Source organism: Francisella sp. SYW-2 (genome assembly GCF_008711475.1).
Lineage (GTDB): Bacteria > Pseudomonadota > Gammaproteobacteria > Francisellales > Francisellaceae > Francisella > Francisella salimarina.
Map to the genome: position 1 here is coordinate 1 of NZ_VXKO01000003.1, position 115,343 is coordinate 115,343.

Here is a 115,343-nt window from a genome sequence, read left to right on the forward strand (position 1 = left end):
TGGTAAAAAGAAGATGGTCGCTATTATAGCTGTTATGAGAAAAATTATAGTCATTGCTAATGCTAAAATTAGAGATTTAAGACTGAAAATGCAAATTTCGTAAATAATTTACAACATAGTTGATGACGAATAGTATTGATTTTATTTTCTAATAATTTGTTTTATGGACTACTAACTGCTAATGTACTGTGATTATATATGTTAATTAATTCAAAACTCGATATTATGATAAGTATTTATTTTATTGAGATTGAAACTAGTTCAGAATGATAGAATAGATAGAGGAAACTACAAATTTAGTTTTTTATGGTATTAAGTAAATCTCTATCCATCAAATGACTTGGTAATACATTTGAAAGAGAGTTTAGAATATTACTTGGTACCTTTGGATTTTCATGTGCTAAATCTTGGATTAGCTTTTTAACTTTTTTTCTTTTAAGATTCTCTTGAGATCCACATAGATTGCATGGAATTATTGGGAAATTTTCTTCTTTAGCAAACTCTATGAGATCACATTCTTGTACTAGTACCATTGGGCGGATTACAGTATTTTCACCATCTTGAGTTATATACTTAGGTGGCATAGACTTGATTTGTCCTTGATAAAGTATCGACATTAGCAATGATTCGATCAGATCATCGCGATGATGTCCTAGAATGATTTTATCCATTTTATGCTCTTTTGCATATCTGTAGATGTTACCACGGCGAAGTCTCGAGCATAACGAACAATAAGTCTTACCCTCTGGAACCTTATCTATAACAACACCATAAGTGTTTTTTGTTTCAATCTCATAAGATATACCTAGATCGTCAAGATATTTTCTAAGTTGACTATCATCCCAACCAGGTTGAGACTGATCTAATGTATACACATGAAGAACAATATCATAAGTTCCATCTTTGACAAGACCATGCAAAACTTTTAATAATCCAAAAGAATCCTTACCTCCTGATAGACATAGCATAACCTTATCACCTTTTTCGATAAGCTTATAATCAGCTATAGCCTTAGTAATATAGTGACGGAGTTTTTTTTCAGTTTTGCTTATTTTTATTTCAGTCATTTTATCTATGCGCCTTCTTAAAGATTCTATCTTTTTCGCGAGCCCAATCTTTATCTTTTTGAGCCTGACGCTTGTCGTGAACTTTTTTACCCTGAGCAAGAGCTATCTCAACTTTCACACGAGGACCTTTCCAATACATAGCCAAAGGCACACATGTAAATCCCTTTTGCTCAATTCGTCCCATGATTTTATCTATTTCACGGCGATTAAGTAGTAGTTTACGATTTGCTGAAGCATCAGCTACAACATGGGTAGATGCTGATAATAGAGGAGTTATTAGACAATTAAAAAGCCAAGCTTCACCACGCTTGATATGCACATGACTATCTGTCATCTGTACTTTACCAGCTCTGATACTTTTTACTTCCCATCCTTGTAGTACTATTCCAGCTTCAATTTTTTCGAGAATAGTATAATCATGGAAGGCTTTTTTATTCCTAGCAATAGTTGCTAGAGAAACCTTATGTTTACTCATAACTTTATTATTTTTTGCAAAAGATATACAATGTAACGCTATATATTATCAGCAAAACACAAAAGATTAAATAAATGAATAAAGTTAATAAATCTGCAATTGTTAATTATACTGCTTCACAAATGTATGATCTTGTAAATGATATTAAAAGCTATCCTGAATTTTTGCCGATGTGCTACGATATTGAGATTTTTGAACACACGGAAACAGAAGCAAAAGCATCTCTAAAAATCAAATCAGGATTTGTGAAATTGGATTTTGCTACACATAATACAATGGTAAAAGATGAGCATATTCATTTAAATCTTATGAATGGACCATTCAAAAGTTTAACAGGTGATTGGAAATTTGAACCTCAAGATGAAAATTCATGTAAAGTATCATTGGACATGGAGTTTACCTTTGAAAATAAATTTGTGGAAATGGCTCTTGGTCCAGTATTTCGTGGGCTTGCAGATAAGATGTTGGGAGCATTTTGTAAACGTGCAGAAGAGGTTTATAAATAGTGAAAGTAGAAGTCATTTATGCTTTACCTAATGAGCAGAAGTCTTTTTATGTTGAGTTTGATGATTCTCTGACTGTTAGAGAAGCTATTATTGAATCAAAAATCTTAGACGCTTATTCTGAATTAGACAGTATCGAAAATCTTAAAGTTGGTATCTATGGACAAATGATTGATCTAGATCATGTCCTTGAAGATAGAGATAGAATTGAGATATACAGAAATTTAACTATTGATCCAAAACAAGCCCGTATGCTAAGAGCAGAACAAAAGCGTAAAAGAGAAGGCATTAGAGGTTTTGGTGCTTAAAGAGCATAATCAAAGAAAATATAATCGTCTAGAAAGTTTTGATTATTCACAAAACAGTTATTATTTTGTAACCATTTGCACAAAAGATAGAGTCAATTATTTTGGTGAAATATCTAATCATGGCAAGATGGTTTTGAATGATTGTGGTGTCATAGCTTTTGATAGATTAAAGAATATTCCTCAATTTTATAATGATGTGTTTTTAGATGAATTTATAGTTATGCCTAATCATATTCACGCAATAATTATAATCCAAAACTATAATATAAATGTAGGGACAGAACAGTGTTCTGTCCAATCTGATAATCTTGCTAAAGGAACAATGACAGCACAATGTGCTGTCACTACAAATGAAAAATCTAATTTATCACAAGTTATAAAATCTTATAAAGAGATTTGTACTAAGCAAATTCGTAACGCCCTTGGCTTAATTGAATTTCAATGGCAACGATCTTTTTATGACCATATAATAAGAAATCAAGAATCGTTAGCAAAAATCAGAGAATATATCCAAAATAATCCAGCTAAATGGCATTTGGATAAATATAATTACGAGAATTTATATGAATAAGAAAATAGCAGTAATAGGAGCTGGACTAGCAGGATGTTCATTAGCTTATGAATTAAGTACACTATCTAACTTTAATATAACTATATTTGATAAAAACTCTGATATTGCAACAGAAGCTTCTGGAAACTTTGCGGGAATTTTAGAACCATATCTGACTTCAGATAACAATTTTTCAGATCAGTTTCATACACTAGGATATAGTATATTATTAGAGTTTATAAATCAGTATCGTAATGATATCGAAATTTGTAATCAGGGTGTCTTGCAAATATTAAGTGATGAAAAAGAACTAAATAGATATCATAAGATTTTTACAAAAAGAGAGATAGCTGATGATTTAGCTAGCCTAATATCTCATCAAGAGCTTTCGCAATTACTTGGCAAAGATACTCATAACATGGCTGTATATTACCCTAATGCTTTATCTGTGGTACCTAAAAGTATTTGTCAGCTATGGCTTAAATTATCAACTGCTAAATTAAAATTAGATAATGAGCTCTTGGGTATTAAGAAATTAGAGAATAATACTTGGCAATTAGGATTTAATAATTTTACTGAAGATTTTGATATTGTGATATTTGCTGGAGGGTATCCATTATTTAAAAATATTTCTCTGCTGCAAAATATTCCAGTATACCCATCTCAAGGTCAGTTAACAGTTATTAAAAGATGTTTTGATATCTCAAATAATATTATGGATAAAGGATATATAATCCCAAATTATAAAGATAATCTACAAGTTATTGGAGCAACATTTCGAGATAATAATGATACTAGCGGAGATATAAGACAGGAAGATAATGTTTTTAATATTAATCAAATTAAGCAAATATTTGATAATAAAAATTATAATGTTGAAATTATTAATTCAAGAGTAGCTACGAGATGTGTAACTTCTGATCATTTACCACTTATTGGTAGGCTGGCTGATTATAATAGTTTTGAACAAGTTTTTTATAAGCCTCTGTCTAAAGGCTATCCAAAATCAAAAATGCCAAATATTGAGTATCAACAAGATCTATATGTATCTTCAGGATTTGGCTCAAAAGGTTTATGTTCATCATTATTAGCGGCTAAGATTATTACATCATATATAACAAATCAAAGTCAGCAATGTTCAGATAAGTTACTTAAAGCACTTGCTGTAGAGCGTTTTTGGGTTAGAAGCTTCAAGAAAAGTCAAAAATTTTCATAAAATACTACTTCAGTATGTATATATAGCAATTATTAGCTATAATTGTGAGATTTTTAGGAATCAATTTAATAAGTTCATGAAATTAAAAATAAAAAAGAGTATTTTGTTACTCCCTACTATCATAGTACTATCAGGTTGTTCAGTTAAATGGGAGACACCTCTTAATGATAGAGATCCTTATGAAAACTATAATCGTGAGATGTTTCATTGGAATAATGAGTTATATGAGGATCTGACACCTGTAGCAAAAGCTTATAATTATGTTATGCCTGATGCTGTACAGACGGGTATATTCAATATTTTCCAAAATCTTTTTGAACCTAGTCGAGTAGCGAATGATCTTTTTCAAGGTGAATGGGGATATGCTGGTGATGATAGTATGAGATTTTTAGAAAATACAACTCTTGGGGTAGTAGGTATTTTTGATGTAGCTGGTAGTAGGTTTGGATTGCCAATGCGTTATCATCAGGATTTTGCAGTTACTCTTCATAAATGGGGAGTGTATAAGAAAGGATATGCTTCACCATATATTGTTTGGCCAGTTTTTGGACCTGGTACTATAGAGGGAGTTAGTGATGGCGTAGATGCTATGTTTAATCCTCTGTCGTATTTGTTTTTGGCTCCAGGAGTAGGTACATTTACAGCCTATGCTGTAAACTATAGTGTATATGGATTATATTATACCAATGAAGGAGTCTCTTATTTACCGGCATATTCAAACTTAGAAGAAGTATCGGTAGATCCATATGCAGCTATGAGAAATGCCTACCTCCAGAACTATGACTATGGTATGGCAAAAGTCCTTAAACAAAAAGATCCATCACTTGATAGTCCTCAAAGTGATCAAGCAATATTAAGTGTTTTAGGTATTAAAAACAAAAATACTAAATCAGAAGTTGCCTATAGTGATGAAAGCTTTGTCCAGGCATATCAAAATACTCCACCAGTTCTAAAAAGTAGTCTTACTAGTGTAAATAAGGTTACTGAAGTTTAGTCTAAGTTATAAACAAGTCTTAAAAAATATCTTTTGTTTAGCTTAAAAAGTTTTTTTAAGGTATCGTTTTTTGATATCTTATATACTATGTTTGAAAAATAGTTACTGAGGTTTATTAGTGAAAAAACTATTTGTAAGTTTGATGTGTATGGTAATTTTTTTACCAAATTTAGCTTTGATTGCTGCACCAGTACCAACAGGTTATGATTTTATTCCTATTCAAGAAGAGATGCAAATTGCTCAACCAGTAGTTGCAACACATGGTATGGTTTCTTCTCAAGAGTCTTTAGCAAGTCAGGTTGGTTTAGATATATTAAAACAAGGTGGCAATGCTGTAGATGCAGCTGTTGCGGTTGGCTTTGCTTTGGCTGTTACATTACCTAGAGCTGGTAATCTTGGTGGTGGTGGCTTTATGATTATCCACTTACAAGATGGCAATAAGAATATAGCTGTAAACTACCGTGAAAAAGCTCCTGCAAAAGCATCTAAAGATATGTTTTTAAATGACAAGGGAGATGTTGATTATGCTAAGGTTTCTGGCTCATACAGTGCTTCTGGTGTTCCAGGTACTGTAGCTGGTTTAGTAGATGCGCAACAAAAATATGGTAAATTGAAATTATCGCAGGTTATTGCTCCAGCTATCAAGCTTGCTGAAGATGGTATCCCAGTAAGCTATGACCTAAATCAGTCGCTTATAACTGCAAAACCATGGCTTGAAAAATCACCAGAAGCTATGAAGATTTTTTATCATAAAGATGGTTCTGCTTATAAGGTTGGAGAAATTTTAAAGCAACCTGAACTTGCAAATAGTCTGAAACTAATAGCAAAACAAGGTAAAAAAGCTTTCTATGAAGGAGATATTGCTCATAAGATAGCAGATAGTATGGCTAAAAATGGTGGTTTAATCACATTACAAGATTTGAAAAACTACAATGTCGAAGAAATGAAGCCACTTAAAGGTACATATAGAGGTTATACAGTATATTCTATGCCGCCACCAAGCTCCGGTGGTGTAATTCTGATAGAGTTATTAAATATTCTAGAGAACTTCCCATTAGCTGACTATGGTAACAATAGCGCTAAAACCATTAATCTTATGAGTAATGCAATGAGCTATGCTTATAATGATAGAAACTCTGATTTAGGAGATCCTGATTTTGTTAAGATGGATTTGGCTAAATTCTTGTCTAAAAAATATGCAAAACAGATTGCTCAAAAAATCACTACAGATAAGCATATTCCGAGTAAAGATATAAGCACAGTTGATCCAGAAGATCGTGAAAAGCTTCAGACTACTCAATTTAGTGTAGTTGATAAAGATGGCAATATGGTATCTAATACTTATACGCTTAATTATTCTTATGGGAATGGTATTGTAGTACCGGGAACTGGTATCTTGTTAAATAATGAAATGGATGATTTTGCAGCAAAAGTAGGTGTTGCAAATGTGTTTGGTTTAGTTCAAGGTGAGGCTAATACAGTTGCTCCAAATAAGCGACCATTAAGCTCAATGACTCCGACAATTGTTCTTGATAAAGATGGCAAGCCGTTTTTAGCTACAGGTTCACCAGGTGGAAGTCGTATTATTACAACAACATTACAAGTGATTTTAAACATCATAGACTATAATATGAATCTACAATCAGCAGTTAACAATCCTCGTATACATAGTCAACTATGGCCAGAAGAAATTGGTGTAGAGCAGGGTGTATCTGTGGATACTATCAATCTACTTAAAAAAATGGGTAACACTGTTACTCCTTATGCTGCTATGGGTGCTGCAGAGTCTGTAATGTCTGATGGACAATATGTCTATGGTGCAGCAGATCCACGTAGAGGTAATGCTTTAGCAATAGGCTATTGATTTAATCAAGTTATTTAATTTCTTATTCCTTTCTATTTCTAGGTGCAGCAGAGCTTCCTGCAAGTATTCCACCATCTACATTTAGTTCTATACCTGTGACATATTTTGATTCATCAGATGCTAGATATAAAGCAGTATAAGCTACATCTTTTGCATTACCCATTCTCTTTAAAGGTATGTCTTGAGTAATAGTTTTAATAGCTGCTTGTTTTTGATTTTCATCTTTTGGCAGCATCTCATCCCACATTGGCGTCAATATAGCTCCTGGATGAATTGAGTTACACCTAATCCCATAATTCATATCAGCACAGTATAAAGCAACAGATTTAGTATGATTTCTTACAGATGCTTTACTCGAAGCATATGCAACAGCCTGAGGTATACCTACAAGTCCAGAGCGGGAAGAAATATTGACTATACTGCCGCCATTTTCTTTCATAAGTTTAATAGCATATTTGCATCCTAAGGCTACACCATTAGAATTTATAGAATGAACCTTTTGCCAAGAATCCATATCTAAATCCTCAGGGTTATGAGGGCCAGAACTCTCTATAAAACCTGTAATGCCAGCATTATTAACTAAAATATCAAGTTTACCAAATTTAGATCTAATATATTTACTAATAATTATCCAATCATCTTCAAGACTAACGTCTAAGTGTTTATACTCACAATTTGATGAGTTAATATCTTTAAGTTTGATTACCTAAACTGTCGTTTATATCTGAAATAATCACAGTTGCTCCCTCATTTGAAAAGAGTTCAGCAGTTGCCTTACCTATTCCTCTAGCAGCACCTGTTATTAATACTATTTTATTATCTAATCGTTTCATAAGAAAGTCCTATAAATTATTTAAATTTTATAAAAGTGATTTAGGAGTTAACTTTAGAATGTATTATATGATTTATATAGAAATATATAATTATTTTATAAAATTAAAGAGTTCCACGAGCTGCTTTTTTACGATCAGATTCTGTTAGATGTTTCTTTCTTAGTCTGATTGATTCAGGTGTAATTTCAACAAGCTCATCATCTTCGATAAACTCAAGAGCATACTCAAGAGTTAGTTTAATTGGAGTAACTAGTGTAAGAGCATCATCTTTACCAGAGGCACGAACGTTAGTTAACTGTTTACCTTTACAAGGGTTAACCGCTAAGTCGTTATCTCTACTATGAATACCAATAATCATACCCTCATAAACATCTGTACCGTGAGAGATAAACATTTTACCTCTCTCCTGAAGGTTCCAAAGAGCAAACGCTACTGCTTTACCTGATAGCATAGAAACTAGAGTACCGTTTTGACGAGTTTCAAGAGTTTGCTTTTTCATAGGTCCGTAATGATCAAATACTTTGTTTAAAATACCTGAGCCAGATGTGATAGTTAAAAATTCTGTATAAAAACCAATTAAACCACGAGATGGTATTATAAATTCAAGTTTTACACGGCCTTTACCATCTGGTTCCATATTTTTAAGCTCACCTTGACGTAAGCCCATTCTTTCCATTACAGTACCTTGATGCTCTTCTTCGATATCTATAATTGCTTGCTCATAAGGTTCGTGTTTTTCGCCATCAACATCTTTAAAGATTACATGTGGGCGAGATACTGCAATCTCATAACCTTCACGGCGCATATTTTCAAGTAAGATCGAAAGGTGAAGCTCGCCACGACCAGATACTTTAAATTTATCAGGATCATCAAGTTGCTCAACTCTTAGAGCTACGTTTGTAAGTAGTTCCTTGTCAAGACGGTCTTTAATTTGACGAGAAGTTACATATTTACCTTCTTTACCAGCAAATGGAGAGTTGTTAACTTGGAAAGTCATACTAATAGTTGGCTCATCTACAGAAAGCTCAGGTAATGCTTCTACTTTATCAGGGCTACATAATGTATCTGATATATTCAAACCTTCCATACCTGTTACACATACAATATCACCAGCTTGAGCTTCAGGCACTTCAACTCTGTCTAGACCCATATAGCCTAATATTTGTAATACTCTACCATTACGAGTTTTACCATCTTTACCAACAATAGTTACAGGAGTATTTGTTTTGACTTTACCTCTTTGGATACGACCAATACCAATAGTACCTGTGAAGTTAGAATAGTCTAAGGAAGATATTTGCATTTGGAATGGACCATTTTCATCAACAGCTGGATGCTCAACATTTTCAACAATAGCCTTGAAAAGATCTGTCATATCTTCTTTTTGTTCGCCAAGCTCATTAGTTGCCCAACCATTGATAGCTGAAGCATAGATAATAGGAAAATCTAATTGTTCATCAGTAGCACCCAGTCTATCAAATAGATCAAATACTTGATCGACTACCCAGTCAGGGCGAGCGCCATCTCTATCGATTTTGTTGATAACTACAATTGGTTTTAAACCTTGAGCAAAAGCTTTTTCTGTTACAAATCTTGTTTGAGGCATAGGACCATCAACAGCATCAACTAGTAGTAATACTGAGTCAACCATAGATAATACACGTTCAACCTCACCACCAAAGTCAGCATGGCCTGGAGTATCTACGATATTAATTCGGTAGTTATTCCATTTTAGAGCAGTGTTTTTTGCAAGGATTGTAATCCCTCTTTCTTTCTCAATGTCATTTGAGTCCATGACTCTTTCAACTTCTGGGCCACGAGTGTTTAGTGTACCAGATTGTTGTAATAGTTTATCAACCAGTGTAGTTTTACCATGGTCAACGTGTGCGATAATCGCAATATTTCTTAAATTCTCAATCATTAAATTTTACCTATTTTTATAAAATCACCAACAATTATAGACTAATAAGGTTTAAAAGTACCTAAAAATTAAATACTTTGATTTGATAATTGGTTTTCTAATTTCAATATCAAAATAATCTTTTATGAATTTGGGGTTGCTGAATAGTTTTGTTAAAATATGAACTAAACTTATTAGCAAATTATAGTTGGAGTATTTTGTTACAGCTCAATAGAATAAAAGCAATCTTTAAAAGTAGAAACTCGTATAATAATACCTATGTTAGTGAACTAATATCATCGATTCATCGTGCTGATGTCAAAACGGCGATACTATCTATACTTTGGGCAGCTGGACCAGTCACGATTATAGCTATAACTTTGGGGTATTATTTAAGTCATGGTCAAGGGGTTCCGCTAGTTACAGTTGCATATTTTTCTTTTTATGTGTTTTTTGTCGGTTTAGTAGGTTTTATTAGTAAAATAATTTTTGATTCTATTAAGCACCGTGAAAAAGAGTTGATGCAAGATAAGTTTCTATCTGTAATTGAGGAATCATATCAAAGTTTATATATGTCTAAAAAACTTACTCTTAGTAATCTAACCGATCAGGTAAGAGATAATAAAATTGCTTATGAGATTCTTGCTAAGTCTCATCCAACAAGTAAAGAAATATTTTATGCATTTAAATTACATTTTAATGAGGAAATGGCAGAGTTTGCTGAGATCATATACTTATATAGAGATAATGGTTTTCCTATAGACACTCCGAGTAATAAGCGTAAATTAAGAAGCTTCTATAAGCAAATAAATACTAACCAGAATATTCCTGATGATTTAAGGATCAAGTTTCAAAATGCTTTAGTTGGTAAATATTCAGATTTGAAGAAAGGCCTTGATAGGAAAATAGGCTTTTTGTCTAAGATTTATAGTAGTGCAGGGATGTATAACTTGTATGATTTAGAAGATGCAAGTAATGTTATAACTCTTTTTATAGAATTATTATCTGGTAGAAAAATTTATTATTTGAAAGCAGTTTCTAAGTTTGAAGATACTAAAAAAGATTATTTATTTAATTCTATAGAGAAGTTAAGAACAGGAGTTCTTGAAAAATATAATCATATTCTAGGTATTTATAAACAATGTTATTTAGCTGTATCTGAAGTTGCGCCTAATTTAGATTTGATAGAAGTTGTTGATACAGCTCCAGATATAATAAACAATCTAAATCAATTAGAGCAATCAATAAAACAGCTATCTACAAAAAATCAGCCTAAAGAAATCAAAAAGCTAATACAGCAAAATAAAAATAGGTTTCATCAAAGAATGCGCATCATAAAAACTCAGCTTAAAAGGATGAATATTCTATTGAACCAATGGAAGTCTTTAGAGTTTGGTAGTGATGAGAAGTTGAGTAAAAATATAGAACATCAATTAGCTTATATCTTTCTCGAAGAGCAAATGAGAATGTCTATAGCTTATAAAATGTTTGAATATATCAACTATGAGCATGACTTTTCTTCGAAAACTGAGCAAATCAAAGCCTATGCTCGACAGATTGTAAAAATATTACAGGAGCCTCTAGATTTACAAGAATCTACAGTCTTAACAGCTATTGAAAGTTCTCCAAGGGCGAATCTTAGTAGTATAAGGTTTAGTAATTCAACAACAGAGAAGCTTAATACTACATATAATCTATGTAGATCTGTGAAGACAAATATTGTTGAATTAAGAAAGCAATTAAACAAAATATTAGTAGCACAGTATATTTAACAAGTTATTTTGTTAGTCTTGTATACCTAGCCATCATAGTTTCGTTACCACTAGTTCCACCACAGTGAATATAGATAATAGGCTTTGTAAGTTTGTGATGTTCATTTAATAATGCACGCCAAGCTATAGGGTCATATAGTAGCTCAAACTCAATTTCTGTCTGCTCTAAAAGCTTTTGGTATATTGCGTAATTTTGGATATCTAATTGCCCAAAATGAGTTTTAAAGTTTGAATTGAGAATTTTAGGATGTTTGAGAGCATTATCAATATCATTAAATTGTTTTTTTAAGTATTGATTATCACCAACACAGGCAATAGTGTAGACTTTGTTTGGTAAGTACTTTTCAAGATATAGTGCAGTTGTGCCAGTACCAGATGCCACAACAACACTGTAATTATCGATATCATTTTCTAGACAGTACTTTTTAATTTCATTAGCACAGTCAGCTATGCCTTCTTCAGCGAGAGTATTTCTACCACCTTGATCAAAGAAATAAAGGCTATTGTCTATATTGTAATTCGTCTTTATATTTTTTAGCTTTAGAGAGCTTGTAGTCTCAAATAACTGCATGCCATTTTCTAGAGCTAGTTTTAGGTTGCCATTTTTAGCGTTTTTAAGAAATTTTGGTAGTGGTTTTATCCAATAATGGAAATCCCAGCCTTTGATCTTAGCTAGCTGTGATAATGCCAGCATAAAATTAGATTGATTACCGCCAAAAGATACAATAGTCTTGACGTGGGAGTATTTATCTGGATTTTTTAGAAGATAAGCTAATTTTCTAGCCTTATTACCAGAGAAGATAGGGTGATTTAGGTCATCTCTCATTACAATGAAATCTTTATTTTCAAAAGATATTTCTTGAAACAAGGAGAGCATTTAAGAAATTATTCTTCTAATAGTTCAAACTCATCCTTACCAACACCACAGTCAGGACATTCCCAATCTTCAGGGACATCTTCCCATTTAGTACCAGGTTCTATACCATCTTCTGGCCAACCTTCAGCTTCATCATAAATTAAACCACAAACGATACAAATGTATTTTCTATATTCCATAATTAACTCTAAAAAAATGATTAGTGAATAAAAAGTTGCAATATTTTAGCATTATAAAAATCGTATATCCAGTACCTTATTAAAACATTACAAAAGGTTATACTTAGATTCATCAATACCAATCTTACGTGATTTATTTGAAAAGAATACAATATTATTTTCAACGAAAAGATCTGTAATTTGTCTAGGTATATCTTTGTCTAAATGTCTTCTAATGAGTCTATAGAAGGCATCTTGATTTGTTTCATTAAAGTGTTTTTTGAATGTTTTATTAACAACGCTTTCATGGCAAGACAGGAATTTTTTGATACGTATTTTAGGATCGGTATTACTATTACCAGTGTCGCATTGGTTAGGAGCAGCAGTAGCTATATTGAATCCCTTACGTGTATAGTATGATGCAATACCTCTAAAAATTCGATCATTACTAAAAATTGTGATGCTAAGGTAAGTACGGAAATCACGATATCTTTCGACATACTCACCAACTTTAGCACAGATATAACCATCCATATTATCTTTGTTGCCTTCACCATAAATTATTGGTACAAGTTCAAAGTTATGATAGATTTGGGTTTTATTGAAGTTTGCTTCTAATTCTTGTGGATTTGTAAAGACAATTACTCTGTCAAAATTACCCTCAGAAATATGAGAGAAGTTGTTATAGTTTTCAGAATCAACTATTGCTAGTTTGAGATATTCCATAACTATTTGACTCCTTATCCTAGCGCTTATGGTATCTATTTTACCTCAAAAGCTATGATATTATCTATACTCTGCTAAAATTATACTAAAATAGTAAAGTATAGATTTTATGATTGATTTACAATATAGTTATACAGACTTATCTAATGAGTTTTATTCACAACAAAAAGTATACAGATATCCTGATGCAAAGTTACTGATTGTAAATGACTGTTTAGCCAAGGATTTAGGTTTGGATTTAGAAGGTAAATCAGCACAAGAGTTATTAAAAAATTTGTTAGGGTATAGTAGTAAAAGGCCAATTTCACAAGCTTATGCTGGTCATCAGTTTGGTAATTTCACAATGTTAGGAGATGGCCGAGCTATCTTAATTGGTGAATATGAAAAACCAAATCGGGAGCTGGTTGATTTTCATCTAAAAGGAGCTGGCTTAACTAAGTTCTCTCGGGGTGGTGATGGTAAAGCAGCTTTAGCGCCAATGCTTAGAGAATATATAGTTAGTGAAGCTATGCATAATCTAGGCATACCTACTAGCCGGATTTTAGCTGTGATATCAACAGGTGAGAATATTCAAAGAAATAAATTACAACAAGGAGCAATAGCTCTTAGAGTTGCAAGTAGTCACATTAGAGTAGGTACTTTTCAGTATGCAGCTATGCTTGGTGAGAATTATAGCCAAGAGTTATTAGACTATACGATTGTTAGACATAATATTCCATACGCTGATAATAAAGCTTTGAGCTTACTTGACTATGTCACTGATAAACAGACAACTTTAATAACACAATGGGAAAGAGTAGGTTTTATTCATGGGGTTATGAATACTGATAATATGACTATTTCAGGCGAAACTATTGACTATGGACCTTGTGCATTTATGGATACTTATGATCCTGATACTGTTTTTAGTTCAATAGATCGAGATGGAAGATATGCGTTTGCTAATCAAGCATCAATTGCTGGCTGGAATATTGCAAGACTAGCAGAAAGTTTATTGAAACTTATTTCAACAGATGAGGATGAAGCTATTGAATTAGCTCAAGATAAACTGCAAAGTTATTCGGAAATTTATAAGCAAAAATGGAGACAAATGTTTCTTAGTAAAATAGGTTTTAGTATCAATAGTGAATATGATGATGAACTTATTTCCGGTTTGCTCACTGATATGTTTAAACATAAGTTAGATTATACAAATACGTTCTATAATCTAAGCTATAATAATTTTGATTACTTGCGGAATAAAGGCTTAAAAGATTGGTTAGATAAATATGTCAATTACGATATCAATTTTGAAAGTATGATGAAATCTAATCCAGTAATAATTCCGCGTAATCATCAAGTTGAAAAAGCACTTGAGTTTGCAGAAAATGGTAATTTTAGTATTCTTCAAAGTCTTGTGACAGCACTTGAAGCACCATATAAACTCAACGCGTTCACTAAGAAATATATGTCAGAGCCTTTAGAGCAAGAGAAAGTTAGATTTACTTTTTGTGGTACTTAAATAGTTTATTAAATATTAGCGTGTTAAGAAGCTTTGGTAGTTTTATCTACTATTACTGCTGTAGTCATGCTTCCATGTATATTTAGAGGTGTTCTAAAACTATCAATAAGAGCGTCTACACCTAGTATTAAACCAATAATTTCCCATGGTAAATTAAAATATGTAAATACGACGCCAGCGGCTACATACGCAGTGCCAGGAATACCAGAAACACCTAGTGAAGCAAACATGCAGATTAGAGATATAGTAAGTATTGTTGCAAAATTTATATCCATACCTGTTGCAGACATAGCCATAATTGCTAATATTGCAGGAAATACTCCTGCACAACCATTCATACCCATAGTGGTGCCCATAGTAGGTGCAAATGTAGAAATAGTCTCTGATAATCCATATCTGTTAAGACCATTTATAGATAGTGGTAGGGTACCCATACTTGATCTAGACGTAGCAGCTACAAGTAAAGCTCTCCATATACTTTTATAGAATTTTACTAAATTTGTACCGAATATCAGAAGCAATGCTATATGCATAAGTAAAACTATAAACATAGCTATATAACAAGCTAAAACAAAAGAAATAACTGCAGATATACTTCCTTTATCTAACTCAATACTCATTTGTATCATTAGTCCTAGCACTCCATAAGGTGTAGTTGCAATAACTAACTTTGCTAGTTTTTTGATTACAAAAAAAGCAGAATCAATAAAATTTATAAATGGATCAGCTAGCTTACTATCTTCACGATGAGCTATAAGCATTGAGAAACCAATTAATATAGCAAATATAACAACAGCAATAACATTATTTTTATCCATTTGTTGAAAAATATTATCCGGTAAGAAGCTTAGTATATTCTCAGATAGAGTGGCTGATTTCGCTTCTTTGGTTACTGCAGTCATTGAGCTAAGATCTATACCTTGACCAAGCTTCATTAAAATAGCGACTGTTGAGCCAATCGCAGCACTTATGCCAGTAAGAACAAGTAAAATTATGATTGTTTTTGTAGCAAGCTTTATTATATATGAGCTTTTATGGTTTCTTAGGTTTATTATTGAGTGAATAATTGATGTCAATACAATAGGGATAATTAACATTTTAAGTAAAGAGATATAACCATCACCTAAAATATTACTAATTTGTATGAAACTATTACTATAACTATTTGTCCAATTGTAAACAATACCAATAATAATTCCTGTAACTAGTGCTAATATCGTTCTAAGGTTGAAGCTAACTTGCTTAACATGTAGATATATTAGAAGAGAGATTGATATTATAAGTAAAACCACCATATTTTTAACCTTATTATATAAAATTGTAGAGATGGATTTTAACATAGTTTACTAGATTGGTATACTACATACCTAGCATGAATTTTTCTTATCAAAAATTAATAACAATTGTCTATATTTGATAGATGTTTTTATTGTAAAAATAAAAAAAAGAAGCCTATAATTGATTACCTATAATTTTTACTTTATCAATTAATATGACAAAAACGCTTATGCATCAAGAAGCTAGTAGTAGTTTCGAAAAAGTTGCCAATCAACTTAAACTTAACAAAGATATCATTAAGTCTATAGTCAAAACTCTTAAAGAAAAGAATATTAAAAGAGTTATTACTGTAGCAAGAGGAAGTTCTGATTGTGTGGCAAATTATGCAAAATATTTATTTGAGACTCAGTTAGGGTTTAGTGTTTCTTCGCTACCACCTTCTGTAACGACTATTTATAATAAAAATATAGGCGATGAGCATACATTAGCTATAGGTATATCACAATCCGGTGGTAGCCCTGACTTGCGTCTAGCTCTTGAAGGTTGCAAGAAAGCAGGATGTACTACACTAGCTATAGTCAACGTGGAAAAGTCACCTTTAGCAGACAGCGCAGATTTGGTCTTACCTGTGAGAGCTGATGCAGAAAATGCTGTTGCAGCAACCAAGAGTGTAATAACTTCATTAGTTGCACTAGTAAGTATTGTAGCTGAATATAATCAAGATCAAGCTCTTTTGGAAAGTTTGAATAGTCTCCCTGAAACACTGGAAACAAGTCTAAATTCTGATTGGACTCCAGCTATAGAAGAGCTTAAGAAAAGCAAAAACATGTTTGTCATCGGAAGAGGTTTTGGATTCCCGATAGTCCAAGAGATGGCTTTGAAATTCAAAGAAACATGTGGGATACATGCAGAAGCATTTAGTTCAGCCGAAGTATTACATGGTCCATTTGCTTTGATGAATCAGACTTTTACAACATTTACCATACTGCAACATGATGAGAGCGCTCAAGGTACACGTGATATAGTCAAGAGAATGACTGATTTAGGAGTTAGAACTGTTTTCGCTACAACAGATAATCAATCTGATGCAAAAGTTCATCTACATATTAATGTAGCAATACATCCAATTCTTGAAACTGTAGTTATATTGCAAAAATTCTATTTGATGGTTAATGATCTAGCATTGTCGTTAGGTTATAATCCGGATAGTCCTAGTAATCTAAAAAAAGTTACCGAAACAGTTTAATTTAAGTACTTACTATAGTTTTATCTTTGAAGGAGAAAACAATGAAAGAAGCTAATAAGCTAAAGGTGTTTATGATTATATTTTTCTCAGCGATGGGTGGAATGTTATATGGTTATGATATCGGTATAATCGGAGGAGCTTTGCCTTTTATTAAATCTGAGTTAGGTATGACTGCTGCTCAAGAATCATTTTTAGGTGGTTCTGTGTTATTTGGAGGAGCTTTTGCAATTCTTATAGGTGGAGTATTAGCAGATATTTTTGGTAGAAAAAATATTATCACGGCATCTGGATTAATATTCGTAGTATCAGTATTTATGATTTACTTTGCTGAAAGTTATAATTTCTTACTTTTTTCGAGGTTAGTACAGGGTGTGGCTGTTGGTTTTATATCTATAACAGTTCCATTGTATTTAACAGAATCTGTGCCTAGCATGATTCGAGGATTAGCAGTTACATGTTTTCAGCTATTTCTCACAGCAGGTATATTAATATCTGTTGCTGTAAGTCTACTATTTATATCAACTGATCCTACAACTGGTTTAGAAACTGGTGATTGGAGAAATATGTTTCTTACAGCTTTAATTCCTGGCTTAATCGTATTCATAGGCGGTTTTCTTTTAATCAAGTCTCCTAGGTGGTTGATTATGAAAAATAGAGAACAAGAAGCAGAGAAGATTTTGACAGAAACAATAGGTGTAGATGCAGCAAAACAGCAAATGCAAGAAGTTAAGGCTTTGATTGAAAAAACTAAGAATGAAGGTAGTTTATTATCAAGCCTTACTAAAAGACATTATTTGATGCCAATGCTTATAGTATTCTCTGTTGCAATTTTAGCTCAAATGACAGGAATTAATAGTATTTTGCAATATGCTCCAACAATGCTAAAAGAGACTGGCTTAGGTTCTGTATATGCTGCTGTAGTTGGTGGTGTTGCGATCACAGGTCTTAATTTTGTTACAACAATTATAGCAGTAGCTATAGCAGATAAAATTGAAAGAAAATTTGTAATTACTTTTGGTACCTTAATGGTTTCTATTGTTTTACTGACTCTGGCTGTGCTTATGTATACGATGCCTGATACTTCAGCAAAAGGTATAGTTTTGCTTATAGGATTTATTTTATATATATTCTTTTTTGCAATTGGTCCAGGAGCGTATATATGGGTTATTATGTCTGAACTTTTACCAACTAATATCAGAAGTAAAGGTTTAGCAGTAGCTCTATTCTTAAATAGTATGGCTTCTGCAATATTAGCTTCTTCAGTGATGCCTGTAACACAACATTTTAATGGAAATTATGGTGTGATTTTGGGTATATGCGGAGTATGTACTTTGGTGTATAGCTTTATAGCATTTAAATTTGTACCAAAAACAAATGGACGTACCCTAGAAGAAATCGAACAAGATTTCATTAAATAAATTTTATTAATTCTATATTCTTTTTCATCTTTTATTTTCAATAATCAAATTGTTTAGATAATATCTTTAATAATTATTATCATTTTAAATTAATTCAATTTGATATAAGGCATATATGAAAAAGAATTTAATAGCTGTATTACTTAGCTCTCAGTGTTTAATTGGTAGTGGATTTGCAACTGATTTTGATGTACAAAAAATTCAAATAAAAAATATCGGTCAAAATAATCGTAATTTTGATATGAATATTGATATCAAAGTTAATCAAAATCAAACAGGAAATTGGCTTTTTGGTTTTTACATGCCAAGAACTTATAACTCATCTAAGGAGGTAAATCCTGATCTTACTCTTAAGGTAACTGATTTAAGCACTAAAAAATCGGCAAATTTAATTTATGTTAAAAAAGCAGACAATCTGGCTACTATGCCGATCTATGCTGATGGGTATAGTAATTTGTTTAGAGTTATCACTGATTTTGAATTAAAAGCAGGGCATACATATAGATTTAATTTTGAGAATAATAACCAATGGACTCCTAGTAATATATCATCTCTTCCTCAAAGCTTCTTTTTGATTGACTCTAACGGTAATGTAATAATTTCCAATGCTAATCTAGATGCTTATATATCTAAAAATACTAAGGAAATCTCAAGCATTCAAGGCTATGATTCAGCTAAGATTGATATAGAAATCCAACAAAATTTACAATCATATATTGATAACTCAATTGCCAGTGATTCTTCAGAGTTTGCTAATCAATATCATCTGATACCAACTCCCCTAAGTATTAGTGATATTGGCTCAAAGCAAAATATAAATTTAGATAATGGAGTATATACGGATTATTCTGATACTAATCAGAATATCGAATTGTTAAATCAATATTTTAAAATAGATAAGATTATAACTAGTGATTTAAAAGCAGCTACTGATAAAAGTCATGCGAGTATTATTCTTAAAAAAGACTTATCCATTAAAAATAAAGAAGGCTACATCTTAAAAATAGCTGATAATAAGATCTATATTAGATATCAGACAAATGCTGGTTTATTTTATGCTATCCAAACACTAAGAAACTTTTATCAAAAAGATAATTTTGGTAGTAAGAATACTAGTAATATATTGATACTTCCTCAAGTAACAATTAATGATCAACCAAGATTTCAGTATAGAGGTGTATTGCTAGATGTTGCTAGACATTACTTTAGTGTTCAGACAGTAAAAACACTAATTGATGCTATGGCAAGCCAAAAGTTAAATACTTTACATATTCATTTTTCTGATGATGAAGGTTTTAGACTAGCTTTAGATAGCGTAGATGTTAAAAGAGCCAGTACAAGAGGATATAATGATAGCTCAACTATTCCGGCACAAATGTATCAACAAGCAAATTTAGATAAATCAAATTACTTTAATCAGAAAATAAAAGATAGCGATATTATATCGCCTAATTACCCAACAGCTGCAACGATTTATGAGGGATATTTTTCAAAAAAAGATATTCAAGAGATTATTAGTTATGCAAATGCTAGACAAATAACAGTTATTCCTGAAATAGATTTGCCAGGTCATGCTAAATCATTGATTGACTCAGCACCTGATATATTTATTAATAAATCTGATAAAAGTGACTATATAAGTGTACAAGGGTATTATGATGATGTTTTACCAGTGTGTTTATATAACCAGTCAAATACTCAAGGAGAAAAGTTTACAGCTAAGATTGATCAGATTGTAACTGAGATATATAAACTTTTTGATAACCAAAATACAGTATATTTTGAGCCACAAATTAGTGTAGGTGGTGATGAAGTTTCTGCTGATGCCTGGACTAATGACTCAACATGTGAAAATCAAAAATATTTAAATGCATTAGAAAAGTCGCATAAGTTTTTCAAAGAGTTGCAACAAAATACTAATCTTAGAATATCTGGATGGCAACAAACTGTCCAAAATGATCCTAATGGAAATTTAGCAGGAGGTATTGATAAAAACTCAATACCTTCCGATAAAACCGGATACATTTGGGTTTGGAGTGCATTTAATAGCTCTGGATACAATGAAGCACAGCAACTTGCAAAGGCTGGTTACTCTACAGTATTAGCTTATGCTGATGATATATATTTTGATTTAACATATAATCCAGATTTTTGGGAGCCTGGTTTTTATTGGGCTACTGAATATGCAGATACTCATGCTGCTTTAAATAGTGCTTTAGATTCAAAAACTACGATTACAAGTTTATCAACAAAAGACGCTAAAAATATAAAGGGTCTAGAAGGAGCTCTATGGTCAGAGAATATTAATAATGCTAATCATTTATGGTATATGGCATTTCCGAAAATGACTGGTTTGGCTGAGGCATCATGGGCAGATCAAAATATTACTGTCAAAGATAAAAAAATAAACTGGAATAGTTTAGCGTATAGGCTAGGAATTGATAACACTAAATTTTTGGGATACATAGATAGAATTATTAACCCAAATAATGATAAAAAGATCATCTCTTATAGGGGATATCCTAATGGTATTTCTCAAGAATTACCTCGGAGATGATGAGTGTGATTAGGCAGGATTATCTATATCTATAAATTTTGTATCTAAAGTAAACTCTTGTTTAAGTAATTCAGCAATAGCCTTAACACCTTCTTTTTCTGTAGCATGATGTCCTGCTGCGATATAGTTTATACCTAGTTCTCGAGCAGTATGTGTTGTTCTTTCAGAGATTTCTCCGGATATAAAAGTGTCAGCTCCGGCTTGATATGCATATTCAATATAGTCTTGTGCTCCACCAGTACAAATAGCTACTTTTTTATTTTGCTGTTTTGTAGAAATTACAGTTGGTTTTCTGTCAAGTTTATTTTCTATTAAATTGCTAAAAGTATCTAAATCTAAATCACAGTTACCTATCACTGAAATATCAGGCTTGGAACCTGTTTCAAAAAATTCTATATTTGTAAGATTTAGTTTTTTTGCTAATAAGATATTATTACCTATTTTAGAATGTCCATCTAGAGGTAAGTGATAACTAAATAGGTGTATACCATTTTTTATAAGTTTTGAGATACGCTCATACTTCATACCAACGATAGGGTAACTTTCACCTTTCCAAAAATAACCATGATGTACAATAATGGCATCAGCATTCTCTTTTACAGCTTGGTCTATAAGTGCCTGACATGCTGTGACACCAGTGACAATTTTTTTGATATCTCTATCTCCTTGAATCTGTAGACCATTTGGGCAATAGTCTTTAAATTGAGCAATATTAAAGTAGTTATCTAAGTAATTTTCTAATTCTTTAAAGTTCATAGCTTATGAAAATTAATCTTTATGATGATATAATCTTACATTGTATACTTTTCGTGAAATTATTTAAAAATATAAATATAATTTTTTGGGTTCTTATATGAGTAAAACAAATGTTGTAAGAGTTGGAGATGTCTTAATTGGCGGAAATAATCCGGTTGTTGTCCAATCAATGACAGATACATATACTGCAGATATTGAAAAGACAGTTAAGCAAATTTTAGCTCTTCATAAAGCAGGTAGTGAGATAGTTAGAATTACCGTTAATGATGAGCTAGCTGCTGCCGCTGTGCCAGAGATTGTTAAAGAGTTGGCAAAGCATGATTGCCATGTACCTTTGGTTGGTGATTTTCACTATAATGGTCATACTCTACTTAGTAAATATCCAGAGTGTGCAAAGGCACTAGCAAAATATCGCATAAATCCAGGTAATGTGGGTTTCGGTAAAAAGAAAGATACTCAGTTTGCAGAGATTATCAAAATTGCAATTGCAAATGATAAGCCTGTTCGTATTGGAGTTAACTGGGGAAGTTTAGATCAGGCATTATTAGCTAGATTAATTGATGAGAATAATGCTCAAGAAAGTCCATTAACATTACAGCAAATAATGCACAAAGCGCTTATTACTTCAGCATTAGAGAGCGCAAAATATGCGCAAGAGCTTGGTCTAGCAAAAGATAAAATCATTATTTCATGTAAAGTTAGTGAAGTTCAAGACTTAGTAGCGGTGTATCAAAAGCTTGCTAAAGAGTGTGACTATGCTCTACACTTAGGGCTGACTGAAGCAGGTATGGGTACAAAAGGTATTGTTGCTAGTGCTGTTAGCTTGGGGATATTATTACAACAGGGTATAGGTAACACTATACGTGTATCATTGACTCCAGCACCAAATGCTCCACGTACAGAAGAGGTTAGAGTTTGTCGAGAGATTTTACAAAACCTCGGTATGCGAACATTCACGCCAAGTGTGACATCTTGTCCAGGCTGTGGAAGAACTACTAGCTCATTTTTTAGAGAGTTAACTAGTACAGTTAAAGATCATTTAGATGAAAAAATGCATACATGGAAAGACCAATATCATGGTGTTGAAGCTATGAAAGTAGCGGTAATGGGGTGTGTAGTAAATGGTCCAGGTGAGTCAAAAAATGCTGATATTGGTATTAGTTTACCAGGCAGTGGAGAGTCTCCTGTAGCACCAGTATTTATAGATGGCAAAAAAGCTCATACTCTCAGAGGTGATAATATCTCAAAAGAGTTTATAGAGATTGTCGAGAATTATGTTAAAAATCGTTACGCTAAAAAATAGGTAAGTTTAAGAGGATGTCAGTAGTTTTTGTAAATACGCCTTTTGCTAGACTTAAACTAGGTTATACAAATAATACTCAAGGCTTTAGTAAAGATAAATATGCTAAATTTAATCTAGCAAATAATGTTGGTGATAAGCATTTAGCTGTAGAAAAAAATCGTAATTCATTTAGATCGTACATCAACGCTGATATTAAATGGTTAAGGCAAAATCACACAAATATTGTCACATATTTTGAAGAATATAGTGGTGAATTTTGTGATGCTATAGTTACAGATAAGCCTAAGCAGGCTTGTGTAGTTTTGACAGCAGATTGCCTGCCTATAATACTTTTTGATAAAAAGATGACAAAAGTAGCTGCTATTCACGCTGGTTGGAGAGGTTTGTTGCAAGGAATATTAGAGCAGACTCTCAAAGAGTTTGTTGGCTTAGATCTAGTAGCTTGGTTTGGTCCTTGTATCTCTGGAAACTTCTATGAAGTAGGCTGTGATGTTCATGATAAATTTGTAGAGCAGCATGAAGCTTATGGACAAGCATTTCGCTCAAAAAGTGAAGATAAATATCTTTTTGATATGAAAATGGTAGCTCGACAAATATTAAATGATAATCACTGTTTTGATATAGTCGACTCTGGCTTATGTACTTACAGTAACAAAAGATTTTATTCTTATCGTAAAGAAGGTACTACAGGTAGACAAGCTACATTTGTATGGTTTGAATGAATTTAAATATATCTAATGGGGATAAAATGTCTGAAAAAATACAAGTTTTAAAAAGGTTGATGAAAGAGAAAGGCTATGATTTTTATCTAGTTCCATCTATAGATGATCATAATAATGAATATGTTCCAGAATGCTGGCAGTACCGTAGTTGGATTAGTGGGTTTGATGGCTCAGCAGGAGATGTGCTTGTAGGCTTAGATAGGTCTTATCTTTCTACAGATGGTAGGTACTTCACTCAAGCAGATTTTCAACTTGATAAAAATGAATTTGAGCTATTGAAACAAACAACTTTTTCTTCAAAAATAGAAGAGTGGCTTGAAGAAAATTTAGCTGGTAAAACACTTGCGATAGATCCAAAAAAAATAGGTATTACTAGAGCGGAAAATTTATTATCAATAGCAAAAAAAGTTGATGGTAAAATTGTTTTTGATAATACTAATCTGGTAGCTCAGGCTCAAAAAGAGCTTAATCAAGAAATAGCATTGCCTAAAGAGAAAATATTTGCTCATGAGATTCAATATTCTGGTCAATCTGTTGATTCAAAGTTGAGAAATCTTAGAACATATTTAAAATCTATCAAAGCTGAGTGTTTGATAGAAACAAGCTTAGACTCAATTATGTGGACTTTAAACATAAGAGGTAGAGATATCAAAAATACGCCATTAGCAATTTGTTATATGGTGGTTACAGTTGAAAGTACTTTCTTGTATATTGATAAAGATAAAGTCACGGGAGATGTTCTGAGTGATTTTGAGCAAAACAATATTATTGTTCTGGATTATAAAGAGTTTTTTACAGATTTGAAAAAGTTTGCTGCAAAGTTTGTTATTGATAGTAATATTGCAAGCTATGCTGTTAAATTAGCAATCAAAGAAAATGAGCATAGTAAACTTATCGAAGATACCAGCCCAATAATTTTAAGCAAAGCTCTTAAAAATTCTGTGGAAATAAATGGATCAAAAGATGCTCATAAAAAGGATGCTGCAGCATTTATTTCGTGGTGGCATTGGATGGAGAACAACTATCAAGGGATAGATGAGCTTGATGCAATGGCAAAACTCAGAGAGTTTCGCGCTAAGCAAAAGGGTTATGTTGAAGATAGTTTCTCATATATTGTTGGTCATGCTGCTAATGGTGCGATTATTCATTATTCAGCTAAGAGAGATGCAAATCTAAACAAAATTGATGATCAAGCACCTCTACTATGTGACTCTGGAGGTCAGTACAAAGAAGGAACAACTGATATTACTCGTGTACTTCACTTTGGTAGACCATCTAATGAACATAGAAGATACTATACATTAGTTTTAAAAGGTCATCTTGGTTTAGGCAGGGCAGTCTTTCCAAAAGGAACTACAGGATCTCACTTAGATATATTAGCACGTGAGCATTTATGGCATTTCTGTTCAGATTATGCTCATGGTACAGGTCATGGAGTTGGTAGTTTCTTAGGTGTGCATGAAGGTCCTCAACGCATAAACTCAGCATCAAAAGTTGAGCTAATGCCTGGTATGATTCTAAGCAATGAGCCGGGAGCATATTTTCCAGGTCAGTTTGGTATTAGAATTGAAAATTTGTGTTATGTAAAACAACGCAATCAAGATTCTCCTACAGGGCATGGACCTTTTTATTGTTTTGAAGATTTGACATTAGTACCTTATGAATATAAATTGATTGAAACATGGATGCTAACTTATACCGAGAAAAAAACTATAAACAATTACTATAGTAGAATTAGAAAAGAAGTATTACCATTAATCGAAGATCAAGAAGTCAAAGATTTCTTATTATTCAAGACAAGACATATTAAATAGCTGAATAATTTTTTATTTCTAATATTTTTCAATTAATATAGATGAAAATTTCTAGTGATATTTTTGTGATAAAAAATAGGTAAACATGGCAGCAAAAAAGAAAAACTCTAACAAAGACAATAAGAAGTCAATTAGCTATGTAAAGATAGTATTATTTTTGATACTAACTATTAGTGGAGGTTTTTCAGGACTTCTATTTGATAAGTTTGATATTAAAAATAAGTTTATAGATTTACGTTATAAAATATATAACTATTTTACTAGCGAGCCACTAAAGCATTATACTGCCAAAGATAATCAAAATATAATTGCAAAATTCTTTTCTGAAAGTGATAGTGCAAAAGATCAACAACAGCAGATAAATCAATTCGAGAACCTAAAGCAGTATCCGCCCGTTAGAACACTGCCTGCAGTGACTGATTATTGTCATGGTTTTTTGGCTTATGGTAATCCTAGTTATGATGTGACAGAAGGGTTAGGACAATCAAATCTCTATTTATGCCGTGATGGTTATGTGGTTGGATATAATTATCAGACTAAAGAGGCAAGCTGGGTAGCATTTAAGCTTACAAAGTCAAAAGTCGCTAATAAACTAAAAAGAGATGATAAATTTAAAGAGGATGGAGATATACCTTTTGTTTATCGAGCTACATTAGATGATTATTATCGTTCTGGTTATGATAGAGGACATTTGGCATCCTATGCTTCTATGGACTTTAGTAAAAAATCTGCTGATGAATCGTTTTTATTATCAAATATGTCGCCTCAAAAAGCCGGATTAAACAGGCAAGGTTGGGAGAGATTGGAAACAGATGAGCGAATTTGGGCAAATATGTATGATTCAATCTATGTATATACAGGTCCTATATATAAGAAACAGAAGATACATAAAACAATAGGTGATAATAAGATAGCGGTGCCGGATTACTTCTTTAAGATAATATATGTACCTTCTAAAAATCAAGCCATAGCTTTTGTAATGCCTAATGCAAGAGTTGAGAAGACAAAGATTGCAAATTATAGAGTATCAATTAAGGATATTGAACAACGAACTGGATTATATTTCTTGACTAATATTCAAGATAGGGGTTCCGTTGTAAATAATGTCTCTTCTATGTGGCGTACATCTTATTTATAGCTATTATTTAATAGACTATCTGCAATGAGCTTAGATGCTTGCTGAATAATTTTTTCATTACTTAGAGCTTTTACATCACTAGGATTTGTATATAAAACACTTAGAGCAAAAGGTTGTTTATCCTGTGGCCAAATTATCGCTACATCATTGGTAGCTGCATACTCTCCACAAGTTCCTGTCTTATCACCAATTATCCAATTTTTAGGCATACTGTAAGCTATTCTATTTGCACCAGTATTATTTTTTTGTAAATATCCTATGAAGATTTCACGATGTTTTTTGTCTAAAATATTACCAAATGCTAGATTATAGATATCTTGAGTTATAGCTTTAGGTGTTGTTTTGTTGATATTGCTATCTGGTTTTGTGCGGTTAATTTCAGGCTCATCATTCTTGATAATAGTATCTTTATCTCCAAGCTTTGTTACCAATTTATTAAGCTTTTCCAAGCCCCCAATCTCTTTAACAAGGATATTAGCAGCAGGATTATCACTTAGGATAGCTGCATAATTGAGCTGTGATATTGTCAAGGTTTTACCAATATTTTTGCCTGTTACTGGAGCATAACCTAGAGTACCAATATCGTCTTGAGTTATTAGAATTTTTTTATCTAAAAAACCTTTGTGTTGCATATCATATTCTAGAACTGCACCGACTAATAGAAATTTAAAAACACTACAAATTGGGAAGTGATAATTTTCATTGTAGCTGATATTAGTTTTATCATCTGTATTGACGGTGTATATACCGAGTTTGCCATGATGTTTATCTTCCAAATTCTTAAAAGAGTCATCTAGAGTAGTATTTGCTAGTAAAAATGTTGGAACTAAGGATAAAGATGTAAATAGTAGGCGTTTCATTTGAGTTTAACATATTATCATGAACCAATAAGTTAGAGTTTATAGAAGAGTTGTATTAAACAAAAATTTTATATAGCAGGTATTTATCTTTTTTTAAAGTCGGACAAGGAATATCTAAATATTTATAACATATCCTTTACAGGAGAAAAGTATAATTATTTTTTTTGTGATTTCTCTTTGATAATTATGCCAACTATTACACTGAATATTATTAGTAACCATATTAATGACATACCAACTTTCATCCAAATAGAATGATAATCATTGAGGTAAACCGTTTGCTCAAGAGAGGTGCGAGTATCTTTGGGTAGTTCTTTGACAATTATTCCATCTGAATTAATAACAGCTGTAATACCATTGCTTGTAGTTGTAAGAACATATTTGTTATTCTCTATAGCTCTTACTTGAGATATTTGTAGCTGTTGCTCACGTGCTATCGAGTCACCAAACCACGAATCATCGCTTATTATAGAAATAAGCTTAGCACCTTGCAGTTGATCTCGAACCTGTTCAGGATATGCAACTTCATAGCAAATAAAATTAGCAATAGGGGAGCCAAAGGCTGTCATAATAGGTTGTATATTATCACCAGCATTAAAACTACTAAGACCAACACTATCTACATATCCAAAAAACTTAATTGGAAAATATTCACCAAATGGGACTAAGTGGTGCTTATTATAAACGCCTTCACCTTTGCCAATAATGATTGAGCTATTATAAATTTTAGTTCCAGCAGTTGATTGATCAGCACTTAAAGATCCTATGAGCATAGCATTATTATTTTTATTTGCTAATTTTGTAAGATTTTTAAAATATTCACTCATGAATTGTCGATAATTAGGGATAGCATTTTCGGATAGTATTATTAAGGAATCTTTGTATTTAGATGCAGCTTGTTGATAGTACTTTTGCATTTTTGCAAAGTTATCACGATCCCATTTAAACCCTTGGACAAAATCGCCCTGGATCAAAACTACTTTTTGAGGTTGATTCGTTTGGATTTCAGGTTGATTGTGTTTAATAAGATAACCACCTAAACATAACGCTACTATAATAGCTACAACACTAATTGTCTTCTTAGTAGAAGTATTGTCACAGATGAAAAAGACTATTAGACAAGCAATCAAAGCAACTATATAGCTTACTAAATAGACACCACCAATATTTGCATACCAAATTAAAGGCGATTCTGTCTGTGAGTAACCAAGAGAAACCCAAGGAAATCCTCCCCATAGAAGGTTTGCTTTGACAATCTCAAAAAGTGTCCATAATGCAGGATAAATTAATAGCTTAGAAAAGTTATTAGCTTTACGTGTGAGAATATGGCTAAAAACACCAAAAGGTATTATATGTAAGAAACTAAGTAAAATTACTAATGCAATAGCAGCAGATAGTCCAGCAGCTACTGATTCGGTAAATAGATGAATACTTATATATACCCAAGATATACTAGTACCAAAAAAACCTATTCCAAATAACGTAGATGTGAAAAAAGCGTCACGAATTCTAACTGATCGATTTAATAAATAAAAAAAAGCTACTAAAGCTACAACAGCTAATACATCGATGCGAAATGGAGCAAAAGCCAACGTTAGTAAGGCGCCACTTACTATTGGAGGAGCGATTTTTAGAATAATCTTTTTCATTACTTCTTAAATTTTTCTACTAAAATTTTGATGATTTTTCTATTATCTGCTTCTTGTACTATAAATTTCAAGCCATCAATAACAATACTATCGCCTTTTTCAGGTAATCTTTCTAAAGTCTGAATTATCATCCCAGCGATAGTATCATAATCACCATCATCATCTATCGATGCTGCAAAATATTCGTTGAAATCTTCAATTGATGTTGTAGCATCAATTATAAATTTATCATCAGCTATTTTGACAATATTTTGACTAGAAATATCAAACTCATCTTCTATATCACCAACAATTTCTTCTAAGACATCTTCGATAGTTATTAGTCCAGAAATTGCACCATACTCGTCAACAACAATAGCAATATGATTTTGACTATTTTTAAAGTCTTTTAACATTGCATTAAGTTTTTTTGTTTCCGGTATAAAAATAGCAGGGCGAAGTATAGTTTTTATATCTTCTGCTTTTAGTTCTTCATCATCAGAAGATTCAATTTCTTTTTCAAAAATTAGTTTTAATAGATCTTTTGAATGCAGAATACCTAGTACCTCTGACTTATCTCTACAATAAACTGGCAAGCGCGTATGGCTTGAGTTTATAGTCTTTTTTAGGATTTCACTGATTGACATTGACATATCTATAGCAACTATTTTTGTATGAGAAATCATAATGTCACCGACATCTAAAGATGATATTTTCATAGCACCAATTAGCATATTTTGTGATGTTTTATCAATAACTTCATTATCTGCTGCTCTATTAATAGCATCAATAAGGGCATCTTCATTTTTAATATTAAAAATACTCGACGTAAGTTTTTTTATGAAATGATTATTTTCTGACATTTAAGTTCTCTTGTTCAATATACGGATTTGCTATATCTAGCTTAGCTAATAGTTCAATTTCTAAGCCTTCCATTTCTTCGGCTTCATGATCAGTAATATGATCATAGCCTAGTAAATGTAATAACCCATGGATAAAAATATGTTGCCAATGGTCATCTAAATTTTTATTTTGCTCTTTGGCTTCTTTCTTGAGTACTTCTGGAGCTATAACAATATCTCCCCAAAAATTGGCAGCTATATCTTCTGGTAACCCTTCAGGTTTTTCAAATTCAAAAGAGATAATATTTGTCGGTTTGTCTTTGTGACGGAATTGCTTGTTAATTTGCTGTATTTCTTGATTTGATACAATACTCACATTAACTTCAGCTTGTGAAATATTATGCTTATCAGCTACGAGAGCAAAACATTTTTCTAGTAAATCTTGATTAGGTATGGGGTGTTCGTCATCGTTGATGACATTTAAATTTAGACTATCCATTTTTAGTGTTCTCTTCATGCTTATCATAAGCATTTACAATTTTTTGAACTATTTGGTGGCGTACAATGTCAACTGATTTTAAATAACTAATAGCTACACCATCAATATTATCAAGAATTGATAGGGCGTGTCTTAGGCCAGAAGTTACATTCTTAGGTAAGTCAACCTGAGTTATATCTCCTGTTATGACAGCAGTAGTATTAAAACCAATTCTTGTTAAAAACATCTTCATTTGTTCCTTAGTAGTGTTTTGACTTTCATCAAGAACTATAAAAGAGTCATTAATGGTTCTACCACGCATATATGCCAAAGGCGCTATCTCGATGGCTTGTTTTTCTATTAGTTTTGTAACTTTTTCGACACCCATAAAGTCAAACAAAGCATCATACATTGGACGTAAGTAAGGATCAATTTTTTGAGCTAAATCGCCAGGTAAGAAACCCAATTTTTCTCCAGCTTCAACAGCAGGGCGAACAAGTACTATTCTTCTAACTTCACCTCTTTCATAAGCAGATACAGCACAAGCAATTGCCATATATGTCTTACCCGTACCTGCAGGACCAACGCCAAATGTAACAAAATTATTTTTGATATTATCAAGGTAAATAGCTTGGTTCTGTGTACGTGCTTTGAGTTTTTTACTTCGTAATTGAACTTCAGCTTCTTCAACTTTTTTTTGAGCTTTATTACTTGATGCTACTTTTTCTTTTGCGGTAGCATTTAGGATCGTTGTGATTTGCTCTAGGTCAAGCTCAGTATTTCCAGCTAAAATTTCAGCATAACATGACTTAATAAATCTTTTTGCTTGAGTATTATTAGCGCTTGATTCACTTGTTATTTCAAATTCATCCGCACGGTGTTTAATTTCAACATCAAAATAATTTTCAATCGCGCGAATATTTTCATCAAGGTTACCACAAAGTAGCATCATGGCATCGTAATTATAGGGCTCTAGAACAAATTGAGTTTTATTCATAAGTTAAATAAGTTCTCCTCTAAGAGAGTTTGGTAAGTTTTCCGTTATTTTAACCATAGCAAACTGACCAATCAAAGACTTATCGCCCATGAAATTAACAATTCTATTATTTTCTGTCCTACCAGCTAGAACATTATCATCTTTTTTAGAAGTACCTTCAACTAAGATTCTTTGCTCTGTTCCAACCATTTGTCTAGAAATAATTTGGGCATTACTATTTAATAAATCTTGTAGTCTTTTTAATCTATCTTTTTTTACTTCCATTGGTGTATCATCAGGTAAGTCAGCAGCAGGAGTACCAGGACGTTTACTATATATGAAGCTAAATGACTGATCAAAATTCACATCTTTCACTAAATCCATAAGTTTTTGGAAATCTTCTTCAGTTTCACCTGGGAAGCCAACGATGAAGTCAGATGAAATAGTAATATCTGGTCTGATTGCTCTTAATTTTCTAATTTTTTGTTTGAATTCTAAAATTGTATGATTTCTTTTCATATTAATTAGAACTCTGTCTGAACCATGTTGCACAGGTAGATGTAAATGGTTAGCTAGTTCAGGTACACTGCCATAAGCATCAATCAGATTTTGTGAAAACTCTACAGGGTGAGAAGTTGTAAATCTAATTCTTTCAATACCATCTATTTCAGCTATGAAGTGAATTAGTAATGCTAAATCTGCAGTTTCGCCATTTTCCATTGGACCTAAGTAGTGATTTACATTCTGTCCTAATAGAGTAATTTCTCTTACACCTTGCTCTGCTAGAGCTGCGCATTCTCCAAGTACATCTTCAAATGGTCTGTTAACTTCAGGTCCACGAGTATATGGTACTACACAGTATGAGCAATATTTATCACATCCTTCCATAATTGATACGTATGCTTTAGCACCTTCAGCTTTTGGCTCAGGTAAAAAGTCAAATTTCTCAACTTCTGGGAAAGATATATCAACCTGAGATTTTTGAGTTTCTCTTTTTTGCTTGATCATTTCAGGCAGTCTATGAATTGTTTGAGGACCAAACACTAAATCTACAAAAGGAGCTCTTTTAATTATATTTTCACCTTCTTGAGATGCAACACATCCACCAACACCAATAACTAGGTCTTCATTTTTCTTTTTAAGATTTTTCCATCTTCCTAACTCATGAAATACTTTTTCTTGGGCTTTTTCTCTAATTGAACATGTATTGATTAGAATTATATCTGCATTTTTATAGTCATCAGTTTTGACAGTATGAAAATGCTCATCTAATACTTCATGCATTTTTTGCGAGTCATATTCATTCATTTGGCAACCCAAAGTTTTTATAAAAACTTTTTTTTGTTCTTTCATTGATTTGAAACCTTTATATATTTATATCTGTTTAGTAATTTTTCTCTAAGTATAAGAGAGTTGTTTATAATAAAATGCTCGCAAATTCTATCATAAAATTTAATTAAAAGCACGGCAAGTGTCTAGACTAATGATTATCATTAATGCAAAATACTCGGAGTCAATTATTTTATATTCTCATTTGTAATGAAACAAAATCAGTTTACTGAAGATAGTATTTGGCAATACTCTATTGAGCATACGAGTGATTTATCAACTAATCTTAATCGTTTAAATGATATTACTAAAGAGTCTATTCATGGTGCTCAGATGCTATCAGAAAAGATGGTGACTAAATTACTACAATTTTTTGTATTTACGACTCAAGCAAGAATTTGTGTGGATGTTGGCACATTTACTGGAATGTCGGCTATCGCAATGGCAGAAGTATCTGTTAATACAAAAGTCTATACAATTGATAGAACTAATCAGTCAGGCGAAGTAGTTGCAAAAGATTTTATAGCTCAATATCCTAACATAGAGTACTGTCAGGGTAATGCCATTGATATATTACCAACCCTACCAGATCAGATAGATATAGCATTTATTGATGCTGATAAAAAACAAACGCAACAGTATTTTGATATTTTGATTGATAAGCTATCTGATAAAGGAGTTATCATCGTAGATGATATACTTTGGCGTGGTGAGGTAATAAACCCCCAAGATAAACGAGCAAAAGCACTGGATAGTTTTAATAAATATGTAAGTCAAAGAGATGATTTGGAGACATTGGTTTTACCAATTCGTCATGGTGTGAATATTATAAGAAAAAAGTAAAGAGGGTAAAATGAAGAAAGCTATATTATTTGTTTTTGTTGCCTTACAATTTTGTTGTGCTAGTGGGTATGCGACCACATGTGACAGTCCAAATATTGATGGAGTTAAGTGGTATCATGATTCTGATGAAAGAAGAGCACTATATCTTGAAATCTATAATCTAGCAGGGCATAGAATAGAGTATCAAGTTGAAAAACAACATCTTAAAAAAGGTACTTGGGGTATTATCTTAGATGTTGATGAGACTGTATTAGATAACTCTTGGCAGGAGTATGATAATTATAAAGATTATAGTTATAGTGAACAAAAGTTTAGAGAAGGTATAGTTGAGCAAAGGGCAAAAGGTTTACCAGGTGCAGCGATGCTTACAAATAAAGTACATGAGTTAGGTGGATATGTTAGTTTTGTAACAAATCGTTACGGTTCAGATGATAAAATAATTAAAGCTACAGAAGAGAATTTAACAAAAGAAGGTATATATTATGATCAAATTTTGTTCTCTAATGATAGTGTTAAAAAACCTCATGATAAAAATGCCAGGTTTGAAGCTGTAATAACAGGTAAATATTCGGATAATATTATCTTTACTAAAAAATTACCAGCACATAGTGTGATAGCTTATTTTGGTGATAATATTCAAGATTTTCCTAAGATGACACAAGAGAATATGAGAAAAGTTGATAATGATAAGTATTCCGTATTTGGCAAAAAGTATTATATTTTTCCTAATCCTATGTATGGAAGTTGGCAGTAATTAAGGATTAAAAAAAGTGGCAAAATTATATTTTAGATATTCAGCAATGGATGCTGGTAAAACATTAGATCTTTTAAAAGTAGCTTATAATTATGAGGATAGAGGCAGAAAACCTATGGTTTTAACTTCTGCGATAGATAAGCGAGCAGGATTAAATAAGGTCAAGTCACGCATAGGTATAGATCAAGATGCTTACTCTTTGACAGATCATGATAATATATTTGAGTTTATTAGAGAATATAATAAAAAACACAAAATAGACTGTGTATTGATAGATGAAATACATTTTTTTACTCAAGAGCAAGTTTGGCAACTTTCTGATGTTGTTGATTTAATGGATATACCTGTTATATGTTATGGGCTTCGTACAAACTATTTGGGCCAACCCTTTGAAACCTCGGCTTTATTACTTGCAATTGCTGATACTTTAGAGGAGGTTAAAACTATATGTTTCTGTGGTAAAAAAGCTAGTTTTAATATGATGGTGCAAAATGGTAAAGCTGTAAAAGAAGGGAATCCAATAGTTGTCGATGATGATTCTCTAAAAGATATTGATACAAAATATGTTTCAGTTTGTCGTAAACACTGGAAAAAGGGTGAATACCAGTAAGCAGAAGAGGTTTTTATTCAATAAGCATTAAAATATGTTGAGCGTTTCTTACACCTAGCTGAGCTGCCTTTTTGTAGTAGTACATGGCTTTTTGTTTATCATAAGGCACACCGTTTTGCTCTTCATTATAGTACAAGGATGCTAATTTATAGTAGGCTGGACCATACCCTTTATCTGCGGATTTATTAAAGTAGTCAAGGGCTGTTTTGTATTCTTTTGCGTTGTAGTAATATTCTCCAGCATAGTACATAGCATAAGCATCACCACCTTTTGCTGCCTGTTCTAGCTTATATAACTGTCTAAAGTCACCTTTTTGAGCAAAGATTTGCATTCTTTGGACTTTCTCTTCATGAGTTAATTGAATTTTTTCTTCAGGAGCTTTTTTAAGCTTGCTATTCTGCTTTCTATTTTCTTTTGTATTTTGAGCTTGATTATTTATAACCTTTATTTTTTCAAAATCTTTTAATTTTGGTGATAGTGATGAGTCTTTTACTTGTATGTTTTTTAAAGCCTTAATAGCATACTGCTTAATAAATTTATTTTCATTATTATAGAAAAAATAAACAATTCCTTCATACTTGTTACTGTTAGCTTTTTCTCCAAAGTCAAATCTTAAAGACGATCTAATATCAATGTATTTTGATAGTATTAAGAAGTCATCAATATAGCTATAATCTAAATTATCATTAATATCTAACATCTTCATATCAATAGAGGACTTTAGTATATCTGAGTAAAATTGCTGTAACTGACCTTTATTAACTCTTGATAGGTTTAAATAGATTAAACCATTTAGATTTGGTATCTCTTGTTTTGGTGTTGATAGAGCAAGTTCGATTTTTTGTTTTACTTGTTCTGCTCTTCTTGCTTTCTCAATTCGTTTTTTTCGCAAGTTTTGTTGTAGTTCAATACGCTTTAGTCTTTCTTTTTCTAGTGTTTCTAACCTTTCTTGCTTAACTAGTTCTTCGACTTTTACGATTTCTTTTTTTGCTAGTTCTGCCACTTTTGGGTCAGAGCTGTACAGTAGTGTCTGCCATAACATTAGAGCTCTATAGTTATCACCTTTTTTTGTAAAGTCTCGGGCTTGAACAATAATAGCTGGTTCATAACCATTAGCTGCAGCAGTTGTAATGTATTTATCTATGTTTTTTTCATTCTCATTGGTTAATTTACCATTTTGATAAGCTAGATAAATGTCATATAAAATTTCTGAATCAATAGTTGCAATTAGGTTGTTATCTGAATTAATCATGTTTGCGATAGATGATATTGACTTTTTGTAACCTAAATCGTAGGACTTTTTAAAATATTTTATGGCTTTTTTATTATCTTTATTGACTCCTAGTCCATCTCTGTAGAGAGTACCTATCTGGTAGAATGCTTGTGGATAGTTTAGGGCTGCTGACTTTTTATAATATTTATATGCATCAAAATAATTTTTTTCTGTACCAAGTCCATACTGGTAAGAGTATGCTAAATAGAAAAAATCTTGAGCTGATGCTTCATCACCATCTACAAGCTCTTTAATAATGTTGAACGCATTCTTATAACCACTTTTATTGTGACTTTTAATATCTGTGATAGCAGTATTATATTCTTTGAGAAACTTGCTATGTCTATAATCTAGATAACTACTTACACCATAGACACCTCCACTGAGAATAGTTACAATTAGTATAGCGCCAAGTATATTCTTCTTATTTGCCTTTATGTGACCAATTCTTTTTGGCTTTTTTGAAGTGTTTTTTGATTCAGACATTAACTATAGTTTCAAATAAATGTATCTAACTATTCTATATAATAACTTTATATTTATTTTAAGACAATTAGATATTGTTGTCTTGGTTTTTTAGATTTAGAAGAAGTTGTTCTTTTTCTTGCTGTATCGTTAGAGGGTCTTCTAAGGAAATTTTACCAAAATGTCCTGCTCTGAAATCATGGACTATATTTTTAGAAGCCTGTTTTATATTGTAGTTGGTTTTTACAGCAGATATATCTTTAATTATTTCTTGAGGGTGTTTTTCTAAAAAATCTTGCTCAGATATGAAATTGTATCGCGATAAGAAGTTTTTTGTATCTCTCTCTTTGAGAAAGTTTATAAGATAGTGAGCGGTACCTTCGTAGTCCATCGCCGTATCACGAATAGAGCCAATACTTGCAATTCTATAACCACTAGCTTCACTCTTGGGGCTAGGGAACATGATTCCTGGAGTATCAAAAATCATGAAATTTTTACTAATATCGATGCGTTGTTGTAGCTTAGTTACGGCTGGTTCATTTCCTGTTTTAGCAACTTTACGACCAGCAAGCTTATTTATCATTGTTGATTTTCCAACATTCGGTAGTCCAAATACTATAGCTCTAGTGGGCTTTAAAACCGTGCCTCTTTTAGGACATTTTTTTTGAGCTAACTCAACTATTCTTTTTGCTATATTTTTGTCTTGTAATGTATTAACTGCGATGGCGCTACCACTATAGAAATCCAACCATTGTTTAGTTACTTGAGGGTTGGCTAAATCACTTTTTGATAAAATTCTTATTATTGGCTTATCTCCAACAATATCTTCTAAAACATGGTTGCTACTAGAGTCGGGAATACGTGCGTCCACAATCTCAATAGCAATATCAGTAGATGGCATTTTTTTGCGAAACTCTTTAGTAGCTTTATGCATATGCCCAGGGAACCAATGTAACATTATATATAAATAGGCTAGGATCGGTTAATATAGAACATGATTTTACATATTGTATGTGATTTATGCAAAGTTATCTTTTTTTAATGAATGATGATTTTTAATTTATTATAGTAAGGTTTATAATTCTTCAGGAATATTTTTATTAAACAGGAGTTGTTTGGATAATGAATTTTTTGATAATTGACACATCGAGTAAGTATTGTTCCGTGGTATTATCTGCCAATGGAAGAGTATATGGTGATACTAGGGAGATTCCTAGGCAACACAATAAATACTTACTAGAGATGGTTAAAAGTATTTTTGATAACTCTTGTATAGATATGGAATCATTAGATTTTATAGCTTATGGTGTTGGTCCTGGTAGCTTTGTTGGAGTGAGGCTTGCAGCAGCAGTAAGTCAGGGCTTTGCTGTAGGCCTGGATATTCCTGTTGTAGGGTTTTCGAGTATGTTTGCATTAGCTAAAAGTACACCAACAACATCAGACAAGGTAGCCGTGATTCTTGATGCCAAGATGGGAGATTTCTATTTAGGACTTTACGATTTGCAAACAAATCAAATAATTTCTGAGAATGTTTATAAACTTGAGGAATATTCAGAAAAGTTATACTCAGGTTACGAATTAATAGGAGAATCTATAGCTGAGATACAAATAGTTAATAATGATTTTAAAATTGACGTAGATAAGATTGTAGACTATGTATTTGATATGTATCAGCAGCAGAAACTAAATCAAAGTTTAACTCAAGAGACCTTCCCAGTTTATTTGAGAGGGACTAGTCATTGGAAAACAAAAGGAGAATAATCTTATGTGTAGATGGCTAATGTATCATGGCGATAAAATTAAAATGAGTGATTTATTGGTAGATCCAGAGAACTCACTCATACATCAAAGTATACATTCATCTCAAGGCGCTGTTTCTGTTAATGGAGATGGTTTTGGTATTGGTTGGTATACAAGTTTGCACAAAGAACCAGGAGTTTTTAAGGACTCATTACCAGCTTGGAATAATCAAAACTTGATATCTATAGCTAAGCACATAAAAAGTAGAAATTTTATGGCACACATAAGAGCTAGTACTATTGCGCCAACATCTAGAGTTAATTCTCATCCATTTGTATTTGATAAGCATCTATTTATGCATAATGGTTCTATCGGTGATTTTGATGAGATTCGTCAAGAGATTGAGCAACATATCAAACCTCAGTATTTCAAAGCAAGGTTAGGATCTACAGATTCAGAAGCTATATTTTTATTAGCTTTATCAAATGATATAGATAAGAATCCAACGACAGCTATAGCCAAATCTATTGAGCAAATAACAAAAATCCAATCTAGAAATGGTTTGAAAGAAAAAGTTAAAGCAAGTATTGCCTACTCGAATGGACATACATCATATTCGCTAAAAATGTCTACCATTGGTAATGAACCATCGTTATACTATATAAGTTATAAAGATATTATAGAAACTCTAAAACTATCAAAAAAGCATAAGTTAAAAAAATGGTTATTTAGTACTATCAGAGCCCTTGGTTGATTCTGACTTGTACACATATATAGACAATTATTCTTGTATTGAGATTAAACATAATGAGTTTAAAGTAGAAAAGTTATAAGGAATTAAAATGGCATCACTAAACACAAAGATTCAGAATGTTTCAACTTCACCAACTAATGCGATGGCAGCATTAGCAAAACAAATTAAAGATCAGGGGCATGATGTTATTTCGCTTGCTATTGGAGAGCCTGGCTTCAGCACACCAGAAGTTATAAAGCAAGCTGGTATAGATGCTATTAACAATAATATCACAAAATACACTAATGTTGACGGTATTAAGGAACTGCGAGAAGCGGTTTCAGCAAGATACAAAAGAGAATATAATGTTGATTTTGCTGCAGATCAAATTTGTATAACATCGGGCGCTAAGCATAGTCTACACAATATATTTAACTGTATTTTAGAAGAAGGAGATGAAGTTATTTTCTTTGCTCCTTATTGGGTGTCATATCCAGATATGATTGCTCTTACTGGAGCTAAGCCAGTAGCAATTGAAACTAAGTTTGAAAATGACTTTGAAATAGATGTTACAGATTTAGAAAAGCGTATTACAGAAAAAACAAAGGCTATTATTATTAATTCACCTAATAATCCAACAGGGTTAATTTACTCAAGAAAGTGTATTGAGGATTTAGCTAATTTGCTTAGAAAATATCCTAATATTTGGATAATAGGTGACGATATATATGATCAGCTTTATTTTAACAATAGAATCACTCTAGTAACAGAAGTAGCTCCTGATCTGGCTGATAGATATGTAATTGCTAGTGGAGTTTCAAAAAACTTTGCTATGACAGGTTGGAGAGTTGGTTTTACTATTGCTCCGAAGTTGCTTAATGATGCAATGAAAAAATTTCAATCACAATCAGCTACTTGTGCTTGTTCCATATCCCAGTATGCAGCTATTACTGCTATGGAAATGCCTGCTAAGGATTTGCAATATTTTGTTGACTCATATAAACAAAAAGAGCAGTTTGTTACAAAGTCTCTGAAAGATATGCCATATATTGATGTCAAGAATGCCGATGGTACTTTCTATCTTTTCCCAGATATTCGTGATTTAATCAAACACACAAAATTTAGTAGTGATATAGAGTTATGCAATGCGTTGCTTGAAGAAGAGTATGTTGCTATGATGCCAGGCACAGCATTTGGTTTGTCTGGATTTGCTAGAATAAGCTGTGCAAATGAAATGCCAGAACTTGAAGAAGCAATGAATAGACTTTCAAGCTTTGTAAAACGTCATACGTCTTGATTACTATTTATTAGATCTATTTCTTAATAAATCTCTTTAGAAAATATTTACTCCTAAGATTATGAAATAAAAACTTGTATTACTGAAGTAATTTTAATTAAGGCATTTTTAATTGTGATTAAACCTATCGCTTACAAACTCAGCGCATAATTTAGATTGAGTTTAGTAGCTCTTTAGCATCGACTTTACCAACAAAACTTTTCTCTTTATGTCCCTTTTGGTCAAAAATAATCACGCTAGGTGGTCCAAAAAGATTAAATTCTTTCAATAACTTGCTACTATCCTGTCCAACATCGGTAACATTAGCTTGAATTAATTTGTAATTTTTAAGCTTATTAATCACTTTTGGATTTGCAAAAGTTGTATGCTTCATATACTGACAGTCCAAACACCAGTTTGCATAATAGTCAACAATAACAGGCTTACCTTGTTTTTTAACTTTTTCTAAAGCTCTATGCAATTGTTTTGAATTAGTAACTTGCTCAAACTCTAGTTGTGGTTGGTTTATTTGAGCTGTTGTAGCTCCTAAAGGTTCAATAATACTTGTATTACCCATTAGAAATCCAATTAATAATGTGCTTCCGTAAATCAAAAATATATAAGCAAAAAGTTGTCTTACTTTTGCGGATGCTGTTTTGATATAAAAACTAAATGCACCTGAGTAAACTGCTAAGCTTAAAATCAAAAACCCGGTTAGCAATAGAGTAAATCGTGCAGGGATAATTTTTGATAACATATAAATTGCTAATCCAAGTAGCATAAATCCGGATATATGCTTGACCGTATGCATCCAATTACCAGTTTTTGGTAAGATTGAGCCACTAGTTGTTCCCACAATTAAGATTGGCACACCCATACCAAGCCCCATCGCAAATAAGATAAGTCCTCCATAAAAGGCGTTACCCGAATAGCTAATATAAGCTAGTACTGCTACCAAAGGAGCTGTTACACAAGTTGAAACAATCAACGTTGACAATATACCCATTATAAATACGCCAATATAGGTGCCGCTTTTTTGTTTACTACTTAGATTATTTACAGAACTAAGTATGAATGATGGTATTTTTAATTCAAAAACTCCAAACATTGCCACAGCCATAACCACAAACAATAATGCCATAGCCCCAATTGCCCATGGTGTTTGAAGTATATTTTGGATACCACCTCCAAAAATTCCTGCTAATACCCCAACTACTGCATAACTAATTGCCATCCCTAAAACATAAGATAATGAAATGCTAAATGCTTTTATTGTCGTTAATTGCTTTTGTCCAGTAACAATACTTGAGATGATTGGTAATAGCGGTAAAACACAAGGTGTAAATGTTAATAACAAACCTAAGCCAAAAAATATCAAAAATGCCCAAACAATATTTGTATGATTTAAAAAACTTGTATAATCGCTATCTCCAATATTTGAATGTGTAACATCTAATTTTTTCTGAAGCTCTTTAGGTAACTGGCCAAAATATTCTTCACCCTCGTAAATTTTGTTAGTTGATGATAAATCAAGGTTAAATTTTTGCTGAATAGGAGCAAAACAAATACCACTTTCAGAACAACCTTGATAAGCAATAACTAGTGGTAATTTATTAATAGTTTTATTGCTTCTACTAATTTTTAGCTTAATAGCTACACTATCTTTATAAATCTTTACTCGCCCATAAAAAGGATCATCTTTAATATGGTATGTTTTAGGAAAAATAGCCTTTTGAATATTGACTTGTTGTGGGGTTAGACTATAAAAACTAAAATTCTTTAAATACAGATAATTGCCTGGCTTAATATTCCATGTTGCTATTAAAGTATTTTCATTAAGAATTTTGACTTGTAATTGAAAATTCCTATCAACACTGTATTGTTTTATCATACTTTTATCAGCTAGACTCATTGAGCCTGGAGCAATGCTATCGATTGCATTAGCTACTAGGTTTTGTTGCGTGGCTGAAGTATTAGCAAAGCTAGACAATAAAAAACCTATTCCAACTAATATTAAAACATAAAATAACTTTGTTTTCTGTAACATATAAATACCTTTTTTGCTATTTTTGGTATAAAACTAATAACCATTTTTACTGAGTGTTAAATGGCTAGAGATATTATTAAATCATTAACAAAAAACAAATTTTGGTGGACGATAAATACGCTCTATCAATAAAAAACTTAGTCCTGAAACCATCTTGATAAATAGAATACCAATAGGCCGATAGATATTTGAAATTTGCTTGAATCTTGCTAAAAATGCTGCAAGACTAATGCTGTTGCAACCTATAGTTGTTGAAGTGGACGTGTTACTAGCACTACTGCAAGGATTACTGATAGTTATGTGATTAGATATAGGTGTTACATTACTAGCAGGAAAAATGCTAAAAACAGTACTAATGGCAAATACCAATAACATCATTCTTTTTAAAATTAACTTACGACCTATTTGTTTCATATTTACTTAAGTTTTATATTTATTGCTTTATGTACCAAGCTCCAAAATTTTAACAAGGGGTTGCTATAATCACAAGAGACATCGTACTTTAAACATAGTTATGAGTAAATATTGCTTAAATATATTTCTATACCTGTTAAAATCAATATATTATTTTTATTGTGAAATTTTTATGAAAAAGTGTGGCTATATTTCAATTATTGGTAGACCTAATGTGGGTAAATCTACTTTACTCAACAATATACTAAAATATAAAGTTAGTATTACTTCGCGTAAACCTCAGACAACAAGACATCAAATAACGGGTATCAAAACACTTGGAGATACACAGTTTATTTATGTTGATACTCCTGGCATTCATATAAAAGAACCTAAAGCAATCAATAAGTTTATGAATAAAGCAGCGACAACTATGGTAAAAGATGTTGATGTAATTTTATTTGTTGTTGAGTTGGGCAAGTGGACTGAGTTAGAGGATAATATTGTAGAGAAATTAAAGCATTCGCAAGTCCCAATATTTTTAGTTGTTAATAAGGTTGATAAAAAGAAATCATTAGAAGCATCAATGTTTATTGAGTCCGTTAAAGAAAAATTAAGCTTCTATGATGTGATATATGTTTCTGCTAAGCAAGGTCATAATGTAAATGAACTTGAATCAAGAGTCGAGAAACTTTTGCCTGAAACAGAGTATTTTTTCTATGAGGATGATCAAATCACTGATAGAAGTATTAAATTTATGGTTGCTGAAATAATTCGTGAAAAAATCATGCGAACTATTGGTAGTGAGGTACCTTATCAAATAGCTGTAGAAATAGATAGTTATAAGATTGATCAAGAAAAAGATATCGCTGATATTTATGCTAGTATACTTGTCGAAAGAGATAGCCAAAAAGGTATAGTTATTGGTGCAAAAGGAGTTAAGCTTAAAAAAATTGGTACTGATTCCCGCATAGACATCGAAAGATTGGTTGGTATGAAAGTTAACCTCAAAACACACGTCAAAGTAAAAAGTGGTTGGTCTGATGATGATCGAGCATTGAAGTCACTTGGCTATGATTTGATCTAAAACATTGCGATTATGCAGCGATTAGAAGTCAAAAAGTCTCGAAAATATAGGAAACTCATATACTGTTGCATGGTCTTTCTGACAAGTTTTGTTATTGGCGTCTATTATAACCAAAGTGTTATTCTTCTTTTTGGTATATTTTTGATTTTATTATCAATATTGTTCGAGACTGTATCAAATAAGCAAGTAGTTGAAACTATTATTTTACCCAATAGCTTAGATAATAATTCTTTAACATTTGTTATAAATGCTAAAGAATCTGATTTTTGGACTGTTAGAAAGTATATTGTTATTAATAGCTGGATTTATCTTTATGCCGTCCAGCAAGGTTCGAATAAAAAAATCAAAATATGGTTGCATAAATCAAATTTTAAAAGTAAAAATGATATTCGTGACTTGGCTAAATATATGCTATTCACTGAAAAATAATTAATCTTCAGTATAATCTTAGGTATACTTCTATCAAGTATATATCTAGAGGTTTTTTCCAATGTTAAATGAATTTAGATCACAGCTAAGCAAATTTTTAAAAGATAAACAAATTATTGAAAATGAATTATTGCGTTATGCATATTCTACAGATGCTAGCCTATATAGGATGGTGCCGAAACTAGTAATATTTGTTAAAACAGAAGTAGAAGTCGTAGAGATAATTAAATTAGCAAATCAATATAATGTTAAGCTAACATTTAGGGCAGCTGGAACTAGCCTTTCTGGTCAAGCCGTTACTGATGAAGTACTTGTGGTCTTATCTTCTGATGCTTGGCTTAATTATCAGGTTGTTGATAATGGTAATAAGATTAAGCTTGAGCCGAGCATAATAGGGGAGAATGCTAACAAATATCTCAAGATATACAATCGTAAAATTGGACCTGATCCTGGCTCAATTAATAGTGCTAAGGTCGGTGGTATTATTGCAAATAATGCTAGTGGAATGTGTTGTGGTACAGCAAAAAATTCTTATGCCACTTTAGATTCAATGCGAGTTGTGTTTGCTGATGGTCAAGTGCTAGATACATCTGATTCTGCTAGTATTACGAGCTTTAAAGAGAGTAATGAGAATTTCATAAACTCAATATTAGCTATTCATAGTCAGATAAAGAGTGATGAAGATTTGGTTGCTTTTCTTAAAAAGAAATTTTCAATCAAGAATACTAGTGGATATAGTCTGAATGCTTTTTTAGATTTTGATGATCCAATAAAAATTATAGAAAGATTAATCATTGGTTCTGAAGGTACTCTTGGTTTTGTTAGTAATGTGACATTAAATACTGTTGCTGACCATAAATTTAAGGCCTTGAATTTAATATATGGAAGCCTTGATGAGCTAGTGCGACTGACTACAGAGCTTGAGCCATATACCCCTTCATCTGTTGAATTACTTGACTACCTATCATTGAAATCAGTAGCAGATGTAGTGGAATTACAGCCCTTTTTGATAAACCTTGAAAGTTCTGATATTGCTGCGATTATGGTTGAAGTATCTGAGGATAGTCAAGATAGCTTGGATAATAAACTTGATATAATAAATCAAAGTATTGAGCATGCAAATATTCTTCATCAAGTCGGCTTTAGGCAAGATGAGCGAGAGATTCAAACCATTTGGAAAGCTCGGAAAGGTGTCTTGCCTACAATTGCTGGGCAAAGGCCAAACGGCAGTACTGTGCTTATTGAGGATATAGCAGTAAATATTGCTGATTTACCAGGCTTGATAACAGATGTTAAACAGCTATTTATCAAATACAATTATTCCAATGCTGCAATATTTGGTCACGTTTTGGCTGGGAATATTCATTTCGTTCTTACTCCTGATTTTAATGATGAGAAACAGTTAATTGAATATGATGAATTTATGCAAGAAATTACTTCTTTAGTTGCAGAGAAGTATAATGGTTCGCTTAAGGCAGAGCATGGAAGTGGACGAAATATCTCACCATTCGCAATAGTGGAATGGGGTGATAAATGTTTGAATATTATGTGGCGCATTAAAAAGCTTTTTGATCCTAAAAACACTCTTAACCCTGATGTTAAACTTACTAAAGATAAGAGTTTGCATATTAAGAATCTCAAAGAATTAAATAGTGTTGATGAGAAAATAGATCAATGTATGGAATGCGGCTTTTGTGAGCCTGTTTGTCCATCAAGAAACTTAAGTTTAACTCCAAGACAAAGAAACTCTGTTGCTCGTAAGATTCAGACTCTAAACGGTAATCAAAAACAACAATGGCTTAAAGACTATGATTACTATGGTATACAAACATGTGCTACTACAAGTTTATGCAAAACTCGTTGTCCAGTTGATATTGATACTGGTGATTTTATTCTTAGCCAGAAAAAGCTACAAAACAAGCTAGTTAATCATGACAAAGAAATAACTAAAGCGAAACAAAAAGTTAAATTGGGGAACTTAGCTGCTAATTTTATAGGAAAGAAGAATCTTCAGGGTATGACTAAGCTACTACATAATAACTTCAAATCTATACCTGTATATTTGGAAACTATGCCAAAAGTACAATCCTCAAGCTTTATAGACTCTAATAGAGAAAATACAAAGCCAAAAGTATTATTATTACCAGCTTGTCCAAATAGAATTTTCGCCAGTAGTAAAAAATATACAAAGTATCCAAGTCAACTAATATTAGAAAAGCTGGGTTTTGAAGTTAATTATCCACAGAATTTGAATAATCAATGTTGTGGGCAGATGTATCACTCACAGGCGAATCATACTCAGCAACATGCATCTCAAGGTTTATTGGAGCAGAGTATAGATTATACTCAGTATGACTATGTGGTTACTGATAATAGTTCCTGTGCTAATTTTGCTAAAGATCAAAATTTGGATATTATAAATATTAACAGTCTAATTATAGATAAATTAGATAACATCAAATTAACAAAAAAGTATAATAAAATAGCTTTGCATATTGATTGTTCTACTCGTAAACAAAATATAGATAATAGTTATGTAAATGCACTAAAAAAATGTGGTACATCAGTAGTTGTTCCTGAGCAAATATACTGTTGCGGGTTTGCAGGAGATAAGGGTTTTACAACTCCTGAGTTAAATGCTACAAGTTTAGAATCTCTTAAGCCGCAAATTAAAGACTGTGAGGTTGGAGTTAGTTTTAATCGCAGCTGTCAGATAGGACTTTCATATCATGGAGAATTGGAATACATATCATTTACAGAATTGTTGCTAGAGTGTTTAGATTAAATAGCTATTTAAGTTGGTTAAAAATATCCTGTGATACTTTATCAACAGCTTGATCGCCATCTATTTTTATGTATTTTGGCGTTTTTGTATTTGCAGATGAGAAGTTTCTATAAAAATTAATTAGCTTAGACGTTTGAGCATGGTACACAGAGAGTCTTTCTTTAACTGTATCTTCATTATCATCAGTACGGGTTATCAGATCTTCTCCTGTAACGTCATCTTTGCCTTCAACTTTAGGGGGATTAAATTTAGTGTGATATGTTCTACCTGATGCAGGATGAACTCTTCTACCTGTTATTCTTTCTATTAATAGACTATCAGCAACATCAACTTCAACTATATAGTCTATATTTACACCCAATCTGTCTAGTTCTTCTGCTTGAGTTATTGTTCTAGGTACTCCATCTAGTAAAAAACCATTTTTACAGTCGTCTTTAGAAATTCTGTCTTTAACAATCTGGATGATAAATTCATCTGAAACTAACTGTCCGGCATCGAGCACTTTTTTTAGTTCTTGACCAATATTACTTCCTGACTTAATTGTCTCTCTAATCATATCTCCTGTAGATATATGAGCGATACTATATTTGTCTTCGATTATTTTTGCTTGAGTCCCTTTGCCAGCTCCAGGGGCACCTAAAAGTATTATACGCATAGTTAATTTAGCCTTAACGTTTTAAAACTATAGTTTACTTAATGTGGATTTAATTATAAAATAAACAAACTTATATATCTAGAAATAGAGTATCTAATTTTTGGCTACAGTTTTTTATAAGAAATTTTATGATATCGTTATTACTTGAGAAAAGACGCAAAAAAGCTCAAAGAACAGTTTTGGGTGTTGAATATGATAGGTGTTCACTTGCTAGTGTGAAGCTTGACAGAAAAGGCGATAGCTACGCGCTAGTTAGCTGTGATAGTGATATTTTTACGTCTGAAGCATATTTTGAAGGTGAGTTAACAACGGAATACGTTGGTAGCATTATTGCGGAAATAATAAAAAGGAATAAACTTGGCCGTTTTACTAAACTAGGTTTTGCTAGTTATAATGAAATTGATGTTACAAAAGAAGAAATTTCTTGTGATAAAAGAGCACTAGAGATAATCAAAAAAGAAGGTGTACTTTTTTATATATCTGAATACTTTTTGAAGAAGCGTTTTCCAGAGAGTTATGCTGATATTGCATATGACTATTACGATCAATTGGAAAGTAATGGTACGTTAATAGTCTATTATATATCTGATAATGAAAAGATGAAAAAGTTATATAACATTGCTAATAAAGCAAAGAGAGCCTTGTCTGCATGTGTTTTAGATAAGCTTGCGATTAGTGATTTTGTTTTAAATCTTTATCTTAGTGAAATATCTAAGCATGCAAATGATAGTATATTTTTAGGCTTATATTCAGATAAATTATCTATTTATAGCTTTTCTCCTCAAGGCGAATTAAAAAGTTATGAATCTGTTAAAATTTTTGATGAAAATATTAGTGATATAGCTTATGTTGATGAAGTTATCCAGCTGCTATTAAGGTTTATGGATTTTATGTCTTTGGATCTTAGTGAAAGTAATTTTGACAGTTTTGATGAAGTTCAAGATAATAATGTATACGTATATGGAATTAAGCAAAATTTTGAAAGTATCTTTGAGTCAATAAAAGATTTGTCTCAAAAAAATTGTAAAATACTTGATCCATTTGTAAATATTGATTCCCAGAGTTTTGGGAGCATAGAGCAGCCATATAGATATGTTTTGTCAGTGGCGATTGCTATGAAGGAGGCTTTGTAGTAATGAAAAATCTTAATTTTGTACGTGGTCGTTGGCGCCAAAAAAAGCTTACTTACATAGGTGTTGATCTAGCATTTATGGTATTGGTAGCTTTTATATCAATGTTTATTCTTTCGATAATATTTTCGTGGTCTAGTGATGAAGATATAAAGGTAGAGAGATATATCCAGACTCAAATTAGTAAGCTTAATAAAAATGTAGCAGAATACTCAGACGTAAAAAATCAAAGAGATAAACTGTTAGATGTATCATCTGACTTGGCAAATATTAAAGCTAGCCAGTATTATATATTACTTGGTATAGAGAAAATTTCTAGAGCTATTACTGACCAGTTATATATTACCAATATTAATTATGTATCAAATACTGATATCATTGTTATTACAGGCGATGTTAGAGATTTGAAATTACTTTCAATTTTTATGAAAAACTTAGAAATAGAGTTTAGAGTTAAAAAAGTGGAACTTAAAAATCTAGGATCAGAAAAAAATGGTCAAAGAAGCTTCTCTCTAGAGTTTAAGTTTGGTGAAGGTAATGCGTTTAAGGGGGAGAGTGTGAAATGGTAGATAAAATTAGAAAATTTCTTTTATCTAACAAGTACTCTGTAATTGTTATTGATACTCCTCTGAAAATTAAACTACCTGTGCTGATAGTAACTTTTGTTCTATTTGTTTTTATATTTTATGGTATATTGGTAAGCCCAGTTATATCAAAGGCAAATCAAAGAGAAAGCCATATAAAATCTATGGAATCTCAAATACCTAGATTAATTAAGAAAGAGAAAGACTTAAACGCACTTAAAGAGCAAGTTAAGGTGTTAGAAAAACATAATATTGAAGAAAGATTTAGTATTCCCGAGCGTCATTCTGTACCTATTTTTTTATCTGCATTAAATGAAGCTATTCGTAGTTCTGGTATTACAATTATTGATCTTTCACCTGCAGGAGTCGAAAAAAATAAATATTTAGATTTATACGCTCTTGATTTTAAAGCTAAATTAGTTGGTGATTTTCCCCAGTTAATTAAGCTTTTTGTTGCTCTAATTGATATGAAAGATATAGCGGTTATTACAAATATAAACATTAAAAAAGAGTCTGATACTAAAATAGTTACCGAACTAAATTTACAGACCTATTCACGTCAAGGAGTAGGAGCGTAAATTAAATGATTAGACATCAAAGATTAAAATTTCTAAGTTTTGTATTATTACTGAGTAGCTACGGCAGTTGCTATGCTAATTATGAAACTAGAATAAACCAAGTTAATGAGCTTATTCAAAATAGGACTAAAACTATGAAGAGTACCGAAAAGCTTGACATCCCTGAATATAAAGGGGATACATTAACCTTTGAAAGATTATCAAAGATACGTAATGTTTTTAATGTTGATCATGCACTCCCTTTTGAGAAGAAAGTTCCAATTAAAGGTATTGAACAAAAACAACAGGTTGTTAAGTTAAAACCTATAGTTGTTCCAGAAGAGCTTAAAGAGGTTATGAATACTAAACCTACAGGTTTACAACAATATCCTTTAAACTCTTTTAAATTTAAAGGAGTTGTTCTTCAAAATAAGCAAAAATGGGGTGTAATAGAGAGTTCAATGGAAACTAAGCCAATATATGTTAAGCAAGGTGAATTAATTGGACAAAACTATGGAAAAGTCAAAGATATTACCAAAGAGGGTATTGTAGTTGACGAATGGAAAAAGAATAATGAAAAAAGAGTTTGGCAAAAAACTCCAGTTGTTATACATTAGGATGAATTAATGTTTTTTAGAAAAAATAAATTATTAGCTATTTTGACCGTGATTGGAGGGTTCTTGGGTTGTGAAGTATCATTTGCTGACCCAAAAGAGGCTAACCAAACAGCTGTAAACCAGCTTCAAGAAACTAAGCAACCAGAAACAAAAATAGTTGGAAGAGATGAAAATAAAACTACTAACTATAATAAACATATAAAAGATTTAGAATTTCATCGAAGCTTGAATGGTAGTGCTGTTTTTGATGTGGCTTTTGAAGAAAATATTAGTAATTTTGCTGGATATAAAACTAAATTATCACAAGATGGATATACTCTTACGATAACTTTTGATGATACAACTATTTCTGATAAATGGGTCAGTAATATTGATACCAAAGTATTTAACACGATAGTAGACTCTATTAAGATTCTTAAAGATAATGGTAATGTTATTTTTATAATACACTCATTAGATAGAATAGCGTTAAGCGATTTTAAAGAGGGTAATACTTTTAAATTTAAGATAGATAGGCGTAACAGTCGGGTTGAAGGCTTTAATGTTAATGAGCCTATATCTATATCCTTCAAAGATACTCCTGTGCAGACTGTTTTACAGGTTTTATCAGAGTTTGCTGGGTTAAACTTGGTTGTAAGTAGTAGTGTGCGTGGAAACATGTCTATAGACCTTAAAAATGTTCCGTGGAACGAGGTTATGAATATTGTTCTTGTTAGCAAAGGTCTTGCTACTAAGAAGATGAGTAGTATCCTGTATGTTGCGACTGCTGCTGAAATTGCTGCTCAGGAGCAGTTAGAGTTACAAACAAAAAGGTCACTAGAAAATAATGCCACATTAGTGACAGAGTTTATTCCTCTGAATTATACCACAGCACAAGCAGCTCAAACTGTTATTACCTCTATGGCAAAACAGAATGGTGGCATTATGTCACCACGAGGTAGTATAACTTCAGATGCTCGTACAAATACTCTTATAGTAACAGATACAGAGGAAAAAATTCCGCGTATTAAAGAGGTTGTGAATGAAATTGATATACCTAATGATCAGGTGCTAATAGAGGCAAGAATTGTCGAAGTTACTAGAACAAGTGGATTAGAGCTTGGCTTTAATTATAATGTCAATTATGATCCGTATGTTAACTTAGGACTTAACACATACGGTACGCAGACAGATGCTGATGATAAGAGTATAGTTGCCAGTACTGCGAAGCTAGCATATACATTGGCAGGTGGTCTTAATTTAGAAATGGAGATTAGAGCTTTGGAGAATGAATCTTTGGCTAATGAGGTATCATCTCCACATTTGGTTGTTGCAAATAATGAAACTGCATTTATTAAAGATGGTACAGATGTACCGTATCAGCAGGCTACTGCATCAGGGGCAGCATCAGTAGCATTCCAAGAGGCAGTGTTAGAGCTACAAGTTACACCTCAGATTGCACCAGACGGTAATATTGTAATGGAAGTGCTTGTAACGAAAAACAGTGTTGGAGCATCTTCAGGTAAAACTTCGACTGGTGAAGATTTGCCACCGCTTATTAAAAAACGAGAAGTAACTACAAAAGTTATGGTTAAAGATAGTGATACAGTTGTGATTGGCGGTATCTATACCAAAACTCAAGCAGAGACTCGCAATAAGATACCATTTTTAGGTGATATCCCATATCTAGGTTATTTATTTAGTTTTACTAAGATAGATGATAAAGATGCTGAACTTTTAATTTTCATCACACCTAAGATTATTGAGTCACGAGTCCAAAAATGATAGTAGATAATAGTTGCAATAGTATTAATATTTAGGTATCTTATAGCCTATAATTTTTTATGTACAAGGGGTGATTAGTAACAAACTATCACAGTGTGTAATCAACTTATAATTTTGAGTCAAAAATGATAAGAACAAAAAATATTTTCTTAATTGGTCCAGTTGGTGCTGGAAAATCTACTATTGGTAAGCAATTAGCAAAACAGTTAAAATTAGAGTTTATAGATTCTGATGATACAATAGAAAAAAAATGTGGCGTTGATATTAATTGGATCTTTGACCTGGAGGGTGAAGAAGGATTTAGGCAGCGAGAGAGAGATGTTATCGCTGAAATTTTAGCGGAAAAACAAAATATAGTATTGGCTACCGGTGGTGGCGCTATCCTTGACTCTGATACTAGATCATTACTATCATCACGTGGCAAAGTTGTCTATCTTGAGGCGACTATTGAGCAACAACTTGAGAGAACTGCTAAAGATACAAAGAGACCTCTTCTGAGAGTAGATGATAAAAGACCTGTGTTAGAACAGTTAATGGCTGAGAGAGAGCCTTTGTATAGAAGTATTGCTGATGTTGTAGTTGAGACAAATGGTGCAACGGTTAAAAATATAGTTAATAAAATATCTACATTCCTAGTTGAAGAAACAATTCTGTGATTAGTAAATTATTAGTTAGTCCCACATCTAGTGCAGCTTATGATATTTTAGTAGACTCCTCACTAGATTTTTCTCATATTTTCCCGTGGATAGAAAACAAACAGATTTTGGTCGTTACAAACACTACTGTAGCTGATTTGTATCTCAGTATGTTTTTAGACTCAGTACCTAATGAGTTAAACATCAAAACATGTATACTTGAAGATGGGGAACAATATAAGTCACAACAGAGCTTGGATAAGATTTTGTCATGTTTGTTGCAGAATCAGTATACACGCAACTCTACCGTTTTAGTGGCATTAGGAGGAGGTGTTGTTGGTGATATCACGGGATTTGCAGCTGCAATATATCAGCGAGGAGTAGATTTCATTCAAATTCCGACTACACTATTGTCACAAGTGGACTCTTCTGTTGGTGGTAAGACAGCGATAAATCATTCTCTAGGCAAAAATATGATAGGAGCTTTTTATCAACCAAAGCTTGTATATACATCTGTACAGTTTTATCAAACTTTACCCCAAAGAGAATATATATCTGGTATGGCTGAAGTTGTTAAGTATGCTTTTATATCTAGAGATTTTTATATTTGGCTTGACTTAAATAGAGAAAAAATCTTAGCTAAAGATAGTTCTACTTTGATTGAGATGGTAAAAAGAAGCTGCCATATTAAATCGGAAGTCGTAGCTGAAGATGAAAAAGAAACTACAGGAGCTAGAGCTATACTTAATTTTGGACATACTTTTGGTCATGCTATTGAGAAGTGTCAAAAGTATTTGGGGCTAAAGCATGGCGAAGCTGTGGGTGTTGGGATGGCACAAGCAATAGACTTTTCTTACTATCTGGGGATGATATCAGAACAACAAGCAAAAGACTTTAAAGAGTTCATAACTAGCTTTAGAATCTCAACTGACTTTCCTAAAGATATTTGTCAAAGAGAATTTTTAAATGCTATGCTTTTAGATAAGAAAAATAGCAATAAAGAGCTAAAATTTATTCTTATAAAAGACATTGGGAATTTAGCTTTGCAAAAACAGTCTAAAAGAGACTTAGAATTATTCTTGATAAACTCTAATAGAAAATAAGTAATTACTTTGGTAGTATATTCTTATAAGTCAATCTTAAAATATTATGTAATATGAAAAGTAAAATTTTAGTAATAGGAGTGATGTTCTTGTCACTTTTAGGTGTTTCTTATGCAAGTTATGGTGTTTTAGATGATCAGGGCAAGGTTATAACTAATTGTGCTGATTTAGAAATAGAAAAAGATAATCAAGATAGGTTTTCAAGAGCTGTTTTTTCAAGGTGTAACAACAAAGAAGTATTTTCCTATACTGGAAATTTTAGATACATCGATAGATAGTGTTAGTTTTCTTAATTTTAATCGAAGTGAACTAGCTATTTGAAACTGGTTATACTGGTGATTTAATTTTTATTTTCTATCAGATTTTTAGTAGCTTTTTTTAGCTCTTTTCTATAATAGTCGAGGTTTTTTGAAGACTCATCTTTCAAGTCTTTAATTTGTTGAGTCAAAAAAGTAATTTGACTTTCTAGACTTTCTTTCAAGTCAGATATGCGTTGTTTAGATTGCTCTTGAACAAGATCACAATATGATTTAGCATCTTTAGCTAATCTTTCTGCAGTTTCACGGCGAATACTTTCTTTTACCAATGCAGAATATAGTTTTTTGATTTTGATTTCATCATCAGGTTCATTAAGTAATGTTGACCACTCATCTGAAATATTGCTAAATAAATCCAGTTCGTCAATATCTTGAAGTATTTTTGTAACATTTTGACTGATAGCCATTAAATTTAAATCCTTTTAGTATTTTTTTGTTTGAATAAACTTATTTTAGATAGGTAATAAATGCTATGAATAAACCTAAAATTATAGAGCAAATAATACCGGAATGTTTAGCTAAATAAAAGAGTATTTTTTGAAATAATTCCTTTAACGATATTGGTTGTGCTAAGTGTATAGTATAAACTAGTGTAATCCTTATATTTAATAAGCTTGTCTATTATGAAAATAAAAAATGATCTTATATTCAATTCAGTTGAAAAAATAAAATACTCTGCACGTAGAGGGATGCTTGAACTTGATATAATCTTAGCGCCATATTTAAATAATTGTTATATGCAAGAAGATCTTACTGGTAAGAAACTTTTTGTAGAGTTTTTGGCTAGTGAAGATAATGATATGTTTGATTGGTTATTTAAAGGGGTGACTCCACCTAATAAATATAAAAAGCTTGTTGATAAAATTATTCAAGAGAAAAAGAAGTTTAATAAAAATATACTAAAGTAAATATAAGAGGAAACTATATGAATAACTTATTAAATCATTCAATTGAGTATCCTATTTCAAGTGAAATAATGAATATCTCTAGATATTGGTTAGTAGAAGAAAAAGAGGCTGTAACTAAGCTTGTTGAAAAAGCTCACATGACAAGTGTCCAGAAAGCTCAAATAAGAGAGAGAGCATATAGCCTAGTAGAAAAAGTTAGAAAAAATAGATTAAAAAAATCTGGTATCGATGCTTTTATGATTGAGTACGATTTATCGTCTGAAGAGGGCATAGTTCTAATGTGTTTAGCTGAGGCATTATTAAGAGTTCCTGATAAATATACTATTGATTTGTTAATAAAAGATAAGCTCACAAGTGCTGCTTGGAAGAATCATGTTGGTAGAGAAAAGCATCTGTTTGTCAATGCTGCTACTTGGAGCTTGATGCTAACGGGTAAAATACTAAAAAATCCTCATGGAGCATATCGAAAAGTATTCCAAAATTTACTAAAAAAATCGAGTGAACCCGTAATTCGTCAGGCTATGAAGCAAGCGATGAAAATAGTTGGTAAGCAATATGTACTTGGTGAAACTATTGAAGAAGCATTAAAAGTATCAGAGGGGAAAGTCGCTAGAGGATATAGCTACTCCTATGATATGTTAGGTGAAGCAGCGATGACAATGGCTGATGCTGACTACTACTATGAACAATATATACATGCTATTAATGAATTAGCTAAATATGCTACAAATAAAGAAATTAAAAAGAATCCAGGTATATCCATAAAACTATCTGCTTTGCATCCACGCTATGAGGTTGCTAAACACCAAAGAGTTCATCAGGAGTTATATCCAAAACTTCTAAAGCTTACTCAATTAGCTAAACAGTATAATGTTGGCATGAATATTGATGCAGAAGAAACTGAGAGGTTACAAATATCTTTGGAGCTAGTAGAGAGATTAGCTCATGAGCCATCTCTAGATGGATTTGATGGAATTGGTATAGTTGTTCAGGCTTATCAAAAAAGAGCTCCTTACGTACTAGACTACTTAGCTAATCTTGCTAAGAAAACAAATAGAAGATTTATGATTCGTCTTGTAAAAGGTGCATATTGGGATGCTGAAATCAAACATGCTCAAGAGCAAGGTTTAGATGGCTATCCGGTATTTACACGTAAATATCATACAGATGTTTCTTATCAAGCATGTGTAGAACAACTTTTTGAAAACCATCAATATATTTACCCTCAATTTGCTACGCACAATGCGCAAACTGTAGCTGTAGTTATGGAGTTAGCTAATGGTAATAAAGATTTTGAATTTCAATGTCTGCACGGTATGGGAGATCCTCTATATGATAATATCGTAGGTCAAGAGGGATATGAGGAGATTCCTTGTAGAATATACGCGCCTGTTGGAGGCCATAAGCATTTACTTGCATATTTAGTTAGAAGATTATTAGAAAATGGTGCTAATAGTTCATTTGTAAATAGAATCGTTGATGAAAATTTACCTATTGAAGAGCTAATAGAGGATCCAGTTAAAAAAGCTATAGATTATGGCTGTGGTCAGCATCCTAATATACCTTATCCTAAAGATATAGTAGCTCCTAGGTTAAATTCACAAGGCTACAATACAAATGACTTTGCTGAACTTGCTAGTATGTATAAAAATATTGAGAAATATACTCATAAAAATACATACAAAGCAAAACCAATAGTCTCTAATGTTGATATTGACAAAACAACTGCTGAAGAGGTTATAAATCCTAATACTGGAAATACAATAGGGTCTGTTATCAATGCTGATGCCAAAATGGCTAAAAGAGCATTGAAAAATGCTCAGAGTGCTTTTGAGGATTGGAACAGTACTCCTGCATCTCAAAGAGCAGAAATCTTAGAGAAATTCGCAGATCTATTAGAGAAAAATACTAATGAATTTATCGCTATAGCTATGATTGAAGCGGGTAAAACTTTATCAAATGCAATTGATGAAGTTAGAGAAGCTGTAGATTTTTGTCGCTATTATGCAGCTCAAGCTCGTAAAGAATTTAATGGACCTATTGATTTACCAGCGTTATCTGATCATTTGAAACAGATTGAGTTTACAGGTAAAGGAGCTATGGTATGTATTAGTCCTTGGAATTTCCCATTAGCAATTTTTTTAGGTCAGATAACCGCTGTATTAGCTGCTGGTAATACAGTAGTTGCTAAGCCAGCTGAGCAGACTCCAATCATTGCCTATAAAGCTGTTAAATTACTATTCAAGGCAGGTCTTCCTAAAGGGGTGTTGCAGTTTACTCCTGGAGATGGAGCAACTGTTGGTAGTGCTTTGGTTCAAAGTCCTGTGTGTAAAGGTGTAATATTTACAGGTTCAACTGAGGTCGCTGGAATTATAAACCAAACGTTAGCATCAAAATCTAGTGAGATAGTACCGTTTATAGCAGAAACAGGTGGACAAAATGCTTTAATTGTTGATTCATCTTCACTTCCTGAGCAGGTTACTGCTGATGTTATACGTTCTGCTTTTGATAGTGCCGGCCAACGATGTTCAGCATTACGTATATTATGCTTACAGGAAGATATAGCAGATAATTATATCAAAATGATTGTTGGTGCTATGAAAGAACTTAAAATAGGTGATTCAAAATATATCGATACAGATGTTGGACCTGTAATAGACAAAGAAGCAGCTGATAATCTAAATGCGTATATAGAAGAGAAGAAAAAACAATTTAAACTAATATATCAATCACAGCCAAATGAAGATACTCAAGAGGGTACTTTTGTATTGCCAACAGCATTTGAAATAGAGAAACTATCTGACCTTGGTAGGGAGCAGTTTGGTCCGATTCTTCATATCCTTAGGTTTAAAGCTAATGAGCTTAATAAACTTGTAAAAGATATTAATTCTACTGGATATGGTCTGACTGCTGGTGTTCATAGTAGGATTAATGAAGTTATGAACTATGTCAAAAATAATATTAAAGCTGGTAATGTCTATGTCAATAGGAATATTGTTGGTGCTGTTGTAGGTGTTCAGCCTTTCGGCGGACAAGGTAAGTCTGGTACTGGTCCAAAAGCAGGTGGTCCTTATTATATGCATCGTTTGGCAAATGAGAAGCTATCAGGTGTTGGAGCAGTAGAAGAGATTTATAACCCTGAAAAAATTTCTAACGATGAAAAAGCCACAAATAAACTAATAAAAGATAAGTACAGTATTAGCAGTATTGTGGCTGGTGAGAAAGCCAAAAAGGATAAATATATCGATTTAAAATCGGCTGATGGCAAGAATATTGGTAAAAAACATATTGCTTCTGTAAGTACTGTAGATAAAGCTATAGAAATCGCCAATGCAGAAGCAGATATTTGGAATCATATAAATGCTGAAGACAGAGCTGTAATTATTGAGAAATTCTTAGATTTATTAGAAAAAGAACGTCATCTAGTAGCATCATGCTTGGTCGCAGAGTCAAATATATCTGTAGAAGATGCTCATATTCAGATTGATAAAACTATACAGCAGGTAGCATACTACTGTTTACAGGCTAAAAAAGAATTTGCTCATCCTGAACTACTGCCTGGACCAACAGGTGAAATTGATGAACTAAGCTTGAAAGGTCGCGGTGTAGTAATTAGTATGTGTTCAAGCTGTGACATGTTAATAAGATTTGTTGGTCAATCTACAGCAGCACTATTAGCAGGTAATACTGTAGTTACAAAGCCGGCATACACAGGCAACCTTACAGCTTATAATATTGTTAAGTTAATGCTTAAAGCAGGAGTTAACCCTAAAGTTATCCATCTAATCTTATTTGATGATGAGGAGATTATTTCGGCATTACTCTTTAATAGTAAGGTAGCTTTAGTAGCTTTTTCTGGAAGTATTTCTTCTGTTAAACAGATTCATCAGGCTTTAGCGTTACGTAGAGGAGCAATTATCCCGTTTGTTGCTGAGAGTGTTGCTAAAGATGGTAAGTGTACTAGCTTGGCAATAGAAACAGCATCACCTCTATATTTGCGCAGGTTTGTTGTAGAAAAAACAGTTAGTGTTGACACTACAGCATCTGGTGGTAATGCCTCTTTAATGAGTTTAGAGGAGTAAAAAATATTGTAAACTCATATTCTTGATGGTAATTTAAAAGTTACGTTGTTAAATTTTTTTGTCAGTTAATGATCGAAAACTATCAAATAATCATAGCTTAAAAATATGAAAAATATTTTTTTGTCTAGTTTTAAATTAATTATAAGGAATGAATATGAGTGATAATGTATCTGTAAAAAAGATGTCGTTGTTTAGTGCCGTTTTAATCGGTACTACTTGTATGGTCGGCTCAGGTTGGCTATTTAGTGCTCAGCTTACAGCTAAAAATGCTGGTAACTGGGCGTTCTTAGCATGGATCTTAGCAGCATTAATTGTTGTGATGATTGCGCTATGTCTTGGTAAAGTTGTATCTCTGTATCCAGTAAGAGGAGCTACCACTAGATCGAGCGCGATATCTCATAATAGTATTTTTGCAATGCCATTTGCTTTTGCAAATTGGTTTGGTATTGTAGTGGTTATTTCATCAGAGGCTTTAGCAACTACACAGTATTTATCAGGTGTTAAAGCTATGGAGTGGTTGATGCACGATGGTGTTTTAACTATGTCAGGGATGATTTTTGCACTAGTTGTACTATTTATATATCTAGTAATTAATTTTTATGGTGTCAAACTACTAGCTAGAGTTAATAATGCTATAACAGTTTTTAAAATGGCGGTTCCATTTATAATTGTCATTATATTTATAGCTTATGCACTTATGCACAGTTCTGATCATGTAAGTATGTTCTCAGATGATATCCCTAATAATTCCCAGTTTGGATTTAGCTCAGCATTAACAGCTATTGTTGCAGGTGGTTTAATATATACTTTCAATGGCTTTCAAACTGTAGTTGCTTATGCTAGTGAAGTTAAGAATCCTGGTAGAAATATCCCATTAGCTATTATTCTAGCGCTACTAATAGTTTTGACTTTATATCTAGGCTTACAATATGCATTCATGCAAGCGGTACCACATCAATATCTTTTAGAAAAAGGTGGTTGGGCTGGTTTAGATTTTGATTCACCATTATTACAGCTAGCGACATTATTAGGACTTGGATATATATCATTTTTGCTTATAGTTGATAGTGTTGTTAGTCCATCTGCTACAGGTTATACATATTTAGGTGCATCTTCGAGAATGCTATATGCAATGTCCTCAGAAGGGCAGATGCCTAGATACTTTGCTAAGATTACTCCAGTTGTAAATATTTCGCGTAGATCTCTTCTTGCAAACTTTATATTATCAGTTATATTTCTGTTTTTCTCAGACAACTGGACAGGTTTAATGTTGGTTGTGACAGGCTTTCATATTATTGGATATATGGCAGCACCTGTGAGTATGGGAGCTTTAGCACCACGTACTAGATTATTTGGTTTAGTTGTATTTGTAGTTTTGACATTACTACTTAATACTGTAGAGATTCAAACACAAATTAATATGAGTGCTATACTCGTAGTTCTTATAACTATATATGCAAGTCTTGAGTTTAGAAGAATTGGAATTAAGAACCTTCTGATGCTTATATTACCATTTATAATTTTTGTTTGTTTAACTACACCTATCACAAACTATTTTGCTGATGCAGTTGTTGGTATTGTCTTCTATTGGTTTGTGACTGATAAGCGTTATGTAGCATTTTGTAGATCTACAGCAAATGAGAAGAATATTATTGTCGATTAATGCTTTTTAGCTATAGTCATTAAACTTTTATCTATCTATAATACATCTCTAATATTATCAATTTATTTTGAGTAATGAAAAATGCAAAATGGATTTTAATAATCCTTTGTTTAGGTTATTTTATAGACTTTTATGATTTAACGGTGTTTAGTGTTTCTTATGTTGATCTACTAAAACAACAATTTGGAATTTTTGATTCTACTAAAATTCAACAAACTTATTACTTGATAAACAATATTCAAATGGTTGGTATCTTAGTCGGTGCAATCCTCTTTGGTATCTTGGCTGATAAGTTTGGGCGCATTACTGTTATAAAATATAGTATTTTGCTTTATTCGTTGACTACTTTATTGTGTATATTTGTGAATAATATTTACATTTTTATGCTGCTAAGATTTTTAGCATACTTGGCTCTAGCGAGTGAGTTTGCTGTATCTAGTGTTTTGATAGTAGAATTCTTTCCGCCTCGATTAGCCGCTTGGGGAATGAGTCTTTTGTATATTTTAGGTGTAATGGGTGGAGTTGTTGCTACACTTTTTGGTGTTTTCTCTTACAAAGTGATGTTCGTTTTCGGTGGATTTGCTGGTTTGGGTATATACGCATTTCGAAGAGTGTTAGAAGAGTCCCCACATTTTATAGAGTTGTATAAATCTGATAAATTTAAAAATGCGGGAAGTATAGGTTTTCTTATCAGAAATTATAATAAACCGCTGATTCTTAACTTTTTAATTACACTACCTTATTTCTTTGTGATAACTGTAATGTTTGCATTGGTGAAATTCATCGCGAATGATGTCGATTTTGCAAGTTTAGTTAAGCTGTTTTTATTTGGATTTTTTGCAGGAAATATTATTAGTAGTATTCTTAGCGGAATATATAACCAATATTTTAAATCACCGAGTTTATTTTTTGTAATAAATATAGTTATATTTCTGGTGAGTATCTTTGCGTATAAATATGTATCTAGTGATTTTATATTTTTCTATGGAATACTTATTGGTCTTATTGGTGGTGGTTATAACATTATGTGGGCACAATATGCAGCAACTGAATTTCCGACAGAAGTTCGTTCATTAGCTACTAATATGATATTTGCTCTCGGTAGGACTAGTAGTATTTTCTTTGGGATTATTTTTGCTTATTGGATTACTAATGAAAGCACATTTAGGATGAATGTAAATATCTTAGCTGTATTAGTAGCTATTATGGTTTTACTAATAATTATGTTTTATAGAAGAGAAAAAGTATTAGATAAATAGAGATTAATATTTATGAGTAATAAGATTTTATTTGGGATTACTGGTAGTGTATCAGCTTTTAAGACTATAAATTTGATAAGACTTTTTATTAAAAGTGGTGTTGAGTGTAGAGCTATAGTCACTAAAGGAGCACAGCAGTTTATAAAGCCTGAGCTTTTAGTAGCTTTAGGTTGTAATGTCTATGCTGATGAATCTTTGAATATGAGTGAATATAGTCAAAGTATGACACACATCAATTTGTCACGTTGGGCTGATAAGATATTTATAGTTCCGGCTTCAGCAAATACTATTGCAAAATTAGCTCATGGTTTAGCTGATGATTTATTAAGTCAAACAATATTAGCTAATGATGATAATTCTAAAGTATATATAGCTCCTGCTATGAATGTAAATATGTGGCAAAATCAATTAACTCAGATGAATATCACAAAACTTCAAAGCATAGGGTTTAATTTGGTTGCTCCAGATCAAGGTGTCCAAGCTTGTGGAGATATAGGTAGTGGCAGATTACATGAGCCTGAGGTTTTATTTGAGTTATTGAATGTTGCTCAAGATTTCAAAGCTAAAAAAGTAGTGATAACAGTAGGAGCAACTATAGAAGATATTGATGGTGTTAGATATTTATCAAATTATAGCTCTGGTAAAATGGGTTTTGCTTTAGTAAGAGAGCTACTTGCAAGAGGAGCAAATGTAGTAGTATTAAAAGCAAAAACTACAATAAGTTTTGATATTAAACATCCTAACTTAGAAATCATTGATACTAAAAGTGCTGATGATATGAATCAGGCAATGCTCGAGAAAGCTAAAGATAGTGATATTTTTATTGGTTGTGCTGCAGTAGCTGACTATAAGATCAAAAATAAATTTACTAATAAAATTAAAAAAACTGATGAAACTTTGACTTTAGAGTTTATTAAAAATCCTGATGTTTTAGCAAATTGTAAAAAATCATATCCAAGTATTTTTGCTATAGGCTTTGCGGCCGAGTCTGAAAATATAGTTGAATATGCTAGATCTAAGCTTGTCAAAAAAAATCTAAATATGATAGTTGCTAATTCAACCGAAGTATTTGGTAATGATAGTTCAAGTGTAACAATCTTATCTGAAAATAATTTAAAAGAGTATAATAATATATCAAAATCACAAGTTGCAGAATTGATATTAGACTATGCTAGAAGTATCTACTAAAAGAATTAAAATCGCACAAAACTTCCTAAATATAATTTCATTAGAAAATAATAATATCCAATTAGAACTATTAGATATTGGAGCTACTGTATATTCTCTTAGAATTAGAAATAACAGTGGTAAGTTTGAAAATATAGTCTTACAGTATGCAGATATAGAAAATTATTTTAATAATCCATCATATTATGGTGCTAGTATCGGTAGGGTAGCTGGGAGGATCAAAGATGGTGAGTTTATCCTAAATAATAAAAAGTATAGTGTTAGTAAAAATGAGAAGTCTATTAATACTCTTCATGGAAGTTTTAATAATATCTCTCATCAGCGATTTGATTATACAATTAATCAAAATAAAGTTAAATTTAGTCGTATTCAAAAATCATCAGATGATGGTTTTCCAGCAGATGTACAGATTGATATAACTTATGAATTACAAGAAAATTCACTAATAATCTATTTTGAAGCTATAGCTAATGAAGATACATTACTGAATCTCACAAATCACAATTACTATAATTTATCTGGAGATTTTAAAGCGACTATTGAAAATCACAAATTACAAGTATCTGCAAAGAGAGTAGTAATAACTGATACAAACAGTATACCTAAGCAAATTATAAAAATTCCTTATGAAATGGATTTTAGTCAAGAATCAGTTATTGCAGATAAATTAGAAACTAATTTTGAATATTTTAGTGGTGGTGGGATAGATCATTGTTATATTGTTGATGGGGCTATTAAATTGACAGATGAGATCAGTGGACGAAAGCTTGTAGTAACAAGTTCTTATCCAGCTACGCAGATATATACTACTAATTTTCCTGATGGTTTGAAGTTATCAAATGGTTTAAATTCACAGAAATTTCATGCAATATGTTTTGAGCCACAGTTTATACCAGTAATTGGCAAAAACTATGATAAGTCAGATATTAAGCTCAAGAAAGGACAACAATATAAGCAATTCATTAAGCTTGAAGTTTAGCTAAGTTTCTTATGCAATTCTAATGCCTTGTCTCGAGATTTCTTGAGGTCTACTACAGGTTTTGGATAATTATCACCCAATTTAACTCCTGCTTCTTGTAATACTAGCTTGCTTGCCTCCCATGGCTTCGCAAGTAGTTTATTGGGTAAAAGTTTGAGTTCTGGTACATACTTACGAATATATTCATAAGCTTCAAATTTTTCAGCTTGTAATATCGGATTAAAAATTCTAAAGTAAGGAGCGGCATCTAGACCACAACCAGCAACCCATTGCCAGTTAGCATTGTTACTAGCAAAATCAGCATCAAATAAAGTATCAAAAAACCATTTTTCTCCATATTTCCAGTGGATAAGACAGTTTTTGATAAGAAAGCTAGCAACTATCATACGTACGCGATTATGCATATAGCCAGTCTGCCAAAGCTCTCTCATACCCGCATCAACTATTGGAATACCTGTTTGTCCAGTTTGCCACTTCTTGAGAAGAGTAAGATCGTTATCCCATTCAAAACTATCAAATTTTTGGTTGATGTTCTTGTTATGTAATTCAGGATAATAATATATCTGATAATAAGAGAAATCACGCCAAACTAACTCTTTGATAAAGTGCTCTTCATTGTTACCGATATAGTCTAGATTCTGCACGGCATTAAAAATTTGGTTAGGTGATATCTCACCAAAGTGTAAATATGGAGATAATTTAGAAGTTGAGTCTGTACTCATAAAGTCTCTAGCTGTTTTGTATTCTTTTACTTTATTATCTAGAAACTCTTCAAGGATTTGGTGTGATGCACCTTCACCAATTTGCCATTGATCTATTATGTTTTGCCAAGAAAGTTTTGGTTCTAGTAGTTTTAACGAGTCTAAGTCAGCAGCAGCCTCTAGCTTTTTTAGCGAATTGAAACTTGGTTTGACAATATTTGAGCGATATTTTCTAATTTTGATAAGCTCCTTGTAAAACGGTGTGTAGACCTTATAATGTGTGTCATCATCTTTTTTACATTGCCATGGTTCGATAAGTAAACTTCCATTAAAACTACTTACATTTATATTTTGCTCTTGAAGAAATTGTTTAATCTGAGTATCTCTATCTATACTGTATTTGTCATAACATCTATTCCAATAAAAATCTGTGATGTTATTTTCTTTGATAAGTTTTTTTATGATTTCTAGTGGATTACCACTAAAAAAATTGAGTTTATTATCTAGAGATTTATTTAGGCTGTTCAAGGAGTGATGAAGCCAAAGTTTGCTAGCACCACCAATCTCTTGATTCTCATCTAGTATAAATATCGTAATTGTTTGATCTGCTTGACTAGCCTGATATAAAGCAGGGTTATCTGCAAGGCGTAAATCTTGACGAAACCAATGTATAGCTATTTTTTTAGACATATTTCACCATCTATGATTTTGTATAACATATCGACATGCTCATCAGAGTCATTTAAACATGGAATCAAATTAAACTCTTTACCACCTTTTTCGACAAAGTTTTCTTTTTCGGTTATTGCTAGCTCTTCTAATGTTTCTAGGCAATCGGCACTAAATCCTGGGGCTATAACTACAACTTTTTTATTTTGCTTTGCAAATTCTTCTAGTTTGACAGTTGTATAAGGTTCTAACCATTTTTTAGGACCAAAACGAGATTGAAATGATAATTCAAAATCTATATTAGGATATTCATTCTGTAGGCTCTCTTTAACCAAGCGATAAGTTTTTTGACAATGGCAATAGTAGGGGTCACCTTTATCAAAATATTCCTTTGGTAAGCCGTGGAAAGAAAATAAAATTATATCCGGATATGAGTCTGTAGCTTGCAGATAATTTCTAATTTGTTGACTAATGGTTTGAATATGAAACTTATTATCATAGTAAGGATTTATTGCTTTGATAGTGGGTTGCCATCTTAGCTTTGATAAGACTCTATAAACCTCATCATACACAGTTGCAGTAGTAGTCGCAGAATATTGAGGATATAGTGGAAATACTATTATCTCAGTAACTCCTTGATCTTGTAAGCTTTTGATCTTACTTTCAATGCTTGGATTAGCATAACGCATCGCACAATCTACTATATAGTTATCGAGTTTTTGATCTAATTTTTTCGCTAGATTCTCGGTGTATAGGAGCAAAGGCGACTTATTATGCTCTTTATTCCATACGGCTTCATAAGTATGAACATTCTTTTTTGACCGAATTGGTAGAATAATTAAATTTAAAATTAGCTTCCATAATAAAGGATTAGCTTCTATTACTCTTCGATCAGATAAAAATTCTCTGAGATATTTTTTGATGGATTTTGCATCATAGTTATCTGGTGTACCCAGATTAACTAACAAAATAGCTTTTTTATTATATTTGTTACTATATTGTTGCATAGTTACTTATGTATATATTTTTGCTAAGAATAATTGTAACAAAATATCGATAGTCTAAAGTTAAATTTTTTTCATATAAGTAACTAAAAAAGGTTATAATTAATTTTGGCCTAAAAGCCTTTTAAAGGAGATATAAAATGAAAAAGATAATTTTAATGACACTTGGTTTGATGAGTGTAGCAATCAGCTATTCTTATATGCGTCCAGCAAATCCATATACAATGTATTATGGTCCTGAAGTTGAACAAGAGAGAGCTCAAGGTGCTGCTTATGTGCCACCAGATAGACAATTCATTAATTCAAGATATGGTGAATATATCGACAATAAGCAAGTAGAATTTAGCCCAGGTGATGACGCAAATAGACTATTTTGGTCTTATAGTCAGCCATAGAGTTGGGTTATATATTCTGAGTTTAAATATAAGAAAACATTTATTAATGTATGGATATTGATTCTTGGTAGAAACTTTTTGTAGAAGATAAGCGTATGAATACAAGAAGAGCTCGAAAACTAATTAGAAAGAGAAGAAGATTAGAAAATTCTAAATTACTCGGCTTTGCTGCGCATAGAATTACAGATAAAAGTCTATGGATTGCTAATTATGACACTGTAGCAAGAGGTGTTTTTGTCGGCTTTTTTTGGATGATGATTCCTTTGCCCCTGCAAACGACTCCTGTAGTTATTTCAGCTATAATTTTGAGAGCTAATATGCCAATAGCGATTTCAACAGTATGGATTAGTAACCCTTTGACTTGGGTACCGATGTATTTGGGAAACTATATATTTGGATGCTTTTTGCTTGGAGAGCAGGTTTATATCTCAGACTGGGAAACATTTGGTTCTTATATGCTCAATCATTTATATGAGTTTTGGAAACCGTTGTTTTTAGGTAGTTTTGTCGCGGGCTTGTTAGTGGCTAGTGCTGGATATATGGCAGTGCATGTACTGAGGATTGTTAATCATTTTTTGGTTAAGAAGAACTAGGTCAAAATAAGAAAATTAAAATGAAGATTGTTGAAATAAGGTTAATTATCAGACACTAAATAATAAATTTAATCTAGCCGTTAATTAGTATATTTAGTATTATTTTACGATATATAAAGTTTTGAATTATTTTTTTATAAAATGCAACAATGGCACCAGTTAGAATTTACGCTAAAATCTAAATATTTTGATATAGTCGAGGATTATCTCTTTGATAACAATGCAGGTTCTGTAACAAGAATAGATAAATCCGATGATATAGTCAGTATTACAGTCTTATATGAGAACCATCATAATATAGATGTTATCATTGCTAATATTCAACAAAAGTTTGAAAATATAATTGAAAGTGAAATAAATTATAAAATAATCAAAGATCAGCAGTGGGAAGCTGCTTGGTTATATGATTACGAACCTATAGAAATAGGTAAGAATATAGTTGTTTATCCAAATTGGAAGCAGCCACCTCAAGATAATGAGCATACTTATATAATAGTTGATCCTAGTATTGCTTTTGGCTGTGGTAATCATGAGACAACTAAAATGTGTCTAGAATGGTTAGAGCAGCATGTTACCAAAGATTCGAAAGTACTAGATTATGGTTGTGGTACTGGAGTCTTAGCTATAGGTGCTGTTAAGTTAGGTGCAAAATATGCTGAAGGTATAGATATTGATCCAAACTCAATAGAATCATCTATCAAAAATGCTCAAGAAAATAGTGTAGCAGATAAAGCCCACTTTAGTGATAATCCACCTACACAACAGTTTGATTTAGTTGTGGCAAATATTTTCTCAAATGTATTAATTAGTCTAGTTGAAAATATTACAGGTAGTCTAAAGCCTGGTGGAAGATTAGCACTGTCTGGAATCATAGAAAATCAAGTTGATGAAGTTCAACAAGAGTTTAAAAAACATGGCATAAGCTTTGGCCAACCCAAACAAATGGGACAATGGTTTCTATTAGATGGTGTAAAAGATGGGCTTTAAAATAGCTGATATTGAAATAGAAAATAATGTCGTACTTGCACCAATGGCAGGTTTCTGTGATAGTGCTTTTCGTACAATATGCAAAGAGCATGGTGCAGGGCTAATATATACTGAGATGGTAAGTAATAAAGCCGTAGTAGAGCGTAACTGGGAAACTATGGAAATGCTCTATATGGAAAACAGTGAGAAGCCTCTTGGGATACAGATATTTGGTACAGATCTTGAGAGTTTTGTTGGTGCGACTAAATATATCGCAGAGAATACGGAATGTGATTTTCTGGATATAAATATGGGCTGTCCTATGCCAAAAATTGCTAAAAAACTTCAAGCTGGAGCAGCACTTCTTAAAGATGTCGATAGAATCCATGAGATACTAACAGCAGTTGTCAAGGCAGTCCATAAACCTGTAACTGTAAAGATGCGTATTGGTTGGGATGATGCAAATATAAATGCTATTGAAGTAGCTAAGGCTTGTGAAGATGCTGGTGTAAGTGCTATTGCGATACATGGGCGTACGCGTGAGCAGATGTATACTGGCAAAGCAAATTGGGATATTATCCGCGATGTCAGAAAAGCGGTTGATACTGTGGTTATTGGTAATGGCGATGTGTTTTGTCCAAAGAGTGCAAAAGCAATGATTGACCATACAGGGGTTGATGCTGTGATGGTGGGGCGTGCCTCTCGTGGTAATCCTTGGATTTTTAGGCAAATTGCTGAGTATTTAAATAATGGCGAGCTAATACCACCACCAACACCAATTGAGCGTGTTGAAGTACTAGGAGAACATTTAAGAAGACTTATTAAACTAAAAACGGCCAAAGTAGCAGTTAAAGAAATTCGAACTCATGCAAGTTTTTATCTTGCTGATTTACCTAGTTCAAAAGAGTTTAGACAGAAGTTAAATCAATTGGAGCATGAACAAGAGATTTTTAGAGTTTTGGAAGAGTATAAGAGGATGCTATATGCTTCAAAAAAAAATTAACTACATACTTGAAAAATTTGAAAATACAATCTGTCTTAGAAAAGATAAAAAAATAAAGCCTGGGCTTATAGAACAATTTGTTAATTATCTTAGACCAATATTCAGAGAGTCTATAGCAAATAACATAATTTTTATGTTTACTACAATTTTAATAGTTATATTTTATTCACTTAATTATATTATTGTGAAAGATAGATTACTAAGTCAGAATTTATATGAATATATAAATATAGCTTTTTTGCTCATATTTATACTTATTGTATTAAAACTATATTATTTAAAACCGTCAGATGAATATAGTCCTAGAATGGTTGAAATTATTGAAAGTGTTTGCGCAGAAATTAAAATAAATATTAAAAGTAAGATAGAAGCAAAATACCTTTATATGACGTTAAAAGAACGACAAAATAGTAAGCCTAAATTAGATGGAGTATCTACTATATTTATCTTTATATTGCTAATTTTCTGTAATGTATTTGTTTCTAATTTCAAAGATATTGAAATATCAGGATATACTTTAGGTTGGATTATTATATTAGGTATCATTCTGGGAATCATAAATATATACGTATCATATAGATATTTTATTTATAAAGTTGCTGCAGCCGCACTAAATCAGATAATTTATGACTTTGAATCCGGAAAAGATGATTAGGTTCTATGTTTTTTTTAATCTTAAAACAACTCCATCTGCCTATTATCAATTTCCCCCAGTTTTACACCTATACCAATCAATCGAATAGGGTGATTTTGTTTCTGATGTAATTCAATTATTAGATTTTTTATGACTTTTTTATCTAGTATTTTTGACACTCTAGTGAGACTGGTTTTATTAAATTTTGTATCTGTAAATTTGACAACAATACCAATAATAGACCTATAATGCTCGTCAGTTATACGACTAGTCAATTTATCATATAAATTTGGTAGTTTCTCTAGGCAGGCCTCGAGAGTCTTTAGATCTTCAGGGTATGTATTTTCAACACTTATAGATTTACGAATACGAACTGGATTAACTTCACGATTATCTATACCTCTAGCATAGTTATATAAACTGCTGCCAAATTTACCAAACTTATCTACTAGAGTAGCTAAGCTTAGTTGCTGCAAATCTAAGCAAGTCTCGACATTCATACTTTTTAGTTTTTCTTGGGAGACCTTACCAACACCAAAAAGTTTCTTAACTGGTAAATATTTAACAAAATCATTAACTTGCTCAGGAGTGATTACATATAATCCATTAGGTTTATTTATATCACTAGCTATTTTTGCAAGTAGTTTATTTGGAGCTACTCCAGCTGATCCTGTGAGCCCAGTTTTGTTAAAAATCTCTTGTTTAATAGCCTGAGCAATTAGTGTTGCACTATTTTTATATACTATAACATCTGTAACATCTAGATACGCCTCATCAAGAGATAAAGGTTCAACCTTGTCTGTGAAAGTGTTGAATATCTTTCTTATAATCGATGATGCAGCTTTATATTTTGCAAAGTCAGTATTTAAAAGTATTAGATTAGGGCACTTTTGCATAGCAATTACAGTAGGCATTGCTGAGTGTACTCCATATTCTCTAGCTATATAATTACAAGTAGATATTACCCCTCGCTTAGGGTTGGTACCGCCTACAGCAAATGGTTTATCTTTAAGACTTGGATTTGCTTTTTCCTCTACCTGAGCAAAGAAATAATCCATATCAATATGTATGATTTTTCTTGTTTTACTCATAAGAATATTTGCTGTATAAATTTTTGGTTGACAACTACTCGCTATTATACACTCTAATGGTTTGTAGTTTTTAATTTAGGATATATATGAAAAAGATAATTTTATTTATAACAAGCTTTATAGCTTTTAATTTATGTTTTGCGAGTAATCCAGAGCTATATTTATTTTTAGGAGGAGATTCTGTAAAAGATCATCTCAAAGAAATTGATAATCCTCAGGTAAAAGGTGCTCAGATAGTTTATTCTTGGAAAAGATTGGAGCCAGAAGAAGATAACTATGATTTTTCAGCTATCGAGGAGGACTATCAATTACTCAAAAAATATAATAAAAAGCTATTTATACAGCTACAAGACAAATCATTTGAAATTAAGCGTATTCCAATTCCAAAATACTTACAATCTAAAACCTATGATGATGGAGTGCTCAGACAAACTGATTTTGCAGGAGAGGGGCAGCCTTTAGGTGCTGGTTGGGTTACTAAACAATGGAATCCTAAAGTAAACAAAAGGTTTCATAAGTTGATAGATCAGCTAGCTAAAAAGTATGATGGTAAAATAGCGGGTATAAACTTACCTGAGACATCTATCGATATAGATGAGAAGTTTTTAACGGATAAGTTTTGTCAGACTTATGTAGATTCAGTAGTTAGCAATATGCTTTATCTTAAAAAACAGTTTAAGCAAAGCAAAGTAGTGCAATATATCAATTTCTTACCATGTGAATGGAATAATGATCATGGTTTTATGCAAGAGATATTTGATATAGCAATCAAAAATAATATCGGCATAGGTAATCCTGACACAGTACCATATCGAAAAAGTCAGATGAAAAATAGTTATCAATTTTTATATAAATATAAAGCAGATATAAATACTATAGCTATTGCAGTTCAAGAGCCTGATTATACATACACAAATCCAAAAACATTGAAGAAATTTACACCAGCAGAATTATATGATTTTGATAAGAATTATATTGGAGCTAATATTATATTTTGGAATATTCAACAGCCTCAGTTTGATAATGTTTTAAAACTCTTTGCAAATGACTAACTATTTATAAATATCTGCAAATTCATCAATATTTGCATCTTCTTGCCATGAGTATTCTAACTCAATACTTTTTTGTTTAGCTACATCATAGCCTAAGATATCCGCGATAAAACCAAGAGACATATCTATGCCTGCACTTATGCCAGAGCTTGTATAAATATTACCATCTTTTACCCATCTAGCTTTGTCGATCCAGATTACATTTGGAGCTATAGATTTTGTCCATTTTAGAGCTTTTTTATTAGAGGTGGCTTTTTTGCTATTAAGCAGATTTGTTTGTGAAAATAAGGATGAGCCGGTACAGACTGTAAGTATATATTTAGTATTATTTGCTAGTCTAGTTAATTCAGTTATTAATTTTTTATTATATATTAACTCTCTTGTACCAATACCCCCAGGCACAAATAATATCGAGTTTTTAAAATTAGCATCTGAGAGTTTTTTGGTATTTATACAGACATTCTGGCTACTATATACATTACCACCTTCTAGAGAATAATACTCAAATTTGAAGTGCTCTTTGAAACTTCCTAAGACTTCTACAGGACCAAATACATCCAAAGTCTCAAAATCATTAAATAAGACAACAATTATATTTTGCATCATAGATATTAGTATAGATAAATGCTTTGGATAGTATAGCATTATTAGATCTGTAAAATGATTTATAAAAATACCAAATAGTGTAAACTTTTAGTCTATATTTTATAAAGGTATTTTTTATATGTTATTGATTGTCATAAAAATAATATTATCAGCTTTAATGGTACTAGGATTAATATATATATCTGAGAAAAGCCCTAGATTAGGAGGGTTATTTTCAGGCTTACCTCTTAGTGTGGGTCTTTTTACTTACTTTTATGCGCGTGAAAATGGATTACAGTTTCTGATAGATTCAATGCCTTATGCACTTGTAGGGTTTGCTTCTATGCTGTTATTTACTATTGGCTTTTATTTCGGTAGTAAGCTTTTCTCTAATCAACGATTTATTAATACTATTAGCGCACTTGGTATAGGATTTGTCGCTTATTTCACAAGTGCTTACATTTTCACAAAGTTTAATATTACTTTGTCATTAGGACTAATAATTTTTATAATCACAATGATATTAACTATTATCTTCTTTAAGATAGTTGTCAAAGAAAAATCGGCTACAGAGAATATTAAGCTTGAGCCTGTTAATATATTTAAAGTTATAGCTTTTAGAATTTTTTTAGTAGCTTCGTTTGTCCTATTAATCACAGGAATTGCCAATATAGTTGGGCATGAATGGGCAGGGATCTTTTCATCATTTCCTGTAATGTTAACCTCTGTGATTGCTGTTTTAATCTTTAGATACAAGAATTTATTATTTCCAGGAGTGCTAAAACATTTTTCTTATGGAGTATCAATACTAGTTATATATGATTTATTAATATATTGGTTATATCCAATTATGGGTATTAATTGGGGTACTGTAGTTGCTTATATTGTTTGCTTTGTATATTTATCATTACTAAATAAGCTAAATCAGTAGCTTATATTTGAAAATTACTTTTATATAAATACTCAATGTATATAATTTAGCTAATGAAATATTTATATTAAAACAAATGATTTTCTTTAAAAATGTATCTTATCAAGTAGAGATAAAAGAGCTTTTTGATAATATTAACTTCTCAATCTTTCCTAATCAAAAAATAGGTCTTGTAGGCAAAAATGGTACGGGTAAAACGACACTTTTTAACCTTATACAAGGCAATTTAACACCAGATAAGGGCGATATTGAGATTGCTAAAAATACTCGCATAGTTACTGTCAAGCAAGAGGTTGATGATTTCGAAGCGAAAGTTATAGATTATGTAGTCAATGGTATAGAATCTTTAAAACAATTGAAGATCCAAATGCAAAAATCTTTAGAGTCTGAGAATTTCGTGGATTATTCAAAATACCATGAAGAGTATGAATCTTTAGGAGGCTATGCAATAGAGTCTCAAGCTGGTAAACTGCTGTCAGGTTTAGGTTTTAGCGTTAGTCAACTCCAGCAAAAGGTAAAAGAGCTATCTGGTGGTTGGCAGATACGATTAAATCTTGCTCAAGCACTACTGCAAGAGTCAGATATTTTATTACTTGATGAACCAACTAACCATTTAGATTTAGATGCTGTACTATGGTTAGAAGAGTATCTACAAGAATATAAAGGTTCTTTACTACTTATTTCACATGATAGAATCTTTTTAGATAATGTTGTTAAGCAAATATTTCATATCGATAATAAGAATATAGATACTTATACTGGTAACTATTCATCTTATGAAAAGCAGTCTTATGAGCAAAAAGTACTACAACAAAAGCAGTTTGAGAAACAACAAAAGCATATTGCTCATTTACAGAGCTTTGTTGATAGATTTAAAGCTAAAGCATCTAAAGCAAAACAAGCACAAAGTCGTGTCAAGATGTTAGAAAAAATACAGAGAATAGAGGCTGTTAAGTCAGATTCTGAATTTAGCTTTGAATTTAAGCAAGTTAAAGAGCATCTCGGAGGTACTTTGGTCAGTTTACAAAATACTGATCTTGGTTATGGTGATAAAGAAATTCTTAATAACGTAAAACTAAATATCTATAATGAAATGCGTATAGGTCTATTAGGTCTAAATGGAGCTGGTAAATCAACACTTATTAAATCTCTTATTGGTGATATAGACATTTTATCAGGTAAGATAGAAAAACATCCAAATCTTAGAGTAGGGTATTTCTCGCAACATTCATTAGATATGCTTGATTCTGAGGCTTCGCCACTATTGCATATGCAACGCTTAGATTCACAAGCAACTCAAGAAAAGCTTAGAACTTTTTTAGGTAGTTTTAACTTTGTGGGTGATAAGGCTTTGGTAAAGGCAGGAACCTTTTCTGGTGGTGAGAAGGCTAGATTAGCTCTAGCAATGATTGTATATCAAGAGCCTAACTTTTTATTACTAGATGAACCAACAAACCATTTAGATATTGGTGTTCGAGAGGCTTTAACTGTAGCATTACAGAGTTTCCAAGGAGCTATAATATTAGTTTCGCATGATAGATTTTTATTAGAATCAACAGTTGATGAGTATATGCTTGTTGGTGAAGGGCAGGTTAAGCCTTTTGATGGTGATATGAAGGATTACTATAAGTACATTCTTGAAGTCAAAAAAGCTGAGAATAATACATCAAATATAGCGGTACAATCTAATAATGATTCTAAAAAACAGGATAGAAAATTATCTGCTGATAAGAGAAAGCAACTTAAGCCACTGCAGGATAAAGTCAAAAAACTTGAAAGGGCGTTAGAAAAATTACAACAGCAAGATCAACAAATGCAAGATGCTCTCCAAAATCAGAATTTATATGATGATAAACAAAAACTTCAGCAAACTTTACTTGATCATTCTCTGCTAAAAGAAAAAATAGAACAAACTGAATTAGAATGGTTTGCAGCTTTAGAAGAACTGGAGGTTTTAAAAGAGTAAATAGTAGTTAAGTTTTAAATACTAATTGAGATTTTACTGAAACTCATTTTCTATTTCTTCTAATGTCTTTCCTGCAGTTTCTGGAATAAGTTTTTTAACAATCAATAAATACACAAATGAACTTATAAAAATAATTCCAAACATAATATTAAAGCCGTATTTCTCGCCTATTTGTAAAAAATATCCAATAAAGAAGAATGCAAATAACATTGAAACTACACCCGCTATGAAGATACCAATAATTCTTACTCTGTTAGGTAATAGTTCATTTATAAGGGTTACGATGACGCCTGAAGGACCAAATGCTAATCCGGCAATACATGTTATCAAGAACAAAATTACTAGTATGTAATTATAGTCAAAAGTAGGTAGGCTATATAATACTACTAACAGTATCATGCTTATTAATGCAATTGTTAGTCCTGTAAAGATAACTTTTTTTCTTCCCCACTTATCTATATAAAAGATGGTTAATATGGTGACTCCAAAGTTAACAACTAAAATTAGAGAGTTTGCTATATGAGTTATATAAATGTTATTTGTTAATGGTGAAAGAATTAGCTCTGAAGAAAAAATAATAAAATTAATACCAGTCAATTGATTTAATATTAAGATTGTTGTTACTAATAAAACAGGCCAAATATCTTTTCCAATTAAAATTTTTTGTAAAAAAGTCTTAGGCTTGTGTTCTCTGAGGCTAACTCTAACTTCTTCGATATGTTTTTGTATTTCCTGTTTTGTCAAAGTGGGTTGAGTTTTACTTATGACTGTATATGCATCAACATACCTCTTTCTTAATACAAGCCAAGTAGGGCTAGGGGGTAATATGCAAATCAAGCCGAGCAAAACTATTACAAGAAATATTGTAATGTATAAATATTGATACCAGCTAAGAGCATTATAAAAGAAAAATATTATAACTCCTGATAAACACATTCCAGCTGTCCAGAATAGTTGAAATAAAGTTACATACATACCTCTTCTATTAGCTGGAGATATTTCTGTAATATATATAGGAAATGCATAAGTACAAAGTAAAATAGCAGCTCCTTGGATAAATCTGGCTACTATTAGAGTATTATAGCTATTTGATATTACAAAAAGATAAGTTCCTATGATATACATTATTGCAAAAGAAATTATCATTGCTCTTCGACCAATTCGATCTGTAGCTAGCCAAACAACTTTTGCTAAAATACCTCCTAGGAATACTAAGCCTAATAAAATAGATAACTGGTGATTATCCAGGTCGAAGTTATATTGAATATCTTTACCAATGCCTCCAACAATTGCTAAGGCATAGCCACCAATGATAGCTGAGATGATATATACAGGAAGAATAAACTTAAAACTGTATCTAAAATTTAAATTCATAATCCTAACTCCGTATATATTGAGTCTATTAATTGTCCATACATTCCTGTTCTATAAGTTTTACCTTCAAAAATTCTAGGATAGATAATACGACTATGCACACTGTTCGACATAATTATAATGGTAATCTTATTTTGAGAATCAGAAATGAAGCATTGACCTGTAAACCCAGTATGTCCTATAGTTTGATCACTACATTTTTCACCAAAAAAAGGTCTGTTCTTGCGTCCTTTTGCTGTCCAAAACCCTAATCCAAAAGAAGGGTTAATGTTAGATGGTTGACTAAATTCTTTTATGGTGCCTTGAGTAAAAAATGTATTTTCTTGATATAACAAGCCTGCTAGTTTGGTAATATCGTCAATAGTAGAAAATAATCCTGCATGACCAGCAATACCGCTCATTGAGTAGAGTGCTTTTTCATCGTGAACTAAGCCTCGAAGAGTATCAGTTTTTATATTATTAAAATTAGTTGTACCACAATTAGCATGGCCGTCAATTTGAGTTGCTACTATTTGATTTGGTAAATAGCCTTTTTCCAAAGGATTAAAACAGGTATTTTGAGCACCAGCTTTCGAATAGATATTTTTTTCTAGGAAATCATCCATTCTTTGATTAGTTATAGTCTCAATTAAACATCCTAATATTTTCATACCTATATCTGAGTAGATGCAATACTTTTGTGCTGGTTCAATGACAGACATCTTTGTTTTTAATAATCTGATAGTAGTTTCTCTGTCTTGGCTATATAGAGAATCTGCAATATGATTATTATAAAAATCAAAAAATGGAGCTACGCCAGTAGCATGATTTAATAAATCTCGAATAGTTGGGATATAAGAGGTATTCTCAAATTTAAACTCTGGAATATATTTTGTTATCTTATCATCTAGTTTGATTTTTTTTCGCTCATATAAGTACATGACTGCATAAGTGGTTGCAAAAATTTTTGTCAGAGAAGCTATATCAAAAAGCATATTATCTCTTAAAGATTGTGGGTTGCTGACAAGATTTCCTTCTTGATTATATCTATATGCGTAACCAAAATTATTTTTATAAATAGGTTTGTTATGAAAAACCACATTAACAGCTACTCCTGAGAAGCCATGTGAAATATCATGGTTAATAATATTTTCTAAATTTTGAAAATCCATTTTTAATATTTATCTATACTACCTATGAATATTAAAACATAGCTTTATACGAAATAGATATTTAAAATTTTTGTAAGGGATATAAAAGAAACTAATTATGAGAAAAAATTAATAAAAAGTAGAATTAGTGCTGATAAGCTTCATCCCAGTTACCTGTTAGACCTGCAACCTCATATTCTGTTACTCGGTTCTCAAAGAAGTTTGTATGATCAGCACCATTTAAGATCCATTCTAACCAAGTAAGAGGATTTTTATCAATACTATATATTTCATTTAAACCAAGTTGATTTAAACGTCTATCTGTAATGTGACGAATATACTCTTTTACTTCATCAGCTTTTAGACCTTCGATAGTACCAATCTCATAAGCTAAATCAATAAATTTATCTTCAAGTTCAACGGCTTTGCTAGCCATTAGATATATTTCTTTTTTGAATTGATTATCAACTATATAAGGATTTTCTTGGCAGTACATTCTAAATAATGCTGCGTTACCTTCGACGTGCATTGATTCGTCACGGATTGACCACTCAACAACTTTGCCCATACCTTTCATTTTACCGAAGCGTTGGAAGTTGAGTAACATTGCAAATGATGCAAATAAGGCTACACCTTCATTAAATACTGTCTTAGCAAGACAAAGTCCTAAACCACGACGAGTACTAGGATCCGCATCCATCATGAAATCGATTTTATCGGTCATTGCTTTATATTCTAAGAAAGCATGATACTCAGAATCTGGAAGGCCAAGAGTGTCATTCAAAAGGGCGTATGCTCTTTGATGAATACCTTCACGTGCAGCAAATGAGCCAAGCATATTTCTGACCTCATTATTCTTAAAAGCCGGAATAAATTGATCATAATAGTTTTGACCAACAGCTACATCCGATTGAGTAAATAACCTTAGAATATTAGTAATATATTCTTTTTCAACTTTAGTAATTTTACCATTTTTCCAGTCAGTTACATCTTCTGATAAATCTATTTCATCTTCTATCCAGTGAGCTTTTTCATGTTTGACAGTTAGGTCAACAGCCCAAGGATAGCTAAATGGCTTGTATGTCTTAGAAAAAGTTGTTAGAGAAGAACCTTTGACACGAGCAATAACTTCACCAGCTCTAGCCATTAAATTGTCGTAGCCACCAATATGTACATCGTTGACGAATATTTGTGGTACTGATTTAACATGTTCCTCAACGAGCAGGATATTCTTATTTACTTCCGCATAGAAATTTAGTCTTTTTTCATCATCGTCAAGAGTAATTTGTGTAAAAGGAATATCATTTGCACCAAACCAACTTTTAGCGAGGTCACAAAAAGGACAGTTCGTTTTTGTATATATTTTTACTTCCACTATTATTACCTACTTCTTAGCTAAGATTTCTTTCTCATTGGCTTTAAGATCTGTAAAGCCACCAACATGCTCATCATCAATGAATATTTGTGGTACAGTTGAAATCGGGAAAGCAACTTTACCACTTTGATTCATTTCTTCGTAAAATCTAAGACGTTGAGAGTGATCATCCATTATAGTTTCTTCAAAGAATATTTCATTCTCATCAAACCATTGTTTCGCCCATACACAAAATGGACAGCCATTTCTAGTATATATTTTTACTTTCATATTTTAGCCCTCACAAGCGATACATTCATTCTCAGATTGTTTTAACTCTGAGAATTCTACAAGCCTATTTTTTTCAACCTTCTTAGAAATATTTTCGGCTCTATTAGAAGTCTCTGTTCTTAAGTAATATAATCCTTTACAACCATATTTCCAAGCATTGAAGTGAACTTTATGGAGATAACCACGAGAAGCTCCAGCTGGAAAAAATATATTAAGAGATTGCCCCTGGCATAGATGGTTTTGACGTTGTCCACCTAAATATACAACCCAATCTTGATCCATTTCTATTGCTGTTTTAAATACAGCTTTAATATCATCACTCAAGAATTCTAGCTGTTGAACAGAGCCGCCATTAGTAATAATATCTGACCAAACTTCCTCAGTATTTTTACCAACCTTTTCTAACTCTCTTTCTAAGTATTTATTCTTAGTTAAATGTGAACCAACCCTAGTCCTTGAGGTAAAAGCATTTGCTTTCCAAGGTTCGATACTTGGCGAAGTGTTTAATATAAGAGAACTATTGGCATTAGGTGCTATTGCTAATAAGTGAGCATTTCTACGACCAGTACCAGCCATATCAGGAGCTTCACCTTTTTCAGATCCTAATATTAGAGTCTCTTCTACAGCTTGCTCTTTTATACGCTTAAATATCTCTTCATTAATTTCTTTGGCTTTTTGAGATTCAAATGGAACATTATGCTTCTGTAAATATGAGTGAAAGCCCATAGCACCCAAGCCAAGACTTCTTTCACGAGAAGCACTATATCTAGCTTTAGAAATTTCATCTCCAGCATGATCTATGAAAAACTGTAAAACATTGTCTAAAAATCTAATTAAATCTTTAATTAGAGATGTATCTTTCCATTCATCATACTTTTCTAAATTTACTGAAGAAAGACAACAAACTGCTGTACGCTTTTCATCAGTTACTAAATGAATCTCATTACATAGGTTAGAGCCTTTAATTGTTAAACCAAGCTCTTTTTGTGATTTTGGTAACGCTCTATTCGCAGTATCGATAAAGTTTAAATAAGGTTCACCAGTACGATAACGAGTCTCTAGAATTGTTTCCCATATTTTACGAGCTTTGACTATATCTCTAACAGTTTTGTCATCAGGATCTACAAGTTTCCAATCTGCATCGTCAGCAACTGCTTGCATAAAGTCATCAGTTAAATTAACTGCATGGTGTAGATTTAAGCACTTTCTGTTCACATCACCTGTTGGTACACGTATACCCAAGAATTCAACTATATCTGGATGAGAAACATCCATATAAGCAGCATAAGAACCTTTACGAGTTTTACCTTGTCTATAAGCAACCATATCTGCATCAACTGTGTGCATAAACGGTATCGGTCCTGGAGCTTTATCTGAAACAGCTCTTACATTTGACCAGTGTCCACCGACACCGCCACCTTTTACTGAGAGCCATCTAAGCTCAGATGAGTGTTCTATAAGGCCTTCTAATGAATCTGGAACATAAGATAAAAAGCAACTTATTGGCAATGATTTAACTTTTGCACCTGGAAGAGGGGCATTTGAAAGCACTGGAGATGCAAACATAAACCAACCTTTAGATGCAGCATCATATATGCGTTGCGCAAGGTTCATATCGCCAAAAGAGTATGCAACAGAAGCTCTTGCAAAAGCATATTGTGGAGAGGGTTCATTCTCTAGACAATAGTAATTAGTAAGCAATTGTTGTGCTTGTTCTGATAGCTCATGATCCTTAGATATATCTATATGGATGCCAAGGTATTTTTCATTAGACATAATAAACAAAAACCCTATTTAAATTTAAAGTAATTTCAAAAAAATTATATTAGTAACAAATCTATACTAATTTAGTATAATTGCTTTTTCAACTAAAGAAATTTTATCAATTTTTTTTGATTTTAGAATACTAAAAAGTCAAATATTACACTTGACTTTGATGAATCACTTTTGAGATGTAGACAGTACAATGGTTACTGTCTAGACATGCTAGAAAATTATTTTGATAAAATTTCAGCAGCGGCAATATTAAGCTCTTTAACTGCATTAATTGATACTTGAAGTTGCTCTCTTTCTTTATCAGAAATTTCAACTTCAATAGGTCTTACGCCATTAGCAGAGATCTCTGTTGGTACACCTACGAATAGATCTTCGTCAACACCATACATACCAGCTTTTACTTTTGCAGCACATGGAAGAACCATCTTCTTATCTCTTAGATAACTTTCTGCCATTTGTATACCTGCAGCAGCTGGAGCATAGTAAGCAGAACCTGTTTTAAGTAAAGCTACAATTTCACCACCGCCACTTCTAGTTCTAGCTACTATAGAATCTAATCTTTCTTGGCTAATTTTGCCTTCTTTGACTAGTTGCTCTAGAGATACGCCCGCAACATTAGACATTTTTGTAAGAGGTACCATAGTATCACCATGTCCACCCATTACATAAGCCTGAACCTGCTGTACAGAGACATTAAGCTCATCTGCTAAGAAAGTTCTAAATCTTGCAGAATCAAGTACACCAGCCATACCAACGATCTTATTATCAGGTACACCAGAGAACTTTTGTAACATATTTACCATGATATCAAGAGGGTTCGTGATGCATATAACAAATGCATCTGGGCAGTTGTGTTTGATACCTTCGCCTACAGATTGCATTACTTTAATGTTGATGCCAAGTAAATCATCACGAGACATACCAGGCTTTCTTGGTACACCAGCTGTGACTATTACCACATCAGAGTGTTCTAGATCTTTATAATCATTTGTACCTCTAACTTTGAAATCAACTCCTTCGATAGGGCAAGTTTGTAATAAGTCTAGAGCTTTACCCTGAGGCATGCCTGGAGCTATATCAAAAAGAACCACATCACCTAGCTGCTTGATTAGTGATAAATGAGCAAGTGTTCCACCAATATTACCAGCACCAATAAGCGCTATTTTCTTTCTAGCCATTAAAATCTCCTTAATTATGCTAAAAAATGAATCAAAATAGATATTTCATAATTATAACTAATAGTTTAGCTGTTATTCAATGAAAACTTTTGTAACGATTATAGTTTATAATTATAATAGTTTTCAATTAAACTGATTTGTTTTTTTATATGTTAAAAAAAATTATGAGTAATGTAGGCTTACTAGTGGGAATTGTAGGTCTAATAATATTTATGTTTGGTTTAGTTGAAACAGATGTTGCTCAGAAAAATCTTATAGTTTTTTTTGCAACTTTTTTCTTATTCTTATCAGCTGTGATCCAAAAAGAGCCGTTTTTTAGTGGTTTGCAAGGTATTGCATTTGTTAGTGCCACTATGGTTTTTTTTGGTTTTTCTCAGATATATAATTTACTAGTATTCATAGTATTGGCAATTATATTCTCAATTACTTATTTTAGTAAGTATAAAATAAATATAGCTAGAGTTTGTGCTTTTATAGGGCTTGTAGCGTTATGTTTTGGTATACTATTGAGTAGAAATGAACCTATGATTGTATGTGGTATAGTTCTGGCTATTTATGCTGTATTTTCAATTAGAGAAGGTTATACGGTGGGTTGGGTGTTCTTGATACTCAATCTGTTGTTTGCAATTGTCGCAGCTAATGCGATATTTGGTTTTATTTAAGAAAGGACTTCAGTTATGAGAAAATTATCTTTTTTAGATCGAATTGTTGAAGAAATTGATAGTTATGCAAGATTTACAAAGCATCCTCTTAATCCCAATAGAAAGTCTCCAGCTGGTGATATAAGAGATGGTAAGTTATCTGATGAGGATAAAAAACACGCAGCTGGACTGATGCGAGTTGATTATACTGGAGAAATTTGTGCTCAAGGACTTTATAGAGGGCAAGCATCTGTAGCAAAATCAGTTGAAACAAAAGAGCACTTATATCACGCAGCTGACGAAGAGTATGACCATTTAGCTTGGTGTGCGGAGCGACTAGATGAGTTAGAGGCAAAGCCTAGTTTACTAAATCCATTTTGGTACTGGGCATCTTTTGGTATAGGAGCTACCGCTGGCTCTATTAGTGATAGTCTAAGTTATGGTTTTGTTGTGGAGACAGAAAAACAAGTTATGAAACACCTGGATTCACATTTAAAAAACTTACCAGTTAATGATAATCGCTCACGTGAGATACTTAAACAAATGTACCTTGATGAATCTGAGCATGCAATTGAAGCAGAGAAAGCTGGAGGCAAAAAGTTACCTAAACCTGTAAAAGCTATAATGAAGCTTCAGTCAAAAGTAATGACTACACTGGCGTATAGATTCTAAATTTTACAGTCTTTCAACTGTGACTTATATAAATTAGTATAAGCTTTAACTTTATTTGCTATATTTTTATCTTCTTCGATTTTAGCCTTATTTTTGAATGTGCCAGCTTTGTAGCGCTTATATCCAGTTGCTCCAAGCATATATGCCATATATAGATTTTCGCTATCACTCATTTTAAGTTTTAGAGATTTTGAAAGTTGTGCCATATACCAGCCTATAAACTGTACACTATCATCAAAATTATTTCTTTTAGCATTTTGCTTAACTTCTTCTTGGAAGTGTTTCCATGTACTGTTTATAGCTTGAGCATATCCATAAGCAGTTGAGTAACTGCTTTTAGCTTCGGCATCGAAACGAGATTCTTGGTATATCAGACCCATTGCAAAAGCTGGGGATAGATTATATTTATCTTGAGCTTTTTTTAGTGATAATTTCCAGTTAGGGTTTTGATCTAATATTTCACAAGCTCCCATATTTGCATCAACTTGTACATCTGAGGAGTTACTCGAGAAAAAAACGGCAGCTGCTACAATAATTACAACAAGTAATACATATCTAAGTCTAAACTTTTTTGGCATTTTCTAAATGACTTTTTAGTTATATTAATCATTAAGGGTAAATGATATGAGAGTATATTTCTAGGGTTTAAAATATTTTATTGATTAAAATGATTTCCAACAATTTCTTTGATAACAATACCTGCTATCGTAAGACCAAATAGCGAAGGCATATAGCTAAGAGTTCCATTTGTAGCTCTAGATCTGCCATCTTGATTTGGCTCAGGAGCATTAGGTGGGAGAGGGTCTATACCTTTTTGTGTTGAAAAGATAGCTTTGACTCCCTTTGCAACATGTAATTTTTTTAATCTTGTTCTCATCGCCCTTGCTAGAGCACATACATCAGTTTTGTATATATCTGCTACTTTTATCTGCGTTGGGTCTGTTTTTCCACCGGCACCCATACTTGATATTGTTTTTATACCTAAGTCTTGATGAGCTACCTTAATGAGGTTTACTTTAGCATTAAGTGTATCAATAGCATCAATTACATAGTCATATTTTTCATTGCTAAGTAGCTCAAGAGTATTTTCTGGGTTTATAAAAGTCTTTAAAGCATTAACCTTACATTCTGGGTTTATATCTGCGATGCGCTCTTTCATAATATCAACTTTTGATTTTCCAATAGTACTATGAAGAGCAATTAGCTGTCGGTTAATATTTGATGGATCTACTACGTCCATATCAACTATAGTAAGCTTGCCAATACCTGCTCTGGCAAGAGCCTCTATCACATAAGAGCCTACTCCGCCACATCCAGCTACAAAGATGTTAGTATTCTCAAGTTTATTAATACCAGTTTCATCGACTAAAATACCGGTCCTCTGTGTAATAGCATCAATCATAGTTTTATATGTATACCTTATTTATATCATCAATGTATTTATATGCAAATAGATTAGCATAGGTTTCACCAGTTACATGGTCAATTTCATTAATATCAAGCTGTACCGGTAACCAATCAGTAGTGCTTGTAACAATTTTGTTATTATCCAAAACAAAACCATCAACTATAGCATTGGCATTTTGCATAAACTTATCATAATTAAGTCGAGTCACTACAGAGTCCTCTTTGAGTGCAAATAGATACAAAGGAGTTCTGGTTTTTTTACCAAAATCAACAATATCTGCAGCTTTCATTGTCTCAATAAGTTCTTTATTGGTAAATATTTTTTCATTAAATAAGTCATACATTGAGTTGTTACCAGTAGGTATAGCGTAATGAGAAGCAGATTCTTGATTAGGAAACTTCTTGTATAATGCACTATTAAATATTGCTCCAGCAAATTGTGTATTCGGTAAATGCTGCTGCAAAAATAAAGAATCGAAGTTATAGTGTTTGTTTTCAAGATTACACTTTTCTTGTGAGAATGTTGAACACTTCATTTCAAAGAAACCTTTATCAATGTCATTTGTGCTTATAGTTTTAGATACATTGCTATAATTTAGATAACTCATAAAAGTGTTTGCCATTAAACCAGGTTTTAGCATCGATGTGATAAGTTTACTGTGTAGAAAATACTTACTAGAGTCATTGTTATCAGTCATAAAGTCTAGCATGGTATTACTTACATCATAAGCTCCACTTAATCCAGCAGCAGCTCTATATCTATATAGTGTATCTAACTTATCTACCCCTTCACAGTCACCACGCCATCCTAAACATTTGGCTGTCCATATAGAATATGCTCCACCTTCAGAATAACCAACTGAAAATAGATTTAGTGTTGAGTTATCTTTCAGACCATATTTTTTGCGGATATCACTACTAACATTATTCAATAAATCAACAGCTGTATTTATGGTTTGCTTCGGATATAAAACATAGGGGTGATAGTTTTTATAGTCATCTCCTTGACCAATATAGTCAGGAGCAACAACGATATATCCATTAGCGGCATATACTCCAGCGTAAACAGTATTTAGATACAAGCTAGTCTTATTTTTTTTATCTAGATTAGAAGGAACTCCAGCATTATCAAATACAGTAGGGTGGTAGTATAAGACTACTCCCTTTGGATGATTGGTATTAGGAAGCATTACAAGTCCAGATACATGAGATGTTATTTTTCCTGTAGCTGGGAAAGAATTGATTGTAGTATATGATATTTTATCAAGTTGGATGTCTTTTATATTTTTATTACCAAGAGAGCCGACATCTATGCCATAATCTTTTATGTTCTTAAAATTTTTATCACAATCCTCTTTTGATAGATTCTTATTACAGAAATATTTTGTTTTGAAATCGTTTTCGATATCTTTAGTTGTCCATGTTGCCGTATTTACTACTTCTGTGTACCCCAAAGAAGATAACAGTAGTAGTCCTAATAGTGTGCTTTTTTTTATCATGTGATTTTACTCTAATTAACTATATATCTAAGTTAATATTTCTAACATCAGTTACTGTCATCCCAGCCTTTAGAGCACTAATAAGACCTGGTACACCATCTTCAAACACATGACAGTCACGAGGTTTAACATTGTATTTATTTGCTAATAATGTAAATGCATCAGGTGAGCTTTTATTTGGGTGTGAGTCATCTGCTGTAATTATGCTGTCAAAATAATCAGTAAGTCCCAGAACATCTAAAGACTTAATTACATTGGCTTGTTTGCCGCCAGATATTACTATCATGGGTATCTTATTATGATAGTGTATAACTAAGTCAACTATAGGTTGGATAGGTCTAGTTTGGCTTAATAGTTCATAAGAAGCTTCTTTAATTTTTTCAGCGATTATGGGTGTTTCACTTTCATCAAATTTGAATACTTCTTTGAGTATATACTCACTAGGTAGTCCGTTATATTTATCAAAGTCGATAGATTCGACCTCTGGCTTGGTATTTTTCAATACACTAAGCCAAGCATTAACGTGTATTTTCATATTGTTTGCGATTGTGCCATCACAGTCAAAAATTAGAAGTTTTGTGTTTTTGTGAACAGGTAAAAGCATATTAAATTTTGTTAATAAGTATTGTTATCAATATTATATACGATAAATAGAGTTGACATAAGTATAATTAGAAAGCAAAATTAAGAGCGTTAAATTTTAATATTGACCATAAAACTTTGTATAAATGGAGGAATGAATTATGGTATTAGTAGGTAAAAAAGCACCTGTATTTAATACACCAGCTGTTTTAGGAACTGGTGAAATTGTTGATAGCTATGACTTTGCTAAAGCTATCCAAGGTAAATATGCTGTTGTGGTATTCTATCCACTAGATTTTACATTTGTTTGCCCATCTGAATTAATTGCTTTAGACAAAAGAACAGCTAAGCTAAAAGAGCTAGGTGTTGAGGTTGTAAGTGTATCAATAGATTCTCATTTCACACATAATGCATGGAGAAATACTCCAATTAATGACGGAGGTATTGGACCAGTTCAGTACACTATGGTTGCAGATATTAATCAAGAAATTGTTAAAGCTTATGATGTTCAGTCTGAAGGTGGTATGGCATTTAGAGGTACTTTCTTGATCGACAAATCAGGTATTGTTCGTCATCAGGTTGTTAATGATCTTCCTCTTGGTAGAAATATGGATGAAATAACTAGAATGGTAGAAGCGTTACAGTTCCATGAAGAACATGGTGAAGTTTGTCCTGCTGGTTGGAACAAAGGTGATGAAGGTATGAAAGCATCTCCTGAAGGTGTAGCTGAATACCTATCTGATCACGTTGTAGATCTATAATTTATCATTTATTCTTATACTTTCTAATTTAATCACGATTTTTGCTCATAGATGAAAAATATTTTTTTAATATTAATAAGTTTGCTAGTGCTGACTTATGATGTCTATGCGGCAAATGATGTTGCAGATATAGATACTCAAAAAAAGTTAGTTAATACTGATAAATCAAAAGCTAATACTTCTCAAGATAATTCTGCTTTAGATACGGTCGAACAGTATGAAGGAGAATCAATAGCTCCCGGGACAACGTTTGATGTTGGAAAAACTCTTCTAAAGCTGTCTCGTGCTGATAAAGTTAAGCCTCCATTCTATCAAGGGATAAAAAATAATGTAATACTTTCTCAAGCAATGCTTAATACCCAGCAAGAAACCGGAGATCCTGAGTTTATCATTTTATCACGCCAAAATGGTTTGCTAAAAGATGACTATCTATATGTGGGAGGAATGGCTTCTTTTATTCCAACCTGGGGGCGAGATACTCAAAATGGCGTATCATCACGTTCAATTAATAACTATTCACTAGAGTATTATGTAGCAAGTACTTTAGGTGATTGGACATCTGTTTTTGCTTCTTTAAATACCTATACTATTGATGGTAAGTGGTCAGCAACTCCTGGTGGAGTATATTTTATATTAGGTAATTTGAATAAATTACCTGTTTATTCATATGCTGCACTATCAACTGTGAATTTTGGGAATTTTGATGAGTCTACTAATATTATACCTACCTTAACACGTTTGTATTTTATGCAATCTGGGGGTAATGTGAATCTTTCGTATAATAAAGATGGCTTGCAGACAAATTTTGTATTCTTAGCTTCATCTAAGGATGATTTTTTGAAAGTAGCTAATGCATATGAGGGTAACTCTAAGTTAAGTTTTTCTGTAAATATGAAATATACCCAAGACTTACAAAGTGTTGGAGACTATTGGTATGTTGGAGCAGCGTACTCAAATGTTTCGGGCTTTACAAATGACTATAATGACAACGTCGGAGTTGTGGACTTTAATGTGGGGATGAATATTAGCAAACTTGAGCTTGTTAATGAATTTGTGTTTACAGATAAAGGTGTAACCTCAATGACAGATGTTTCGGGAGGTTTTAATTTAAGAGAATCTTTTGCATCATCAATTTTTCCAGATTTAAAGTCGAATGATTTTTTGACTAGTGGAGGTAATGTCTTTGGCTGGTCTTCACAGCTTGACTATACAGCGAATGTTATGAATAAGGATTTTGTACCATTCGTGAGTTACTCTCAAATCCAACAAGCATCTGATAATTATGCGGCATCTTTGGCAACTGGTTTTAGATATAATGTTTTTGCTGATGGGTGGCTTGGTTTTAGCTATACGTATGTTAAAGGAAGGGCAAAAACCTTCTCAGAGCAAGATAATATTATGACTATGTATTTGAGAATATTTATATAAAATTAGATTGTTTGAGTATATGGTGCGATTAAATATAATTGATAGTAATTAGCAGACTATAATGTTATATTAATGCACACTAAAGAATTTAAAGGGGATTATTATGTCTGAGTATCCTTCATGTCCTAAATGTCAATCCGAATATGTTTATCAAGATGGTGAGTTACTAATATGTCCAGAATGCGGTTATGAATGGCAAATTAATGAATCTATTGATGAACAGTTGGTTATCAAAGACTCAAATGGTAATCTTCTTGCTGATGGTGATACTGTAAGTGTTATCAAAGATTTAAAATTAAAAGGTTCATCAAAAGTTATTAAAGTTGGAACTAAGGTTAAAAATATTCGTTTAGTTACTGGAGACCATGATATAGATTGTAAGGTTGATGGTTTTGGGGCTATGAAATTAAAATCTCAATTTGTTAAAAAAATATAAAATGAAGTATATAAGGTTATCTTTTTTTCTTATCTTTGGATTTGTATGTAGTTTTTGTTATGCATATTACATAGAAGAGAATGGCAAAAAAATTCCTGTGAGCAAAAGAGTGGCTGATACTATAGATGATATAGAAATAAAAGAAGGTGAAGCACTAAGTCAACAACAAATAGTTGACATAATAGAAGAAAATGACAAGGACTTAGATAGCAAAGAATTGTAGTTTCATGTTTAGAAAGATAGTAGCTTTAGCAAGTATTTTAGTATTATTCCCATTTAGTGTAGCTGTCAGTGCTGATACAAGTTCTGATTCAGCTGATGCTAGTTCTGTAGAAAGTGGCTATGATCCTGACAATATACGCAGACTTGAATCTAATGCTTATAGAAGAGTCTTTCCTAACCAAGATTATATCTTTAATAAAGCTCCACTAAGTACAGCACAGCAAGAGAAAGTTGCGCAGCAAGCTATTCAAGACTTATCAATTAAAGAAGGTGAAGCTCTTACAGATAGTGAAAAACGAGCACTAGCTAAGAAAACCTTTGATACTAAGGTTAACCAAGCATTGAATATTGATTCTATAAAAACCTCATGGTTTAATGGCTTTAGAGTTAGTGAAACGTTAACTCATGCAATGCTGAATGTTCAGGAAGATACTGGAGATCCTCTATTTATGCTTCAAGCAAGACAGCAAGGTATCTTAGATGATAATTATATCTACTTTGGAACAAAAGTAGCATTGATTGATTGGCAAAGACTAAATAGAGTTCCCCAAGGAGGTGAAAATAGACTTTTTTCTTATGCAGTAGATTTTTATGCTGCATCAACTATTTCTAAATGGTTTACGTCACTCGTTGGGTTTACGTTATATCAAGATCACAGTGATGAAGGCTTCAATGTACGTCCAAATACATTATATTTTATTCTAGGAAACCTTTCAGAAAGTCCATTTTTTGGTTATGTGGCAAACTCAACTGTGATGTACGGTAACTTTGATATTGTTTCAAACTATGTCTCGACGTTGACTAGGACATATTTTATGCAGTCAGGTGGGAATATAAATCTTTCTTATCATACACAAGATTTGCATCTAAATGCGGTACTTTTAGATGCAAACCCTGATAGCTATTTTGGTGTAACTAATGCTGCTAGTAAAAGTGGTGTGGGGTTTTCTTTAAATAGTAAATATGTCTACGAGATGGATACAGTAGGGGATTATCAGTTTTTTGGAGCTGCGTATTCAAATGTATCAGGTTTTCAAACTAAAAATGGTGGAAATGTAGGCGCATTTGATTTGAATTATGGCCTAGCTATTTCAGATATTAACTTTGAAGCAGAAGCTCTTTTAACAGATAGGGGTGTTGGAGGAGTCAATGACTCTTCATCTGTTAGCCCAAATAATATTGCTGGTGTACCTTTTTTTGGTTCCGTAAGACCTAGTGCAGCTTTGATATATGATAATTTCTTAGGTACAGGAGAAAATGTTGCTTCTTGGTCATTACAGTCAAGTTATACAGCAACAATATATGGTAAAAGATTTATTCCTTATGTTGATTATTCACAAGTTTTACAAAATAAATCAAATTTTGCTTATCAATACGGCGCTGGCGTAAGATACAATGCTTTCTATGGCTCTTGGTTGGGTTTAGATTATACAAATATTTACTCTCGTAGTAGTAATTTTAAAGAGAGACAGAACTATCTTTCTCTCAACTATACGTTATATTTATAGTAATCTACTGTTATAATAAAGCTTAGTAACAAAATAGAGAAATTTTGATGTCTAGGCAAGTTTTTATAGATACTGAGACGACGGGTTTTGATTATAAAATAGGTAACAGGATTATAGAATTCGGGGCTGTTGAAGTCATTGATAGGAAAGTTACAGGTAATAATCTACATTTTTATTGTAATCCAAATTATGAAGTTGAGGCTGGAGCTTTAGCAGTTCATGGTCTAACTAATGGGTTTTTGGCAGATAAGCCACTCTTTGAAGAAAATGTTGAAAAGATGATTGATTTTCTTAAAGGTGCCGAAGTTATTATCCATAATGCTGCATTTGATGTGCCATTTATAAATTGGGAGCTTGGGCTTCTGAAAAATAATAAGTATGGCACTCTAGAACAACATGTTGCGAAAATCGTTGACAGCTTGGAACTTGCTAGGAAGAAACATCCTCTTCAGAAAAATAATCTAGATGCTCTTTGTAAAAGGTACTACATTAGAAATGATCATCGTACTTTCCATGGAGCATTATTAGATAGTGAGTTATTGGCTGATGTATATCTTGCAATGACAGGGGGACAAACTAATCTTACTTTACACACTGCAAAAAATGCTAGTAAAGATAATATAGATATTGATTTTAGTAAATTAAATTTACGCTCAGCTAATGAAACAGTTATTAATACCTCTGAACATGATAAATATCTTCGTGAGTTATTAAGGTTGGAAGAGTCAGCTAAATGGTAAGAAAAATAATATTTCCCGAAGCTAAAAAGGAAGACTTAATCTATGCTGGCAAGGATTTTTTTGCTCGAGATTTGTTCTTAGAAAAGAATACTCATCAAGTTTGGTTAGAAATAAAAGAAGCAGCAGAAAAAGATGGTATTCTTTTGTATATAGTTTCTGGTTTTAGAAGTTATGATTATCAGCAAAAAATTATAGATAGAAAACTAGCTAGTGGTCAAACACTTGAACAAATTATGCGAGTAAATGCTCTGCCTGGAGAGAGTGAGCATCATACAGGTAGAGCTATAGATTTGACTACTGGAGATGAAAAAGAAGTTTTAACAGAATCTTTTGAAAATACATTAGCTTTTGAGTGGTTAAGTAAAAATGCTCACAGGTTTGGTTTTAAGATGAGTTTTCCGCGTGATAATGATTATGGGTATATTTATGAGCCTTGGCATTGGTGTTATCAAAGATGAAAAAGAAAAAATCCAATAAGCTATTAATATTAGCGTTGTCAGTAGTTCTTTTGAGCTCGTGTACAACCACAAAAAAAGATGTCACAAAAATAAAATTTGCATCTTATAATTATCCATGGATATTTGCTCCAGTGCGAAAAAATCTCGTAGAAGATAATATATCTGAAGCAATAAATGAAAATAATAATATCGCTAATATAAAGCAGTTAAAAAACCTTAATAATTTGGAGTCTGGAAGATTACTGCAGCTTAACGATAATTACTTAGATTCTATAAAATTTTATAATCTAGCGATTAAATCTATCCCTAAAGATAAAGACCAGTCATTAGAGCAAGCAAAAAAGTTCTTATTAAATAAAAATACATACAACTATTATGACATCAAAACATCATATAATATTCCAGACTATGCAATAAGCTTTTTGTATACATATCAAGCACTAAATTATTTAAAAACGAATGATGTTAATCAAGCACTTAAATCACTGGATAGTTTAGAGACTGCTAAAATATGGAGAAATGAACAAAATGTAATAGCAGGTGGTATGAAGGAGCTTGCTAAAGAGGATCTTGATAGAAATGATATCACTAGCGATGAATTAGGCTTAGATAACTTTAAGTCATTAAAAGCCATGCTTGAATTTTCATCAATAATTCCTAATGCTTATGGTAATCCAATGGCTTACTATCTAAAAAGTTTATTGGACTCAGCTATTTCAAAAAATTATCAGGAATCTTTGAACGACCTTGAAAATGCTCAAAAATATACAATTGGTAACAAATATCTTGATCAAACAGCTAATGAATATCGATCTGCAGTAGCTGGTGAAATATCTCCCTTTTCTATGGGAATGGGTAGAGTTGTGGTTTTTTATGAACAAGGCCTTGTCAATATACGTAAATCTGCACAAGTTAATCTTGATTTAGGCAATATAGGAATCAAGAAACTGGAGTTTCCTGTATACAAAACAAAATATAGTTTTTTTGAGCCGAAAAGAGTAGTAATTTCATCGGGAGGTAGTGCATTAGTAGATACTTATACAGAGACATTACTTGACACGACACTATATGCTATGAAATCGCTCATAGAGAGTTACTCTAGAGTAGTTACACAAAGTGTTGTTATTGAGGCATTTAAATATGATTATGATAAAAATTTTCCTCTAGGAGGGCTTTTGGGCAGTCATTTAAAATTTGACCTATCAAATACTGATCCGAAGCGAGCAGATATGAGATCATGGTTGTTATTACCCAATAGCATTGACCTATTCGAACAACAGATTGATAGTGGCAACTATACAATTCAGGTTAATAATATTCGTCAAAAAATAGATGTAAAACAAGGCAAGACTACTTTATTGTGGATTGTAGATATTGGCAAATTCAAAAAAGTATATTATTTTATTTTTTAGTAGTATAAAGTTGCTCTTATTATATTTTTAAATTAACTAATCATTTGTATTTTTATTATTTTCTATTAAATAATTTCAAAGTAATCTAATTAATCTAGCACGAATTATATTTACTCATAGCAGTCCAAGTGATATAAATTAAAGTACAAGAGGCGTAATTTTGAGGTATTTATGAAAAATATCGTAATACTTGGTGCCGGCAGAGTCGGGTCTTTGGTTAGCTGCTTACTGGTTGAAAGTGGTGACTATACTGTTCATTTAATTGATAGATACATTCCTCATGACAAACCAGTTTTAGAAAAAAATGTAGATAATTTGATATACGTAGAGTTAGATGCTACAAACTCTTCAGACTTAAAAAACTATGTGCAGCAGAATGATATAAAAACTATAGTTTCATGTTTACCGTTTTTTCTTAATAAAGATATAGCTAAAATAGCAGGCGAGTTAGAGCTTAACTACTTTGACTTGACAGAAGATGTAGAGGCTACCAACTATATCAAAAGTATAGCAAATAAAGCAGAAAATAGTTTCTTTGCACCGCAATGTGGCTTAGCTCCAGGATTTATAGGTATTGTGTCTAATAATCTTATGCAAGAGTTCGACTCAATTGATACCGTACGTATGAGGGTGGGAGCTTTACCTTTAAATGTTTCGAATACACTTCAATATGGTTTGACTTGGTCTACAGAAGGCCTAATAAATGAATATGCAAAGCCTTGCGAAGGAGTCGTTGATGGTAAAAAAAGAACTCTAGCTCCATTAGCTGATGTTGAAGAGATTAAAATAGATGGGCTTACCTATGAGGCTTTTAATACCTCTGGTGGTATTGGCTCGATGATCGAGACTTATGCAGGTAAGGTTAAAAATATAAACTACAAAAGTATCCGTCATCCAGGGCATTGTGATAAGATGAAATTCTTAATGCAAGATATGAAGCTAGGCGAAGATTTGGATACTATGGTTAAAATCATGGAAAGAGCGATTCCAAGAATTAATCAAGATGTAGTTCTTATCTATGTATCAGTAGATGGTATCCGAAAAGGTCTAAAAGCAGAGCGTCATTTTGCACAAAAATATCCTTCAAAACGTATGTTTGGTAAATATTTCTCAGCATTACAATTAACTACTGCAACAAGCTTGTGTGTAAGTATAGATCTATTGCTTAGCTCTAAAGATAACCCTACAGGATTTATAAACCAAGAATCTATATGTTTACAAGAGTTTTATGATAATAGATTCGGAAAGTACTATAGAAATTCAGGACTTTTGATACAAGCAGATTAATTTAGGGGGACATAATGAGTATTTTACAAGAATTAAATTTAGGTTTAGAAGCATATATAACTGATGATAATAAAAATGTTATAGAAACTTTAAGTCCAGCAACTGGCGAGCTTTTGGCTAAAGTTAAAAATCAAAACCTAGATGATATGCAATATGCTATTATAAAGGCTACTGAGGTTGCTAAACAATGGCGTCAAATTCCAGCACCTAAAAGAGGAGAGTTAGTTAGACTTATTGGCGAAGAGCTCCGTAAAAATAAAGATCATCTAGGAAGCTTAGTATCTCTTGAGATGGGTAAATCTAAGCAAGAAGGTGATGGCGAAGTTCAAGAGATGATTGATATGGCAGATTTTGCTGTAGGACAATCACGTATGTTATACGGTGTGATGATGAATTCTGAGCGTCACGATCATAGAATGTATGAGCAATGGCATCCATTAGGAGTAGTTGGAGTTATTTCTGCATTTAACTTTCCAGTAGCTGTATGGTCTTGGAATGCTTTTATAGCTGTTATTTGTGGTAATACTGTAGTGTGGAAACCGTCCGAAAAGACACCTCTATGCTCAATTGCTGTACACAATATATGTCAAAAAGTAATTCAAGAGCATGGTTATCCTGAAATTTTTTATACAATAATTTCTAAAGATATTGAGGTTTCAAAGGCATTAGTTAATGATGAAAGGGTAAATCTAGTATCTTTTACAGGTTCTACAAAAGTTGGTCAAGATGTAGGACAACAAGTAGCAAAAAGATTTGGTAAGTCAATTTTAGAGCTAGGTGGTAATAATGCTACAATTATTGATGAATCAGCTAATCTAAAATTAGCAATACCAGCAGCTGTTTTTGGAGCAGTTGGTACAGCAGGGCAGAGATGTACTTCTCTAAGAAGACTATTTGTACATGAATCAATCTATGATTTGGTCAAAGATAAAATGGTCAATGCTTACAAACAAGTTACAGTTGGAGATCCGTTAGATCAAAAAAATCTTATGGGACCTCTTATAGATCAAGCATCAGTTGATAATTTCTTAAAAACTGTAGATCAAGCTACAATAGAAGGCGGTAAAATTTTAACTGGTGGTAAAAAAATTGCAAAAGCTGGTTTCTTTGTTGAGCCAACAATAATTGAAGCAAATGCTAATATGCCAATAGTGGCAGAAGAGAATTTCTGTCCTATTTTATACATAATGCCATTCAAAGATATTGATGAAGCAATCAAATTCAACAATAGTGTTAGATATGGTTTATCAAGCTCTATATTTACTGATAATATCCAAAACGCAGAGAAGTTTTTATCTAGTTCAGGCAGTGATTGTGGTATTGCGAATGTGAATATTGGTACATCAGGTGCTGAAATTGGTGGCGCGTTTGGAGGTGAAAAGCATACTGGTGGCGGTCGTGAAGCTGGTTCAGATGCGTGGAAAGCATATATGCGACGTCAGACTAGCACAATCAATTATGGTAAAGATTTACCATTAGCTCAAGGAATCAAATTTAATCTGGAGGATTAGTTTATGAGTTTTAAGATTTTAGATAAACTTTGGGATCAGTATATTGAAACTAATCCACATGTTAAGCAAGTTTATGATTCTTTTGTGGCTGAGGGTGAAAAGCCTGTCAATGATCATATAGCATTAAGAACGTTAGATAATCCAAAAATAGATATAGATGTGCTATCAAAGCCCTTTATAGATATTGGCTATAAGGTATGTGGACATTATGATTTTGAGGTCAAGAAGCTAAAAGCCATACATCTTGAGCATAGTGATCATAATCAGCCTAAAGTGTTTATTAGTAAGCTTCTAGTTAGTGAATTTAGCCCATTCTTACAAAAAACGATGGAAGCTTGTGTAGAAGGTATACCTAATAGTTTACTGAAGAATCCTGAGGCTTTGTTAACATCAGGTGCAAGTTGGAGCTTTATAAGTTACAAGACTTATCAAAAGCTTCTCGAAGAGTCTGAATATGCCGCTTGGTTTTATGCTTTTGGTTTTAGAGCGAATCATTTTACTGTTTTTATCAACGATTTGAAAAAATTTAGCGAAGTTTCTGAAGTTAATGATTTTCTAAAATTGAATGGCTTTGTATTGAATAGCTCAGGTGGAGAAATTAAGGGAACACCAGCAGATTATTTAGAACAATCAAGTACAATCTCAGGCAACTCTGAAGTTAAATTTATAGAGGGGTGGAAAGAAATTCCTTGTTGCTACTATGAGTTTGCAAAACGCTATCCTGATCAAAGTGGTAAGTTATATCAAGGTTTTGTAGCCAAATCAGCAGATAAAATATTTGAAAGTACTAACGCTAAATAATCTATTTATAGTTTTTTGAAATTATCTCACTAATCTTGGTAAATAAGTCCTCATAGATAGAGCTTTTACGCATAACTAAATCAATCTCTCTGTAAAAATCTCTATTATCAATATCAATATATTTAACATTTTCAGTTTTTATGCGTGCTGTTTCGGGAATTAGTGTAATGCCCTCATCAATGGATACCATTTGTCTTAATGTTTCTAAGCTACTACCTTTGAAATCATTATTATTAAAATCTTTTAATGAGCAGAGTTTTAAAGTTTGATCTCTCAGACAATGTCCTTCATCTAATAGCATAAGATTTTGCTTAACTATTTCAGTTATGCAAATTTTTTTGCTTTTTGCTATGGGATTAGTCTTTGCTACAGCTACGTAGAATTTATCATTAAAGACTTTTTTCCTTTTAAACTGATAGTTATCGGTAGGAGTCGCCAAAAGAGCAAAGTCAATCTTACCTTGATCAAGCATACTTACAAGAGTATCAGTTTTTTCTTCGATTATGGATATACTCAGATTAGGGAAATCTTTCTTGATAGCAGGTAGTATTTTTGGCATTAAATACGGACATAATGTTGGAAATGCTCCTATCGAGATACTTATTTTTCCATTATTTAAGTGCAGTTCTGATATTTTTTTTAAGTTTTTTACTTCATCTAGAATCTTATAGGCTTGGTTAACTATTTTCATACCAGCTTTTGTTATAAGTACTTGTTTTGTACCTCTTTCAAAGATTTGTATACCTATGAGCTCTTCAAATTTTTTTATTTGCATACTAAGAGCTGGTTGACTGACAAAGCATTTTTCTGACGCTGTAATAAAGCTTTTAGTTTCATATACAGAAATGATATATTCAAGAGTACGAGTATTCATATAAGTAAAGCTTATAGCTAGTATAAATATAATATATTTTAAATTATTTATTAAAGCAATACAATAACAGTGTAACTTAACACAACACAAGGAGTTAGACATGACTAAAAGAGTACCTAATGTAACTTTTAAGACTAGAGTAAGAGATGAAAGTATCGGTGGATCAAACCCATTTAGATGGCAAGATGTTACATCTGCTGATATTTTTGATAACAAAAGAGTAATTGTTTTTTCATTACCTGGAGCGTTTACTCCGACTTGTTCTACATATCAACTACCTGGATTTGAGAATAATGCGACTAGATTTAAAGAGCTAGGAATAGATGAAATTTATGTTTTATCTGTAAATGATAGCTTTGTAATGAATAAGTGGATACAAGCACTAGATGTTAAAAATATTAAACCAATTCCTGATGGTAATGGTGAATTTACGGAAGGTTTGGATATGCTTGTAGATAAGTCAAATCTTGGCTTTGGTAAGAGATCTTGGAGATATGCGATGATTGTTAATAATCACGAAATCGAAAAGATGTTTGTAGAGCCTGGTAAGCGTGATAACGCTGAAGATGATCCTTATGGTGAGTCTTCTCCTGAAAATCTTCTAAAATACTTAGAAGCTAAATAGTAATAAGTGGAGTCTCAAATGAGCAAAAAAATAGTTCTAATAGGTGCAAGCGGAGTAATAGGATCAGCGACTTATGATAAGTTCATTAGCACTGGTTATGAAGTTATTCCTGCAACATTTAGTGGAAGTAATGGTTCACACCGTATTGATATAGAAGATATAGAATCTATCAAAAATTTCTTTGAAAAAGTAGGTTCTTTTGATGCTTTAGTATCTACTACTGGTAAAGTAGCTTTTAAAGCTGTTGATGATTTAACTCAAGAAGACTGGAACTTCAGTTTTAAAAATAAGCTACTTGGACAAATCAACCTAGTGCAAATTGGTGCAAACTATATCAATAAGGGTGGTTCATTTACATTGACTACTGGGATATTGAATGTTGAACCAATTGCATTAGGTGCTGTAGCAGCTACTGTTAACGCTGCAGTAGAAGGGTTTGTAAAAGCAGCAACTCTTGAGTATAAAGACTTCCGTATAAATACTGTTAGTCCAACTGTAGTCAAAGAAGCATTAGCAAAATATGGACCATTCTTTGTGGGTTATGAACCTGTAGAAGCAGAAAAAGTAGCTAATGCATATCTTAAGTCAGTAGCAGGTATTGCTAATGGCAGTGTTATAAAAGCTGGTTATTAATTTTTTTATCAAAAAACTATTCTAGACTTAAAGTTCTTAACAATATTGACCAATTCTATTGATATATATACTATTTCATTAAGTGCCTATTTTAATAATGCGTTCGATATGTATTGCAGCGCTTAATAATGATTGATATTTATTTCAATGAGGAGAGAACATGAATAAGATACTAACTACAGCAAATGGTGCTCCAGTACCTAATGATAATACAAGTATTAGTGCAGGTAAAAATGGTTCGCTAACATTTGATAATTTTAGATTATTTGAAAAACTAGCTCATTTTAATCGTGAGAGAATTCCTGAACGTGTAGTACATGCACGTGGAACAGGAGCGTACGGTACGTTCACTCTTGAAAAAGACTTATCAGATTTGACAGTAGCTGATTTTTTAAGAGATCAGAATAAACAGACTGATGTTTTTGTACGATTTTCTACTGTTGGTGGAGGTCAAGATTCTAGTGATTATGTTAGAGATGTGCGTGGTGCAGCTATCAAATTTTATACCAAGCAAGGTAATTTTGATATTGTAGGAAATAACACACCAGTATTTTTCATAAGAGATCCTAATAAATTCCCAGATTTCGTACACTCACAAAAAAAGAATCCTCAAACTAACCTACCAGATCCTGCGGCCCAGTTTGAATTTTGGTCAAGAAACCCACAATCTTTGCATCAAATGACAATATTGATGTCTGATAGAGGTATCCCAAAGAACTATAGGCATATGCATTTATTTAGCTCTCATACACTTAGCTTTTATAATCAAGAAGGTAACCGTTTTTGGGTTAAGTGGCATTTTAAAACACAACAAGGAATTAAAAATCTTACAAATGAAGAAGCATCTATGCAGCCAAGCTATGGAGCTCAAAAAGATTTGTTTGATGCTATAGCAAGTGGAAACTATCCAAAATGGGATGTTAAGTTGCAAATTATGACTGAAGAGCAAGCGAAACAATTTAGTATAAATCCTTTCGATTTAACTAAGGTTTGGTCACATAAAGATTTCCCACTTCAAAAAATAGGTGTTTTAGAGTTAAACCGTAATGTTAATAATTATTTTGCTGAAGTAGAACAAGCTACTTTCGCTCCTAATAACTTGGTGCCTGGTGTTGGAGTATCTCCAGATAAGATGTTACAAGCTAGACTACTAGCTTATCAAGATGCTCATAGATATCGAGTCGGTGTAAATGCAAGTCATATACCTGTAAATGCTTCAAAATGTCCAATGCATAATTATCAGCGTGATGGAGCAATGGCTGGTACAGCTCTTAATGTATCACAGAATGAAATGCCTAATTTTTATCCAAATGCACATTCTGATTCTCCTTCAGATGCCAAACAATATATAGAGCCACCTATAGAAATAGAGGGTTATATTGATTATTATGATGCACAAGGTGAAGATAACTATTCACAAGCTGGAGATCTTTTTAGATTAATGAGCGAATCTCAACAGCAACAGTTAGCTAATAATATTGCAGAAGGATTGATACATGCTAGTCAAGATATCCAAGAAATAATGCTTGACCAGTTTGCTCAAGCTGATAAAAACTACAGAAAAAAGGTTGAAGAAGCTCTTCAAAATATCTAAATAATATTTATTTCTTATTCATTTTCCAGAGTAGACTACTAATGTAAGCTCGTCTATTTTCTTTACAAGCGACCATTAGCAATTTAGTAATTTTTAGATTATGCGCATCAGAAAATAAAATAATCAGCATTTCTCTAATATAGTTAGTATCTAAAGTAATGTAGTTATCCGTACCAATACCTAGTTTGATACCTTTTTTCTCCCACCAGCTGAAAGGGTGGTCTTTGTAGTCTGGAATGGCTGTAGTTAATTTGAGATTAGAAGAAGGAAGACCAACAACACCAATATTTTTACTGATAATTCTATTTAGAACATCATGTTGATATCTTTCTATCTCTATAGCTGTATGGAATTTTATTTTTGTAAATTCTAAAATTTCATCAGAATTTAGTTTTATTCCATTTGTGATTTTATCTCTAATTGAAGAGTTATTTTCATTCCAATGAATTTCTTGTATTTCACGATATTCCATAGATTTGTCATCAAGAGGCTGAGAGTTCTGATTAAGTTTTAGAACCTTTTGTAGCAATCTTTGAAAGTAGTAGTTTGGATTGATACCTATTGATAGTCCATGCTCTAGTGTATCAATATTCCAAATATTTAAAGCATTATCAACTGCTTGAACACCTTTTTTTAGTGTATGGAAAGTTTCTCCATGATGTGAGCGAATTTTAAAACCATAATATTGCAGTTTTCTAATTCCTTGTTTTAATGTTTCAAAATGGGCTTTTTTATAGATATTTTTTTCATCACCGACAGTATCTATATCTTTCATTACATTCTGTAGAAATGGATATTTTTCTAATATATCGATTAGACAGTTTACTTGGTATTCAAAACTTTCTTTTTTTGTTTTAAACTTTGTAGCATCAAAAAAATTAGCTTCTTTTCTAAATGATGGAGAAAGCACATAACCAAAATCTGGATATTCTTCTTTGAATTTTTCAAAACCTTCATAAAGTCCAAGAACTACATCTTCTTCTGTTGCTAAGTCCTCATTTAAAATTGCTTCTTTTTCATCACTTGTAGAACGAGATAGTGTGAATTTAAGTCTAATATTTCCAACATTATGTTTATGATATAGTTCACTAGCCATGTGATAAGCGGCATCTATATGATCTTGTTTTGTATTGAGAATAATTTTTGCAAGATACAAAAGATCTAAATATCTTGAGAATTTTTCACCATCTTTTAAAACTATAAGTTTTTCAACATCTTCTACAGAATTTATTGGTAGTGCATTTTCGCCATAGATATTTACTATTTTTTGGCTATAGATATTACCATTTTTACCATCTAAAAGTTTCTTGAGGCGCGGATAAATAAACTCTGCTGAGAGAGAGCCTGTTAGGTGGATATGCTCTTCATGATATTTAAGAGGAAAACTCTTTAAAAAGTCATAAAATGCTATACCAATAGGGTGATTTAGTAAGTCTTCTATATCCAACTCATCATTATTAAATAATTTGAGTTTTTTTATGAAATCTTGAAGGCATTGCGATTCATGTTCATCTAGATTCTCATAACTTAGTAGTTCAAGGGTGTTAAATATTGATAAACCATTTGTTTCAATAATTATTTTATTTAACTTTTTATTTAGAGAATTAATTTCAGACATTGATTAATTGGTTAAAAACTTTTTTAATCGTGTAATTATAAAGTTATTTTTATCTATGATAAAGTAGAATTATTAGCAGCGTTTAGTTTGAGTGGAGTTAGACAAATGAAAATAAATTTAAAAGATATCAACCTTGAAGCATTTAAGCCAGGAATTTCTAAAAAGTTATTAGCTAGAGATGATTCAAGAAGCTTTCAAATAGACTTTATTAGATTGGAGCCAAAAGCAAGATTAAGCCAACATAGTCATCCAGATGTTGAATGGGTATATGTTATAGAAGGTTCTATGTGTGATGAAAGAGGAGAGTTTAGTAAGGGTGATTTTTTTATCAATCCTATCAACTCACAACACTCTGTCGTTTCAGGAGCTAATGGTTGTGATATTTTATGTTGTTGGTGTGGAGAAATTAAAGATTGTTAATATGATTTAAAACTTTTTGGAAAACTTCTTCGATAGATAGGTTGCTAGTATCAACTAAAATAGCATCATCAGCAGGCTTCAAAGGAGCTACTTTTCTATTTCTGTCTTGAAAATCTCTTTGTTCAATATCATTTTTAATTTTATCAAAATTAGGATTTTCACCTTTTGTCAGTAGCTCATCATATCTTCTTTGAGCTCTAACTTCTGAGCTAGCATCTAAGAAGAATTTGTATTTAGCATCAGGGAAAACAACTGTACCCATATCTCTACCATCTGCTACAAGTCCAGCAGCAGTTGCAAAAGAGAGCATTTTATCATGTAACATTTGGCGTACTTTTGGATATGCAGAAGTTTTTGATGCTAGCATCCCAGTTTGTTCAGTACGGATAGCTTTAGTCACATCAGCATTATTTAGAAGGACTATTATAGAATCATTTTGAACTTTAAACGATACATCTAGTAATTCAAGCTTACTACAAACATCATCTTCATTATCTAAATTAGCGCCAGTATTGAAGCAGTGTAATGCAGCTATTCTGTATATTGCGCCACTATCCAAAAGTTTATAGTCAAAGTGCTTTGCTAATTTTTTTGATAATGTTCCTTTACCGACACCACTTGGTCCATCTACAGTTATTATTTTAGAATTGTTCATTTTCAAAACCTTGCATAAATTGTACTAATTTTTCAACATCTTCTAGACTAACAGCATTATAAAGACTAGCTCTACAGCCACCGACACTTCGATGTCCTTTTAAGCCATAAAAGCCAGCTTTACTAGCCTCATTTAGAAATTCATCAGTTAGTTCTTCATTTGATAGATGAAATATAATATTCATGTTAGAGCGATATTCTGGCTTAATTTCATTTTTGAAAATCTTTGAATTATCAATAGCTGAGTAGAGTAGATTTGCTTTTTGGTTATTGAAAGTTTCTACATTCTTCAAATTATCAAATTTGTTAATTAAATATTCTAGTGTCAACTCAAAAGTAACCCATGAGATAACAGAAGGAGTATTGTAAACTGAATTTGATTTCTTGGTAACTAGATAGTCAAACACTACCGGAATATTATCTTTTGCTTTGATTAAAGAATCTTTGACGATAACTATAGTTAAGCCTGGTATACCAGCATTTTTCTGCGCACCAGCATATATTAAACCATAATCACTAATATTGATAGGCTTTGATAAAAAGCTTGATGACATGTCACAAACTATTTCTGTATTGCAAGACTTGGCAAGTTTGTTAATCTGAAAACCATCTACAGTCTCATTGTCTGTATAATATATATAATCGTATGTATCTGCTTGGAAACTTTGAGCAATATTATTATCATACTTCACAGCATCTACAGACGTAAATTTAGTAGCTTCCTTGGCAGCTTTTTCTGACCATTGCCCACTACATACATACAATGCTTTATTATATTTATCTGATAAATTCATAGGTATAGCAGCAAATTGTGCCGTAGCTCCAGCTTGCATTAGAAGCACAGAGTAGTTATCTGGAATATTAAGTAAACTTCTGAGATTTTTTTGAATAGAGGCATGCACTTCATCAAAAACTTTATCACGATGTGAAATAGATAATAAAGATACTCCAGTATTTTTATAATCAATCATCATTTGTTGTAACTGTTCTATTATAGATGTAGGCACAACAGCAGGACCTGCACAAAAATTAATTTTCATAATCTAAAAAAAACCTCTAATAATTTGAGCTTATTGTAACATAATTAGTTTTATATAAATGATATGTTTTTTAGTTGTAAATACTATTTAATCCAATCTCTTGGCTTTATATATTCATATACTTTTTCCTCTTCAGAACCAGGCTCAGGTTGCCAGTTATACTTCCAAGTAGCCATAGGTGGCATTGATGATAGTATTGATTCTGTGCGTCCACCACTTTGAAGACCAAATATTGTACCTCTATCGAAGACTAGATTAAATTCGACATATCTACCACGACGGTAAAGTTGAAAATCTTTATGCTTTTGTGAATATTCGATATTTTTTCTTTTTTCTACTATTGGTATATAAGCATCTAAGTATGAATTTGCACAATCAGTCACAAATTTGAAACATTCATCAAAAGATTTGTCATTTAAATCATCAAAAAACAAACCTCCAACGCCTCTACTTTCATCACGATGTTTGAGATAAAAGTATTCATCACACCATTTTTTAAAACTAGAATAATAGCTAGCGTCATGTTTATCGCAAACATTTTTTGCAGTTTGGTGCCAATGAATAGCATCTTCCTCAAAAGGATAGTAAGGGGTTAAATCAAAACCACCACCAAACCACCATATAGGATTATCTGTATCTGCACCAGCAACAAAGATTCTAAAGTTAGCATGAGATGTTGGTACAAAAGGATTACGAGGGTGAATAACTAATGAAACACCTGTGGCAATAAATGATTTACCAGCAAGTTCTTGTCTTTTTGCGGTAGCTGATGGTGGTAAAGCATCTCCGTGTACTCTAGAGAATGCAACGACGCCTTTTTCAAAGATTTCACCGCCCTCTATAATCATAGAGTTACCATAGCCTTTGAGTTTTTGTTCAGGAGTGTTTGGCTTTTGCCATTTATCACTAATGAATTTAGCTGAGCTAGTTTCAGATTGCTCAAGAGTAGATGTGATTTTTTGTTGTAGTTGAGTTAAAAAGTTCTCAAATTGTGTGATTTTTTCTTGCATAAGAGTTATAGCCTTTTATGTTGAGAATTATATCTTAAAAGAAATATTTAAATATATTATATTTTAACAGTAGGAATATAAAATTGCTTGTAAAAAAATGATTTGAATTTTGATCGTTTATAAGTAGAAGTTAAATTTTACTTTTTGCTTTTTTACGAGCCATTTCTTTTGCTTGTTGTTTTTGTTGTTTGTTCAATTTTGCTAATTTTTTGGCATCATCACCAACATGTGAAAATCCTCTTTCAGCAGCTAGTTGAGATTGTTTTTCACGTTCTGCAAAGCGTGCTTTTTGCTCTTCTGTAACTTTATCATAACAATGATGACAGCTTATACCTTTGACATATTCTGGGCGTTTTTTGTCTTCTTCGGTGATAGGCATACGACAAGCAAAACATTGATCATAGTTACCTTTCTCAAGATCATGATTTACAGCCACTCTTGAGTCAAATACAAAACATTCACCTTCCCACATGGATTCTTCTTTAGGTACTTCCTCTAGATATTTTAAGATACCACCTTGTAAGTGATAAATCTCATCAAAACCTTTAGCTTTCATTAAAGCTGTAGATTTCTCACATCTAATCCCACCGGTACAAAACATAGCTACTTTTTTGTGCTTTTTAGGATCTAGATTTTTATCGACATATTCCGGAAACTCTCTAAAAGTCTCTGTATTTGGATTGATAGCATTTTTGAATGTACCTATTTCGATCTCATAATCATTACGAGTATCTACAAGTATAGTCTCTGGATCAGATATAAGAGCATTCCAATCTTTAGGCTCCACATACTTTCCGCAGACTTTATTTGGATCAATTTCTTCGATACCAAGAGTTACAATCTCTTTTTTAAGTTTTACTTTTGAACGATAGAAAGGCATTTCTTGATGATAAGACTCTTTGTAGTCAATATCAGCTAATCTAGAATCAGATTTTAGATATGCTAATAACTCATCTACACCTTCACGAGATCCTGCTACTGTACCGTTAATACCTTCATTAGCAAGAAGTAGTGTACCTTTGACATTATTTTTTATCATAGTATCAAGCAGAGGCTGGCGCATAGCTTCATAATCTTCAAGCGTTACAAATTTGTACATTGCGCAAACAACTATTTGTGACATATTTATTCCTAGAAATTCATAATTTATATAACTAAAGATTTGCTATTATAACAAATATTACAATTTTTGTTAGAATGAGTTAATAATTGTGTCATCTCATAAATATAGTGTTTGGCTAATACCAGCACAGAAATATCTCTTGGCTCTAGCTAGATGTATCAACTATAATTCTTATATTGCTAGACAGCCATCATTTATACCTCATTTAACATTATTTAGCTCTGCTAAAAATATTGTTGAAGATTTTGGGTATTGGGCGTGTCAGCTTGATTATGAGAATTTCTCATTAGATATTGATAGTATAGCTATAGATAGAGATTCTTATTTTATGAACTATTATCTCAAGTTATCAAAAACTGTACAGCTAGATAATCTTTTTGCTAGTGCAAGAAAATTAGATATAGAAAGTGAATATAATTTAGATCCTCATGTTAGCTTAGTGTATGGTGCGACTAATCATGACAAGCTTTTGAAATATCAATTTTCTAAAAAAATCATCTTTGACAAAATAGCTATAATCAAATATTTCCCAGCAGATACAGCAACAACAGTCATGAGTTTTGAGATAGTTAAATCATATAAACTATTAAATTTGTAGTTTAATAGTTTTACTTTATGATTAGATGTTTTATTATTTTGAGACAGTTTTATTATATTTAATCGTTTTTTATGTTTTTTAAAAATCTTACAGCATTCAAAATTACTGATATTAATATAGATATTTTTGAAGATTCGATGAATAAACTCGCATTTATTCCTTGTAGTAATTCTCAGAAATCTTCGAGAGGTTTTACAAACCCATTTATAAAAGATGAACAATGCCTTTTTAAGTTTAATCATTTAGCTGCATTTTGTTTACTTACTGAAGAAAAAATCCTTCCTGCTCAAGTTATCAATCAACAAGCACAAGAATATATTCAAGAGTTAGAGCTCACTAGATATGTGAGTAAAAAAGAAAAAACACAAATAAAAGAGGATATGGAGCAAAAGCTACTACCTCTAGCATTTAGTAAGTTTAGAAAGATTCATGGTTATCTAGATCTAACTAATAACTATCTAATAATTGATAGTGTTTCAGAAAAGCAAATTACAGAAGTTTTAGATCTATTACATAGATGTGAAGCAAGGTTCGAGCCTGTCATCAAAGAAGAAACAGATATTCTAACAGAATGGCTTGTCGAAGATACTTATCCAGTAGATATTGAAATAGCAGAAAAATGTAAGCTCACAAGTGCTATAGGAGATAGTATTGCAAATATCTCATGTCAAGGTAGCTCAATGCTGAATGATAATATCAAATCATTTATTGATAGTGGAGGGTACATTACGGAGCTAGCTATAACTTGGAAAGAGCAGCTTGCTATGACAGCAAATACTAAGTTACAGTTTAAAAGTATCAAATTCTTAGATGGTATAAAAGATCTAAATAAAGAAGATAATGTTGGTCATGAAGTTGATTTATTGCTGATGGCAGATATTTTTGCTGAGCTTATTACAGCTATGCAAAGTTGGATCAAAGAAGATGAGAGTTTGTAAATATGACATTAAATGATAATCAATTAAAAGCATACGAATATGGTCTAGCACATCACCCAAGTTTAAAAGAAGGGTGCAAAATTTTTCTAGAAAAAGATTTTTTGAAAATTCAGCTGACTGAAAATGACGCTACGATAGAAAAAATATTCAAACATGATAATACCAAAGCAGGCTTAGTAGCATTGCTAAAAAGTGATGAAGTTAAAAATTTATTAGGTTTTGATTTTTCAAATTTGATATCGATTATGTGTATTCGATAACCATAGTTAATTTTGAATTAAAGTTGAAAAAATAACACTAGCTCTTGATGTTATTTTTAGTTATCATTTTTGTTAGATTCTTTTAAAAAATGTAAACTTAGTTATGGCCAAAATATATGATAATCGCCCATCTGATTGGGATGATAAGGATGAATCAGGAGCGAAGAGCCAAAGTAGTGTATCAGAGTATAAAAGTGGCAAAGTCCAAAAGAATGTAGTCAATGATAATAATATAGTTCAAGAGGAGTTAGCAGAGGGTCAAAAGAAGAAACTATTATCCTCAAACGAAGTTCGAGAGACTAGTAAGGGTAATATTACAACAACCTATGAAGATGATACTAAGCTAACCCAACAATCAAAGACAGCCAAAGAATCTTATCATTCAAATGATTTTAAAAGTGAAATCAAAAAAGAAACAATAGTAACAAAGACAGCTAATAAAACAGAAAGCATAATAGCAGATAGTACGACTATTAGTACTAATAAACTGACAGAGACTAGCCCTGGTAAACATGCTATTACAGCTACTAAGAATATTAATATCAAATCAAATGTTGCCAAGATCTCAGCAGAGAAGTTAGATGTTAAAGGTGCTAGTTTTGGAATGAGTGCAAAGAATCATACAGAGAAAGCATCATTTAAGCATGTCAAAGCAGGAGATGTTAAATATAATGTAAGCGAAAAGCTAATGATGGATGCTGATATCAGTAAGTCATCATTTAAGCTACAAAATTATCAAACCAAACAAGCAGAATATAAACATCCAGATGATATTGCAGATGATGTTTATTATATAGGTGAGGTTATATATAGCCCTAAGTTATCAAAGCTATATTTTGTACCTACAAATTTGGTTAGAGAAGTATTTAACTCACAACAGAAGTATTTGAGTAAATCAAAGACAAACTCAGTATATAAATATAACTATGGTAAACGTCAAGTAGCAAATAGATTTGATACAAGTCCAGATTTAGAACAAGTATTATTATCAAATAGAGATTATATCCATATAAGCTTTGTAAGAGCTAGTATGTGTATGCTAGATCAATCAGTAGTTAGTAATCCAAATATAGTAGCACTAGATTTTAGTAAGGCTAAATTAGATAGTAATACATCATTAATAAATTGGGGAGCTATAAATTCAGATTTAGATTCTAAAGTAAAAGGCTTGGGATATAAGGCAGGCTATAAGTTTGCAAATCAAGATGCAGTAGATGATGGAGTTAAGTATTTACAGAGCTTATCAGAGAGCAATATAAATAGATGGTTGGATATAGGTAAGACATATCAGGCAAGTTTGCTATATATGGGCTTACTAATGGCAGGTAGATATAATTTCAAACAGATATCAGAGAAACAAGCAAGACTACCGTATAAACCAGATGTAATAGCAGATATTGACTATGATAATGAGACAGCTATAGCATATAAATCATATCAGCATGAAATAGATGAAGATTATGGAATGTTTGATTTGATTACTACAGAGGAATATGTAGATAGTGAGATACTATTATCACAGACAGCGAAAGTAGCAGTCAAAAATAATAAATATGTCTTAGAAGGTGATAATCATAATAAATACCCTACAGATAAAGATAATCAAATAAAAGATGGATTATTATTGTGGAGTAGGACAGCTAGTACAAAGCATGATAAAAAGATAGAAAAGCTAAATCTAGGTAGACTTAAAATAAGTGATATCAAGAAGCAAACATTAACAAAACCCTATCAGATAGATTATAAAGATGATAAATGGTTAGTATATGCTGATTCGAAGTATCTATTGTCTACACATAATCATGATTTGGATTATCCAACTGGAGATGCTTTGATATTTGAAGCTAGTGTAGATGAACATTACACATTAGAGAAGTTTTATTATTATCAACTAGCTAGAGCTAATTTTGATCTAGATGATGAATTAGTATCAAAAGATGTAGCAGAGAAGTTAGAAAGAAGATGTTTGTATCAAATGTTAGTAGATACTTATGATGTCCCAGCAGATAGTAATGTCAAAAGCTATCTGGAGAGTTTGCAAACGAATGGTAAGACTGTAGATATAGGAACAACATTAGCAGCATTAGAGTCTGTGAGTGATGAGTTGATATTAGTATTACCACCAACAGCAATAGGTAAGTTGTTATATTTACTAAATAATCTAAATGATAATGATGCTAACTTAATATCTAATGATGAAGTATTATCACAACGCAGAATAGCTATGGGATACAAACTAGCATCTACATTTAGTACCAGAAAAGGCTATCTAATAGCACTACAGCATTATCAGCCACTGACAGAATATGACCAAGTAAAAGCAGAAGATAGTATAGATGCGCTATGGCATAATGATGATATGCTATTTGCTTTAAGAGATGATAAAACAGCTAAACTAATCAATGGAGCATATAATAAGTTAAATAGTGAAGATATGGTACTTAGACTTAGAAAGGATGATAATCTTTTCTACAAGCATGAGTATTTAGATTTTGTGCCCATTGATAAAGTCTCGAAAAGAAGTCCATCTATAATAACTCAGGATTTAGAAAAATAAAATTTTATAAAAATGTATAAGTGAATTAGTTATGAAGTGCATATTTTATATTATTTATATTTATTCGGATTGTTCAATGGTTAGTCCTTTTTGTTTTTTCTCTTTCAAGCTTTACTTCGTTTACATACTTTTCCATTTCGTTAATTGATGGGTTAATATAAAAAAAGTTTTTTACATAGGTTTTTACTTTATCAAACAAATTTTTTGATTCATTATGAGAAGATTGACTTTCAATATCTATATCTCCAACTATTAGAGCTTCTAGAGTTCTGATAGAGATATCTACTACATTTTTATGATAATTATCTATAAGCAACTTAAAAATTAGTAAGATACTTGCTATAAAAATAATATAAAGTAACTCAGTCTTTGGCTCTGTATATATTGTTGTGGATATTGAAATTAAACCAAGAATAATTGTAATTATTTGACTATTGTTTAACCTAGAATAATCAGTTTTCATTGATTCAATAATAATATTTAAATTTTTAAGAGGGGTTTTTTTGTAGTCATACTCTTCAAGAAGTAAAAAGCAGATTTTAACATTTTCGTGATTTTTACTAAAATAGTGACTCACTGATCTAAAAAATAATAGGAAAATAAATACCACTATAGCCAGCATATAAAGAAAATTTTCAATAGCAAATTTTTGTTGTTCAATTTCAATGTTTGACATAGGTAATATATTAATTATTTCCGTGATTTTAAAAATAAGAAATAATACTGAAAACATTATAACTAGTAGGATAAAGTAATTTTTGGTGAATAAAAAACCGATATTTTTAAATATTCCTTTCAAGATACATATGTATGGAACTCTAAAAAAAAGAATTTTATCATTGCGAAATTTTTTTGATAGAATACTTTCTTGTCTTATTTTATATTCTGCATTATTTTTTTGATCTTTGTTATATCCAAAAGATAGTTCACAAATTAGATAGATAATATTTTTAGTATCAAATCTTTTTGAGACAAATGATAAAGCAATAGCTTTATATAAGAAACAAAAGAAAAGTATTATTAGACATGCTAGAAAAAATCTAGGTAAATACCTCATGCAGATAGGAATAATAATAAGTACAATGAATATGCCTAATACTCTTCTAATATAGTTATTATCCACATATCCTCCTCCATTAAAGAATAATTCTTTTAAAGGTATTAATAGATTTCAATTGTATCACATATTTTAGGGTCTCTAAAATCAACTTGTTCTTTTTCTTTTACTATATAGTCTGGCTGTTTCGACTTGTCGACTCTTAAAAATGTAGGTATAAGTGATTTCGTTTCATTGAACTTATCTCTATTTAAATCAAGAATTTCTTTTTCTTCCTCTGATTCGACTTGAAATATTTTTTTGAAAGATTCAGTTACTACTTCGTATCCTACTATTTTAGTAACAAAACCTAATGATTCGCCTGTTTCTGGATCAAATATTTCTTTTCCATTTCTATATACCTTAACTTTTGTTCCAGTCTTGTACTCATAACTCTTTGGTTGCTTAGCTACTAAAATAAATTTATTATTAGTACTATTATCTATTTCTATTACTTTTGCTACACCCATTTATAAAGAACTCCTCTTAAAAAGGTTTTAATATTATTGTTTCATTTGCTATATAGCGATCTTTTATATTTTGTATATAAGTATTTTCAATTTTTACTTGAATAAGGTTTTTATCATTTTTATGTGTTAGTTCGCATCCACATATCTTTATTAGGGCATCTGTTTTGGAATAAATTGTACAATGAGTTAGTGATGTGGGAGCAATATTTTGTTTATCTTTAAAAAAAATATAAGAGAAATTTTGCTCTTCATCTACTAAAATTTCTGGTATTTTTTTATATTTTGGAAATTCTATAATTTTATTGTCATAAACCTTGGCTTCTATATGTCTAACATAAGAGTCATATAATATAATTATTGGAAATATTATGATAATTAATATCCATAGTTCAATCTTATAATCATATGGAAAAATCCAGAAAATAATAGATAGAATTACTCCACTTATATATAGAGTTCTAATTGAAATAATAATTTTTTTAAAAGATTCATAACTTTGTACTATAAATATCTTCCAAAACATCCCTACGCAATTCCCCTTCAACACTTGAAGGGGAATTGCATCCTACCAAAACCAACCCTTACTTTTTTCTTCTTTCTTTTCTTCAACTTTAGGAGGTTCTCCAACCCAATCAAGTTTTAGAGTTTCATCACTAGGATTATAGTTATACACCATAATACCATTACCATTAGCTTGACCAATTACAAGTTTGTGAGCTTCTACAGAAGTATCAAATGTATAGTTATAACCATCCACATTTGGTCTTGACTCGATATTGTAGTTGCCTATTATGTAGTCAAGAGGGTTAT

Annotated in this window: 111 protein-coding genes and 2 pseudogenes (1 of these 113 running past the window's edge); 67 read left to right on the forward strand and 46 right to left on the reverse strand. The window is 32.0% G+C overall.

Features of this window, described 5'->3' with window-relative positions; genetic code table 11:
- Positions 1 to 296: 296 nt before the first annotated feature.
- Both ttcA and smpB read right to left on the reverse strand, forming a co-directional pair.
- On the reverse strand, positions 297 to 1,067 hold the full coding sequence (gene ttcA / locus F3D57_RS01670) for a tRNA 2-thiocytidine(32) synthetase TtcA (RefSeq protein WP_150464964.1): 771 nt from the start codon (positions 1,065 to 1,067) through the stop codon (positions 297 to 299).
- Between the two features lies 1 nt (position 1,068).
- Positions 1,069 to 1,542 (reverse strand): SsrA-binding protein SmpB, encoded by a 474-nt coding sequence (gene smpB, locus F3D57_RS01675; protein WP_150464965.1) that lies wholly within the window; start codon positions 1,540 to 1,542, stop codon positions 1,069 to 1,071.
- A gap of 74 nt (positions 1,543 to 1,616) precedes the next feature.
- Between smpB and F3D57_RS01680 the strand changes: the two genes are divergently transcribed.
- The 6 genes from F3D57_RS01680 to ggt all read left to right on the forward strand — a co-directional run bounded on the left by F3D57_RS01680 (position 1,617) and on the right by ggt (position 6,977).
- Positions 1,617 to 2,048: a type II toxin-antitoxin system RatA family toxin gene (locus F3D57_RS01680; RefSeq protein ID WP_013922948.1), complete on the forward strand. Its 432-nt coding sequence runs from the start codon at positions 1,617 to 1,619 to the stop codon at positions 2,046 to 2,048.
- On the forward strand, positions 2,048 to 2,353 hold the full coding sequence (locus F3D57_RS01685; protein WP_150464966.1) for an RnfH family protein: 306 nt from the start codon (positions 2,048 to 2,050) through the stop codon (positions 2,351 to 2,353). The genes F3D57_RS01680 and F3D57_RS01685 overlap by 1 nt, the downstream gene beginning before the upstream one ends.
- A complete protein-coding gene (locus F3D57_RS01690) occupies positions 2,346 to 2,924 on the forward strand; it encodes a transposase (protein WP_150464967.1) in 579 nt (192 codons plus the stop codon). Before F3D57_RS01685 ends, F3D57_RS01690 begins: the two co-directional genes overlap by 8 nt.
- Positions 2,917 to 4,119 (forward strand): FAD-dependent 5-carboxymethylaminomethyl-2-thiouridine(34) oxidoreductase MnmC, encoded by a 1,203-nt coding sequence (gene mnmC, locus F3D57_RS01695; RefSeq protein WP_150464968.1) that lies wholly within the window; start codon positions 2,917 to 2,919, stop codon positions 4,117 to 4,119. The genes F3D57_RS01690 and mnmC overlap by 8 nt, the downstream gene beginning before the upstream one ends.
- A gap of 76 nt (positions 4,120 to 4,195) precedes the next feature.
- The gene (locus tag F3D57_RS01700) at positions 4,196 to 5,113 is read left to right on the forward strand and encodes a VacJ family lipoprotein (protein ID WP_150464969.1); all 918 of its coding nucleotides are present in this window, start codon (positions 4,196 to 4,198) and stop codon (positions 5,111 to 5,113) included.
- 142 nt (positions 5,114 to 5,255) lie between these two features.
- Positions 5,256 to 6,977 (forward strand): gamma-glutamyltransferase, encoded by a 1,722-nt coding sequence (gene ggt, locus F3D57_RS01705; protein WP_224728139.1) that lies wholly within the window; start codon positions 5,256 to 5,258, stop codon positions 6,975 to 6,977.
- A 22-nt stretch (positions 6,978 to 6,999) separates the two neighbouring features.
- Here the strand turns inward: ggt and F3D57_RS01710 are convergent, their stop codons facing one another.
- The 3 genes from F3D57_RS01710 to typA all read right to left on the reverse strand — a co-directional run bounded on the left by F3D57_RS01710 (position 7,000) and on the right by typA (position 9,731).
- Complete coding sequence (locus F3D57_RS01710) at positions 7,000 to 7,680, reverse strand: SDR family oxidoreductase (protein ID WP_411961496.1); 681 nt, start codon at positions 7,678 to 7,680, stop codon at positions 7,000 to 7,002.
- On the reverse strand, positions 7,670 to 7,810 hold the full coding sequence (locus F3D57_RS10490; RefSeq protein ID WP_411961495.1) for an SDR family NAD(P)-dependent oxidoreductase: 141 nt from the start codon (positions 7,808 to 7,810) through the stop codon (positions 7,670 to 7,672). The genes F3D57_RS01710 and F3D57_RS10490 overlap by 11 nt, the downstream gene beginning before the upstream one ends.
- A 103-nt stretch (positions 7,811 to 7,913) precedes the next feature.
- Entirely contained in the window at positions 7,914 to 9,731 is a 1,818-nt protein-coding gene (gene typA / locus F3D57_RS01715) for a translational GTPase TypA (protein WP_146422035.1), read from the reverse strand.
- 194 nt (positions 9,732 to 9,925) lie between these two features.
- Here typA and F3D57_RS01720 point away from each other — a divergent pair, with 194 nt between their 5' ends.
- Positions 9,926 to 11,482 (forward strand): hypothetical protein, encoded by a 1,557-nt coding sequence (locus F3D57_RS01720; RefSeq protein ID WP_150465039.1) that lies wholly within the window; start codon positions 9,926 to 9,928, stop codon positions 11,480 to 11,482.
- 4 nt (positions 11,483 to 11,486) lie between these two features.
- Here the strand turns inward: F3D57_RS01720 and F3D57_RS01725 are convergent, their stop codons facing one another.
- The 3 genes from F3D57_RS01725 to F3D57_RS01735 all read right to left on the reverse strand — a co-directional run bounded on the left by F3D57_RS01725 (position 11,487) and on the right by F3D57_RS01735 (position 13,243).
- Positions 11,487 to 12,359, reverse strand: a complete 873-nt coding sequence (locus F3D57_RS01725; protein ID WP_150464970.1) for a 1-aminocyclopropane-1-carboxylate deaminase — start codon at positions 12,357 to 12,359, stop codon at positions 11,487 to 11,489.
- A gap of 8 nt (positions 12,360 to 12,367) precedes the next feature.
- Positions 12,368 to 12,538, reverse strand: coding sequence for a rubredoxin (locus tag F3D57_RS01730; protein ID WP_013922958.1), 171 nt, complete (start codon positions 12,536 to 12,538; stop codon positions 12,368 to 12,370).
- Between the two features lie 87 nt (positions 12,539 to 12,625).
- On the reverse strand, positions 12,626 to 13,243 hold the full coding sequence (locus tag F3D57_RS01735) for a hypothetical protein (RefSeq protein ID WP_013922959.1): 618 nt from the start codon (positions 13,241 to 13,243) through the stop codon (positions 12,626 to 12,628).
- A 109-nt stretch (positions 13,244 to 13,352) separates the two neighbouring features.
- Between F3D57_RS01735 and F3D57_RS01740 the strand changes: the two genes are divergently transcribed.
- A complete protein-coding gene (locus F3D57_RS01740; RefSeq protein WP_150464971.1) occupies positions 13,353 to 14,744 on the forward strand; it encodes a protein adenylyltransferase SelO in 1,392 nt (463 codons plus the stop codon).
- Between the two features lie 23 nt (positions 14,745 to 14,767).
- Here the strand turns inward: F3D57_RS01740 and F3D57_RS01745 are convergent, their stop codons facing one another.
- Complete coding sequence (locus F3D57_RS01745) at positions 14,768 to 16,039, reverse strand: dicarboxylate/amino acid:cation symporter (protein WP_149368409.1); 1,272 nt, start codon at positions 16,037 to 16,039, stop codon at positions 14,768 to 14,770.
- A 197-nt stretch (positions 16,040 to 16,236) separates the two neighbouring features.
- Here F3D57_RS01745 and F3D57_RS01750 point away from each other — a divergent pair, with 197 nt between their 5' ends.
- From F3D57_RS01750 to F3D57_RS10495, 3 genes and pseudogenes are all read left to right on the forward strand, one after another.
- Positions 16,237 to 17,268, forward strand: coding sequence for an SIS domain-containing protein (locus tag F3D57_RS01750; protein ID WP_150464972.1), 1,032 nt, complete (start codon positions 16,237 to 16,239; stop codon positions 17,266 to 17,268).
- Between the two features lie 41 nt (positions 17,269 to 17,309).
- Positions 17,310 to 18,686: a sugar porter family MFS transporter gene (locus tag F3D57_RS01755; RefSeq protein ID WP_146422041.1), complete on the forward strand. Its 1,377-nt coding sequence runs from the start codon at positions 17,310 to 17,312 to the stop codon at positions 18,684 to 18,686.
- Positions 18,687 to 19,110: 424 nt separating this feature from the next.
- Positions 19,111 to 21,003 (forward strand): annotated as a pseudogene (locus F3D57_RS10495) (family 20 glycosylhydrolase); the annotation flags it as partial.
- Between the two features lie 249 nt (positions 21,004 to 21,252).
- Here the strand turns inward: F3D57_RS10495 and F3D57_RS01765 are convergent.
- Entirely contained in the window at positions 21,253 to 21,999 is a 747-nt protein-coding gene (locus tag F3D57_RS01765; RefSeq protein WP_150464974.1) for a Nif3-like dinuclear metal center hexameric protein, read from the reverse strand.
- Between the two features lie 97 nt (positions 22,000 to 22,096).
- On the opposite strand from F3D57_RS01765, the gene ispG reads away from it, so the two are divergent.
- The 4 genes from ispG to F3D57_RS01785 all read left to right on the forward strand — a co-directional run bounded on the left by ispG (position 22,097) and on the right by F3D57_RS01785 (position 26,976).
- Positions 22,097 to 23,302, forward strand: a complete 1,206-nt coding sequence (ispG, locus tag F3D57_RS01770; protein WP_150464975.1) for a flavodoxin-dependent (E)-4-hydroxy-3-methylbut-2-enyl-diphosphate synthase — start codon at positions 22,097 to 22,099, stop codon at positions 23,300 to 23,302.
- A gap of 14 nt (positions 23,303 to 23,316) precedes the next feature.
- Positions 23,317 to 24,024, forward strand: coding sequence for a peptidoglycan editing factor PgeF (pgeF, locus tag F3D57_RS01775; protein ID WP_150464976.1), 708 nt, complete (start codon positions 23,317 to 23,319; stop codon positions 24,022 to 24,024).
- A gap of 26 nt (positions 24,025 to 24,050) precedes the next feature.
- On the forward strand, positions 24,051 to 25,838 hold the full coding sequence (locus tag F3D57_RS01780) for an aminopeptidase P family protein (protein WP_191092328.1): 1,788 nt from the start codon (positions 24,051 to 24,053) through the stop codon (positions 25,836 to 25,838).
- Between the two features lie 85 nt (positions 25,839 to 25,923).
- Positions 25,924 to 26,976 carry a DNA/RNA non-specific endonuclease gene (locus F3D57_RS01785; RefSeq protein ID WP_150464978.1) on the forward strand — a complete coding sequence of 351 codons (1,053 nt, stop codon included), beginning with the start codon at positions 25,924 to 25,926 and terminating at the stop codon, positions 26,974 to 26,976.
- On the opposite strand, the gene bla is transcribed toward F3D57_RS01785, so the two are convergent.
- From bla to miaB, 6 genes are all read right to left on the reverse strand, one after another.
- Positions 26,967 to 27,836: a class A beta-lactamase gene (bla, locus tag F3D57_RS01790; RefSeq protein WP_150464979.1), complete on the reverse strand. Its 870-nt coding sequence runs from the start codon at positions 27,834 to 27,836 to the stop codon at positions 26,967 to 26,969. The genes F3D57_RS01785 and bla overlap by 10 nt on opposite strands.
- Before the next feature lie 155 nt (positions 27,837 to 27,991).
- On the reverse strand, positions 27,992 to 29,485 hold the full coding sequence (gene lnt / locus F3D57_RS01795; protein WP_150464980.1) for an apolipoprotein N-acyltransferase: 1,494 nt from the start codon (positions 29,483 to 29,485) through the stop codon (positions 27,992 to 27,994).
- Positions 29,485 to 30,327: an HlyC/CorC family transporter gene (locus tag F3D57_RS01800; RefSeq protein ID WP_150464981.1), complete on the reverse strand. Its 843-nt coding sequence runs from the start codon at positions 30,325 to 30,327 to the stop codon at positions 29,485 to 29,487. The genes lnt and F3D57_RS01800 overlap by 1 nt, the downstream gene beginning before the upstream one ends.
- Positions 30,314 to 30,805, reverse strand: a complete 492-nt coding sequence (gene ybeY, locus F3D57_RS01805; RefSeq protein ID WP_191092329.1) for an rRNA maturation RNase YbeY — start codon at positions 30,803 to 30,805, stop codon at positions 30,314 to 30,316. Before ybeY ends, F3D57_RS01800 begins: the two co-directional genes overlap by 14 nt.
- Positions 30,798 to 31,781: a PhoH family protein gene (locus F3D57_RS01810; protein WP_042518128.1), complete on the reverse strand. Its 984-nt coding sequence runs from the start codon at positions 31,779 to 31,781 to the stop codon at positions 30,798 to 30,800. The genes ybeY and F3D57_RS01810 overlap by 8 nt, the downstream gene beginning before the upstream one ends.
- Before the next feature lie 3 nt (positions 31,782 to 31,784).
- A complete protein-coding gene (miaB, locus tag F3D57_RS01815; protein ID WP_146422051.1) occupies positions 31,785 to 33,113 on the reverse strand; it encodes a tRNA (N6-isopentenyl adenosine(37)-C2)-methylthiotransferase MiaB in 1,329 nt (442 codons plus the stop codon).
- Between the two features lie 186 nt (positions 33,114 to 33,299).
- Between miaB and F3D57_RS01820 the strand changes: the two genes are divergently transcribed.
- From F3D57_RS01820 to F3D57_RS01830, 3 genes are read left to right on the forward strand one after another with little or no spacing between them, the layout of a single operon-like run.
- Positions 33,300 to 33,932, forward strand: coding sequence for an O-methyltransferase (locus F3D57_RS01820; protein WP_150464983.1), 633 nt, complete (start codon positions 33,300 to 33,302; stop codon positions 33,930 to 33,932).
- A gap of 10 nt (positions 33,933 to 33,942) precedes the next feature.
- Positions 33,943 to 34,686 carry an HAD family acid phosphatase gene (locus F3D57_RS01825; RefSeq protein ID WP_013922980.1) on the forward strand — a complete coding sequence of 248 codons (744 nt, stop codon included), beginning with the start codon at positions 33,943 to 33,945 and terminating at the stop codon, positions 34,684 to 34,686.
- A gap of 16 nt (positions 34,687 to 34,702) precedes the next feature.
- Positions 34,703 to 35,296, forward strand: coding sequence for a thymidine kinase (locus F3D57_RS01830; protein WP_150464984.1), 594 nt, complete (start codon positions 34,703 to 34,705; stop codon positions 35,294 to 35,296).
- 13 nt (positions 35,297 to 35,309) lie between these two features.
- Here F3D57_RS01830 and F3D57_RS01835 read toward each other — a convergent pair whose 3' ends face one another.
- On the reverse strand, positions 35,310 to 37,055 hold the full coding sequence (locus tag F3D57_RS01835; protein ID WP_150464985.1) for a sel1 repeat family protein: 1,746 nt from the start codon (positions 37,053 to 37,055) through the stop codon (positions 35,310 to 35,312).
- Between the two features lie 67 nt (positions 37,056 to 37,122).
- Positions 37,123 to 37,992, reverse strand: coding sequence for a ribosome biogenesis GTPase YlqF (gene ylqF, locus F3D57_RS01840; protein ID WP_150464345.1), 870 nt, complete (start codon positions 37,990 to 37,992; stop codon positions 37,123 to 37,125).
- A gap of 164 nt (positions 37,993 to 38,156) precedes the next feature.
- On the opposite strand from ylqF, the gene tsaB reads away from it, so the two are divergent.
- The 3 genes and pseudogenes from tsaB to F3D57_RS01855 all read left to right on the forward strand — a co-directional run bounded on the left by tsaB (position 38,157) and on the right by F3D57_RS01855 (position 40,804).
- Complete coding sequence (gene tsaB / locus F3D57_RS01845) at positions 38,157 to 38,795, forward strand: tRNA (adenosine(37)-N6)-threonylcarbamoyltransferase complex dimerization subunit type 1 TsaB (RefSeq protein ID WP_150464986.1); 639 nt, start codon at positions 38,157 to 38,159, stop codon at positions 38,793 to 38,795.
- A 4-nt stretch (positions 38,796 to 38,799) separates the two neighbouring features.
- A pseudogene (locus F3D57_RS01850) lies at positions 38,800 to 39,607 on the forward strand (class II glutamine amidotransferase).
- A gap of 9 nt (positions 39,608 to 39,616) precedes the next feature.
- Positions 39,617 to 40,804, forward strand: a complete 1,188-nt coding sequence (locus F3D57_RS01855; RefSeq protein ID WP_150464987.1) for a pyridoxal phosphate-dependent aminotransferase — start codon at positions 39,617 to 39,619, stop codon at positions 40,802 to 40,804.
- Between the two features lie 151 nt (positions 40,805 to 40,955).
- Here the strand turns inward: F3D57_RS01855 and dsbD are convergent, their stop codons facing one another.
- Both dsbD and F3D57_RS01865 read right to left on the reverse strand, forming a co-directional pair.
- The gene (dsbD, locus tag F3D57_RS01860) at positions 40,956 to 42,830 is read right to left on the reverse strand and encodes a protein-disulfide reductase DsbD (RefSeq protein ID WP_150464988.1); all 1,875 of its coding nucleotides are present in this window, start codon (positions 42,828 to 42,830) and stop codon (positions 40,956 to 40,958) included.
- Positions 42,831 to 42,914: 84 nt separating this feature from the next.
- On the reverse strand, positions 42,915 to 43,244 hold the full coding sequence (locus F3D57_RS01865) for a hypothetical protein (RefSeq protein WP_150464989.1): 330 nt from the start codon (positions 43,242 to 43,244) through the stop codon (positions 42,915 to 42,917).
- Between the two features lie 172 nt (positions 43,245 to 43,416).
- Here F3D57_RS01865 and era point away from each other — a divergent pair, with 172 nt between their 5' ends.
- The 3 genes from era (at position 43,417) to F3D57_RS01880 (ending at position 47,524) form a co-directional block, all read left to right on the forward strand.
- Positions 43,417 to 44,310, forward strand: coding sequence for a GTPase Era (gene era / locus F3D57_RS01870; RefSeq protein ID WP_150464990.1), 894 nt, complete (start codon positions 43,417 to 43,419; stop codon positions 44,308 to 44,310).
- 12 nt (positions 44,311 to 44,322) lie between these two features.
- Positions 44,323 to 44,739 carry a hypothetical protein gene (locus F3D57_RS01875; protein WP_191092330.1) on the forward strand — a complete coding sequence of 139 codons (417 nt, stop codon included), beginning with the start codon at positions 44,323 to 44,325 and terminating at the stop codon, positions 44,737 to 44,739.
- Positions 44,740 to 44,800: 61 nt separating this feature from the next.
- A complete protein-coding gene (locus tag F3D57_RS01880) occupies positions 44,801 to 47,524 on the forward strand; it encodes an FAD-binding and (Fe-S)-binding domain-containing protein (RefSeq protein WP_150464991.1) in 2,724 nt (907 codons plus the stop codon).
- A 4-nt stretch (positions 47,525 to 47,528) separates the two neighbouring features.
- Here F3D57_RS01880 and adk read toward each other — a convergent pair whose 3' ends face one another.
- Positions 47,529 to 48,179, reverse strand: a complete 651-nt coding sequence (adk, locus tag F3D57_RS01885; protein ID WP_150464992.1) for an adenylate kinase — start codon at positions 48,177 to 48,179, stop codon at positions 47,529 to 47,531.
- A gap of 128 nt (positions 48,180 to 48,307) precedes the next feature.
- Here adk and F3D57_RS01890 point away from each other — a divergent pair, with 128 nt between their 5' ends.
- The 8 genes from F3D57_RS01890 (at position 48,308) to F3D57_RS01925 (ending at position 54,847) form a co-directional block, all read left to right on the forward strand.
- On the forward strand, positions 48,308 to 49,312 hold the full coding sequence (locus F3D57_RS01890) for a type IV pili (protein ID WP_150464993.1): 1,005 nt from the start codon (positions 48,308 to 48,310) through the stop codon (positions 49,310 to 49,312).
- 2 nt (positions 49,313 to 49,314) lie between these two features.
- Positions 49,315 to 49,878, forward strand: a complete 564-nt coding sequence (locus F3D57_RS01895) for a PilN domain-containing protein (protein ID WP_013922993.1) — start codon at positions 49,315 to 49,317, stop codon at positions 49,876 to 49,878.
- A complete protein-coding gene (locus tag F3D57_RS01900) occupies positions 49,872 to 50,471 on the forward strand; it encodes a type 4a pilus biogenesis protein PilO (RefSeq protein WP_149368386.1) in 600 nt (199 codons plus the stop codon). Before F3D57_RS01895 ends, F3D57_RS01900 begins: the two co-directional genes overlap by 7 nt.
- Positions 50,472 to 50,476: 5 nt before the next feature.
- A complete protein-coding gene (locus F3D57_RS01905) occupies positions 50,477 to 51,067 on the forward strand; it encodes a pilus assembly protein PilP (RefSeq protein WP_013922995.1) in 591 nt (196 codons plus the stop codon).
- Between the two features lie 9 nt (positions 51,068 to 51,076).
- The gene (locus F3D57_RS01910; RefSeq protein ID WP_150464994.1) at positions 51,077 to 52,831 is read left to right on the forward strand and encodes a type IV pilus secretin PilQ; all 1,755 of its coding nucleotides are present in this window, start codon (positions 51,077 to 51,079) and stop codon (positions 52,829 to 52,831) included.
- Between the two features lie 125 nt (positions 52,832 to 52,956).
- A complete protein-coding gene (gene aroK / locus F3D57_RS01915) occupies positions 52,957 to 53,487 on the forward strand; it encodes a shikimate kinase AroK (RefSeq protein ID WP_013922997.1) in 531 nt (176 codons plus the stop codon).
- Positions 53,484 to 54,569: a 3-dehydroquinate synthase gene (gene aroB, locus F3D57_RS01920; RefSeq protein ID WP_150464995.1), complete on the forward strand. Its 1,086-nt coding sequence runs from the start codon at positions 53,484 to 53,486 to the stop codon at positions 54,567 to 54,569. The genes aroK and aroB overlap by 4 nt, the downstream gene beginning before the upstream one ends.
- A gap of 53 nt (positions 54,570 to 54,622) precedes the next feature.
- Complete coding sequence (locus F3D57_RS01925; RefSeq protein WP_150464996.1) at positions 54,623 to 54,847, forward strand: hypothetical protein; 225 nt, start codon at positions 54,623 to 54,625, stop codon at positions 54,845 to 54,847.
- A 62-nt stretch (positions 54,848 to 54,909) separates the two neighbouring features.
- Here the strand turns inward: F3D57_RS01925 and F3D57_RS01930 are convergent, their stop codons facing one another.
- Positions 54,910 to 55,293 carry a kinesin gene (locus F3D57_RS01930; protein WP_150464997.1) on the reverse strand — a complete coding sequence of 128 codons (384 nt, stop codon included), beginning with the start codon at positions 55,291 to 55,293 and terminating at the stop codon, positions 54,910 to 54,912.
- Between the two features lie 216 nt (positions 55,294 to 55,509).
- On the opposite strand from F3D57_RS01930, the gene F3D57_RS01935 reads away from it, so the two are divergent.
- From F3D57_RS01935 to F3D57_RS01960, 6 genes are all read left to right on the forward strand, one after another.
- Positions 55,510 to 55,794, forward strand: a complete 285-nt coding sequence (locus F3D57_RS01935; protein ID WP_150464998.1) for a succinate dehydrogenase assembly factor 2 — start codon at positions 55,510 to 55,512, stop codon at positions 55,792 to 55,794.
- Between the two features lie 17 nt (positions 55,795 to 55,811).
- Positions 55,812 to 59,876: a bifunctional proline dehydrogenase/L-glutamate gamma-semialdehyde dehydrogenase PutA gene (gene putA / locus F3D57_RS01940; protein WP_150464999.1), complete on the forward strand. Its 4,065-nt coding sequence runs from the start codon at positions 55,812 to 55,814 to the stop codon at positions 59,874 to 59,876.
- A gap of 154 nt (positions 59,877 to 60,030) precedes the next feature.
- Positions 60,031 to 61,539: an APC family permease gene (locus F3D57_RS01945; protein WP_146422073.1), complete on the forward strand. Its 1,509-nt coding sequence runs from the start codon at positions 60,031 to 60,033 to the stop codon at positions 61,537 to 61,539.
- Between the two features lie 74 nt (positions 61,540 to 61,613).
- Positions 61,614 to 62,798 carry an MFS transporter gene (locus tag F3D57_RS01950; protein ID WP_150465000.1) on the forward strand — a complete coding sequence of 395 codons (1,185 nt, stop codon included), beginning with the start codon at positions 61,614 to 61,616 and terminating at the stop codon, positions 62,796 to 62,798.
- A gap of 12 nt (positions 62,799 to 62,810) precedes the next feature.
- Positions 62,811 to 63,986, forward strand: a complete 1,176-nt coding sequence (gene coaBC / locus F3D57_RS01955; RefSeq protein WP_150465001.1) for a bifunctional phosphopantothenoylcysteine decarboxylase/phosphopantothenate--cysteine ligase CoaBC — start codon at positions 62,811 to 62,813, stop codon at positions 63,984 to 63,986.
- Positions 63,967 to 64,965 carry an aldose epimerase family protein gene (locus F3D57_RS01960; protein WP_150465002.1) on the forward strand — a complete coding sequence of 333 codons (999 nt, stop codon included), beginning with the start codon at positions 63,967 to 63,969 and terminating at the stop codon, positions 64,963 to 64,965. The genes coaBC and F3D57_RS01960 overlap by 20 nt, the downstream gene beginning before the upstream one ends.
- On the opposite strand, the gene F3D57_RS01965 is transcribed toward F3D57_RS01960, so the two are convergent.
- Entirely contained in the window at positions 64,962 to 66,356 is a 1,395-nt protein-coding gene (locus tag F3D57_RS01965; RefSeq protein WP_150465003.1) for a cryptochrome/photolyase family protein, read from the reverse strand. The genes F3D57_RS01960 and F3D57_RS01965 overlap by 4 nt on opposite strands.
- Positions 66,341 to 67,342 (reverse strand): ferrochelatase, encoded by a 1,002-nt coding sequence (hemH, locus tag F3D57_RS01970; RefSeq protein WP_150465004.1) that lies wholly within the window; start codon positions 67,340 to 67,342, stop codon positions 66,341 to 66,343. The genes F3D57_RS01965 and hemH overlap by 16 nt, the downstream gene beginning before the upstream one ends.
- A 137-nt stretch (positions 67,343 to 67,479) precedes the next feature.
- On the opposite strand from hemH, the gene F3D57_RS01975 reads away from it, so the two are divergent.
- The 5 genes from F3D57_RS01975 (at position 67,480) to F3D57_RS01995 (ending at position 70,951) form a co-directional block, all read left to right on the forward strand.
- Positions 67,480 to 67,734, forward strand: a complete 255-nt coding sequence (locus F3D57_RS01975; protein ID WP_013923010.1) for a hypothetical protein — start codon at positions 67,480 to 67,482, stop codon at positions 67,732 to 67,734.
- Positions 67,735 to 67,829: 95 nt separating this feature from the next.
- Positions 67,830 to 68,327: a DUF2062 domain-containing protein gene (locus tag F3D57_RS01980; protein WP_150465005.1), complete on the forward strand. Its 498-nt coding sequence runs from the start codon at positions 67,830 to 67,832 to the stop codon at positions 68,325 to 68,327.
- Positions 68,328 to 68,468: 141 nt separating this feature from the next.
- Positions 68,469 to 69,314 carry a 50S ribosomal protein L11 methyltransferase gene (prmA, locus tag F3D57_RS01985; RefSeq protein ID WP_150465006.1) on the forward strand — a complete coding sequence of 282 codons (846 nt, stop codon included), beginning with the start codon at positions 68,469 to 68,471 and terminating at the stop codon, positions 69,312 to 69,314.
- Positions 69,304 to 70,296, forward strand: a complete 993-nt coding sequence (gene dusB / locus F3D57_RS01990) for a tRNA dihydrouridine synthase DusB (protein ID WP_150465007.1) — start codon at positions 69,304 to 69,306, stop codon at positions 70,294 to 70,296. The genes prmA and dusB overlap by 11 nt, the downstream gene beginning before the upstream one ends.
- Positions 70,277 to 70,951: a hypothetical protein gene (locus F3D57_RS01995; RefSeq protein ID WP_150465008.1), complete on the forward strand. Its 675-nt coding sequence runs from the start codon at positions 70,277 to 70,279 to the stop codon at positions 70,949 to 70,951. The genes dusB and F3D57_RS01995 overlap by 20 nt, the downstream gene beginning before the upstream one ends.
- A gap of 20 nt (positions 70,952 to 70,971) precedes the next feature.
- Here the strand turns inward: F3D57_RS01995 and dinB are convergent, their stop codons facing one another.
- Positions 70,972 to 72,021: a DNA polymerase IV gene (gene dinB / locus F3D57_RS02000; RefSeq protein ID WP_150465009.1), complete on the reverse strand. Its 1,050-nt coding sequence runs from the start codon at positions 72,019 to 72,021 to the stop codon at positions 70,972 to 70,974.
- A gap of 86 nt (positions 72,022 to 72,107) precedes the next feature.
- On the opposite strand from dinB, the gene F3D57_RS02005 reads away from it, so the two are divergent.
- A complete protein-coding gene (locus F3D57_RS02005; protein ID WP_150465010.1) occupies positions 72,108 to 73,073 on the forward strand; it encodes a hypothetical protein in 966 nt (321 codons plus the stop codon).
- On the opposite strand, the gene F3D57_RS02010 is transcribed toward F3D57_RS02005, so the two are convergent.
- Positions 73,074 to 73,676, reverse strand: a complete 603-nt coding sequence (locus tag F3D57_RS02010) for a DJ-1/PfpI family protein (RefSeq protein WP_150465041.1) — start codon at positions 73,674 to 73,676, stop codon at positions 73,074 to 73,076.
- A 121-nt stretch (positions 73,677 to 73,797) separates the two neighbouring features.
- Between F3D57_RS02010 and F3D57_RS02015 the strand changes: the two genes are divergently transcribed.
- Both F3D57_RS02015 and F3D57_RS02020 read left to right on the forward strand, forming a co-directional pair.
- Positions 73,798 to 74,589 (forward strand): MFS transporter, encoded by a 792-nt coding sequence (locus tag F3D57_RS02015; RefSeq protein WP_150465011.1) that lies wholly within the window; start codon positions 73,798 to 73,800, stop codon positions 74,587 to 74,589.
- Between the two features lie 76 nt (positions 74,590 to 74,665).
- A complete protein-coding gene (locus F3D57_RS02020; protein WP_150465012.1) occupies positions 74,666 to 76,555 on the forward strand; it encodes an ABC-F family ATP-binding cassette domain-containing protein in 1,890 nt (629 codons plus the stop codon).
- Positions 76,556 to 76,588: 33 nt separating this feature from the next.
- Here the strand turns inward: F3D57_RS02020 and F3D57_RS02025 are convergent, their stop codons facing one another.
- The 6 genes from F3D57_RS02025 to mdh form a co-directional block, all read right to left on the reverse strand.
- Positions 76,589 to 77,929 (reverse strand): MFS transporter, encoded by a 1,341-nt coding sequence (locus tag F3D57_RS02025; RefSeq protein WP_150465013.1) that lies wholly within the window; start codon positions 77,927 to 77,929, stop codon positions 76,589 to 76,591.
- Complete coding sequence (locus F3D57_RS02030) at positions 77,926 to 79,080, reverse strand: serine hydrolase (protein ID WP_150465014.1); 1,155 nt, start codon at positions 79,078 to 79,080, stop codon at positions 77,926 to 77,928. Before F3D57_RS02030 ends, F3D57_RS02025 begins: the two co-directional genes overlap by 4 nt.
- A gap of 124 nt (positions 79,081 to 79,204) precedes the next feature.
- Positions 79,205 to 80,437, reverse strand: a complete 1,233-nt coding sequence (locus F3D57_RS02035) for a ribonucleotide-diphosphate reductase subunit beta (protein ID WP_146422090.1) — start codon at positions 80,435 to 80,437, stop codon at positions 79,205 to 79,207.
- A gap of 6 nt (positions 80,438 to 80,443) precedes the next feature.
- Complete coding sequence (locus F3D57_RS02040) at positions 80,444 to 80,704, reverse strand: glutaredoxin (protein ID WP_041263737.1); 261 nt, start codon at positions 80,702 to 80,704, stop codon at positions 80,444 to 80,446.
- Positions 80,705 to 80,707: 3 nt separating this feature from the next.
- Positions 80,708 to 82,480: a ribonucleoside-diphosphate reductase subunit alpha gene (locus F3D57_RS02045; protein WP_150465015.1), complete on the reverse strand. Its 1,773-nt coding sequence runs from the start codon at positions 82,478 to 82,480 to the stop codon at positions 80,708 to 80,710.
- A gap of 218 nt (positions 82,481 to 82,698) precedes the next feature.
- The gene (mdh, locus tag F3D57_RS02050) at positions 82,699 to 83,658 is read right to left on the reverse strand and encodes a malate dehydrogenase (protein WP_150464313.1); all 960 of its coding nucleotides are present in this window, start codon (positions 83,656 to 83,658) and stop codon (positions 82,699 to 82,701) included.
- A 149-nt stretch (positions 83,659 to 83,807) separates the two neighbouring features.
- On the opposite strand from mdh, the gene F3D57_RS02055 reads away from it, so the two are divergent.
- A complete protein-coding gene (locus tag F3D57_RS02055) occupies positions 83,808 to 84,320 on the forward strand; it encodes an MFS transporter (protein ID WP_150465016.1) in 513 nt (170 codons plus the stop codon).
- Positions 84,321 to 84,335: 15 nt separating this feature from the next.
- Entirely contained in the window at positions 84,336 to 84,971 is a 636-nt protein-coding gene (coq7, locus tag F3D57_RS02060; RefSeq protein WP_149368360.1) for a 2-polyprenyl-3-methyl-6-methoxy-1,4-benzoquinone monooxygenase, read from the forward strand.
- On the opposite strand, the gene F3D57_RS02065 is transcribed toward coq7, so the two are convergent.
- From F3D57_RS02065 to F3D57_RS02080, 4 genes are all read right to left on the reverse strand, one after another.
- Positions 84,968 to 85,549, reverse strand: coding sequence for a transglycosylase SLT domain-containing protein (locus tag F3D57_RS02065; RefSeq protein ID WP_146422095.1), 582 nt, complete (start codon positions 85,547 to 85,549; stop codon positions 84,968 to 84,970). The two genes, coq7 and F3D57_RS02065, sit on opposite strands and share 4 nt — an antisense overlap.
- Before the next feature lie 77 nt (positions 85,550 to 85,626).
- Positions 85,627 to 86,373, reverse strand: a complete 747-nt coding sequence (locus F3D57_RS02070; RefSeq protein ID WP_146422096.1) for a ThiF family adenylyltransferase — start codon at positions 86,371 to 86,373, stop codon at positions 85,627 to 85,629.
- Between the two features lie 4 nt (positions 86,374 to 86,377).
- Entirely contained in the window at positions 86,378 to 87,874 is a 1,497-nt protein-coding gene (locus F3D57_RS02075; protein WP_150465042.1) for a lysophospholipase, read from the reverse strand.
- A 22-nt stretch (positions 87,875 to 87,896) separates the two neighbouring features.
- Entirely contained in the window at positions 87,897 to 88,481 is a 585-nt protein-coding gene (locus tag F3D57_RS02080; protein ID WP_146422097.1) for an HAD family hydrolase, read from the reverse strand.
- Positions 88,482 to 88,617: 136 nt separating this feature from the next.
- On the opposite strand from F3D57_RS02080, the gene F3D57_RS02085 reads away from it, so the two are divergent.
- From F3D57_RS02085 to F3D57_RS02140, 11 genes are all read left to right on the forward strand, one after another.
- Positions 88,618 to 89,220, forward strand: a complete 603-nt coding sequence (locus F3D57_RS02085) for a peroxiredoxin (RefSeq protein ID WP_306669293.1) — start codon at positions 88,618 to 88,620, stop codon at positions 89,218 to 89,220.
- Between the two features lie 51 nt (positions 89,221 to 89,271).
- Complete coding sequence (locus F3D57_RS02090; protein ID WP_146422098.1) at positions 89,272 to 90,648, forward strand: hypothetical protein; 1,377 nt, start codon at positions 89,272 to 89,274, stop codon at positions 90,646 to 90,648.
- A gap of 103 nt (positions 90,649 to 90,751) precedes the next feature.
- On the forward strand, positions 90,752 to 91,084 hold the full coding sequence (locus F3D57_RS02095; RefSeq protein ID WP_013923034.1) for a zinc ribbon domain-containing protein YjdM: 333 nt from the start codon (positions 90,752 to 90,754) through the stop codon (positions 91,082 to 91,084).
- 1 nt (position 91,085) lies between these two features.
- Positions 91,086 to 91,307: a hypothetical protein gene (locus F3D57_RS02100; RefSeq protein ID WP_146422099.1), complete on the forward strand. Its 222-nt coding sequence runs from the start codon at positions 91,086 to 91,088 to the stop codon at positions 91,305 to 91,307.
- 4 nt (positions 91,308 to 91,311) lie between these two features.
- Positions 91,312 to 92,814, forward strand: coding sequence for a hypothetical protein (locus tag F3D57_RS10210; RefSeq protein ID WP_191092331.1), 1,503 nt, complete (start codon positions 91,312 to 91,314; stop codon positions 92,812 to 92,814).
- Positions 92,815 to 92,861: 47 nt separating this feature from the next.
- On the forward strand, positions 92,862 to 93,554 hold the full coding sequence (dnaQ, locus tag F3D57_RS02115) for a DNA polymerase III subunit epsilon (RefSeq protein WP_150465017.1): 693 nt from the start codon (positions 92,862 to 92,864) through the stop codon (positions 93,552 to 93,554).
- Positions 93,548 to 94,012: a M15 family metallopeptidase gene (locus F3D57_RS02120; RefSeq protein ID WP_150465018.1), complete on the forward strand. Its 465-nt coding sequence runs from the start codon at positions 93,548 to 93,550 to the stop codon at positions 94,010 to 94,012. Before dnaQ ends, F3D57_RS02120 begins: the two co-directional genes overlap by 7 nt.
- Positions 94,009 to 95,424 (forward strand): hypothetical protein, encoded by a 1,416-nt coding sequence (locus F3D57_RS02125; protein WP_150465019.1) that lies wholly within the window; start codon positions 94,009 to 94,011, stop codon positions 95,422 to 95,424. Before F3D57_RS02120 ends, F3D57_RS02125 begins: the two co-directional genes overlap by 4 nt.
- A 171-nt stretch (positions 95,425 to 95,595) precedes the next feature.
- Complete coding sequence (locus F3D57_RS02130; protein ID WP_150465020.1) at positions 95,596 to 96,711, forward strand: saccharopine dehydrogenase family protein; 1,116 nt, start codon at positions 95,596 to 95,598, stop codon at positions 96,709 to 96,711.
- A gap of 14 nt (positions 96,712 to 96,725) precedes the next feature.
- Entirely contained in the window at positions 96,726 to 98,222 is a 1,497-nt protein-coding gene (locus F3D57_RS02135) for an aldehyde dehydrogenase family protein (protein WP_150465021.1), read from the forward strand.
- A 3-nt stretch (positions 98,223 to 98,225) separates the two neighbouring features.
- Positions 98,226 to 99,023: a DUF1338 domain-containing protein gene (locus tag F3D57_RS02140; RefSeq protein WP_150465022.1), complete on the forward strand. Its 798-nt coding sequence runs from the start codon at positions 98,226 to 98,228 to the stop codon at positions 99,021 to 99,023.
- A 1-nt stretch (position 99,024) separates the two neighbouring features.
- Here F3D57_RS02140 and F3D57_RS02145 read toward each other — a convergent pair whose 3' ends face one another.
- Positions 99,025 to 99,897 carry a LysR substrate-binding domain-containing protein gene (locus tag F3D57_RS02145; protein WP_013923043.1) on the reverse strand — a complete coding sequence of 291 codons (873 nt, stop codon included), beginning with the start codon at positions 99,895 to 99,897 and terminating at the stop codon, positions 99,025 to 99,027.
- A 100-nt stretch (positions 99,898 to 99,997) separates the two neighbouring features.
- Between F3D57_RS02145 and F3D57_RS02150 the strand changes: the two genes are divergently transcribed.
- The 3 genes from F3D57_RS02150 (at position 99,998) to F3D57_RS02160 (ending at position 102,749) form a co-directional block, all read left to right on the forward strand.
- Positions 99,998 to 100,522 carry a peroxiredoxin gene (locus F3D57_RS02150; RefSeq protein WP_150465023.1) on the forward strand — a complete coding sequence of 175 codons (525 nt, stop codon included), beginning with the start codon at positions 99,998 to 100,000 and terminating at the stop codon, positions 100,520 to 100,522.
- An 18-nt stretch (positions 100,523 to 100,540) separates the two neighbouring features.
- Positions 100,541 to 101,155: a short chain dehydrogenase gene (locus tag F3D57_RS02155; protein WP_150464302.1), complete on the forward strand. Its 615-nt coding sequence runs from the start codon at positions 100,541 to 100,543 to the stop codon at positions 101,153 to 101,155.
- A gap of 160 nt (positions 101,156 to 101,315) precedes the next feature.
- Positions 101,316 to 102,749, forward strand: a complete 1,434-nt coding sequence (locus tag F3D57_RS02160; RefSeq protein WP_150465024.1) for a catalase — start codon at positions 101,316 to 101,318, stop codon at positions 102,747 to 102,749.
- Between the two features lie 7 nt (positions 102,750 to 102,756).
- Here the strand turns inward: F3D57_RS02160 and F3D57_RS02165 are convergent, their stop codons facing one another.
- A complete protein-coding gene (locus F3D57_RS02165; protein WP_150465025.1) occupies positions 102,757 to 104,367 on the reverse strand; it encodes a hypothetical protein in 1,611 nt (536 codons plus the stop codon).
- A gap of 105 nt (positions 104,368 to 104,472) precedes the next feature.
- Here F3D57_RS02165 and F3D57_RS02170 point away from each other — a divergent pair, with 105 nt between their 5' ends.
- Entirely contained in the window at positions 104,473 to 104,787 is a 315-nt protein-coding gene (locus F3D57_RS02170) for a cupin domain-containing protein (RefSeq protein WP_150465026.1), read from the forward strand.
- Here F3D57_RS02170 and cmk read toward each other — a convergent pair.
- From cmk to F3D57_RS02190, 4 genes are all read right to left on the reverse strand, one after another.
- Positions 104,774 to 105,442, reverse strand: coding sequence for a (d)CMP kinase (gene cmk / locus F3D57_RS02175; protein ID WP_150465027.1), 669 nt, complete (start codon positions 105,440 to 105,442; stop codon positions 104,774 to 104,776). The two genes, F3D57_RS02170 and cmk, sit on opposite strands and share 14 nt — an antisense overlap.
- Complete coding sequence (gene serC / locus F3D57_RS02180) at positions 105,429 to 106,481, reverse strand: 3-phosphoserine/phosphohydroxythreonine transaminase (protein ID WP_150465028.1); 1,053 nt, start codon at positions 106,479 to 106,481, stop codon at positions 105,429 to 105,431. Before serC ends, cmk begins: the two co-directional genes overlap by 14 nt.
- Before the next feature lie 83 nt (positions 106,482 to 106,564).
- Positions 106,565 to 107,491, reverse strand: coding sequence for an oxygen-dependent coproporphyrinogen oxidase (gene hemF, locus F3D57_RS02185; protein WP_150465029.1), 927 nt, complete (start codon positions 107,489 to 107,491; stop codon positions 106,565 to 106,567).
- Positions 107,492 to 107,621: 130 nt separating this feature from the next.
- Positions 107,622 to 108,614: a rhodanese-related sulfurtransferase gene (locus F3D57_RS02190; protein ID WP_150465030.1), complete on the reverse strand. Its 993-nt coding sequence runs from the start codon at positions 108,612 to 108,614 to the stop codon at positions 107,622 to 107,624.
- A gap of 88 nt (positions 108,615 to 108,702) precedes the next feature.
- On the opposite strand from F3D57_RS02190, the gene F3D57_RS02195 reads away from it, so the two are divergent.
- From F3D57_RS02195 to F3D57_RS02210, 4 genes are all read left to right on the forward strand, one after another.
- The gene (locus tag F3D57_RS02195; RefSeq protein WP_150465031.1) at positions 108,703 to 109,212 is read left to right on the forward strand and encodes a hypothetical protein; all 510 of its coding nucleotides are present in this window, start codon (positions 108,703 to 108,705) and stop codon (positions 109,210 to 109,212) included.
- 71 nt (positions 109,213 to 109,283) lie between these two features.
- Positions 109,284 to 110,150, forward strand: coding sequence for a recombination-associated protein RdgC (locus F3D57_RS02200; protein ID WP_150465032.1), 867 nt, complete (start codon positions 109,284 to 109,286; stop codon positions 110,148 to 110,150).
- A gap of 2 nt (positions 110,151 to 110,152) precedes the next feature.
- The gene (locus tag F3D57_RS02205; RefSeq protein WP_004287836.1) at positions 110,153 to 110,410 is read left to right on the forward strand and encodes a hypothetical protein; all 258 of its coding nucleotides are present in this window, start codon (positions 110,153 to 110,155) and stop codon (positions 110,408 to 110,410) included.
- A 103-nt stretch (positions 110,411 to 110,513) separates the two neighbouring features.
- Positions 110,514 to 112,967 (forward strand): hypothetical protein, encoded by a 2,454-nt coding sequence (locus F3D57_RS02210; protein ID WP_150465033.1) that lies wholly within the window; start codon positions 110,514 to 110,516, stop codon positions 112,965 to 112,967.
- Positions 112,968 to 113,040: 73 nt separating this feature from the next.
- Here F3D57_RS02210 and F3D57_RS02215 read toward each other — a convergent pair whose 3' ends face one another.
- The 4 genes from F3D57_RS02215 to F3D57_RS02230 form a co-directional block, all read right to left on the reverse strand.
- Positions 113,041 to 113,700, reverse strand: a complete 660-nt coding sequence (locus tag F3D57_RS02215) for a hypothetical protein (protein ID WP_150465034.1) — start codon at positions 113,698 to 113,700, stop codon at positions 113,041 to 113,043.
- Positions 113,701 to 114,128: 428 nt separating this feature from the next.
- Positions 114,129 to 114,533: a hypothetical protein gene (locus F3D57_RS02220; RefSeq protein WP_150465035.1), complete on the reverse strand. Its 405-nt coding sequence runs from the start codon at positions 114,531 to 114,533 to the stop codon at positions 114,129 to 114,131.
- A 16-nt stretch (positions 114,534 to 114,549) separates the two neighbouring features.
- The gene (locus tag F3D57_RS02225) at positions 114,550 to 115,056 is read right to left on the reverse strand and encodes a hypothetical protein (RefSeq protein WP_150465036.1); all 507 of its coding nucleotides are present in this window, start codon (positions 115,054 to 115,056) and stop codon (positions 114,550 to 114,552) included.
- A gap of 42 nt (positions 115,057 to 115,098) precedes the next feature.
- Positions 115,099 to 115,343, reverse strand: the 3' end of a protein-coding gene (locus F3D57_RS02230) for a WD40 repeat domain-containing protein (RefSeq protein WP_150465037.1). It continues 958 nt past the right edge of the window; only the last 245 of its 1,203 coding nucleotides appear in the window; its start codon lies beyond the right edge, outside the window; it ends in the stop codon at positions 115,099 to 115,101.

Excerpts from the sequence above, each read along its gene's own strand:
- ttcA (WP_150464964.1), bottom strand. The coding sequence starts at position 1,067 with ATGACTGAAATAAAAATAAGCAAAACTGAAAAAAAACTCCGTCACTAT.
- smpB (WP_150464965.1), bottom strand. The coding sequence starts at position 1,542 with ATGAGTAAACATAAGGTTTCTCTAGCAACTATTGCTAGGAATAAAAAA.
- F3D57_RS01680 (WP_013922948.1), top strand. The coding sequence starts at position 1,617 with ATGAATAAAGTTAATAAATCTGCAATTGTTAATTATACTGCTTCACAA.
- mnmC (WP_150464968.1), top strand. The coding sequence starts at position 2,917 with ATGAATAAGAAAATAGCAGTAATAGGAGCTGGACTAGCAGGATGTTCA.
- F3D57_RS01700 (WP_150464969.1), top strand. The coding sequence starts at position 4,196 with ATGAAATTAAAAATAAAAAAGAGTATTTTGTTACTCCCTACTATCATA.
- ggt (WP_224728139.1), top strand. The coding sequence starts at position 5,256 with ATGTGTATGGTAATTTTTTTACCAAATTTAGCTTTGATTGCTGCACCA.
- F3D57_RS10490 (WP_411961495.1), bottom strand. The coding sequence starts at position 7,810 with ATGAAACGATTAGATAATAAAATAGTATTAATAACAGGTGCTGCTAGA.
- typA (WP_146422035.1), bottom strand. The coding sequence starts at position 9,731 with ATGATTGAGAATTTAAGAAATATTGCGATTATCGCACACGTTGACCAT.
- F3D57_RS01725 (WP_150464970.1), bottom strand. The coding sequence starts at position 12,359 with ATGCTCTCCTTGTTTCAAGAAATATCTTTTGAAAATAAAGATTTCATT.
- F3D57_RS01730 (WP_013922958.1), bottom strand. The coding sequence starts at position 12,538 with ATGGAATATAGAAAATACATTTGTATCGTTTGTGGTTTAATTTATGAT.
- F3D57_RS01735 (WP_013922959.1), bottom strand. The coding sequence starts at position 13,243 with ATGGAATATCTCAAACTAGCAATAGTTGATTCTGAAAACTATAACAAC.
- F3D57_RS01740 (WP_150464971.1), top strand. The coding sequence starts at position 13,353 with ATGATTGATTTACAATATAGTTATACAGACTTATCTAATGAGTTTTAT.
- F3D57_RS01745 (WP_149368409.1), bottom strand. The coding sequence starts at position 16,039 with ATGGTGGTTTTACTTATAATATCAATCTCTCTTCTAATATATCTACAT.
- F3D57_RS01750 (WP_150464972.1), top strand. The coding sequence starts at position 16,237 with ATGACAAAAACGCTTATGCATCAAGAAGCTAGTAGTAGTTTCGAAAAA.
- F3D57_RS01755 (WP_146422041.1), top strand. The coding sequence starts at position 17,310 with ATGAAAGAAGCTAATAAGCTAAAGGTGTTTATGATTATATTTTTCTCA.
- F3D57_RS01765 (WP_150464974.1), bottom strand. The coding sequence starts at position 21,999 with ATGAACTTTAAAGAATTAGAAAATTACTTAGATAACTACTTTAATATT.
- ispG (WP_150464975.1), top strand. The coding sequence starts at position 22,097 with ATGAGTAAAACAAATGTTGTAAGAGTTGGAGATGTCTTAATTGGCGGA.
- pgeF (WP_150464976.1), top strand. The coding sequence starts at position 23,317 with ATGTCAGTAGTTTTTGTAAATACGCCTTTTGCTAGACTTAAACTAGGT.
- F3D57_RS01780 (WP_191092328.1), top strand. The coding sequence starts at position 24,051 with ATGTCTGAAAAAATACAAGTTTTAAAAAGGTTGATGAAAGAGAAAGGC.
- F3D57_RS01785 (WP_150464978.1), top strand. The coding sequence starts at position 25,924 with ATGGCAGCAAAAAAGAAAAACTCTAACAAAGACAATAAGAAGTCAATT.
- bla (WP_150464979.1), bottom strand. The coding sequence starts at position 27,836 with ATGAAACGCCTACTATTTACATCTTTATCCTTAGTTCCAACATTTTTA.
- lnt (WP_150464980.1), bottom strand. The coding sequence starts at position 29,485 with ATGAAAAAGATTATTCTAAAAATCGCTCCTCCAATAGTAAGTGGCGCC.
- F3D57_RS01800 (WP_150464981.1), bottom strand. The coding sequence starts at position 30,327 with ATGTCAGAAAATAATCATTTCATAAAAAAACTTACGTCGAGTATTTTT.
- ybeY (WP_191092329.1), bottom strand. The coding sequence starts at position 30,805 with ATGGATAGTCTAAATTTAAATGTCATCAACGATGACGAACACCCCATA.
- F3D57_RS01810 (WP_042518128.1), bottom strand. The coding sequence starts at position 31,781 with ATGAATAAAACTCAATTTGTTCTAGAGCCCTATAATTACGATGCCATG.
- miaB (WP_146422051.1), bottom strand. The coding sequence starts at position 33,113 with ATGAAAGAACAAAAAAAAGTTTTTATAAAAACTTTGGGTTGCCAAATG.
- F3D57_RS01820 (WP_150464983.1), top strand. The coding sequence starts at position 33,300 with ATGAAACAAAATCAGTTTACTGAAGATAGTATTTGGCAATACTCTATT.
- F3D57_RS01825 (WP_013922980.1), top strand. The coding sequence starts at position 33,943 with ATGAAGAAAGCTATATTATTTGTTTTTGTTGCCTTACAATTTTGTTGT.
- F3D57_RS01835 (WP_150464985.1), bottom strand. The coding sequence starts at position 37,055 with ATGTCTGAATCAAAAAACACTTCAAAAAAGCCAAAAAGAATTGGTCAC.
- ylqF (WP_150464345.1), bottom strand. The coding sequence starts at position 37,992 with ATGTTACATTGGTTCCCTGGGCATATGCATAAAGCTACTAAAGAGTTT.
- tsaB (WP_150464986.1), top strand. The coding sequence starts at position 38,157 with ATGAATTTTTTGATAATTGACACATCGAGTAAGTATTGTTCCGTGGTA.
- F3D57_RS01855 (WP_150464987.1), top strand. The coding sequence starts at position 39,617 with ATGGCATCACTAAACACAAAGATTCAGAATGTTTCAACTTCACCAACT.
- dsbD (WP_150464988.1), bottom strand. The coding sequence starts at position 42,830 with ATGTTACAGAAAACAAAGTTATTTTATGTTTTAATATTAGTTGGAATA.
- F3D57_RS01865 (WP_150464989.1), bottom strand. The coding sequence starts at position 43,244 with ATGAAACAAATAGGTCGTAAGTTAATTTTAAAAAGAATGATGTTATTG.
- era (WP_150464990.1), top strand. The coding sequence starts at position 43,417 with ATGAAAAAGTGTGGCTATATTTCAATTATTGGTAGACCTAATGTGGGT.
- F3D57_RS01875 (WP_191092330.1), top strand. The coding sequence starts at position 44,323 with ATGCAGCGATTAGAAGTCAAAAAGTCTCGAAAATATAGGAAACTCATA.
- F3D57_RS01880 (WP_150464991.1), top strand. The coding sequence starts at position 44,801 with ATGTTAAATGAATTTAGATCACAGCTAAGCAAATTTTTAAAAGATAAA.
- adk (WP_150464992.1), bottom strand. The coding sequence starts at position 48,179 with ATGCGTATAATACTTTTAGGTGCCCCTGGAGCTGGCAAAGGGACTCAA.
- F3D57_RS01890 (WP_150464993.1), top strand. The coding sequence starts at position 48,308 with ATGATATCGTTATTACTTGAGAAAAGACGCAAAAAAGCTCAAAGAACA.
- F3D57_RS01895 (WP_013922993.1), top strand. The coding sequence starts at position 49,315 with ATGAAAAATCTTAATTTTGTACGTGGTCGTTGGCGCCAAAAAAAGCTT.
- F3D57_RS01900 (WP_149368386.1), top strand. The coding sequence starts at position 49,872 with ATGGTAGATAAAATTAGAAAATTTCTTTTATCTAACAAGTACTCTGTA.
- F3D57_RS01905 (WP_013922995.1), top strand. The coding sequence starts at position 50,477 with ATGATTAGACATCAAAGATTAAAATTTCTAAGTTTTGTATTATTACTG.
- F3D57_RS01910 (WP_150464994.1), top strand. The coding sequence starts at position 51,077 with ATGTTTTTTAGAAAAAATAAATTATTAGCTATTTTGACCGTGATTGGA.
- aroK (WP_013922997.1), top strand. The coding sequence starts at position 52,957 with ATGATAAGAACAAAAAATATTTTCTTAATTGGTCCAGTTGGTGCTGGA.
- F3D57_RS01925 (WP_150464996.1), top strand. The coding sequence starts at position 54,623 with ATGAAAAGTAAAATTTTAGTAATAGGAGTGATGTTCTTGTCACTTTTA.
- F3D57_RS01930 (WP_150464997.1), bottom strand. The coding sequence starts at position 55,293 with ATGGCTATCAGTCAAAATGTTACAAAAATACTTCAAGATATTGACGAA.
- F3D57_RS01935 (WP_150464998.1), top strand. The coding sequence starts at position 55,510 with ATGAAAATAAAAAATGATCTTATATTCAATTCAGTTGAAAAAATAAAA.
- putA (WP_150464999.1), top strand. The coding sequence starts at position 55,812 with ATGAATAACTTATTAAATCATTCAATTGAGTATCCTATTTCAAGTGAA.
- F3D57_RS01945 (WP_146422073.1), top strand. The coding sequence starts at position 60,031 with ATGAGTGATAATGTATCTGTAAAAAAGATGTCGTTGTTTAGTGCCGTT.
- F3D57_RS01950 (WP_150465000.1), top strand. The coding sequence starts at position 61,614 with ATGAAAAATGCAAAATGGATTTTAATAATCCTTTGTTTAGGTTATTTT.
- coaBC (WP_150465001.1), top strand. The coding sequence starts at position 62,811 with ATGAGTAATAAGATTTTATTTGGGATTACTGGTAGTGTATCAGCTTTT.
- F3D57_RS01960 (WP_150465002.1), top strand. The coding sequence starts at position 63,967 with ATGCTAGAAGTATCTACTAAAAGAATTAAAATCGCACAAAACTTCCTA.
- F3D57_RS01965 (WP_150465003.1), bottom strand. The coding sequence starts at position 66,356 with ATGTCTAAAAAAATAGCTATACATTGGTTTCGTCAAGATTTACGCCTT.
- hemH (WP_150465004.1), bottom strand. The coding sequence starts at position 67,342 with ATGCAACAATATAGTAACAAATATAATAAAAAAGCTATTTTGTTAGTT.
- F3D57_RS01975 (WP_013923010.1), top strand. The coding sequence starts at position 67,480 with ATGAAAAAGATAATTTTAATGACACTTGGTTTGATGAGTGTAGCAATC.
- F3D57_RS01980 (WP_150465005.1), top strand. The coding sequence starts at position 67,830 with ATGAATACAAGAAGAGCTCGAAAACTAATTAGAAAGAGAAGAAGATTA.
- prmA (WP_150465006.1), top strand. The coding sequence starts at position 68,469 with ATGCAACAATGGCACCAGTTAGAATTTACGCTAAAATCTAAATATTTT.
- dusB (WP_150465007.1), top strand. The coding sequence starts at position 69,304 with ATGGGCTTTAAAATAGCTGATATTGAAATAGAAAATAATGTCGTACTT.
- F3D57_RS01995 (WP_150465008.1), top strand. The coding sequence starts at position 70,277 with ATGCTTCAAAAAAAAATTAACTACATACTTGAAAAATTTGAAAATACA.
- dinB (WP_150465009.1), bottom strand. The coding sequence starts at position 72,021 with ATGAGTAAAACAAGAAAAATCATACATATTGATATGGATTATTTCTTT.
- F3D57_RS02005 (WP_150465010.1), top strand. The coding sequence starts at position 72,108 with ATGAAAAAGATAATTTTATTTATAACAAGCTTTATAGCTTTTAATTTA.
- F3D57_RS02010 (WP_150465041.1), bottom strand. The coding sequence starts at position 73,676 with ATGCAAAATATAATTGTTGTCTTATTTAATGATTTTGAGACTTTGGAT.
- F3D57_RS02015 (WP_150465011.1), top strand. The coding sequence starts at position 73,798 with ATGTTATTGATTGTCATAAAAATAATATTATCAGCTTTAATGGTACTA.
- F3D57_RS02020 (WP_150465012.1), top strand. The coding sequence starts at position 74,666 with ATGATTTTCTTTAAAAATGTATCTTATCAAGTAGAGATAAAAGAGCTT.
- F3D57_RS02025 (WP_150465013.1), bottom strand. The coding sequence starts at position 77,929 with ATGAATTTAAATTTTAGATACAGTTTTAAGTTTATTCTTCCTGTATAT.
- F3D57_RS02030 (WP_150465014.1), bottom strand. The coding sequence starts at position 79,080 with ATGGATTTTCAAAATTTAGAAAATATTATTAACCATGATATTTCACAT.
- F3D57_RS02040 (WP_041263737.1), bottom strand. The coding sequence starts at position 80,704 with ATGAAAGTAAAAATATATACTAGAAATGGCTGTCCATTTTGTGTATGG.
- F3D57_RS02045 (WP_150465015.1), bottom strand. The coding sequence starts at position 82,480 with ATGTCTAATGAAAAATACCTTGGCATCCATATAGATATATCTAAGGAT.
- mdh (WP_150464313.1), bottom strand. The coding sequence starts at position 83,658 with ATGGCTAGAAAGAAAATAGCGCTTATTGGTGCTGGTAATATTGGTGGA.
- F3D57_RS02055 (WP_150465016.1), top strand. The coding sequence starts at position 83,808 with ATGTTAAAAAAAATTATGAGTAATGTAGGCTTACTAGTGGGAATTGTA.
- coq7 (WP_149368360.1), top strand. The coding sequence starts at position 84,336 with ATGAGAAAATTATCTTTTTTAGATCGAATTGTTGAAGAAATTGATAGT.
- F3D57_RS02065 (WP_146422095.1), bottom strand. The coding sequence starts at position 85,549 with ATGCCAAAAAAGTTTAGACTTAGATATGTATTACTTGTTGTAATTATT.
- F3D57_RS02070 (WP_146422096.1), bottom strand. The coding sequence starts at position 86,373 with ATGATTGATGCTATTACACAGAGGACCGGTATTTTAGTCGATGAAACT.
- F3D57_RS02080 (WP_146422097.1), bottom strand. The coding sequence starts at position 88,481 with ATGCTTTTACCTGTTCACAAAAACACAAAACTTCTAATTTTTGACTGT.
- F3D57_RS02090 (WP_146422098.1), top strand. The coding sequence starts at position 89,272 with ATGAAAAATATTTTTTTAATATTAATAAGTTTGCTAGTGCTGACTTAT.
- F3D57_RS02095 (WP_013923034.1), top strand. The coding sequence starts at position 90,752 with ATGTCTGAGTATCCTTCATGTCCTAAATGTCAATCCGAATATGTTTAT.
- F3D57_RS02100 (WP_146422099.1), top strand. The coding sequence starts at position 91,086 with ATGAAGTATATAAGGTTATCTTTTTTTCTTATCTTTGGATTTGTATGT.
- F3D57_RS10210 (WP_191092331.1), top strand. The coding sequence starts at position 91,312 with ATGTTTAGAAAGATAGTAGCTTTAGCAAGTATTTTAGTATTATTCCCA.
- dnaQ (WP_150465017.1), top strand. The coding sequence starts at position 92,862 with ATGTCTAGGCAAGTTTTTATAGATACTGAGACGACGGGTTTTGATTAT.
- F3D57_RS02120 (WP_150465018.1), top strand. The coding sequence starts at position 93,548 with ATGGTAAGAAAAATAATATTTCCCGAAGCTAAAAAGGAAGACTTAATC.
- F3D57_RS02125 (WP_150465019.1), top strand. The coding sequence starts at position 94,009 with ATGAAAAAGAAAAAATCCAATAAGCTATTAATATTAGCGTTGTCAGTA.
- F3D57_RS02130 (WP_150465020.1), top strand. The coding sequence starts at position 95,596 with ATGAAAAATATCGTAATACTTGGTGCCGGCAGAGTCGGGTCTTTGGTT.
- F3D57_RS02135 (WP_150465021.1), top strand. The coding sequence starts at position 96,726 with ATGAGTATTTTACAAGAATTAAATTTAGGTTTAGAAGCATATATAACT.
- F3D57_RS02140 (WP_150465022.1), top strand. The coding sequence starts at position 98,226 with ATGAGTTTTAAGATTTTAGATAAACTTTGGGATCAGTATATTGAAACT.
- F3D57_RS02145 (WP_013923043.1), bottom strand. The coding sequence starts at position 99,897 with ATGAATACTCGTACTCTTGAATATATCATTTCTGTATATGAAACTAAA.
- F3D57_RS02150 (WP_150465023.1), top strand. The coding sequence starts at position 99,998 with ATGACTAAAAGAGTACCTAATGTAACTTTTAAGACTAGAGTAAGAGAT.
- F3D57_RS02155 (WP_150464302.1), top strand. The coding sequence starts at position 100,541 with ATGAGCAAAAAAATAGTTCTAATAGGTGCAAGCGGAGTAATAGGATCA.
- F3D57_RS02160 (WP_150465024.1), top strand. The coding sequence starts at position 101,316 with ATGAATAAGATACTAACTACAGCAAATGGTGCTCCAGTACCTAATGAT.
- F3D57_RS02165 (WP_150465025.1), bottom strand. The coding sequence starts at position 104,367 with ATGTCTGAAATTAATTCTCTAAATAAAAAGTTAAATAAAATAATTATT.
- F3D57_RS02170 (WP_150465026.1), top strand. The coding sequence starts at position 104,473 with ATGAAAATAAATTTAAAAGATATCAACCTTGAAGCATTTAAGCCAGGA.
- cmk (WP_150465027.1), bottom strand. The coding sequence starts at position 105,442 with ATGAACAATTCTAAAATAATAACTGTAGATGGACCAAGTGGTGTCGGT.
- serC (WP_150465028.1), bottom strand. The coding sequence starts at position 106,481 with ATGAAAATTAATTTTTGTGCAGGTCCTGCTGTTGTGCCTACATCTATA.
- hemF (WP_150465029.1), bottom strand. The coding sequence starts at position 107,491 with ATGCAAGAAAAAATCACACAATTTGAGAACTTTTTAACTCAACTACAA.
- F3D57_RS02190 (WP_150465030.1), bottom strand. The coding sequence starts at position 108,614 with ATGTCACAAATAGTTGTTTGCGCAATGTACAAATTTGTAACGCTTGAA.
- F3D57_RS02200 (WP_150465032.1), top strand. The coding sequence starts at position 109,284 with ATGTTTTTTAAAAATCTTACAGCATTCAAAATTACTGATATTAATATA.
- F3D57_RS02205 (WP_004287836.1), top strand. The coding sequence starts at position 110,153 with ATGACATTAAATGATAATCAATTAAAAGCATACGAATATGGTCTAGCA.
- F3D57_RS02210 (WP_150465033.1), top strand. The coding sequence starts at position 110,514 with ATGGCCAAAATATATGATAATCGCCCATCTGATTGGGATGATAAGGAT.
- F3D57_RS02215 (WP_150465034.1), bottom strand. The coding sequence starts at position 113,700 with ATGTTTTCAGTATTATTTCTTATTTTTAAAATCACGGAAATAATTAAT.
- F3D57_RS02220 (WP_150465035.1), bottom strand. The coding sequence starts at position 114,533 with ATGGGTGTAGCAAAAGTAATAGAAATAGATAATAGTACTAATAATAAA.
- F3D57_RS02225 (WP_150465036.1), bottom strand. The coding sequence starts at position 115,056 with ATGTTTTGGAAGATATTTATAGTACAAAGTTATGAATCTTTTAAAAAA.